The 112,639-nt window shown below is 70.1% G+C and carries 105 protein-coding genes, 1 tRNA gene and 1 pseudogene (2 of these 107 running past the window's edge); 51 read left to right on the forward strand and 56 right to left on the reverse strand.

Annotation, left to right across the window (positions count from 1 at the left end):
• Positions 1-531, forward strand: the 3' portion of a protein-coding gene (locus tag ACVFI9_RS18970) for a DHA2 family efflux MFS transporter permease subunit (RefSeq protein WP_474763728.1). Its footprint begins 972 nt before the window's first position; 531 of the gene's 1,503 nt are visible here — the last part of the coding sequence; its start codon lies off the left edge, out of view; its stop codon occupies positions 529-531.
• 10 nt (positions 532-541) lie between these two features.
• On the opposite strand, the gene ACVFI9_RS18975 is transcribed toward ACVFI9_RS18970, so the two are convergent.
• Together ACVFI9_RS18975 and ACVFI9_RS18980 are read right to left on the reverse strand one after the other, a co-directional pair.
• The gene (locus ACVFI9_RS18975) at positions 542-1,333 is read right to left on the reverse strand and encodes a DNA alkylation repair protein (protein ID WP_474763729.1); all 792 of its coding nucleotides are present in this window, start codon (positions 1,331-1,333) and stop codon (positions 542-544) included.
• Positions 1,334-1,417: 84 nt separating this feature from the next.
• A complete protein-coding gene (locus tag ACVFI9_RS18980; protein WP_474763730.1) occupies positions 1,418-1,816 on the reverse strand; it encodes a hypothetical protein in 399 nt (132 codons plus the stop codon).
• 352 nt (positions 1,817-2,168) lie between these two features.
• Between ACVFI9_RS18980 and ACVFI9_RS18985 the strand changes: the two genes are divergently transcribed.
• Positions 2,169-3,692 (forward strand): DUF6421 family protein, encoded by a 1,524-nt coding sequence (locus ACVFI9_RS18985; RefSeq protein WP_474763731.1) that lies wholly within the window; start codon positions 2,169-2,171, stop codon positions 3,690-3,692.
• Positions 3,692-4,354 (forward strand): SDR family NAD(P)-dependent oxidoreductase, encoded by a 663-nt coding sequence (locus tag ACVFI9_RS18990; RefSeq protein ID WP_474763732.1) that lies wholly within the window; start codon positions 3,692-3,694, stop codon positions 4,352-4,354. The genes ACVFI9_RS18985 and ACVFI9_RS18990 overlap by 1 nt, the downstream gene beginning before the upstream one ends.
• 16 nt (positions 4,355-4,370) lie before the next feature.
• On the opposite strand, the gene ACVFI9_RS18995 is transcribed toward ACVFI9_RS18990, so the two are convergent.
• Positions 4,371-5,039: a hypothetical protein gene (locus ACVFI9_RS18995; protein ID WP_474763733.1), complete on the reverse strand. Its 669-nt coding sequence runs from the start codon at positions 5,037-5,039 to the stop codon at positions 4,371-4,373.
• Positions 5,040-5,147: 108 nt separating this feature from the next.
• On the reverse strand, positions 5,148-6,482 hold the full coding sequence (locus tag ACVFI9_RS19000) for an MFS transporter (protein ID WP_474763734.1): 1,335 nt from the start codon (positions 6,480-6,482) through the stop codon (positions 5,148-5,150).
• Between the two features lie 116 nt (positions 6,483-6,598).
• Between ACVFI9_RS19000 and ACVFI9_RS19005 the strand changes: the two genes are divergently transcribed.
• Positions 6,599-6,991: a phage holin family protein gene (locus ACVFI9_RS19005; protein WP_474763735.1), complete on the forward strand. Its 393-nt coding sequence runs from the start codon at positions 6,599-6,601 to the stop codon at positions 6,989-6,991.
• Between the two features lie 53 nt (positions 6,992-7,044).
• Here the strand turns inward: ACVFI9_RS19005 and ACVFI9_RS19010 are convergent, their stop codons facing one another.
• Positions 7,045-7,419, reverse strand: coding sequence for a cupin domain-containing protein (locus tag ACVFI9_RS19010; protein WP_474763736.1), 375 nt, complete (start codon positions 7,417-7,419; stop codon positions 7,045-7,047).
• 179 nt (positions 7,420-7,598) lie between these two features.
• On the opposite strand from ACVFI9_RS19010, the gene ACVFI9_RS19015 reads away from it, so the two are divergent.
• The 3 genes from ACVFI9_RS19015 to ACVFI9_RS19025 are packed head-to-tail and all read left to right on the forward strand — an operon-like array spanning position 7,599 to position 8,985.
• On the forward strand, positions 7,599-7,934 hold the full coding sequence (locus tag ACVFI9_RS19015) for an ArsR/SmtB family transcription factor (protein WP_474763737.1): 336 nt from the start codon (positions 7,599-7,601) through the stop codon (positions 7,932-7,934).
• Entirely contained in the window at positions 7,931-8,425 is a 495-nt protein-coding gene (locus ACVFI9_RS19020; protein WP_474763738.1) for an SRPBCC family protein, read from the forward strand. Before ACVFI9_RS19015 ends, ACVFI9_RS19020 begins: the two co-directional genes overlap by 4 nt.
• Positions 8,422-8,985: a dihydrofolate reductase family protein gene (locus ACVFI9_RS19025; protein WP_474763739.1), complete on the forward strand. Its 564-nt coding sequence runs from the start codon at positions 8,422-8,424 to the stop codon at positions 8,983-8,985. The genes ACVFI9_RS19020 and ACVFI9_RS19025 overlap by 4 nt, the downstream gene beginning before the upstream one ends.
• Here the strand turns inward: ACVFI9_RS19025 and ACVFI9_RS19030 are convergent.
• Positions 8,970-10,345: pseudogene (locus ACVFI9_RS19030) on the reverse strand (MFS transporter). The gene ACVFI9_RS19025 and the pseudogene ACVFI9_RS19030 sit on opposite strands and share 16 nt — an antisense overlap.
• A gap of 200 nt (positions 10,346-10,545) precedes the next feature.
• Between ACVFI9_RS19030 and ACVFI9_RS19035 the strand changes: the two are divergent.
• The gene (locus ACVFI9_RS19035; protein WP_474763740.1) at positions 10,546-11,616 is read left to right on the forward strand and encodes a threonine aldolase family protein; all 1,071 of its coding nucleotides are present in this window, start codon (positions 10,546-10,548) and stop codon (positions 11,614-11,616) included.
• A 12-nt stretch (positions 11,617-11,628) separates the two neighbouring features.
• Here the strand turns inward: ACVFI9_RS19035 and ACVFI9_RS19040 are convergent, their stop codons facing one another.
• Positions 11,629-12,168, reverse strand: coding sequence for a flavodoxin domain-containing protein (locus ACVFI9_RS19040; RefSeq protein WP_474763741.1), 540 nt, complete (start codon positions 12,166-12,168; stop codon positions 11,629-11,631).
• 197 nt (positions 12,169-12,365) lie between these two features.
• Here ACVFI9_RS19040 and ACVFI9_RS19045 point away from each other — a divergent pair, with 197 nt between their 5' ends.
• A complete protein-coding gene (locus tag ACVFI9_RS19045; protein WP_474763742.1) occupies positions 12,366-12,959 on the forward strand; it encodes a nitroreductase family protein in 594 nt (197 codons plus the stop codon).
• A gap of 164 nt (positions 12,960-13,123) precedes the next feature.
• On the opposite strand, the gene ACVFI9_RS19050 is transcribed toward ACVFI9_RS19045, so the two are convergent.
• Together ACVFI9_RS19050 and ACVFI9_RS19055 are read right to left on the reverse strand one after the other, a co-directional pair.
• The gene (locus tag ACVFI9_RS19050) at positions 13,124-14,866 is read right to left on the reverse strand and encodes a S8 family peptidase (protein ID WP_474763743.1); all 1,743 of its coding nucleotides are present in this window, start codon (positions 14,864-14,866) and stop codon (positions 13,124-13,126) included.
• Between the two features lie 354 nt (positions 14,867-15,220).
• Positions 15,221-16,270, reverse strand: a complete 1,050-nt coding sequence (locus ACVFI9_RS19055) for a zinc-dependent alcohol dehydrogenase family protein (RefSeq protein WP_474763744.1) — start codon at positions 16,268-16,270, stop codon at positions 15,221-15,223.
• A gap of 84 nt (positions 16,271-16,354) precedes the next feature.
• Between ACVFI9_RS19055 and ACVFI9_RS19060 the strand changes: the two genes are divergently transcribed.
• Positions 16,355-17,617: an MFS transporter gene (locus tag ACVFI9_RS19060; RefSeq protein WP_474763745.1), complete on the forward strand. Its 1,263-nt coding sequence runs from the start codon at positions 16,355-16,357 to the stop codon at positions 17,615-17,617.
• 181 nt (positions 17,618-17,798) lie between these two features.
• Here ACVFI9_RS19060 and ACVFI9_RS19065 read toward each other — a convergent pair whose 3' ends face one another.
• Both ACVFI9_RS19065 and ACVFI9_RS19070 read right to left on the reverse strand, forming a co-directional pair.
• A complete protein-coding gene (locus ACVFI9_RS19065) occupies positions 17,799-19,370 on the reverse strand; it encodes a carboxylesterase/lipase family protein (RefSeq protein ID WP_474763746.1) in 1,572 nt (523 codons plus the stop codon).
• Positions 19,371-19,515: 145 nt separating this feature from the next.
• Entirely contained in the window at positions 19,516-21,750 is a 2,235-nt protein-coding gene (locus tag ACVFI9_RS19070) for an ATP-dependent Clp protease ATP-binding subunit (RefSeq protein ID WP_474766325.1), read from the reverse strand.
• A gap of 203 nt (positions 21,751-21,953) precedes the next feature.
• Here ACVFI9_RS19070 and ACVFI9_RS19075 point away from each other — a divergent pair, with 203 nt between their 5' ends.
• Positions 21,954-22,394 carry a nitroreductase family deazaflavin-dependent oxidoreductase gene (locus ACVFI9_RS19075; protein WP_474763747.1) on the forward strand — a complete coding sequence of 147 codons (441 nt, stop codon included), beginning with the start codon at positions 21,954-21,956 and terminating at the stop codon, positions 22,392-22,394.
• 23 nt (positions 22,395-22,417) lie between these two features.
• Positions 22,418-23,110 carry a M23 family metallopeptidase gene (locus ACVFI9_RS19080; protein ID WP_474763748.1) on the forward strand — a complete coding sequence of 231 codons (693 nt, stop codon included), beginning with the start codon at positions 22,418-22,420 and terminating at the stop codon, positions 23,108-23,110.
• Here ACVFI9_RS19080 and ACVFI9_RS19085 read toward each other — a convergent pair.
• From ACVFI9_RS19085 to ACVFI9_RS19105, 5 genes are all read right to left on the reverse strand, one after another.
• Positions 23,107-24,273 (reverse strand): FAD-dependent oxidoreductase, encoded by a 1,167-nt coding sequence (locus ACVFI9_RS19085; protein ID WP_474763749.1) that lies wholly within the window; start codon positions 24,271-24,273, stop codon positions 23,107-23,109. The genes ACVFI9_RS19080 and ACVFI9_RS19085 overlap by 4 nt on opposite strands.
• Entirely contained in the window at positions 24,266-25,039 is a 774-nt protein-coding gene (locus ACVFI9_RS19090) for a methyltransferase domain-containing protein (RefSeq protein ID WP_474763750.1), read from the reverse strand. The genes ACVFI9_RS19085 and ACVFI9_RS19090 overlap by 8 nt, the downstream gene beginning before the upstream one ends.
• A gap of 66 nt (positions 25,040-25,105) precedes the next feature.
• Positions 25,106-26,254 carry a type III polyketide synthase gene (locus tag ACVFI9_RS19095; protein WP_474763751.1) on the reverse strand — a complete coding sequence of 383 codons (1,149 nt, stop codon included), beginning with the start codon at positions 26,252-26,254 and terminating at the stop codon, positions 25,106-25,108.
• A 123-nt stretch (positions 26,255-26,377) separates the two neighbouring features.
• Positions 26,378-27,439, reverse strand: a complete 1,062-nt coding sequence (locus ACVFI9_RS19100) for an AI-2E family transporter (protein ID WP_474763752.1) — start codon at positions 27,437-27,439, stop codon at positions 26,378-26,380.
• A gap of 16 nt (positions 27,440-27,455) precedes the next feature.
• On the reverse strand, positions 27,456-28,127 hold the full coding sequence (locus ACVFI9_RS19105; protein ID WP_474763753.1) for a GAP family protein: 672 nt from the start codon (positions 28,125-28,127) through the stop codon (positions 27,456-27,458).
• A 185-nt stretch (positions 28,128-28,312) separates the two neighbouring features.
• Here ACVFI9_RS19105 and ACVFI9_RS19110 point away from each other — a divergent pair, with 185 nt between their 5' ends.
• Complete coding sequence (locus tag ACVFI9_RS19110; RefSeq protein ID WP_474763754.1) at positions 28,313-28,711, forward strand: SHOCT domain-containing protein; 399 nt, start codon at positions 28,313-28,315, stop codon at positions 28,709-28,711.
• Between the two features lie 76 nt (positions 28,712-28,787).
• Here the strand turns inward: ACVFI9_RS19110 and ACVFI9_RS19115 are convergent, their stop codons facing one another.
• From ACVFI9_RS19115 to ACVFI9_RS19135, 5 genes are all read right to left on the reverse strand, one after another.
• Positions 28,788-29,918 carry a hypothetical protein gene (locus tag ACVFI9_RS19115; protein ID WP_474763755.1) on the reverse strand — a complete coding sequence of 377 codons (1,131 nt, stop codon included), beginning with the start codon at positions 29,916-29,918 and terminating at the stop codon, positions 28,788-28,790.
• A 177-nt stretch (positions 29,919-30,095) separates the two neighbouring features.
• Complete coding sequence (locus ACVFI9_RS19120) at positions 30,096-30,587, reverse strand: DUF2017 family protein (RefSeq protein WP_474763756.1); 492 nt, start codon at positions 30,585-30,587, stop codon at positions 30,096-30,098.
• Positions 30,584-30,874, reverse strand: coding sequence for an ATP-dependent Clp protease adapter ClpS (clpS, locus tag ACVFI9_RS19125; RefSeq protein WP_474763757.1), 291 nt, complete (start codon positions 30,872-30,874; stop codon positions 30,584-30,586). The genes ACVFI9_RS19120 and clpS overlap by 4 nt, the downstream gene beginning before the upstream one ends.
• Positions 30,871-31,020 (reverse strand): hypothetical protein, encoded by a 150-nt coding sequence (locus ACVFI9_RS19130; protein ID WP_474763758.1) that lies wholly within the window; start codon positions 31,018-31,020, stop codon positions 30,871-30,873. Before ACVFI9_RS19130 ends, clpS begins: the two co-directional genes overlap by 4 nt.
• A 2-nt stretch (positions 31,021-31,022) precedes the next feature.
• Positions 31,023-32,150 carry a class I SAM-dependent methyltransferase gene (locus ACVFI9_RS19135; protein ID WP_474763759.1) on the reverse strand — a complete coding sequence of 376 codons (1,128 nt, stop codon included), beginning with the start codon at positions 32,148-32,150 and terminating at the stop codon, positions 31,023-31,025.
• An 82-nt stretch (positions 32,151-32,232) separates the two neighbouring features.
• Here ACVFI9_RS19135 and ACVFI9_RS19140 point away from each other — a divergent pair, with 82 nt between their 5' ends.
• A complete protein-coding gene (locus ACVFI9_RS19140; protein ID WP_474763760.1) occupies positions 32,233-32,955 on the forward strand; it encodes a hypothetical protein in 723 nt (240 codons plus the stop codon).
• Between the two features lie 48 nt (positions 32,956-33,003).
• Here the strand turns inward: ACVFI9_RS19140 and ACVFI9_RS19145 are convergent, their stop codons facing one another.
• From ACVFI9_RS19145 to ACVFI9_RS19175, 7 genes are all read right to left on the reverse strand, one after another.
• A complete protein-coding gene (locus ACVFI9_RS19145; protein ID WP_474763761.1) occupies positions 33,004-34,059 on the reverse strand; it encodes an alpha/beta hydrolase in 1,056 nt (351 codons plus the stop codon).
• A complete protein-coding gene (locus tag ACVFI9_RS19150; protein ID WP_474763762.1) occupies positions 34,056-36,461 on the reverse strand; it encodes a GMC oxidoreductase in 2,406 nt (801 codons plus the stop codon). The genes ACVFI9_RS19145 and ACVFI9_RS19150 overlap by 4 nt, the downstream gene beginning before the upstream one ends.
• A 113-nt stretch (positions 36,462-36,574) precedes the next feature.
• Positions 36,575-36,991, reverse strand: coding sequence for a heat shock protein transcriptional repressor HspR (locus ACVFI9_RS19155; protein ID WP_474763763.1), 417 nt, complete (start codon positions 36,989-36,991; stop codon positions 36,575-36,577).
• Positions 36,992-37,098: 107 nt separating this feature from the next.
• Positions 37,099-38,088 (reverse strand): DnaJ C-terminal domain-containing protein, encoded by a 990-nt coding sequence (locus ACVFI9_RS19160; RefSeq protein ID WP_474763764.1) that lies wholly within the window; start codon positions 38,086-38,088, stop codon positions 37,099-37,101.
• A 110-nt stretch (positions 38,089-38,198) separates the two neighbouring features.
• Positions 38,199-38,849 carry a nucleotide exchange factor GrpE gene (locus ACVFI9_RS19165; protein WP_474763765.1) on the reverse strand — a complete coding sequence of 217 codons (651 nt, stop codon included), beginning with the start codon at positions 38,847-38,849 and terminating at the stop codon, positions 38,199-38,201.
• A gap of 2 nt (positions 38,850-38,851) precedes the next feature.
• On the reverse strand, positions 38,852-40,729 hold the full coding sequence (dnaK, locus tag ACVFI9_RS19170; RefSeq protein ID WP_474763766.1) for a molecular chaperone DnaK: 1,878 nt from the start codon (positions 40,727-40,729) through the stop codon (positions 38,852-38,854).
• A gap of 184 nt (positions 40,730-40,913) precedes the next feature.
• Positions 40,914-41,534 carry a TOPRIM nucleotidyl transferase/hydrolase domain-containing protein gene (locus ACVFI9_RS19175; RefSeq protein ID WP_474763767.1) on the reverse strand — a complete coding sequence of 207 codons (621 nt, stop codon included), beginning with the start codon at positions 41,532-41,534 and terminating at the stop codon, positions 40,914-40,916.
• A gap of 188 nt (positions 41,535-41,722) precedes the next feature.
• Between ACVFI9_RS19175 and ACVFI9_RS19180 the strand changes: the two genes are divergently transcribed.
• The 5 genes from ACVFI9_RS19180 to ACVFI9_RS19200 all read left to right on the forward strand — a co-directional run bounded on the left by ACVFI9_RS19180 (position 41,723) and on the right by ACVFI9_RS19200 (position 45,786).
• Positions 41,723-42,673, forward strand: coding sequence for a zinc-binding dehydrogenase (locus ACVFI9_RS19180; protein ID WP_474763768.1), 951 nt, complete (start codon positions 41,723-41,725; stop codon positions 42,671-42,673).
• 112 nt (positions 42,674-42,785) lie between these two features.
• The gene (locus ACVFI9_RS19185; RefSeq protein ID WP_474763769.1) at positions 42,786-43,031 is read left to right on the forward strand and encodes a hypothetical protein; all 246 of its coding nucleotides are present in this window, start codon (positions 42,786-42,788) and stop codon (positions 43,029-43,031) included.
• Between the two features lie 79 nt (positions 43,032-43,110).
• Positions 43,111-43,527, forward strand: coding sequence for an ArsR/SmtB family transcription factor (locus ACVFI9_RS19190; protein WP_474763770.1), 417 nt, complete (start codon positions 43,111-43,113; stop codon positions 43,525-43,527).
• Positions 43,524-45,191: a SulP family inorganic anion transporter gene (locus ACVFI9_RS19195; protein WP_474763771.1), complete on the forward strand. Its 1,668-nt coding sequence runs from the start codon at positions 43,524-43,526 to the stop codon at positions 45,189-45,191. The genes ACVFI9_RS19190 and ACVFI9_RS19195 overlap by 4 nt, the downstream gene beginning before the upstream one ends.
• Positions 45,192-45,279: 88 nt before the next feature.
• Positions 45,280-45,786, forward strand: coding sequence for a hypothetical protein (locus tag ACVFI9_RS19200; protein ID WP_474763772.1), 507 nt, complete (start codon positions 45,280-45,282; stop codon positions 45,784-45,786).
• A 48-nt stretch (positions 45,787-45,834) separates the two neighbouring features.
• Here ACVFI9_RS19200 and ACVFI9_RS19205 read toward each other — a convergent pair whose 3' ends face one another.
• On the reverse strand, positions 45,835-47,421 hold the full coding sequence (locus ACVFI9_RS19205; protein WP_474763773.1) for an MFS transporter: 1,587 nt from the start codon (positions 47,419-47,421) through the stop codon (positions 45,835-45,837).
• A gap of 242 nt (positions 47,422-47,663) precedes the next feature.
• On the opposite strand from ACVFI9_RS19205, the gene ACVFI9_RS19210 reads away from it, so the two are divergent.
• Positions 47,664-48,536: a serine protein kinase RIO gene (locus ACVFI9_RS19210; protein WP_474763774.1), complete on the forward strand. Its 873-nt coding sequence runs from the start codon at positions 47,664-47,666 to the stop codon at positions 48,534-48,536.
• A 3-nt stretch (positions 48,537-48,539) separates the two neighbouring features.
• On the opposite strand, the gene ACVFI9_RS19215 is transcribed toward ACVFI9_RS19210, so the two are convergent.
• Positions 48,540-48,956, reverse strand: coding sequence for a DUF2255 family protein (locus ACVFI9_RS19215; protein WP_474763775.1), 417 nt, complete (start codon positions 48,954-48,956; stop codon positions 48,540-48,542).
• Between the two features lie 213 nt (positions 48,957-49,169).
• Between ACVFI9_RS19215 and ACVFI9_RS19220 the strand changes: the two genes are divergently transcribed.
• Positions 49,170-50,507 carry an MFS transporter gene (locus tag ACVFI9_RS19220; RefSeq protein ID WP_474763776.1) on the forward strand — a complete coding sequence of 446 codons (1,338 nt, stop codon included), beginning with the start codon at positions 49,170-49,172 and terminating at the stop codon, positions 50,505-50,507.
• 108 nt (positions 50,508-50,615) lie between these two features.
• On the opposite strand, the gene ACVFI9_RS19225 is transcribed toward ACVFI9_RS19220, so the two are convergent.
• Positions 50,616-50,921, reverse strand: coding sequence for a MarR family winged helix-turn-helix transcriptional regulator (locus ACVFI9_RS19225; RefSeq protein WP_474763777.1), 306 nt, complete (start codon positions 50,919-50,921; stop codon positions 50,616-50,618).
• 465 nt (positions 50,922-51,386) lie between these two features.
• On the opposite strand from ACVFI9_RS19225, the gene ACVFI9_RS19230 reads away from it, so the two are divergent.
• Positions 51,387-51,980 carry a MarR family winged helix-turn-helix transcriptional regulator gene (locus tag ACVFI9_RS19230; protein ID WP_474763778.1) on the forward strand — a complete coding sequence of 198 codons (594 nt, stop codon included), beginning with the start codon at positions 51,387-51,389 and terminating at the stop codon, positions 51,978-51,980.
• A gap of 26 nt (positions 51,981-52,006) precedes the next feature.
• Here ACVFI9_RS19230 and ACVFI9_RS19235 read toward each other — a convergent pair whose 3' ends face one another.
• Positions 52,007-52,636, reverse strand: coding sequence for a nucleoside deaminase (locus ACVFI9_RS19235; protein WP_474763779.1), 630 nt, complete (start codon positions 52,634-52,636; stop codon positions 52,007-52,009).
• A gap of 208 nt (positions 52,637-52,844) precedes the next feature.
• On the opposite strand from ACVFI9_RS19235, the gene ACVFI9_RS19240 reads away from it, so the two are divergent.
• Positions 52,845-53,351, forward strand: a complete 507-nt coding sequence (locus ACVFI9_RS19240) for a hypothetical protein (RefSeq protein WP_474763780.1) — start codon at positions 52,845-52,847, stop codon at positions 53,349-53,351.
• A gap of 219 nt (positions 53,352-53,570) precedes the next feature.
• Complete coding sequence (locus ACVFI9_RS19245) at positions 53,571-55,487, forward strand: vWA domain-containing protein (protein ID WP_474763781.1); 1,917 nt, start codon at positions 53,571-53,573, stop codon at positions 55,485-55,487.
• A gap of 78 nt (positions 55,488-55,565) precedes the next feature.
• On the opposite strand, the gene ACVFI9_RS19250 is transcribed toward ACVFI9_RS19245, so the two are convergent.
• The 6 genes from ACVFI9_RS19250 to ACVFI9_RS19275 form a co-directional block, all read right to left on the reverse strand.
• Positions 55,566-58,775 (reverse strand): ExeM/NucH family extracellular endonuclease, encoded by a 3,210-nt coding sequence (locus ACVFI9_RS19250; protein ID WP_474763782.1) that lies wholly within the window; start codon positions 58,773-58,775, stop codon positions 55,566-55,568.
• A gap of 163 nt (positions 58,776-58,938) precedes the next feature.
• Positions 58,939-59,844, reverse strand: coding sequence for a GNAT family N-acetyltransferase (locus ACVFI9_RS19255; protein ID WP_474763783.1), 906 nt, complete (start codon positions 59,842-59,844; stop codon positions 58,939-58,941).
• 47 nt (positions 59,845-59,891) lie between these two features.
• Positions 59,892-60,692, reverse strand: a complete 801-nt coding sequence (locus ACVFI9_RS19260; protein ID WP_474763784.1) for an ABC transporter permease — start codon at positions 60,690-60,692, stop codon at positions 59,892-59,894.
• Between the two features lie 9 nt (positions 60,693-60,701).
• The gene (locus tag ACVFI9_RS19265; RefSeq protein WP_474763785.1) at positions 60,702-61,616 is read right to left on the reverse strand and encodes an ABC transporter permease; all 915 of its coding nucleotides are present in this window, start codon (positions 61,614-61,616) and stop codon (positions 60,702-60,704) included.
• Between the two features lie 78 nt (positions 61,617-61,694).
• The gene (locus tag ACVFI9_RS19270) at positions 61,695-62,873 is read right to left on the reverse strand and encodes an ABC transporter substrate-binding protein (protein ID WP_474763786.1); all 1,179 of its coding nucleotides are present in this window, start codon (positions 62,871-62,873) and stop codon (positions 61,695-61,697) included.
• A gap of 101 nt (positions 62,874-62,974) precedes the next feature.
• Entirely contained in the window at positions 62,975-64,036 is a 1,062-nt protein-coding gene (locus ACVFI9_RS19275) for an ABC transporter ATP-binding protein (protein WP_474763787.1), read from the reverse strand.
• A 141-nt stretch (positions 64,037-64,177) separates the two neighbouring features.
• On the opposite strand from ACVFI9_RS19275, the gene ACVFI9_RS19280 reads away from it, so the two are divergent.
• Both ACVFI9_RS19280 and ACVFI9_RS19285 read left to right on the forward strand, forming a co-directional pair.
• Positions 64,178-64,972, forward strand: coding sequence for a FadR/GntR family transcriptional regulator (locus ACVFI9_RS19280; RefSeq protein WP_474763788.1), 795 nt, complete (start codon positions 64,178-64,180; stop codon positions 64,970-64,972).
• Positions 64,969-65,772 carry a PDC sensor domain-containing protein gene (locus tag ACVFI9_RS19285; RefSeq protein ID WP_474763789.1) on the forward strand — a complete coding sequence of 268 codons (804 nt, stop codon included), beginning with the start codon at positions 64,969-64,971 and terminating at the stop codon, positions 65,770-65,772. The genes ACVFI9_RS19280 and ACVFI9_RS19285 overlap by 4 nt, the downstream gene beginning before the upstream one ends.
• A gap of 6 nt (positions 65,773-65,778) precedes the next feature.
• Here ACVFI9_RS19285 and ACVFI9_RS19290 read toward each other — a convergent pair whose 3' ends face one another.
• Positions 65,779-66,432 (reverse strand): TetR/AcrR family transcriptional regulator, encoded by a 654-nt coding sequence (locus ACVFI9_RS19290; protein ID WP_474763790.1) that lies wholly within the window; start codon positions 66,430-66,432, stop codon positions 65,779-65,781.
• Positions 66,433-66,548: 116 nt separating this feature from the next.
• Between ACVFI9_RS19290 and ACVFI9_RS19295 the strand changes: the two genes are divergently transcribed.
• From ACVFI9_RS19295 to fdxA, 14 genes are all read left to right on the forward strand, one after another.
• On the forward strand, positions 66,549-67,457 hold the full coding sequence (locus ACVFI9_RS19295) for an alpha/beta hydrolase family protein (RefSeq protein WP_474763791.1): 909 nt from the start codon (positions 66,549-66,551) through the stop codon (positions 67,455-67,457).
• Between the two features lie 182 nt (positions 67,458-67,639).
• On the forward strand, positions 67,640-68,938 hold the full coding sequence (locus tag ACVFI9_RS19300; RefSeq protein WP_474763792.1) for an HNH endonuclease: 1,299 nt from the start codon (positions 67,640-67,642) through the stop codon (positions 68,936-68,938).
• 535 nt (positions 68,939-69,473) lie between these two features.
• Positions 69,474-70,442, forward strand: a complete 969-nt coding sequence (locus ACVFI9_RS19305; protein WP_474763793.1) for a hypothetical protein — start codon at positions 69,474-69,476, stop codon at positions 70,440-70,442.
• 4 nt (positions 70,443-70,446) lie between these two features.
• Positions 70,447-71,211, forward strand: a complete 765-nt coding sequence (locus ACVFI9_RS19310; protein WP_474763794.1) for a sirohydrochlorin chelatase — start codon at positions 70,447-70,449, stop codon at positions 71,209-71,211.
• Positions 71,212-71,399: 188 nt separating this feature from the next.
• A complete protein-coding gene (locus tag ACVFI9_RS19315) occupies positions 71,400-73,130 on the forward strand; it encodes a nitrite/sulfite reductase (RefSeq protein WP_474763795.1) in 1,731 nt (576 codons plus the stop codon).
• Positions 73,127-73,882 carry a phosphoadenylyl-sulfate reductase gene (locus ACVFI9_RS19320; RefSeq protein ID WP_474763796.1) on the forward strand — a complete coding sequence of 252 codons (756 nt, stop codon included), beginning with the start codon at positions 73,127-73,129 and terminating at the stop codon, positions 73,880-73,882. The genes ACVFI9_RS19315 and ACVFI9_RS19320 overlap by 4 nt, the downstream gene beginning before the upstream one ends.
• Positions 73,864-74,874 (forward strand): sulfate adenylyltransferase subunit CysD, encoded by a 1,011-nt coding sequence (cysD, locus tag ACVFI9_RS19325; RefSeq protein ID WP_474763797.1) that lies wholly within the window; start codon positions 73,864-73,866, stop codon positions 74,872-74,874. The genes ACVFI9_RS19320 and cysD overlap by 19 nt, the downstream gene beginning before the upstream one ends.
• Positions 74,875-74,939: 65 nt before the next feature.
• Entirely contained in the window at positions 74,940-76,373 is a 1,434-nt protein-coding gene (locus tag ACVFI9_RS19330) for a sulfate adenylyltransferase subunit 1 (protein WP_474763798.1), read from the forward strand.
• A complete protein-coding gene (locus ACVFI9_RS19335) occupies positions 76,370-77,488 on the forward strand; it encodes an ABC transporter substrate-binding protein (RefSeq protein WP_474763799.1) in 1,119 nt (372 codons plus the stop codon). The genes ACVFI9_RS19330 and ACVFI9_RS19335 overlap by 4 nt, the downstream gene beginning before the upstream one ends.
• An 8-nt stretch (positions 77,489-77,496) precedes the next feature.
• On the forward strand, positions 77,497-78,264 hold the full coding sequence (locus ACVFI9_RS19340; RefSeq protein ID WP_474763800.1) for an ABC transporter ATP-binding protein: 768 nt from the start codon (positions 77,497-77,499) through the stop codon (positions 78,262-78,264).
• Positions 78,254-79,189 (forward strand): ABC transporter permease, encoded by a 936-nt coding sequence (locus ACVFI9_RS19345; protein WP_474763801.1) that lies wholly within the window; start codon positions 78,254-78,256, stop codon positions 79,187-79,189. The genes ACVFI9_RS19340 and ACVFI9_RS19345 overlap by 11 nt, the downstream gene beginning before the upstream one ends.
• Complete coding sequence (cobA, locus tag ACVFI9_RS19350; RefSeq protein WP_474763802.1) at positions 79,186-79,974, forward strand: uroporphyrinogen-III C-methyltransferase; 789 nt, start codon at positions 79,186-79,188, stop codon at positions 79,972-79,974. The genes ACVFI9_RS19345 and cobA overlap by 4 nt, the downstream gene beginning before the upstream one ends.
• Entirely contained in the window at positions 79,971-81,425 is a 1,455-nt protein-coding gene (locus ACVFI9_RS19355; RefSeq protein ID WP_474763803.1) for an FAD-dependent oxidoreductase, read from the forward strand. The genes cobA and ACVFI9_RS19355 overlap by 4 nt, the downstream gene beginning before the upstream one ends.
• Entirely contained in the window at positions 81,422-81,739 is a 318-nt protein-coding gene (gene fdxA, locus ACVFI9_RS19360; protein ID WP_474763804.1) for a ferredoxin, read from the forward strand. Before ACVFI9_RS19355 ends, fdxA begins: the two co-directional genes overlap by 4 nt.
• A 24-nt stretch (positions 81,740-81,763) precedes the next feature.
• Here fdxA and ACVFI9_RS19365 read toward each other — a convergent pair whose 3' ends face one another.
• Both ACVFI9_RS19365 and ACVFI9_RS19370 read right to left on the reverse strand, forming a co-directional pair.
• Positions 81,764-82,936, reverse strand: coding sequence for a glycosyltransferase (locus ACVFI9_RS19365; RefSeq protein WP_474763805.1), 1,173 nt, complete (start codon positions 82,934-82,936; stop codon positions 81,764-81,766).
• Positions 82,933-83,613 carry an arsenate reductase/protein-tyrosine-phosphatase family protein gene (locus tag ACVFI9_RS19370; RefSeq protein WP_474763806.1) on the reverse strand — a complete coding sequence of 227 codons (681 nt, stop codon included), beginning with the start codon at positions 83,611-83,613 and terminating at the stop codon, positions 82,933-82,935. The genes ACVFI9_RS19365 and ACVFI9_RS19370 overlap by 4 nt, the downstream gene beginning before the upstream one ends.
• Before the next feature lie 78 nt (positions 83,614-83,691).
• On the opposite strand from ACVFI9_RS19370, the gene ACVFI9_RS19375 reads away from it, so the two are divergent.
• The 4 genes from ACVFI9_RS19375 to ACVFI9_RS19390 are packed head-to-tail and all read left to right on the forward strand — an operon-like array spanning position 83,692 to position 90,177.
• Entirely contained in the window at positions 83,692-85,725 is a 2,034-nt protein-coding gene (locus ACVFI9_RS19375) for a glycosyltransferase (RefSeq protein WP_474763807.1), read from the forward strand.
• The gene (locus ACVFI9_RS19380) at positions 85,722-86,888 is read left to right on the forward strand and encodes a glycosyltransferase family 4 protein (protein ID WP_474763808.1); all 1,167 of its coding nucleotides are present in this window, start codon (positions 85,722-85,724) and stop codon (positions 86,886-86,888) included. The genes ACVFI9_RS19375 and ACVFI9_RS19380 overlap by 4 nt, the downstream gene beginning before the upstream one ends.
• Positions 86,885-89,050, forward strand: coding sequence for a glycosyltransferase family 4 protein (locus ACVFI9_RS19385; RefSeq protein WP_474763809.1), 2,166 nt, complete (start codon positions 86,885-86,887; stop codon positions 89,048-89,050). Before ACVFI9_RS19380 ends, ACVFI9_RS19385 begins: the two co-directional genes overlap by 4 nt.
• Positions 89,047-90,177, forward strand: coding sequence for a glycosyltransferase (locus tag ACVFI9_RS19390; protein WP_474763810.1), 1,131 nt, complete (start codon positions 89,047-89,049; stop codon positions 90,175-90,177). The genes ACVFI9_RS19385 and ACVFI9_RS19390 overlap by 4 nt, the downstream gene beginning before the upstream one ends.
• Positions 90,178-90,257: 80 nt before the next feature.
• Here the strand turns inward: ACVFI9_RS19390 and ACVFI9_RS19395 are convergent, their stop codons facing one another.
• On the reverse strand, positions 90,258-90,779 hold the full coding sequence (locus ACVFI9_RS19395; protein WP_474763811.1) for a hypothetical protein: 522 nt from the start codon (positions 90,777-90,779) through the stop codon (positions 90,258-90,260).
• Between the two features lie 171 nt (positions 90,780-90,950).
• Positions 90,951-92,063 (reverse strand): PqqD family peptide modification chaperone, encoded by a 1,113-nt coding sequence (locus tag ACVFI9_RS19400; RefSeq protein ID WP_474763812.1) that lies wholly within the window; start codon positions 92,061-92,063, stop codon positions 90,951-90,953.
• A 203-nt stretch (positions 92,064-92,266) separates the two neighbouring features.
• On the opposite strand from ACVFI9_RS19400, the gene ACVFI9_RS19405 reads away from it, so the two are divergent.
• Positions 92,267-93,295 carry a glycosyltransferase family 4 protein gene (locus ACVFI9_RS19405; protein ID WP_474763813.1) on the forward strand — a complete coding sequence of 343 codons (1,029 nt, stop codon included), beginning with the start codon at positions 92,267-92,269 and terminating at the stop codon, positions 93,293-93,295.
• 6 nt (positions 93,296-93,301) lie between these two features.
• Here the strand turns inward: ACVFI9_RS19405 and ACVFI9_RS19410 are convergent, their stop codons facing one another.
• The 10 genes from ACVFI9_RS19410 to ACVFI9_RS19455 form a co-directional block, all read right to left on the reverse strand.
• Complete coding sequence (locus tag ACVFI9_RS19410) at positions 93,302-94,207, reverse strand: polysaccharide pyruvyl transferase family protein (RefSeq protein WP_474763814.1); 906 nt, start codon at positions 94,205-94,207, stop codon at positions 93,302-93,304.
• Positions 94,208-94,209: 2 nt separating this feature from the next.
• Positions 94,210-95,400 (reverse strand): glycosyltransferase family 4 protein, encoded by a 1,191-nt coding sequence (locus tag ACVFI9_RS19415; protein ID WP_474763815.1) that lies wholly within the window; start codon positions 95,398-95,400, stop codon positions 94,210-94,212.
• Positions 95,401-95,403: 3 nt separating this feature from the next.
• Positions 95,404-96,921: a tyrosine-protein kinase domain-containing protein gene (locus ACVFI9_RS19420; RefSeq protein ID WP_474763816.1), complete on the reverse strand. Its 1,518-nt coding sequence runs from the start codon at positions 96,919-96,921 to the stop codon at positions 95,404-95,406.
• Positions 96,922-97,031: 110 nt separating this feature from the next.
• A complete protein-coding gene (locus ACVFI9_RS19425; protein ID WP_474763817.1) occupies positions 97,032-98,402 on the reverse strand; it encodes an O-antigen ligase family protein in 1,371 nt (456 codons plus the stop codon).
• Positions 98,403-98,644: 242 nt separating this feature from the next.
• Positions 98,645-98,932 carry a hypothetical protein gene (locus ACVFI9_RS19430; RefSeq protein ID WP_474763818.1) on the reverse strand — a complete coding sequence of 96 codons (288 nt, stop codon included), beginning with the start codon at positions 98,930-98,932 and terminating at the stop codon, positions 98,645-98,647.
• A 3-nt stretch (positions 98,933-98,935) separates the two neighbouring features.
• A complete protein-coding gene (locus ACVFI9_RS19435) occupies positions 98,936-99,814 on the reverse strand; it encodes a nucleotidyltransferase family protein (protein ID WP_474763819.1) in 879 nt (292 codons plus the stop codon).
• 73 nt (positions 99,815-99,887) lie between these two features.
• Entirely contained in the window at positions 99,888-101,648 is a 1,761-nt protein-coding gene (locus tag ACVFI9_RS19440) for an ABC transporter ATP-binding protein (RefSeq protein ID WP_474763820.1), read from the reverse strand.
• A 137-nt stretch (positions 101,649-101,785) separates the two neighbouring features.
• The gene (locus ACVFI9_RS19445) at positions 101,786-102,850 is read right to left on the reverse strand and encodes a glycosyltransferase (protein ID WP_474763821.1); all 1,065 of its coding nucleotides are present in this window, start codon (positions 102,848-102,850) and stop codon (positions 101,786-101,788) included.
• Complete coding sequence (locus ACVFI9_RS19450; RefSeq protein WP_474763822.1) at positions 102,847-103,917, reverse strand: glycosyltransferase; 1,071 nt, start codon at positions 103,915-103,917, stop codon at positions 102,847-102,849. The genes ACVFI9_RS19445 and ACVFI9_RS19450 overlap by 4 nt, the downstream gene beginning before the upstream one ends.
• 11 nt (positions 103,918-103,928) lie before the next feature.
• Positions 103,929-104,882: an exostosin domain-containing protein gene (locus tag ACVFI9_RS19455; RefSeq protein WP_474763823.1), complete on the reverse strand. Its 954-nt coding sequence runs from the start codon at positions 104,880-104,882 to the stop codon at positions 103,929-103,931.
• A gap of 210 nt (positions 104,883-105,092) precedes the next feature.
• Between ACVFI9_RS19455 and ACVFI9_RS19460 the strand changes: the two genes are divergently transcribed.
• The gene (locus tag ACVFI9_RS19460) at positions 105,093-106,178 is read left to right on the forward strand and encodes a hypothetical protein (RefSeq protein WP_474763824.1); all 1,086 of its coding nucleotides are present in this window, start codon (positions 105,093-105,095) and stop codon (positions 106,176-106,178) included.
• Between the two features lie 16 nt (positions 106,179-106,194).
• Here ACVFI9_RS19460 and ACVFI9_RS19465 read toward each other — a convergent pair whose 3' ends face one another.
• On the reverse strand, positions 106,195-107,043 hold the full coding sequence (locus ACVFI9_RS19465) for a polysaccharide pyruvyl transferase family protein (protein WP_474763825.1): 849 nt from the start codon (positions 107,041-107,043) through the stop codon (positions 106,195-106,197).
• Between the two features lie 226 nt (positions 107,044-107,269).
• Between ACVFI9_RS19465 and ACVFI9_RS19470 the strand changes: the two genes are divergently transcribed.
• Entirely contained in the window at positions 107,270-108,235 is a 966-nt protein-coding gene (locus ACVFI9_RS19470) for a glycosyltransferase family 2 protein (RefSeq protein ID WP_474763826.1), read from the forward strand.
• A gap of 4 nt (positions 108,236-108,239) precedes the next feature.
• On the opposite strand, the gene ACVFI9_RS19475 is transcribed toward ACVFI9_RS19470, so the two are convergent.
• Positions 108,240-109,067 carry a glycosyltransferase family protein gene (locus ACVFI9_RS19475; protein ID WP_474763827.1) on the reverse strand — a complete coding sequence of 276 codons (828 nt, stop codon included), beginning with the start codon at positions 109,065-109,067 and terminating at the stop codon, positions 108,240-108,242.
• 3 nt (positions 109,068-109,070) lie between these two features.
• On the opposite strand from ACVFI9_RS19475, the gene ACVFI9_RS19480 reads away from it, so the two are divergent.
• Positions 109,071-110,180 carry a glycosyltransferase family 2 protein gene (locus ACVFI9_RS19480; RefSeq protein ID WP_474763828.1) on the forward strand — a complete coding sequence of 370 codons (1,110 nt, stop codon included), beginning with the start codon at positions 109,071-109,073 and terminating at the stop codon, positions 110,178-110,180.
• Positions 110,181-110,511: 331 nt separating this feature from the next.
• On the opposite strand, the gene dcd is transcribed toward ACVFI9_RS19480, so the two are convergent.
• Positions 110,512-111,117 (reverse strand): dCTP deaminase, encoded by a 606-nt coding sequence (gene dcd / locus ACVFI9_RS19485; RefSeq protein WP_474763829.1) that lies wholly within the window; start codon positions 111,115-111,117, stop codon positions 110,512-110,514.
• 149 nt (positions 111,118-111,266) lie between these two features.
• Here dcd and ACVFI9_RS19490 point away from each other — a divergent pair.
• The 3 genes from ACVFI9_RS19490 to ACVFI9_RS19500 form a co-directional block, all read left to right on the forward strand.
• Positions 111,267-111,337, forward strand: a tRNA-Gly gene (locus ACVFI9_RS19490).
• Between the two features lie 434 nt (positions 111,338-111,771).
• Complete coding sequence (locus tag ACVFI9_RS19495; RefSeq protein WP_474763830.1) at positions 111,772-112,329, forward strand: RNA polymerase sigma factor; 558 nt, start codon at positions 111,772-111,774, stop codon at positions 112,327-112,329.
• Positions 112,319-112,639: the 5' portion of a hypothetical protein gene (locus ACVFI9_RS19500; RefSeq protein WP_474763831.1), read on the forward strand. Its footprint extends 510 nt past the window's final position; only the first 321 of its 831 coding nucleotides appear in the window; its start codon is at positions 112,319-112,321; its stop codon lies beyond the right edge, outside the window. The genes ACVFI9_RS19495 and ACVFI9_RS19500 overlap by 11 nt, the downstream gene beginning before the upstream one ends.

Genomic DNA, 112,639 nt, shown 5'->3' on the forward strand with positions numbered 1-112,639 from the left:
GTCGCGCCGCTCGCCGGGGCCGTCGCGGGTCGGGTCGGGACGCGGACTCTCATCGTCGCGGGGCTCGCCGTGCTCGCCGCCTCGCTCTTCTGGTTGTCCCAGCTGCTCGACGCCGACGTCGCCTACTCCGCCTACGTCGCGCCGTTCATCCTGGCCGGCGTCGGTATGGGCCTCGTGTTCGCACCGTCGGCGACCGCCGTGCTCGCCACGATGGCGCCCGACGACCACGCGAAGGCCAGCGGCACCAACTCGATGCTCCGCGAGGTCGGCGTCGCCCTCGGCATCGCCGTGTCGACCGCCGTGTTCACCGGTGCGGGCGGTGCGCTCACGCCCGCCGACTACACGGTCGGCGCCCAGCCGGCAGTGCTCGTCGGAGCGGCGGCGCTGCTGGTCTCGGCGCTCGTCGCCCTGCTGCTGCCCCCGGGCCGCGGGCCCGCACGGACGCCGGAGCCAGAGCCTGAGCCGCTCGCCGCCGCGAGCCACGAGCCCGAGGCGTCCGAGCCCACCGTGCCGGTCGGGGCCGGCGTGTAGGACGAGCGGTTCAGCGCATCGCGCGGTAGGCGGCCCGTTCGCCGGGCGTGAGGTGCTCGGTCGCGTACGAGAGCATCGTGCGCGGCATCCGGGGGGCGTACTCGTCGAGGAATCCGAGGAGTGCGCCCCGGTCCACGCGCTTGCCCAGCTCGCGGAGCATCCACCCGACCGCCTTGTGCATGAGGTCCTCGCGATCGTCGAGCAGTCGCGGCGCGAGCCGGAGGATGGGCCCGCCGTCACCCGCCTTGAGGAACGCGAGGGTGGCGAGGACGCCGACCCGTCGTTCCCAGAGCGAGGCGGATGCCACGAGCTCATCGAGCAACGGGTCGTCGCCGCGCCCGGACTCCTGCAGGAGCCCGCCGACGAGCACCGGCGCCGAGAGGTCGACGAGGTCCCAGTTGTTCACCCGGCCGCCGCGGACGGCGCGGAGGTACGCCCCGTGGAGCGTGGCGCGGGCCGCTTCGTCGCGTGTCCGGGCCCGGCTCGCCGCCTCGAACTGCCGCACCATGATGAGCAGTGCGGTCATCCGATGCTCGTGCACGTCGCTCGCCAGGAGTTCGTCGAGTTCGCCGAGCGGGAGATGCGCGAACCGCGTCACGATCGCCCGCGTCGTCGGCAGCGTCGAGCCGATGAATCGATCGCCTTCGCCGTACTCGCCGGGTCCGGTCTTGAAGTAGCGCGCCGAGCCCGCCGCCCGCTCGGGCGAGGCGTGCTCGGCCAGGGCCGCCCGCACGTCCGCCGCCGTGCCGGCTGCTTCCCCCGCGGCATCCGCTCGACCAGCCGCCCCCTTCGCCGCGCCCATGCTCGCACCCTACCGCGCACGGCGAACCGGCACGGTGCTCGTCATCGAGTCGCCGCGCCGGTCTTCGGGGTTCGAGGTCGTCGTTCAGCGAGGGCCTCCCAGGGGCGAGAGGTCGTCGTCGAGGTCGACCTGCACGGTGCGGCCGCTCTTCAGCTCGCGGAGGGCATCCGCGCTGAAGTTCGTGCCGGTCGCGGACGCCCCCGAGTGCAGCTCGCGCCGCGCCTCGGCCGTCCACGGCGCCCGCACGTCGGACTGCACCGCCTGCTGGACCGACTCGGCCGTGATGCGGTTCTGCACGCGCGTGGGCGAGAGGTCGTCGCGGACGATGACGTGGCCGCGAGCGAGGCCCATGGCCGCCGCGTTCTCCGCCGGGCGGAGATCGTCGCGCACCCCGCCGCCCGATGCCGCCGCTCCGGCGCAACCGCTCATCAGTACGGCCAGCGACACGGTGGCGATCACCGGTGCCGCGATTCGTGTGGTCATGATCCCATTCCTTTCCTCGAGTGGGGATACCGGGAAAGCTACGGGTCCGCGCGCTCGACCGGATCCGGGGCGGCACCCCCGGAGCCGTCCGAGTCTCCTGAGATTTCCTCAGTACAGGAAGGCCGGATGCCACGCCGAATGGCTCGGACCGGTCGGTATCCGCCCCTCAGGGTCGCGTTGCGCGACATGGCGGACTTCACCGCGAAATCTTGCGGGCACGCAAGAAAGCCGCGCCAACCGACAACACATCGCCGGAAGCCGCGATCTAGCCTTGGAGCAGCGGCGGATCAGCCGCGTCACGACCACGTATGGCCGCATCCCGCGGCCCGCAACCCGGGGAACGGAGGTTCACATGTCGAATGTCACGATCGACGCCATCATCGGCGAACCCGAGGTCCTCGAAGACGAGGTCACCGCCGAGCAGATCGCGCTCGCCCACGACGTGGAGTCCGACCCGGCCTGGGTCACCCTCAAGGGCTCGGCCACCCGCCTGCAGGGCCTGCAGGCGAAGGACGGCTCGGTGCCGCGACCGGTCGCTGAGCCTGCCGAAGCGGGCACCGATGCCATCGTCGAGGCATCCGCGCTCGTCGATGCCATCGTCGAGTCGATCGAGGCGCTCGCGCCCCGGTTCCCGCACCAGGCCGCGTACCTCGCGGCCTCCGTGCAGGACTTCCGGCGCTGGCAGGCCGAGGGATTCGGCGTTCCCGACTTCCTCGACTCGCTCGTCGAGTTCCAGCCGCAGCGGCACCGCGTCGACGGCATCCGTCATCTCGTGGTGTTCCCGATGTACACGCAGAACGGCTCGAGCGACCGGCACGTCGAGGCGCTCGTGGTCGAGACGATCTGGCCCGAGTTCGTCGCCGCGCTCGAGGCCGGCGAGTACGGCAACAAGCTGTTCGTGAGCCTGCGGCTCGTGGACTTCACGCCGGGGTACGACACCAACTCGGCCGTGCTGTTCCCCGAGACGGTCGCGATGCGGGAGATCCCCACCTTCACGTGGGGCGCGATCTTCCAGGATCGCGAGGCGGCGCGCTACCGCAAGGTCGTGCGCGCGGCATCCGACATCACGAAGCTCGACCTGCCCGACGACGCGGCGGCCCTGCTGACCGACCAGGACCTCGCCGAGCGCACCTTCGTGATGTGGGACATCATCCACGACCGCACGCACATGCGCGGCGACCTCCCGTTCGACCCGTTCATGATCAAGCAGCGCATGCCGTACTTCCTCTACTCGCTCGAGGAGCTGCGCTGCGATCTCACGGCCTTCCGTGAGGCCGTGAAGATCGAGCGCAGCCTCCGCCGTCGGGCGACGTCCCCCGAGCCTGTCGAAGGGGCCGGCGCTTCGACAAGCTCAGCGAGCGAGTTGTCGGAGGTCGAGCAGCAGCTGCTCGAGCACGCGAAGCTCGTGCAGTACGCGGTGATCTTCGATCGCATCTTCCGGTTCGCCATCACGGGTTCGCGCGTGCGCAACTACGACGGGCTCGGCGGCCAGCTGCTGTTCGCGTGGCTGCACCAGAAGCACGCGCTCGAGTGGACCGACGTGCAGCTGAGCTTCGACTGGGACGCCGTGCCGGACGCGGTGGTCGAACTGGGCGACGCGATCGACGACCTGTACTGGAAATCGATCGACCGCCCGAAGACGGTGCACTGGCTCGCCGCGTACGACCTCGTGCGCAGCGTCCTCACGCCGAACCCCGCGTCGGTGTGGGCGCAGGGCCTCTCGCGCGAGGTGCTCGCCGGGCCGCCGAAGGGCTACACCGATCTCGTGATGGACGACGAGTTCCCGCTGTCGATGTTCTACGAGGCGCTCGACAAGAAGATGAGGCCGGTCATCGAGTCGACGGTCGGCATCACGGGCAAGACGGTGATCCAGTAGTGTCCGCAGACGGCGTCGAGGGGCGCACGGTGCTCGTCGCCGGTGCGACGAGCGCCTCCGGGCGCGCGGTCGCGCGTGCGCTCCTCGACGCCGGAGCCCGCGTCGTCGTCGTCGGCAGCGACGAGGGCCGGCTCCGCCTGCTGGAGTCCGACGTGCCGGGGGTCATCGCCGAGCTGGCCGACCTCACCGACGGAGACGACGTGCTCGAGCTCGCCATGCGCGTGCATGCGCGCGTCGGCGACGTCGACGGCGTGGTGCACCTCGTCGGCGGGTGGCGGGGCGGCGGCGGCATCGCCGGGCAGACCGAGGAGGACTACCGGGTGCTCGAGCGCTCGTTCACCGCGCTCCGCTACGTGAGCCGGGTCTTCTGGGACGACCTCCTCGCCTCTCCGGCCGGGCGCATCGCGATCGTGTCGTCGACCACGGTCGACGCACCCACCGCCGGTTCCGCGAACTACACGGCCGTCAAGGCGGCCGGCGAGTCGTGGATGCAGTCGCTCGCCCACGGCATCCGCAAGGCGGAGGCGCCGGCGGCGGCGGTCACGTTCCGGGTGACGTCGCTCGCAGGGCTCGAGGATCGGCTCGGGGCATCCGTCGTCGACCTCTGGCGGGCGGATGCCGCAGCACTCAACGGATCGGTCCACGAGCTCACCTCCGCCTGAGCGCCCGCCCGCTGCGTCAGTGCTCGCCGCCCGTGAGGTGGACGGCGCGGCCCCAGCACCCGGCGTCCTGCCAGCGGTAGTCCTGGCCGACGCCGGCGTTGCCGTTCAGGGCCCGCTGCCATGCGGCGACCTCCTCGGGCCTGAGGTCGGCCGGCATCGCCGGGAACCGGTTCGACGTGTCGGGGCCGGGGTTCCACCACTCCCAGTAGAGGTACTCCTGACCGGCGTCGGCCATGCAGTCGCGCACCACCTGCTGGAACGCGAGCCATCGCTCCTGCTCCTCGTGGGTCGGCGGCGCCACGCCCGTGCCGTCATCGGTACCGATGTCGTCGGATGCCCCGCCGTCGACGCCTGCCGGGGGCCCCGGGGCCTTCGAGGGCGGACCGGCCGGCGGCGCAGAAGGCGGGGCCGGTGCTGACGAGCCGGGCGGCGCTCCCGGCGCGGGGGTCGGCGCGGGTGCACTGTCGGCCCGCGCCTGGCCGGCGTCGTCGGTCGGGGTCGCCTCGCCCCGCTCGCCAGCGGCACCCGAGTCGATGGCGTACCCGTCTGGCGCGGTCGATGGCGCTGCCGGATACCTCGCGTCGTAGAAGACCGGGGCGCCGGTCGTGGCCGCGGCGGCGCCGACGAAGGTGGCGGCCAGCACCGCGGCGGCGACCCCGAGGCCGAGCGGGAGCGCCTTCTGCATGAGCGCCTCCTCTCGGCCACCCGTCACCCGTGCCGGGCCGGTGTGCCCGACATGCTATCCACGATGGTTGTCCCCCGAAAGTGTCATGCGACGAGCGTGACGAAACCGTCACACAGGCGGCAGCGAGGCATCCGTCGCCGGCTCGTCCCCCGTTTTCGGCTGTTCGAGCGTCGCCTCTGCCGGCGTCACATCACGCGCCGTGTCGGCCACCGGCTTCTGCGCCCGACTCAACAGCACGAACGGCGTCGCGATCGCCGCGATGATGCCGCTCCAGAGCATCGAGGCGCTGTACCCGCCGAGGTCGGCGGACCGCCCGAGGATCGGCTGGAACACTGCACCGCCCGCGCTGCCGAGCAGCGAGTCGAACGAGAGCACCGTGGCCCGCTGCTTCGACGGGATCATGTCGTTGAGGTAGGCGCGGTGCACGGGGTCGTCGATCGACGAGGCGATGCCCCACAGGGCGACGAGCGCGATCGCGACCCAGAAGTTCGTGGTGAACGCGAGCGCGACGAGCACGAGCGCGCTCGACACGGTGGCGAGGAGGATCGCCGACGTGCGCTTGCGGAACAGTCGCCGCACGTAGGGCGCGAGGAGGCCGCCCACGATACCCGCGCCGGAGAGCAGGGCCGCCGCGAGTCCTGCGATCGAATAGGCGCCCTCGTCGCCCCAGAGCTCGAGCAGGTAGGGCTGGAGAGCGTAGAAGACGTAGAAGCCGACCCCCGTGGTGAACGGCGTGACGAACATGAGCCACCGCACCGGCGGGTTGCCGAGGCCGTACCGGATCGAGGCGCGGAGCACGTTGCCGGTGGCCTTGATCGGCCCCGCGCCGCGCTCGGGCGTGAACCCGAGATCGCGCATGAGCAGCGCCGCGACCAGGAGCATGAGCACGAGCACGCCCGCACGGATGAGGAACGGCACCCCGAGGTCGGTGAGCTGGGCCACCACGCCGCCGAGCACGGACCCCGCGAGCATGGCGACGCTCCCGACGATCATGGCGCGGCCGAACACCGTCTCGAGGCTGCCCTGGTACTCGGTCGCGTGCAGCGCATCGACGAGCCACGCGTCGACCGCGCCCGAGAAGAAGGTGAACCCGAGACCGAGCAGCACCGACACGACGGCCCACGCCCAGAAGGGGGATTCCCACACCCAGAGCAGCCAGTAGAGCACGGTCGTCACGGCGAGGGTGATCGTGCCGAGCAGGTACGAGGCTCGCCGGCCGAGCGTGTCGGCCACGACGCCCGTCGGGATCTCGAAGAGGAACATGCCCGCGCTGAAGAAGGCGTTGGCGGCGAACGCCTCGAGGTTCGTGAGGCCCGCATCGAGGAGGAACAGGGTGTTGATGCCCCAGATGAACGACGCGGCGAGCGTGTTGCCGAGCGTCAGCGTGTAGTACACGGCCTGCACGCCCCTGGCGGTGGGGGCGGGTCGCGCTGCGGCGTTCACGTTCGCCTCTGACGGGGAGTCACCCGATCATCATGCTCCCGGCCACCGTCATCGGCAACGGATGCGCGCTGGCGCGGCGATCCGCCCGCCGTCGTGCCGGCCGATACCCTCGACGCATGCTGCGCCTCGTCATCCGCATCCTCATCTCCCTCGTCACGTCTGCGCTCGGCCTGCTCATCGCGATGTGGATCCTGCCCGGCTTCCACATCGAGTGGGGCGGCTTCCTGGTCGCGATCCTCGTGTTCACGATCGCGCAGGCCGTGCTCGCGCCCTTCATCTTCAACGTGGCGCGGAAGTACGCCTCGGCCATCCTCGGCGGCATCGGGCTCGTCTCCACGTTCGTCGCGCTCCTCATCGCGTCGCTCTTCCCGAACGGCATCCGCGTGGACGACCCCGTGACCTGGGTGCTCGCGACGCTGGTCGTGTGGATCGTCACCGCGCTCGGCACCTGGCTGCTGCCGCTCATCTTCCTGAAGCGGCGAGCCGGAGACCGCGCGAACGCGACCTGACGGCCGGGCTGCCGGCCTCCCGCCGGCGGCGTCGGGCTGCGTCGTTCCGCGCTTCAGTCGAGCTCGCGCAGCACCGCGGTGCGCTCGCTCGGGGTATCGCCCGTGTTCACGGTGCCGCGCGGTTCGATGAGGATCGCCGACACCTCGCCCTCGGCGCGCGGGCAGTGCTCGACGCCTCGAGGCACGACGTAGACGTCGCCCGGGCCGAGCACGACGTCACCGCCGTCCTCGTCGCGCTGCTGGATCACGAGCTCACCCGAGACGACGAGGAACAGTTCGTCGGTCTCGGGGTGGCTGTGCCACGTGAATTCACCGAGCACCTTCACGACCTTCACGTCGTAGTCGTTGACGCTCGCGAGCCGGTGCGGCTGCCAGTGCTCGGTGAACGAGTCGAGGGCCGCCTGGAGGTTCCGCACGTGTGCTGCCATGTGTCGATCATTCCCGATCCGGGCCGGCTGCGCTTCCCCGGTCGAAGGAGGACCCGGGCGACCCGCCGGCGCGCGGTCGGCGTGTCGCCCCGAATGCTCCGGCAACCGCGCGCGAGGCCTTGACGCGGCATCCGCCCGCTCGTATGGTTAAGCAGATCATTAATTAAGGAGTTGCTTACGTGAGAGCTGCCGACGACGCGCTCAGCCTCGTCTTCCACGCGCTCGCCGACCCGACGAGGCGTGCGATCCTCTCCCGCCTGCACGGCGGGCCGACGACCGTGGGCGAGCTGGCCGAGCCGTTCGCGATGAGCCGACCGGCGATCTCGCAGCACCTCAGAGTGCTCGAGCGGGCGGGGCTCATCGAACGCACCACCACGGCCCAGTGGCGCACCTGCACGCTGCGCACCGAGCCCCTCGACGAGGCATCCGAGTGGGTGGAACGGCACCGCGGCGAGTGGAACGAGCGCTTCGACCTGCTCGACGAGCAGCTCCGCAGAATGAAGGGGAAGTCATGACCGACCAGCACACGCCGGTGACCACGACCACCGGCACGCACGCACCGCAGTTCACCATCACCCGCATCTTCGATGCGCCGCGCGAACTCGTCTGGCAGGCGTGGACGGTGGAGGCGGATGCCGCGACCTGGTGGCACCCGCGAGGCATCTCGATCAAGCCGGGCAGCGTCGCCATCGACGTGCGCACGGGCGGCCGATACGCCTACACGATGGTGAACGACGCCGACGGCTCCGAGTACCCGACGGCGGGCGTCTACCGAGAGGTCGTCGAGCCCGAGCGCCTCGTGTTCACCTGGGCGTCGCCCGACGACGACGACGCGACCGCCCCGGTCGTCACCGTCACGTTGCGCGAACTCCCCGGCGATCGCACCGAGATGCTGTTCCACGTGCTCGGCTGGGACGGCGCACCGGGCGACGACAACGTCTACGACGGGTGGAGCTCGGCGTTCGACCTGCTCGCCGAGTACCTCGCGAAGGAGGTCGCATCGTGACCGGCCGCCTCACCGTCGAGCAGATCGTGAGCGTCGACGGGTACGCCGCCGAACCCGACGGCGGCATCCGCTTCATGCAACCGACCGAGGCCGATGACCTGAACGACGCCGACCAGCTCGCCTTCCTCGAGCACGTCGACGCGATCGTCCTCGGCGCGAACACCTACCGGATGTTCGCGGACTACTGGCCGAAGGCCGACCCCGCGGTGGAGGCGGTCGCCGAGCCGATCAGCCGCCTGCCGAAGTTCGTCGTCTCCAATTCGATGACGGATGCCCCGTGGGGCGACGGTGCCATCGAGATCCTCCGCGGCGACGGCGCCGAGTCGGTCGCCGGGCTCAAGGAGCGATTCGGCGGCATCGTCGTGTGGGGCAGCCTCACGCTCGCGGATTCGCTCTTCGAGGCGGGACTCGTCGATGAGCTGCGCCTGCGCGTCGTGCCGGTCCTCATCGGTGCCGGACGTCCGTTCACCCCCGAGTCGCTCGGCGAGCGCCGCCTCGAGCTCGACCGCGTCGTGTCGCAGCCGAGCGGGCACGTCGGCATGACCTACCGCCTGCGCTGAACCTCGTCGGCTCGGTCCCCGGCCGCGGCACCGGCCGGGGACGCCCCGGCGTCCTCGGACGCGTCAGGCGCGTGCCCCTCGAACTCCGCCGAGAGGAGCCGGTACGAGCGGGTGCCGAACGCGATCAGGGCGAGGGCCACGAGCGCGAGCCCGCTGAAGAGGAAGATCAGGGCGATGCCCCGCATGTCCCCCTCGCCGAGCAGCCACTCCCAGGTGGCACGGCCGTCGCCGGACTCCATGTACGGGATGACCCAGAACTCGGCGATGGGCGCGATGATGAACGCGGTGATCGGCGCGGCCGCCGCCTCGAACGCCTGCGCGAACCCGAACACCCGCCCCTGCCGCCGGAACGGCACGACCTTCTGGATGATCGTCTGCTCGGCCGCCTCGACGGCGGGGATGAGCGTCATGTAGAGCCAGATGCCGGCTGCGTACAGGAGCCACCATTCGCGAATCGTGAACAGCGCCCCGAGCAGGCCCATGACGATGACGATGACGAGCATCGTGCGGATCGGATTGCGGCCGAGCCCCCACTTCGCGATCACGAGCCCGCCCACGATGAATCCGGTCGAGGCGACGCCGAACACCACGCCCCACGCCTCGACGGGGAACAGGGTGAGGCCGTACGGATCCATGAGGGCGATGTAGACGCCGCCGATGAGGTTGTTGAACGTCGTGAACAGGATGAGCGCGAACAGGCCGGGCGCGGCGCGCACGGCGGCGATGCTGCCGCGCAGGTCGACGGCGGGCGGACGCTCGCCGTCGACCACGGGCTCCTCCTCCGGGATCCGGATGAAGAGCAGGTGCACGAGCGCGACGAGGGTCGCCACGATGGCGATGACGAGCGTCCAGCCCATGCCGAGCAGTCCGATCGCGAGGCCGCTGAACACGCTCGTCACGATGAAGGCCAGGCCCTGCACGGTGCCCACCATGCCGTTGGCGTTCGCATGGCGCGCCTCGGGGACGAGCAGCGTGACCGTCGTCGACAGGGCGATGTTGCGCATGTTCTCGACGACCGAGCCGAACAGGATGATGCCGGCGAACACCCAGAACCACGGGCCGCCGAGGTCGAGCAGCGCGGATTCGGGCTGCACGAGGTACAGCAGCCCGGCGATCGCGAAGGAGGCGAGGGTGATGATGTCGAGAGCACCATCACCCGGTGCTTCCGGTGCCGATCGACGATGGTGCCGAACGCGATGCCGAAGATCGCGATGAGCAGCATGTAGGCGCCGCCGATGATGCCGGTCGCGAGCACCGACCGCGTCTCGAGGTATACCCAGAACGTGAGCGCGAACCACAGGAAGCTCGTCGTGACGTTCGCGATCATCGTGTTCGCGAGCACGTGCATGAAGGTGCGCATGCCGCCAGGCGGCGGGGTCACGCCCGCCGGCGTCGACCCGGTCGCCGACGGCACCCCCGCCGGGTCGGTACCCCCCATGGTCCCGGTCACCCTTGCGAGGGTAGTCACGGCCCCCGACATCCGGAAGACCTCCGCGGACGCCCCGATCGCGCCTGTGGACCGGGCGGCATGCGGATGCCTCGAGGTGGCAGGATTGTCGGGTGAACCAGCTCCACGACATCACCGTCCGCGGCTTCGCCTCCGACAACTACTCCGGCGTGCACCCCGAGGTGCTCGCGGCGATCAGCGCCGCGAACGGCGGGCATCAGGTCGCCTACGGCGAGGATGCCTACACCGAGCGCCTGCAGGACGTGTTCGCGCAGCACTTCGGCGCGGGCGTCGAGGTGTTCCCGGTGTTCAACGGCACCGGCGCGAACGTCACCGGCCTGCAGTCGATGCTCCCCCGCTGGGGCGCCGTCATCAGCGCGTCCACGGCGCACATCAACTCCGACGAGGGCGGCGCGCCCGAACGCGTCGGCGGCATCAAGCTGCTCACGGTGCCGACACCCGACGGCAAGCTCACCCCCGAGCTCATCGACCGGGAGGCGTGGGGCTGGGGCGACGAGCACCGCGCGCAGCCGCTCGTGGTCTCGATCACGCAGACCACCGAGCTCGGCACCGCGTACTCGGTCGCCGAGGTGCGCGCGATCGCCGAGCACGTGCACCGGCACGGCATGAGGCTGCACATGGACGGCGCCCGGCTCTCGAATGCGGCGGCCTCGCTCGGCCTGCCCCTGCGTGCGTTCACGCGCGACGCGGGCGTCGACGTGCTGAGCTTCGGCGGCACCAAGAACGGCGCGCTCGGCGGTGAGGCCATCGTGGTGCTGGACCCCGAGGCATCCACGGGGCTCAAGTACCTCCGGAAGCTCAACATGCAGCTCGCCTCGAAGATGCGGTTCGTGTCGGCGCAGCTCATCGCGCTGCTCGAGGGCGACCTGTACCTGCGTAACGCGTCGCACGCGAACGCGATGGCCAGGCGGCTGCGCGACGCGCTCGACGCGGGCATCGCGGCCGGCGACCTGCCCGGACTCGGGTTCACGCAGGAGACCCAGTCGAACGGCGTGTTCGCCACCCTGCCGCCGGGCGTCGCCGACCGCCTTCGCGAGCGATTCCGGTTCTACGACTGGAACGCCGCCCGCGGCGAGGTGCGTTGGATGTGCTCCTTCGACACCAGCGAGGACGACATCGACGCGTTCGTCGCCGCCATCCGCGAGGAGCTGGCGCGCGTCTAGGCTGGGCCGTCGCTACGGCCGCGGCGCCGGGCCGACCAGCTCGTCGGCGACTGAGCGGGCCCAGGCGTCGATCGCGTCCCAGTCGCGGAAGTCGCCCTCCGGCATGACGTCGCGGATCGCAGGCATCCACGCGATGATGCGGTCCGCACCGCGGATCTTGTCGTGGTGGTACGCGCCGCGGAACACCTGCTTGCCGCGCGGGTGCACGAGGTCCTCGTACTCGGTGAACTGCTTGGGTTCGGCGCCCTTCAGTACGTCGTTGCCCTCCTTGTCGACGGTCTCGCTGCCGAGCGGGCCGCTGGAGAACAGCCACGTCGGTTTCGCTGCGAGCACTTCGGCGTTGCGCTCCACGAACTTCCTGGCGCTCTTCCGCCAGTTGAACTCGTAGGTCGCCGAGCCGACGACGTAGGCGTCGTACTCGGATGCCTCGTCGACGTCCTTGCACATGCGCACGTCGGCCTCGAGCCCGCGCTGCCGCAGCACCTCCACGATCCGCTGCGCGATGCCCTCCGTCGCGCCGTACTTGCTCGCGTAGGCGACCAGCACCCTCATCACGATCCCCCTTCGTCGTCGCATGCGCTTCCCGAGGTCGTGACGCTACGCTCGACGACGGTGCTCCGCGAGTGACCAAGGTCCCGCGGGTGCCGACGCACCGGGGCACCCATGGAATATGCATCTGCATGTATTACGTTGACAGAGGTGGGCGACGGAGCCCGGCACCCGTCCACTCGCACGAAGGCAGCACCCGCATGACCCTCCTCAGCCCTCCCGACACGCGTCGCGCCGCGACCGACGCGCCGCTCATCGGCCCGCTCGCCGACCGTTGGAGCCCGCGGGCGTACGACCCCTCGGCCGAGGTCGCTCCCGACGTCGTGCGCACGATCCTCGAAGCCGCCAGGTGGGCACCCTCGGCGAACAACCTGCAACCCTGGCGCTTCATCGTCGCCCGGCGCGGAACCGACGCGTTCGCGACCGTGCACGACGCGCTGAGCGGATGGAATCGGGCATGGGCGGACTCGGCCGCACTCCTCATCGTCAACGTCGCCGAGGTGGCCGACCCCGATGGCAACCCGCGCCGGTGGGCGACGTACGACCTCGGCCAGGCGGTCGCGCACCTCACCGTGCAGGCGCAGCACGAGGGTCTGCACACCCACCAGATGGGCGGATTCGACGCCCCGCGGATCCACGAGGCGTTCGGGCTCGAGGCGAGCCTCGAGGTCGTGTCGATCACCGCGATCGGCGTGCTCGGCGACGCGGAGGCACTTCCCGAGACGCTCCGCGAGCGCGAGGTCGCCCCACGCCGGCGCCGACCGCTCGAGGAGCTCGTGCTCGCGGCCGAATAACCCCCACCCCGGGCAGAATTCAGGTCTGGTGCGGCTTCTTCGCGTGGTCGACACGGCGATTCGCCGTCGACTTCGTCGACCCTTAGCATCCGTTCCTGAATTATGAACGACGAAGGGGCGGATGCCGCAGCCGCGACATCCGCCCCTCGCATCGGTTCAGCCGATCAGCCGCCGACGGCCGCGAGCGCGTTGATGATGCCCGCGCCGTAGAAGCCGTTCGACTCCAGGGTGCCCTCGCACGTGTGCGTGGCGGTCGCGACGTTGCCGTTCGGCAGGATCCGCGTGTAGGTGTACGCCGCGGGGTCGGGGCAGGCGGTCGCCGTCGCCGACTCGAGCAGCATCTCCTCCACGTCGGCCGGGTCGAGCGTGAGCCCGCCCCGCTCGCGCTCGCCGTAGGCGCTCACGATGAGCGCCGCGACGCCGGCCGCGTGCGGTGAGGCCATCGACGTGCCCTGCAGGTACTGGTAGTACGCGCAGTCCTTGCCGTTGACGTCGCAGCTCTGCACGGCCCACGGCACGATGACGTCGCCGTTCTCGTCGATCGCGCCCTCGGCCTCGGCCAGCGCCGCCGGGTAGGCGGCGAGGATGCCCGCCTGGTAGTCGCGCTTCATGTCGGCGGTGTCGTACACGTCGCCACCGGGTGCCGCGACATCCACGAACCCGTTGCCGTAGTTCGAGTAGTACGCCTTGCGCTCGGAGATGCCGGTGCTCGAGACCGAGATCACGCCGTCACCCTCGGTCGGCATCGAGATGCACGTCTCGGGGTCGAGGAGGTCGCGTACGTAGGCGACCTCGCCGGGCACGCTCGCGAAGTCGGGGCTCGACGCGTCGGAGATCACCTTCGTGTAGTCGCTCGCGCCGTTGCCGGCGGCCGCGACGAGGGTGACGCCGCTCTCACGCGCGAAGTCGAGCGCGCGCTGCATGGCCTCGATGATGGTCTGCTGCTCGGCCTGGTCCTCGGCGCTGTCGGCCGGGTGGTCGGTGCAGTTGAACAGCCACGGGTCGACGTAGTAGCTCATGTTCACGACGTCGATGCCGTGCTCGCCGGCGTAGGTGAGCGCGTCGACCGAGGCCTGCAGGAAGAAGTATCCCGAGTCCTGGCCCGCACGGAGGTTCACCAGCGTGACCTCGGGCGCGACGCCCGCGATGCCGATGCCGTTGATCGGCGAGCCGATCGTCGAGGCGACGTGCGTGCCGTGGCCGTTCTCGTCGACGTCGGCGGGGTCCTCGCAGGACTGGTCGGGCTCTTCGGCGCAATCGCCGTCGACCGGGTCGCCGTTGGCGTCGACGGGGATGTCGACCGTGAAGTTGCGGCTCAGGTGCTTGTCGAAGTTCGGCTTGATGTCGGGGTGGCTGCCGTCGACGCCGGTGTCGAGGATGCCCACGAGCACCTTCTTGTCGCCGCGCTCGACCGCGTACGAGCCGTCGACCGTCGCGTCGATCTGCTGCATGTCCCACTGCAGGTCGGCGAGCGGCTCGGCACCCTTGACGGGCTTGCCCGGGTCGCTCGGCTTGCCGAGGGCGGCCGCCTCCTCGCCGGTCACGCGGGTCTCGCGCTCCACGGCCTCCTCGCGGAGCCGCTGCTTGGCCGCCGAGTCGTCGGGCACGCCGCCGACCACGCGGTTCTGCGCGGTTCCTTCGATGGCCGCCTGCTCCGCGGCCTGCTCGGCGAACTCCGCGTCGGTCGTGACGACGGTGGCGACGCCGATCGCGGTGTTCTCGCTGAGGATCGTGCCGCCGGCGGCCTCGACGGCGGCCTGCGCCTCTGCCGAGGACGTTCCCTCGGCGAACAGGACGACGTACTGCTGCTCCCCGTCGTTGGGGGCGGCTGATGCGGCGAACGCGGATCCGGCTGCCATGCCGGTGACGGCCAGTGCGAAAACTGCCGTCGTGGCGATGGATCTCATCACTCTCATGGAGTTGGATGTCCCTTCTTCGAAATGGCACCCGAATAGGGTGCACACTCGCGCCATGCTGGCAGAGGCGCGGACGAAACGGAAGGGTCTTGTCCGGATGTCGCGGATGTCGCGGATGTCGCAGATCCTGCGGCATCGGCTCGCGGGATCCGGGTGCTCGCGCTGTGCCGTGTGTGCCCGCACCGTGCCCCTGCGCGGAATTCAGGAACGCGGCACGCCGACGCTGTGGTCGGAACGGCGATTCGTTGCCGATCCCGCCACCACGAGGCATCCGTTCCTGAATTCCGAACAGGCGCCACGGATGCCACGGCGCCCGCGTTCCTGAATTCCGAACAGGCTCCTCGGCTACGGCCGCAGCAGCACCTTGATCGCGCGCCGTTCATCCATGGCGGCGTACGCCTCGGCCGCGTCGCCGAGGGGCAGCTCGAGATCGAACACCCGACCCGGCTCGATGGCGCCCGAGAGCACGTCGGGCAGGAGTTCCTCGATGTAGCCGCGCACGGGCGCGACGCCGCCGTTCACGCCGACGTTGCGGTTGAAGAGCGGCCGCACCGGCAACTCGGGGCCGCCGTTCGGGGCACCCACGTAGCCGACCATTCCGCCCGGCCGCGTGGAGCGGATGGCCTGGTCCATCGACTCCTTGGTGCCGACGCACTCGAGCACCCGGTCGGCCCCGATGCCGTGCGTCAGCTCCTGCACGGCCTTCACGCCCACCTCGCCGCGCTCCGCGACGATGTGCGTGGCACCGAAGTCGCGGGCCAGCGCCTGGCGTTCCGGATGCCGCGACATCGCGATGATGGTCGTCGCTCCGAGGCGGCGCGACGCGATGATCGCGCACAGGCCGACGGCGCCGTCGCCGACGACCGCGACCGACTCGCCGGGACCGACGCCCGCCGAGACCGCCGCGTGGTGGCCCGTACCCATCACGTCGGAGAGCGCGAGGAGCCCCGGAACCCGGTCGTCGGCGACCTCTCCGGGAACCGCGACCAGCGTGCCGTCGGCGAGCGGAACGCGCACGCGCTCGCCCTGACCGCCGTCGGCGAAGGCGCCGAGCCGGTCGTCGCTGCCCCACCAGCCGCCGTGCAGGCACGAGGTCGACACCCCGTTGCGGCAGTTGATGCACGTGTTGTCGCACACGTAGAACGGCGCGATGACGAAGTCGCCGACCCGGATGCGCTCGACGTCGGCGCCGACGGCCTCGACGACGCCGACGAACTCGTGTCCGATGCGGTGCGGCTCGCGCGTCGGCGTGATGCCCCGGTAGGGCCACAGGTCGGAGCCGCACACGCAGGCCGCGACGACGCGGACGATGGCGTCGCCACCGGTCGACAGCTCGGGATCGGGCACGGTCTCGACGCGGATGTCCCGGGGCCCGTGGATGATCGTCGCACGCATGTTCTCGAGCGTACGCGCACGCGTCAGCGTCCGCGTCGCGAACTCCGTCTCCCCGATGTCGGAGGGGTCCGCCAGAATGCTCTGGTGGTCGGAATCAGGACGTTCTGGAGTGCGCTGCCCACCCAGGGCCGCTGGCTGCTGTCGACGGTCGCCATCCAGACGCTCGGCCGCGGGCTGACGCTGCCCTTCACCATCATCTACCTGCACGAGGTTCGCGGGTTCGACCTCGAGCTCTCCGGCGCATTGATGAGCCTGATCGCGGTCACCGGACTGGTCGTGACCGGTCCGGGCGGCACCCTCATCGACCGGTTCGGCGCCCGCAGGGTGCTGCTCGCCGGGCTCGCGGCCATGATCGCCGGCTGCACGCTCCTCGCGTACGCGACCCACCCTGCGGTCGCGGCGGTCGCGCTGGTGCTCATCGGCGTGAACTTCGGCGTCTCCTGGCCGGGCTTCAACGCACTGGTCGCCGCCGTGGTCTCCGGCGACCTGCGTCAGCGGTACTTCGGCATCAACTTCGCCCTCGTGAACCTCGGCATCGGCGTCGGCGGCATCATCGGCGGCTTCTACGTCGACGTCGACAACCCCGCCACCTTCACGACGATCTTCCTCGTCGACGCGATCAGCTGCCTCGTGCCCGCGGCGCTGCTGCTCGGGCCGCTGCGCCACGTCCGCACCCAGGCCGAGCCCTCCGAAGACACGCCGGCGGCCGGGACGTACCGGGAGATCCTGCGGCAACCCGCGGTGCTGTGGCTGACCCTGCTCACGTTCATCGCGATGTTCATCGGCTACGGCCAGATGGAGGCCGGGTTCCCGGCCTTCGCCCGGCAGGTGGCCGAGGTCTCGACCCGCGTCGTCGGACTCGCATTCGCCGTCAACACCGCCGTGATCGTGCTCCTCCAGTTCGCGGTGCTGAATCGCATCAGCGGGCGTCGCCGCACGCGCGTCATGTGGGTGATGGCGCTGGTGTGGGCCGCTTCGTGGCTCATCCTGGGCGGCGCCGGGCTGCTGCCCGATTCGGTGGCGGCAGCGGTCGGCGTCCTGGCGTTCATGGGTGTGTTCGCGTTCGGCGAGACCCTGCTGCAACCCACGGTGCCCGCGATCTACAACGACCTCGCCTCCGATCACAACCGCGGCCGCTACAACGCGATCAACTCCGCGGCCTTCCAGGCGGGCGCCATCACCGGCCCGATCGCCGCGGGACTCCTCCTCGGCCAGGGCCTCGACGCGGTCTACATCATCGTCATGGTCGTCGGATGCCTCGGCATCGGCGTGCTGGCGTCCGCACTCGAACGCCGCATCCCCGAGAGCGCGAACGGCGTGACGGTATCCGAGCCCGTCCGCGACTGACCGTCGAGCGGCGGCGGGCCGCCCGCCCGACGCACGAGAGGCTCACTCCCCGCCCTCGCCGTCGATGATCCGCTCGAACTCCTGACGCGTGGTCGCCAGGCGGGGCGATTTCGACATGAGCCGAGCGGAAACAGCCCGTCGAAGCGTCCGGGCCACTTCCCTCACACGTGCGGCACGTCCCTCACACGTGCGGCACGAACTCCTGCCACGCGAGCCGCTTCTCACGTCGCGGATCGAGCTCCACGCGGTCGACGCGGTCGAACACGAGCGTCCGCCGCTCGAACTCGTCGTAGCGTGGCCACTCGGGCCCGGGAGCGCCGGATGCCGCGAACGAGGTCCAGTGGCGTTGCATCCGCCGCCCGACCTCGCGATACAGGCGCCGCCCGCCGAGCATGGTGAGGCCCGCGCCCGTGAGCGTGTCGAACTTCTCGAAGAGTGCGAAGAGCTCGAGACCGTGCGTCGCGTCGAGGCCGAGCAGGCGCGGCATCCGGGGTGCTGCATCGAAGCGGTAGAAGTACACCGGTGCATGGCGCGAGTGCCGCTCCCCGGCCTTCACCGACGGGAACCAGAACGTGAAGTCGCCCCCGAAGTCGGCCGCCGGCCGCCGCTCGGGCAGCCCGGGGTACTGCCGCTTGATCGCCTTGCGCGCCTTCTTCCTCGTGTTCGCGAAGACGGCCCGGATGCGCGGCTTCGTGGTCGGGAGGATGCCGATCCGGCCCGCGAACAGCGACCCCTCGCGGTCGTTCGTGCCGATGATGAGCGGCACGCGGTGCGCGAGCCCGTCGCGGAACGAGTCGAGCGGGCGCTGGGGCAGGAATTCGCCGTCGATCACGGGCGCGAGGGCGATGGTGCCCGGGTGCTCGTCGGGGGTGCGCACGCTCAGTGCGGTCGTCGCCGCGGCGAGCACGGCCGGGTCGGCGGTTCGCAGCATCACCGCGGCGTCGTCACGGGACTCGCTGTCGAGGTCGTCGTCGTCGACGAGGTGGCTGAGCATGCGCACGTACTCCCGCGCCCACTGCGCCGCGGTCTCGGGGAGGTACACGGCGTTCGCGGGCGAGCTCTGCGCGATCGCCCGCGCGAAGAGCCCCTCCGCGGCGGGCACGGTCAGGAGCGTGGTCACCGAGTTCGCGCCCGACGACTCGCCGAAGAGCGTGACGTTGCCGGGGTCTCCGCCGAATGCGCGGATGTTCCGCCGCACCCACTCGAGCGCGGCGACCTGGTCGCGCAGCCCGAGATTGACGTCGAACGGATGCCGCGGCGACGCGTACCCCCGGAAGTCGAGCCAGCCGAGCGCGCCCAACCGGTAGTTGAGGCTCACGTACACGACCCCGTGCTGTCGAACGAGTCGCTCGCCCTGCCGCGGGTACTCGTCCGACGAGCCGACGGTGTACGCACCGCCGTGGATGAACACCATGACGGGACGGCCGGGCACCGGGTCGCGCTGATCGTCGGGCGCGATCACGTTGACACTGAGGCAATCCTCGCTGCGCACGAGCCGCGGGTGGGCGCCGATGAACTGGCCGCGTCGCAGCTGCGGCGCGACCGGTCCGAAGGCGGATGCGTCGCGCACGCCGTCCCAACCTGCGGCCGGCTCGGGTGCACGGAAGCGACGAGCGCCACCCGTGTCGGCCGCGTACGGGATGCCGCGCCACATCCGCACGCCACGGAGGCGGATGCCGCGCACGGCGCCCTCCCTGGTCTCCACGAGCAGACCGGGGTGGGCGTCGCCGGTGCGCATGCCACTCACGACCATGCACGCGACCCTACGCCCGCGAGGTGAACGCACGGAATCGACGGGCTCGACGCTCGCGGCATCCGTCCCCCGTGTCTCCGTTCCCGCGTGGCGTCACCCGCCCGATGGCGACGCCGCGCGCGAACGGCAACGTAGGGCGAGGGGATTACTCGATGATCTCGGCGTCGATGACCTCGTCGGCCGCCCCGCCGGCCGACCCGCCATCGTCGCCGCCCACCTCGACGCTCTCGGCTCGGGCCACCGTGAGCGACTCGCCATCGGCGCCGAGGTCCACCTTGACGGTGTCGCCGTCGCGGATGTCGCCCGTGAGCAGCGCCCGGGCCAGCCGGTCGTCGATCTCCTTCTGCATGAGACGGCGCAGCGGACGGGCACCGTAGAGCGGATCGTACCCGCGCTCGGCCAGCCAGGAGCGGGCGTCGGGCGTGACCCCGAGCTGCAGGCGCCGGTCGTGCAGCCGGGCGGACAGCCGGTCGATGTACAGGTTCACGATCTCGCCGAGCTCCTCCTCGCTGAGCGCCGAGAACACGACGATGTCGTCGAGGCGGTTCACGAACTCGGGCTTGAACGACTGCCGCACCGTCTGCAGCACGGCCTGCTCCTTCTCGTCCCACGACAGCGACGGGTCGATGAGGAACTGCGACCCGAGGTTCGAGGTGAGGATGAGGATCGTGTTGCGGAAGTCCACCGTGCGGCCCTGACCGTCGGTGAGGCGGCCGTCGTCGAGCACCTGCAGCAGCACGTCGAACACCTCGGGGTGCGCCTTCTCGACCTCGTCGAAGAGCACGACCGAGTACGGGCGGCGCCGCACGGCCTCGGTGAGCTGGCCGCCCTGGTCGTAGCCGACGTAGCCGGGAGGCGCTCCGACGAGGCGCGAGACCGAGAACTTCTCGCCGTACTCCGACATGTCGATGCGCACCATGGCGTGCTCGTCGTCGAAGAGGAACTCGGCCAGCGCCTTCGCGAGCTCGGTCTTGCCGACGCCGGTCGGCCCGAGGAACAGGAACGAGCCGGTGGGGCGGTTGGCATCGCTGATGCCGGCGCGCGATCGGCGAACGGCGTCGGCGACGGATGCCACGGCCGGCTTCTGCCCGATGAGGCGCTTGCCGAGCTCCGCCTCGAGGTGCAGCAGCTTCTCGGTCTCGCCCTGCATGAGCTTGCCGACGGGGATGCCCGTCCAGGCCGAGATGACGGCGGCGATGTCCTCTTCGGTGACCTGCTCGTTGACCATGCGGGGCTCCCCGCCGCCCTCGCCCGCGGCATCCGCCTGCTCGGCCGCTTCGAGGTCGCGCTGGAGCTGCTTGATCGTCTCGTACTCGAGCCGCGACGCCTTCTGGTAGTCGGCCTCGCGCATCGCACGGTCGCGTTCGGTGATGGCCTCGTCGAGCTGCTTCTTCAGCTCACCGACGCGGTTCAGGCCCATCTTCTCTCGCGCCCAGCGGGCTTCGAGCTCGGCGAGCTCGCGCTCCTGCTCGACGAGTGTCTCGCGCAGCTTCGCGAGGCGCTCCTTCGAGGCCTCGTCCTTCTCGCGCTTGAGCGCGAGCTCCTCGAGCTTCAGACGATCGACCTGGCGCTTGAGCTGGTCGATCTCGACCGGGCTCGAGTCGATCTCCATCTTGAGGCGGCTCATGGCCTCGTCGATGAGGTCGATGGCCTTGTCGGGCAGCTGCCGCGCCGTGATGTAGCGGTTCGAGAGGGATGCCGCGGCGACGAGCGCGGCATCCGAGATCGTGACGCCGTGGTGCGCTTCGTAGCGGCCCTTGAGTCCGCGGAGGATCGCGACGGTGTCCTCGACACTCGGCTCGCCGACGTACACCTGCTGGAAGCGGCGCTCGAGCGCGGCATCCTTCTCGATGTACTCGCGGTACTCGTCGAGCGTGGTCGCGCCGATGAGGTGCAGCTCGCCGCGGGCCAGCATGGGCTTCAGCATGTTGGACGCCGCGACCGAGCCCTCGCCGCCGCCGGCACCCATGAGCAGGTGCAGTTCGTCGACGAACGTGATGATGCCGCCCTCGGCGTCGTTGATCTCCTTGAGCACGGCCTTCAGGCGCTCCTCGAACTGGCCGCGGTACATCGCGCCGGCCACGAGCGCCGAGATGTCGAGCGAGACGAGCTGCTTGTCCTTCAGCGACTCGGCGACGTCGCCCGCGACGATGCGCTGGGCGAGCCCCTCGACCACGGCCGTCTTGCCGACACCGGGCTCGCCGATGAGCACGGGGTTGTTCTTGGTGCGTCGCGTGAGCACCTGGCTGACGCGACGGATCTCGGAGTCGCGCCCGATCACGGGGTCGAGCTTGCCCGCCTTCGCGAGGTCGGTGAGGTTCACCCCGAACTGTTCGAGCGCCGACTGCTGCTCCTCCTGCGAGTTCGGCGCGCCCTGCATGTTGGCCATCGGCATCCCTTCGTCAAACTTGAGTCTACTAGGCTCAACTTTGAATGGGAGGGTGATATTCCGGCGAATCGCCGTTTCGTCCCCCGGATTTCACGGTAGACGGATGCCGCGGGCGCCGCCAGCGCCGCCGCCGGAATGCGCACGTACCGCGGACATGTTGAGATGGAGGAACACGTCGAGAAGGAGGAGCGCGCATGCCGCTGGTGGGAGAGTACGAGCCGAGCACGTCGGAGTGGGCCCGGGTCCAGGCCGAGACGTTCGAGGCGTCGAACGGCGCCGAGGCGAACACGCTGCGCGGCCGTCCGATCATCGTGATGACGTCGAAGGGTGCCAAGACGGGCCGGCTTCGCAAGACCGCGCTCATGCGGGTCGAGCACGACGGCCAGTACGCCGTGGTCGCCTCGCGCGGCGGCGCTCCGAAGCATCCGACCTGGTACTGGAACCTCAAGAAGCACCCGCACGTCGAACTGCAGGACGGCGCCGAGAAGCACGACTACGAGGCGCGCGAGCTCGAGGGCGAGGAGCGCGAGATCTGGTGGCGCCGCGCCAACGAGACCTGGCCGTCGTACGACGACTACCAGACCAAGACCGACCGGCAGATCCCGGTCTTCCTCCTGACGCGCGTCTCGCTCTGACCGACGAGCACGGAGCAAGCCGGATGCCGCGACCGGTCGTCCTCGCCCTGCCGTTCACCGATCGGTGGCTCGTGCAGAACAGCCCGGCCCGCCGGGTGCCGAGCCACGGCACCGACCTCTTCGGCGGGCGGTACGCGATCGACTTCGTGGGCGTCGACGAGCACCGACGCACCGCCGACGAGCGTGACTGGGGCACGCTGTTCGGTACCGAGCCCCCCGAGCGGTTCTTCGCGTTCGGCCGGCCGATCCTGGCGCCTGCCGGCGGGGTGGTCGTCGCCGTGCACGACGGCGAGCCCGACCACGAGGCCCGCCGGTCGCAGCTCGCGCTCGTCGGGTACCTGCTCGGGCAGGCCGAGCGGGCCCGGCAGGGTGTCGGGGCGATCGCGGGCAACCACGTCGTCATCGCGCTGCGCGAGTCGGGAGCGTACGTGGCACTCGTGCACCTGCGGCAGGGATCGCTGCGGGTGGCCGTCGGAGACACGGTGACCACCGGGCAGCAGCTCGCCTCGTGCGGCAACTCGGGCAACTCCACACAGCCGCACGTGCATGTGCAGGTGATGGACGACCCCGACCCGAGCGTGGCGGAGGGCGTGCCGATGGCGTTCCGAAGCTACCGCGAGTGGCCGGCCCGCGAGCGTGAGCCGCGCGACGTGGAGACGGGCATCCCCGGCGAGGGCGCCGTCGTCGAACCGGTCGGAACCGGGCCCGAGACCTAGAGCCACCGCATCGTGAACGCGCGGGCGAGCAGTGCCCGCAGCGGCGGAACGCCCAGCACGCGCACGGACGCGTTCCGAAGCCGAAGCCGCATCCCCGATGCGGGCGCGCCCATCGCCATGTTGAACGCGGCCTGCCGCACGGCGCGGCGGGCAGCGGCGCGGCGCATCCGGTCGTACCCCTCGAACGCCTCGAACGGCGCACCCACCTCGAGCGCCACGGCGAGATCGTGGTCGAGCCGCATGGCGTCGAGCCATCCGAGGTTCATGCCCTGCCCGCCGATCGGACTCACCTCGTGGGCTGCGTCGCCGACCAGCGCGACGCGGCCACGCGACATCCGCTCGGCGAGGTGCTGGCGCGCCTCGAACGTGCTCGGCTCGGACGCGACGGATGCCTCGAACCCGCCGCCGGTGCGCGAGCGCACGATGGTGGCGAGCTGATCGGCGGTGAGCCGGGCCGGCGGGCGGCGCACCCACGCCACCCAGCGCCGAAGGCCGCCCGGCATCGGGAACGACTCCACGACGCCCGCGGGTTCGAAATGCAGCAGGGCGGTCGTCGGCGCGCCCGTGTCGTCGCGGGTGTCGCACATCACGTAGTGCGCGCGCCCGCGTCGCTCATGCCAGTCGATGCCGAGTCGCCGGCGGATGCCGCTGCGCACGCCGTCGGCCGCGACTGCGTACCTGGCACTGACCGTCGTCGGCACGCCTCCCGCGTCGCCCGTGACCTCGACGTGCGTGCCGCGGTCGTGGATCCCGTCGACGACGACGCCGCGGCGCAGCGCCCCCGGCCGCAGCTCGCCGAGCCGCCGTTCGAGCATCGCCTCGGTCTCGAGCTGCGGCAGCGACAGCACGGTGCCGGCCCGCCGGAACGACATGGCGCCGAGCACACGGCCCTGGCAGGTCACGCGTCCGTCGGCGATCTCGACGCCCCGCTGCCGCGCCTCCTCGTCCAGCCCGGCGAGGGCGAGGGCCTTGAGCCCCGGCGGATGGATGCCGATGGCGCGCGATCGTCCCGAACCGGTCGGGCGCCGCTCGAGCACGACCACGTCGACGCCGCGCCGGGCGAGGAGGCATCCGAGGAGGAGACCCACCGGCCCGCCGCCGATGACGACGACCTCGTGCAGAGCGTCCGCGGACGGCACGACGGTGAGTGCCGGGTCAGCCATCCGTGCCCCACACCGCTTCGAGTCGCGAGGGGAATCCGCGGCGCACCCGCCACCCGACCGGGAGGACCGCCCGGAGTTCGGCGGCCGTGTGGCTGCGCCGGATCGACGTGAGCCCGTCGGCGCGGATGAACGTGCCGGCGAGGAGGTTGCCCGCGAACGGCAGGGTGCCGAGCGCGAAAGCCGCGTAGCCCAGGCGCGTGCGCTCGATGTCGCCGTGCACGGCGATGCCGCCCCCCCGGGCGAGATGCTCGGAGTCGGCGAGGAACGCCCCGAGCCCGCGACCGTCGAGGTGGTGCAGCACGTGGTTCGACATCACGACGTCGAACCGCTCGCCGGCGTCGGCGAGCTCTCGGCTCGTCACCTGGCGGAGCACGAGTCCGCGGGGGTGCGGCCGTCGTCGAGCCCACGCGATCGCGCGCTCGTCGGGGTCGATGGCGATGATCTCCAGGCGCAGCCCGTCGGATCGCGCCCACGCGAGCATCGCCTGCGGCAGGTCGCTGCCGCCGGTGCCGATGTCGAGCACGCGCGCGACGCGGTTGCGCGAGAGCCGCGGCCGGATCCAGCGCCGGTACACCGCTCGCGCGTTCGACACCACCGCGTTCACGAGGCGGAACCGGTCGTAGGTGCGCTCCAGGGTCGCGAGGTCGGCGCGGGAGTCGTCCATCAGCTCGACCGCGTCGTCGTCGCGTCGCCCGAGGAAGCGCTCACCCGTGGAACGCCCGTTCTCGCGGAGATACGATCCGGCGCGCGGCGAATCGGCCGGCACCCCCGGTGCGCCGGATCGTATATCCGCAGAATCGGACATGACGCGCGAGGGCCCGAGCGCCGCCATTCAGCCGCGCACCGTCAGGAGCGCCGACTCCACGGTGAGGCCAGGGCCGAACGCCATCGCCGCCACCCGGTCGCCGTCGGCGGCGGCATCCGAGGACAGGATGTTCCGCAGCACGAACAGCACCGTCGCGCTCGACATGTTGCCGAAGTCGCGCAGGGTCTCGCGGGCGGGCACGAGTTGCGCCTCGGTGAGCCCGAGTCGCGACTCGACCTTGTCGAGGATCGATCGGCCTCCGGGATGGATGGCCCAGTGCTCGATCGCGTCGCTGGAGGCATCCGTCGCCAGCGCCTCGGCGAGCGCCGAGTCGTGTGCGAAGAGCGGTTCGAGCGCGCCCGTGATGTGGTCGTCGATGATCGCGGGGATCGCGTTCGAGAGCACCATCTCGAAGCCGTGGTCGCCGATCTTCCAGGCCATGTCGCTCTCGCCCTGGGGCGTGATGCGCGTCGCGAACCGATCGAGGCCGAACGCGCGCTCGCCGGTCTCGGCGGGCCTGGCCGTCACGATCCCGGCGGCCGCGCCGTCGGCGAAGAGCGAGGAGGCGACGATCGTGTCGGGGTCGTTCGAGGTGCGCAGGTGCAGCGTGCACAGCTCGACGCTGATCACGAGCACGACGGCCGAGGCATCCGCCTCGCACAGCTGCTTCGCGATGCGCAGCGCGGGGATCGCCGCGTAGCAGCCCATGAAGCCGAGATGGTAGCGCTCGACGCCCGCGTTCAGGCCGAGCTCCCGCGCCACCATGAAGTCGGGACCGGGCGCGTAGAAGCCCGTGCACGACACGGTGATGACGTGCGTGATGTCGGATGCCTCGATGCCGGGGCATGCCGCGATCGCCGCGCGCCCCGCCTCGACGTACAGCCGGGTCGCGTGCTCGGCGTACAGCTCGTTGCGCGCCTTCGTGCCCGGCAGCAGCAGCTCGCCGCTGTCGATGTCGAAGAACACGGGTTCGTCGGGATGCGCATCGCGGCTGAGCTCGGTCAGCACGGTGTGCCGGGTCTCGATTCCCGAGACGTTGAAGCTCGTCGCGACGATGCGCTGCGCGAGCCGGTTGAGGCCCGGCTGCGTCGCGAACACGTCGCGCACCTCGGGCTGCACGAGCACCGTGGGCGGCACGGCGGTCGAGACGGCGCGGAGCGAGACCCCGACGCTCACGCCGCGCCCCTCGTTGTGATCGGTCGGAACTGCGGCATGGCGACCCCCTTCTCGGCAGACTAACCCGGGAGGGGGGCGCGGTCCAGACTCGGGTCTCGGCGGATGCACCCGGCGTGGGACCCCTCAGTGCACGTCGGGACCGGCGACCGCCGGGTCTCGCGTGAGCCCGCGGATGGTCCGCGTCCTCGGGTCGGGCTCGAGCAGCAGGGCTCGCACGAGCAGGGTCAGCGGGATGCACAGGATCGCCCCGATCGGACCGATCACGAGCGTCCAGAACACGACCGAGAAGAACGTGAGGGTGAGGCTCAGCCCCACGGCATGGCTGACGAACTTGGGCTGCACGAAGACCTGCAGCACCACGTTGATGATGGAGTACGCGGCGATCACGACGAGCGCGAGGGGCCAGCCGCCCACCACGAGCGCGATCACGGCGGGCGGGATGACGCCGAGGACGAAGCCGATGTTCGGGATGAAGTTCGTCACGAACGCGAGGATCGCCCAGACCAGCGGGATCGGCACGCCGATCGCCCACAGGACCAGGCCGTCGAGCACGGCGACCACGAGGCCGAAGGTGGCGTTCACCACGTAGTACCGGCGCACGCCGCGGAAGTACCTGCTGCCGATCGCATCCGCCGCGGCCGAGCCGAACAGGCTCGACGTGCGGCTGAACACCGAGGCGTCCGCCGCCATGAAGATCACGTAGGCGAGCACGAAGAAGAACGCGGTCGCCGTGCCCAGCACGGCGTCGGCGATCCCCGCCGCCATCGAGAGCAGCTGATCGGGCTCGATGCCCGCGGCGAACGACTCTGCTGTCTCGGTCGGCAGGCCGATCGCGGCGAGCCCCTCGAACACCGCCTCCGCGGCCGCCGCGAGCTCGTCGGCGTACTCGCGCAGCATGGTGCCGAACTGCACGGATGCCACGACGAACAGTGCGCCGAGCACCCCGAGGATCGCGTAGGCGGCTGCGATGACCACCGTCGTCGCGAGCCAGCCGGGCCATCCCCGCCGCTCGAGCGGATACCGCACGGGATGCACGATGATGACGACCACCGCAGCGACGGCCGCGGGCGCGAGGATGTCGCGGGCGAGCCAGACCCCGACGAGCACGACGACCGCCGCGGCGAGCGTGAGCAGTACGCGGGTGCCGCGCGCGAGGCCGGCCGTCCTGGTCGTGGCATCCGTCATGGTGACCCCTCCACCCTCAGAAGCTGCCGATGCCCTTGCCGATCAGCACGACGCCGATCACGAGGAGCAGCACGGCCATGACCGTGGCGTTGTTGTGCACGAGCCAGCCGCGCAGTCGCTCGAGCGGCGCGGCCATGCGGTCGGATGCCACGAGGTAGGCGATGACCGGGAGGGCGACGGATGCCGCGGCGACCACGGTGAACACCACGAGCGCGAGCACGACCGCGCCCACGTCGAGTCCCGCAGAGCCGATCACGAGACCGGCGCCCGCGCCGAGCAGCAGGTTCTTCGGGTTCACCGCGGCGAGCAGGAATCCGAGCCCGAACCCTCGTCCGGTCGTCATCGTGTCGATGCCCGCCATCCACTTCGGCAGTGGCGGCTCCTCGCCCGGTGCCGGACGCGAGCGCCACTGCCGGACGGCGAGGACGAGCAGGCCCGCTCCGAGCAACAGCTGGATGACGGCGGTGACGGGCTTCGACGCATCCGGATCGCCCTCGGGAAGCACCGACGAGAGCAGCGTGAAGAGCGTCACGGCCACCGCGATGCCGAGCACCCATCCGCCCATGAAGCCGAGGCTCGTGCTGCGGGCCCTCGGTGAGAGCAGCATCAGGATCGCGGCGATGATGGGGATCGGACTGATCGCGATGCCCACCGCAAGGGGCAGGATGTCACCGATGACCGCGCCCATGGGCGACCTCCTCGTGTCGTGCGGGCACGCCGCTGCTGTGTGCAGGCTAGCGGTGCCGCCGATTCGTCGCCAGCACGGGTCGTCTCGGGTCCGGCGTGCTGGGTGGACGATCGGCCGGGCCGCACGATAAGTTCGCCTCATCGCGCTCGACTGGGGGGCGCACTGAGTGGTCGGAAGAGGCAGTAATGAATTTCTGGGGTAGTTTCTGGGACCTGATCTGGTGGTTCCTCTGGGCCTTCGCCTTCATCGCGTACCTGATGGCATTGTTCGCCATCATCGGGGACCTGTTCCGCGATCGTTCGCTCAACGGCTGGTGGAAGGCGGTGTGGATCATCTTCCTGATCTTCCTGCCGTTCCTGACCGCCCTCGTGTACCTCATCGCGCGGGGCAACGGCATGGCCGAGCGCTCGCAGCGTGAGGCGAAGCAGTACCAGGCCGCCACCGACGAGTACATCCGCCAGACCGCCGGCTCTGCGAGCCCCTCCGACGAGATCGCCAAGGCGAAGGCGCTGCTCGACGCGGGCACCATCACGCAGGCCGAGTACGACGTGCTCAAGGCGAAGGCGCTCGCACACAGCGCCTGACGAACCGCCGGAACGGGGTCGGATGCCGCAGCATCCGGCCCCGTTCGCGTGCGCCGCCGACTGCGCGGTCGCCCGGTCAGGACGTGACGGCCGCCACCGTGAGCGGCAGCGCCGAACCGGCGTTGCGGAGGAACAGGATGATCCAGCTGAAGATCAGCACGCCGGCGACCAGCTCGACCGCGGTGAGGTTGTAGTACCCGACCGCGAAGAACACGGCGAGCACGACGATGACGCCGAGGTAGACCCGGCCGAGGATCACGAACACGCGCGGCATCGACGGCAGGAACCGTGGCAGGCCGATCACGAGGGCGGCGTAGACGACCGCCATCCCGGTCGCGACCGTGTTGTGCAGGGCGAAGAACTCGTCGACGGGGAAGAGGCCCACGCACGCGAGCAGGATGCCGATCAGCATGAGTCCGTATCGGACGGTGTCGCGCCCCCGTCGCTCCGCGTCCGTGCTCGCGGGGAGCCCGGATGTCGCGTACCGCGCGACGATCGTCACGATCGCGCCGGCGATGATGAGGGTGAGGTTGAACGCGAGCGCCGACACGTCGTCGGTCATGCCGAGCGCGGAGAGGTTCTTCTGCCACCACAGCGGATCGGACGAGCTCAGCATCGCCGTGATGACGCCCACCACGAGGAAGACGGCGAGCACGAGCGAGAGCAGCAGCGGCGTCATCCGCACCGACGAGAGGAACGAGACGTACGCGGTGACCGCGAGCGCCACGCCGAGGAGCACGGCCGCGGAGATCGCGTAGACCTCGGCTCCGAGGAAGCTCTGCTCGAGCACGTCCGCGAGTCCCGTCCACCCGAGCAGGGCGATGATCGCGTGCGCGACGGCGAGGGCGAGCACGTCGAACCAGTGCAGTCGCGGTCCGCCTGGCTCGGGCGTCCCGGGCACGCGGTCGCCGACCACGCGCGCGGCATCCCGCTCGCCGTCGAGCGACGCCGCCCCGAACCTCCGCCGCAGCACGAGCCGTCCGAGCACGAACGCGAGCGCCGCGACCGCCGCGGCGCCGATCGCCACGGCCGTTCCGAGCGATCCGGGCCCCGCGATCGGCAACGCTCCGCCCCAGAACAGGATCAGGCCGATGATCCCGGAAAGGACGAACACTCCCGCGCCCACGACGAGCGCCGACGATTCCACGGATTCCGTCGTGCGGGTCGGCTCCCTGAGGATCCCCGCGATCGATGCAGACTGCGACATCCGTCCTCCGTCCATCGGGTCGGCGTCCCTCCCTGGACAGCGACATCCCGACCCACGGCACCAGCCTGCCAGTGGACGCGCACCCACCCCGACGCGACACTCGGTCGGTTGTCCGGCACGCCCCGCTGCAACGTCCCGGCACTGAGGTGCCCGCGGCGCCCGCGGCGCCCGGAGATCTCAGTTGTCGGTGGGGTCGAGCACCTCGAGCATCGACCCCTGCACGAACCCGGCCCACTCGTAGGCCGCGCGCAGGTAGTCGTCACGCGTTTCGGACGCGTCGTCGTCGTCGTCCTCGACGCCGACCCGCTCGGCCAGGATGAGCCTGAGGTCGGTGAGGAACGTGAGCCAGCCCCAGGCCTCCGACTGGTCGAGCTCGATCTGCACGACGCCGCCCGCGTTCTCGTCGACGGCCGTCGCGTCGCGAACGCGCTGGGCGGCCTGGCGCTTGCCGTCGACGAGGTTGTCGCGCGTGTAACGGGTGAACTCGCGGGACGAGGTCGGGTCGTCGGGGTATGCGTTCGGCAGCAGCCGGCCGAGCGCCGGATCGTCGGCCTCGCCGAGCAGGAGCACCGAGTCGACCTGGTCGGCCAGCTCGGAGAGGAGCATCGCCTCCTCGGCCTCGAGCACGAGGCGGATACCCTCGCCGCCGCTGCGTCCGGCGACGATCATGCGTCGGCCCTCGAGACGGTCGCCTGCAGTCCGTAGCCGTGCATCGCCTCGACGTGGCGTTCCATGGCCTCGCGGTTTCCCGTGGCGACGACCGCACGGCCCTCGTGGTGCACCTGCAGCATGAGGCGCTCGGCCTCCTCGCGCGGATACCCGAAGTAGCTGCGGAACACGTAGCTCACGTAGGTCATGAGGTTCACCGGGTCGTCCCAGACGACCGTGCGCCACGGCACCTCCGACGTGACCCGCGTGGTCGTGTCGGTGTCGAGCTGCTCGAGCGTGCTGGTCACTCCTCCAGCCTGACACGATGTGCGGTCGTCTGCATCCCCGGTTCCCTGAGCCCGTCGAAGAGTTCCCTGAGCCCGTCGAAGGGTTCCCTGAGCCCGTCGAAGGGTTCCCTGAGCCCGTCGAAGGGCGCACCCGCACGCTTCGACATGCTCAGCGCGCCACGGAGGCCGTGACCGTGAACTTCGGGTTCCGGGCCATCTGGCGGGTGGGTCCGACGATCCGCTCGAGGAGCGGCCGGTAGCGCAGGTGCGAGTTCCACACGCACCAGAGTTCGCCGCCGGGTGCGAGCACGCGGGCGGCGTCGACGAACAGGTGCCGAGCGATGCCGGTGTGCAGCGCGGCATCCGAGTGGAAGGGCGGGTTGAGTACGATGAGCGGCTCGCTCGCGTCGGGCAGGAGCTCGAGGCCGTCGGCCCGCATCACGTGCACGCGGTCGGCGACGGCGTTCACCTCCGCGGTCGCGAGGGCGGATGCCGCGGCCGCCGCCGAGCGGTCGGTCGCCGTCACCCGGATGCCGGGGCGAGCCAGGGCGAGCGAGGCGGCGACCACACCCGACCCGCACGCGAGGTCGACGGCGGACGAGGCATCCGGCATCGCCGCCCCGAGCTCGCCGAGCAGGAAGCGCGTGCCGATGTCGACGCCCGAACCCGCGAAGACGCCGCCGTGGGCCACGACCGTGACGCCGAGATCGTCGTGGCGCTCGGCGCGCGGCCAGCCGGGAGCGGCCGGGTGACGTTCGGCCCGCGGCCCGGTCGCGCGCAGCACCCGCGACTTCTGCCGCGCATGCGACACGTCGATGCGCTCGAACCAGGCGCCGAGCACGTCGTTCATCGCGAGGGTCATGTGCTTGAGGCGCGCACCCGACACGATGACGACGTCGGACGCCGCGTGCCGGGCGATGAGCCCGGCGATCTCGTCGAGGCGGTCGAGCGAGCGAGGCAGTCGCAGCAGCACGAGACGCGCGTCGCGGAGGAGGTCCTCCCCGAGTGGCAGCGAGCGGACCTCCGCGGCGTGGCCGCTGCGCTCGGCGTTCAGCGCGAGGGCGCGCTCACCGGTGATGAGGTCCTGATGCACGCGGATGCCACGGGCTCCCGCCGCGGCCGCACCGAGCGCGAGGGCGCCGTAGGCGTCGTCGATCACGACGAGCCGGCCCGGTGCGACGGCGGCCACGAGCTCGGCCGCTTCGTCGAGGATCAACCGGTCCGCGGCATCCGACGCCTCGAGCCCCGGACCTTCGACATCGGGATGCCGGCGCAACGCGCCGAGGTCGAGAGGCATGCGCCAAGGCTACGCGTCTCGGGCGGCAGCGTCCGGAAACGGGGGTGCGGCTCTCGGGTTCGTTTGCTACCCTCGGGCCCCGATGCGGCACGCAAACCCCCGGGCGGCGCGGCACGCGGCACCACGCGGTGTCGCGGCATCCGTCGACCCTGCCCGCGCCGCTGCCCGTGCCCCTGCCCGTGCCGCACGCCGGCTGGCTCCGGCGGCGGCCGCGATGGCCGTGCTCTCGCTCAGCCTGACCCTCGCGATCGCGCCACAACCGGCGGCGCTGACGGCGCCCACGGCGGCGAGCGCGGCGGCCGAGGGTGCGACCCAGACGCTCACGGTGGCCCCGGATGTCGCGGCCGCCGCCGTGTCGAAGGAGTCGTACACCGCCACCGACGGCAAGCAGACCCTCATCGCGTCGGGCACGAACGCCGACTGGGCGGAACTCGTGCTCATCTACGGCGACTGGCCGGTGACCGAGCAGAACGTCACCGTGATCCTGCAGTGGATGCGCGAGGAGAACGGCGTCGACAACTGGTGGAACCGCAACAACCCGCTGAACAACGGCTACGGGTCGGGCGGCGGTTCCGGCCTCGGCAGCTACGACAGCCTCGACACGGCCGCGCGATATGCGGCCGAGAACCTGTTGAAGCGTTCGTTCTACGCCGCCATCGTCGCCGCCCTCGAAGACGGCACGTCGGCGCATGCGGTCGCACAGGCGATCTGGGCGTCGCCGTGGGCCGAGAGCCGCTACGGCAACGGCTCGTGGTGGTCGACGTCGCCGGTGCCGATCATCGAGGCTCCCGAGTCGGCCTGGTGACCGCGCGGGTCTCGACATCCATCCCCGGCCTCGCCGCCGGGTCGCCCCTCACCGCCGCAGTTCGTCGACGATGATCGGGTGCGTGTCGCGCCAGGCGTTCGCACCGAAGATCACGTCGAGATGCCCGTAACCGGGGATGCGATGCAGGGCGTGCCGACCCGGGGAGAACCGCTCGAAGTGCTCGTAGCTGCGCTGCTGGCTCTCGGGCAGGAAGCACCGGTTGTCCTCGCCGGCGACGAACACGAAGCGCGCGTCCGTCTTCGGCGCGGCGGCGAGATCGGCGGCGACGCCCGGGGCGGTGCCCGCCGGCACGAGGTGCCCCGCCATCACGGACTCGCGCATCTGCATGAAGAACGTCATCGGCGCGCTCGCGAACTCGCCGGTGATCCAGTCGTGCGTGGGCGCATCGATGTTGCGGTGCGCCCACAGCGCCGGGTGGCCGCTCCCGTACGTGAAGCTCACCATGGCGCACACCGCGTTGTCGCACTCCGGATGCGTCGCCGTCACGCCCGCCCGCAGCATCCGCGAGAACGGGCCCTCGGACTTGTAGCCCCACCTCGGCGACAGCGAGGGCGTGATGCGCCGGATGGCGGGCGCGAGCCCGAGGATCTTGACCCTCGAGCCGAACGGCAGCACGGGATGCAGCGACACCGCGTTCGTCACGATCGTGGTCACGTCGGGCAGCAGGCCCGAGACCGCCGACATCGTGAACGACGTGGATCCCTGGCAGTGCACGAACGCCTTCACCGAATCGGCGCCCGTGCGCTCGCGCACGAGCCGGACGGCCGCCGGGTAGTCGTACACCGCGGCATCGTCGAGGGTCCAGGCGACCGCCTCGAGGTCGATCGAGGCGCGCCAGTTCAGCATCCAGACATCGAAGCCGTCATCGAGGAGCGCGTCCACGAGCGTGCGCGGCAGCGGTGGCCGGAAGATCTCGGCGCGCACGCCGGCGCCGTGCACGAGCAGCACCGGTCCGCGTGTGGGCGTGATCGCCGGGTTCTCCACGTGCAGCATGGTGAGCCACCGGCCGTCGTCCGCTCGGAACGGGAGGTGCTCGGTGCGCTGCTCGGTGCGGGTGGTGCGCATCGCCGGCGCGGTGGTCACGGCGCCTCCTCGCGCGCGAGCCGGCCGTACGTGCTCCAGAGCCGACCGAGGAAGAGCTGTCCGAAGCGTGCGATCGCCGCGGCACCGCCCGGGCCCGCGGTCGTGAACGTGGTGAGCTGCTGCGCGAAGTCGAGCGGCTGGATCCGCAGGACTCCGGCACCGAGCACCGCCGGGTCGCCGACGGGGCGCAGCCCGGTATCGCGAGAGTCGGGCGGCGGAGGCACGTGGCCGTCGAGCACCTGCACGTACAGGGTCGTCGTGTCCTCCCACAGGTCGAAGCCCGGATCGTCGCGGATCTCCTTGTATCCGACGAAGGTCACGGGCGACCCGGCATCCGTCGTCAGCCACAGCCGGTACTTCATGAGCCGCTCGTCGGGGTGTCCCGCATCGACGAGGAGGTTGAACCAGCCGCGCTCCACGACCTGGCGTCCGCCGAGCGCATCGGATTCGAGGTATCCGGCGGCCGTTCCCTCGTGGGCGTCGTCCTCGACGAAGGCGTCGATGTCGGGCGCGGTGATCGTGAGCTCGAACATCATGCGTTCGTCGCGTACCCGGGCATCCTCGGAGGCCGAGCGCGGGTCGGCCTCGCCGAGCACGAAGAAGCCCTTCATCTGCTCGGTGAACGCGACCGCGGTGCCGATGCCACTGCCGCTCGTCGCCGGTGATGCCTCCATGCGGGTCCCCTTCGTCTCGTCCGTGCGCTTCGGTGCACGCCGCCGCGTGCGCGGCCAGGTCTCGATCATGCGATCAGCCGCCCGATCCGCGAACGCCGCGATCGTGAGCGACGGGTTGGGACCCACCGGCCCCGGCATCGCGGCACCGTCGACGACCGAGAGACCGGGATGCCCGAACACCTCCCCCCATTCGTCGACGACCCCCTCGAACTCGTTGCGGCCCATCGGCGCGCCACCGAGCGGATGCACCGTGATCACGCGCTTCGCGAGCCACAGCGGGTTGTCGACGTACCGGGCGTTGAGGCTCTTCGCGAACGCGGACATCGTGGCCCGCATCGCGGCGAAGTACTCGAGCGAGGTGGTCGTCGTCCAGTCGATCGCGAGCCTGCCGCGGTCGAGGTACATCCGGCCGTCGGGCACGTCGCGGCCCATCCCCAGCACGGGCAGCGAGCTCGTGGACAGGGCGCTGCGCCCAACCACCCGGGCGAGGTCGGCCGAGATGTTCGACTCGCCTCTCAAGCTCAGTCGTCGCGCGATCATCGTGAGCGCGACCCTCGTCGACCGGGAGACGACCGAGCGCAGCTGCGCGGTCTCGAGCAGCCAGTTGAGGAAGCCCGGGTAGCCGGCCTCCTGGACGTAGAAGCCGCGGCCCGTGCTGCCGTCGCCGTCGACGCGATCGCCCACGCGGATGGAGCTCGTGATCACCGGGCCGCGACTGCCGGTGATGCGTCGTGCCCGTGCCATCCGGTCGATCTCCTCCTTCGCGCCCATGAGGAATCCGATGAGATCGCCGTTGCCGCAGAACCGGGTCCCGAGCGCGGGCGAGAGACCGCGAAGCGACGCACGATTGCGCAGGAGCAGGTACGTCGAGCCGAAAGTGCCCGCCCCGAGCACGACGCGGGTCGCGCGGATGACGCCGTCGACCGGCTGGCCCTCCCCGGGCCGGTGCCTGCGGTACCTGACCTCCCACTCGCCGTCGACCGGTCGGATCCCCTTCACCTCGTGGAGGGTGTGCACCGTCGCATCGTGATGCGCCGCGGCCGACACGTAGGTGTGGTCGAGCGAGTTCTTCGCACCGTAGTTGCATCCGATGTCGCACTCGCCGCACTGCGAGCACGTGTAGCGCGTGCGCTCGTGGATGTTGCCGTACGGCTTCGGGGCCACGGGCAGGAACGGCCCGACGCGTCCATCCGCATCCGCGAAGGTCACCGCGAGCGGCGGCCGGAACACGTCATGCCCCGCGTCGCGCGCCGCCGACTCGAACGCCTCGGTCTTGGGAGTGTCGCGGTACGGGTACGGCGTCGCGTCGAGCATCGCCTCGACGCGGTCGTAGTGCGGATCGAGGTCCTCGCGTCCGATCGGCCAGTGCTCGTAGCCGCCACCCGGCAGCGGCGAATCGTGCACGAACCACTCGGGATCCTTGCGGAGCAGCACGTTCGCGTAGATCAGCGAGCCGCCGCCGAGACCCGACGACACCACGCCCTCGAGCCCGCGGAAGCTCCACGTCTCGAAGAGGCCGTAGAGGTCGTCGGACGGCGCCCAGAAATCCTCGCCGAACTCGATCGGCGTGCGGGCGAACGTTCCGGGCGGGTAGGCTCGCCCTCGCTCCAGGAGGGCGACCGACTTCCCCGCCTCCGCCAGGCGGTAGGCGGCCACGGACCCGCCGAAGCCGGATCCGACGACGACGGCGTCGACCCGCTCGGGTGCAGGAGTGGTCGGCGCAGCCATTGGGCTCCCGTCTGCGGGATGCAGAAAGCGGTGGTTTCCTCATGGTCGCACCGCCGCGGGCGGCACACAATCGCCGCAGGGCCCGTGTTGGTCGAGACCCCCCATGACTGGGGTCAGTCGCGTTCGAGCGGCCTCCACACCACGACGGCGTTCTCGCGGCGCACGCGCGTGCCGGCTCGCAGCGAGACGACCTCGCCCTCTGAGCCCGCGGCGAAGACGCGTCGGCCGGGCCGGTTGAGCATCTCGTCGGCGAGCGCGGCCTCGAGCTCGCGCACCCGGCTCCGCAGCATCGACACCTCGTCCTCGAGGCCGAGCACGCGGCGGATGCCCTCGAGGCTCACGCCCTCACTCGACAGCTGGGCGATCTCACGGAGCTGCACGACGTTGCGCATCGAGTAGCGTCGCGACCGGCCCGCCGTGCGCGTCGGGGAGACGAGGCCGAGGCGGTCGTATTGGCGCAGCGTCTGCGGGTGCATGCCCGCGAGCTCGGCGGCGACCGAGATGACGAACAGGGGGCTCGTCTCATCCATCGCTCCACTCCTTCCTCGCCACGGTTAACGATCCCGCCGATCTCCTCGGCGCCGGCGTCGACACTCGGCGAGTGATGTTGACCGTCGGCGGATTCGAACCGTCTCCGTCAGCCCTTCGCGCGGGTCAGCAGGTCGTCGCGGGGGTTCTCGTCGGGCAGTTCGGCGATGAACTCCTTGAGCTTCTCCTCGGCGTCCTTCGAGAGGTGCGACGGCACCGCGACCTGCACGACGGCGAGCAGGTCGCCCGTGCCCTTCGACGTCGCGACGCCGCGTCCCTTGACGCGCAGCACGCGGCCGCTCGGCGTGCCGGGTGCGACCTTCAGCTTCACGGGATCGCCGCCGAGGGTCGGCACCTGGATGGTCGCACCGAGCGTGGCCTCGGCGAACGTCACGGGCACGGTGACCCGCAGGTTCAGGCCGTCGCGCTCGAACACCGGGTGCTTGCGCACGTTGACGGTGAGGATGAGGTCGCCGGCCTCGCCGCCGTCGGGCGACGGATGCCCCTTGCCGCGGAGCTTGATCTTCTGCCCGTCGGCCACGCCCGCCGGGATGCGCACGGTGATGGGCCGGCCGTCGGCGGTCTGCAGCGTGACCTGTTCGCCCTTGGTGGCGGTGATGAAGTCGAGCGTCGTCGACGCCACGACATCGCGTCCGCGGGTGGGGCCGCCGAAGCCGCGGTAGCCGCCGGTCGGCTGGCCGAACCGGCCGCCGCCGAAGAGGCCGCCGAGCAGGTCGTCGTAGTCGGCGCCCTGCTGGTACGTGTACCTGGTGCGGCCGCCCTGGCCGCCGAACATGGTGCCGAAGACGTCCTCGAAGCCGCCCGCGCCGCCCGCGCCGCCGGGCGCCGTGAAACGGGCGCCGGAGCCCATGGCGCGGATCGCGTCGTACTCCTTGCGCTCCTCGGCGTCGGAGAGCACCGAGTGCGCCTCGCTGATCTCCTTGAACTTCGCCTCGGACGCGTCGTCGCCGGGGTTCTGGTCGGGGTGGTACTTGCGCGCGAGCTTGCGGTACGCCTTCTTGATGTCGGCGTCGCTCGCGTCCTTGGAGACGCCGAGCACCTGGTAGAAGTCCTTGTCGAACCAATCCTGGCTGGCCATCGGCACCTCCCTCTTCGGTTCAGTTCATGATCCCAGTGTTTCCGTTCCCGCCCGCCGTGCCCATTGCAGCGGACACCGCAGGCGGGAACGGGAACAATCGGCGGATGCCGCTACTGCGGCGTCTTGACGACGACCTTCGCCGCCCGCAGCAGCGTGCCGCCGAGGCGGTAGCCCGTCTCGACCACGTCGGCGACCGTGTCGGTCTCGACCTCGTCGGACGGCTGCTGGAAGATCGCCTCGTGCTGCTGCGGGTCGAACGGCTCGCCGGGCGCGCCGAACGGCTCGAGGCCGAGCTTCGCCGTGGCGGCCCGCAGCTTCGCGGCGATCGTCGCGAACGGCGCGTCGCCCTCGAGGTCGCCATGCTTCTCGGCCCGGTCGAGGTCGTCGAGCACGGGCAGCAGCACCGCGACGGCCGCGCCGACCGCGCGCTCGCGCTCCGCCTCGCGGTTCGCCTCGGTGCGCCGGCGGTAGTTCGCGTACTCGGCCGTGACCCGCTTGAGGTCGGCGAGGTGCTCGTCGCTCGGCTCCTGCACCTCGGCCTGGGCCGCGTTCAGGATGTCCTCGACCGTGAGCTCGTGCTCCTCCTCGGTCGCTGAGCCCGTCGAAGCGCCCTCCTCGGCCGTGGCTTTCCCTTCGACAGGCTCAGGGAACTCGACCGGCTCGGGGAACTCCGGCGGCTGACGAACCTCCCCGGTCTCCGGGTCGATGCGCCGCTTGTCGCGGATCACCGGCTCTTCAGGGTTCTGGTTCTCGTCGGACATGATTACTTCTTGTCTTCCTCGTCGTCGATGACCTCCGCGTCGACCACGTCCTCGTCGGAGGACTCGCCGCCGGCGGTGCCCGACGCGGTCGCGTCCTCGCCGGGGTTGGCGCTCGCGCCCGCGGTGGCCTCCTGGCCCTGCGCGTAGATCGCCTCACCGAGCTTGGTCTGCGACTGCGAGAGCTTCTCGAACGCGCTCTTCACCGCGTCGTCGTCGTCGCCCGCGAGCGCCGACTTCAGCGCGTCGACGTCGCCCTGCACCTCGGACTTGACGTCGGCGGGGAGCTTCTCCTCGTTGTCCTTGATGAGCTTGTCGATCGAGTAGGCGAGCTGCTCGGCGGAGTTGCGGGTCTCGGCGGACTCGCGGCGCTTCTTGTCCTCCGCGGCGTGCTCCTCGGCGTCGCGCACCATGCGCTCGACGTCCTCCTTGGGCAGGGCGGACCCGCCCGAGATCGTCATCGACTGCTCCTTGCCGGTGCCCTTGTCCTTGGCGGACACGTGCACGATGCCGTTGGCGTCGATGTCGAAGGTGACCTCGATCTGCGGGATGCCGCGAGGAGCCGGGGCGATGCCGGTGAGCTCGAACGTGCCGAGCGGCTTGTTGTCGCGCGTGAACTCGCGCTCGCCCTGGAAGACCTGGATCGCGACCGACGGCTGGTTGTCATCGGCGGTCGTGAAGGTCTCGCTCCGCTTGGTCGGAATGGCCGTGTTGCGCTCGATGAGCTTCGTCATGATGCCGCCCTTGGTCTCGATGCCGAGGCTCAGGGGGGTGACGTCGATGAGCAGTACGTCCTTGCGCTCGCCCTTGAGGACGCCGGCCTGCAGCGCCGCGCCGACGGCGACGACCTCGTCGGGGTTCACGCCCTTGTTGGGCTCCTGCCCGGTCTCCTTCTTCACGAGGTCGGAGACGGAGGGCATGCGGGTGGATCCGCCGACGAGCACGACGTGCGCGACATCCGACAGCTTGATGCCGGCCTCGCGGATGACGTCTTCGAAGGGCTTCTTCGTGCGGTCGAGCAGGTCGCTCGTCATGTTCTCGAACTGGGCGCGGGTGAGCGTCTCGTCGAGGTTGGCGGGGCCGTTCTCGGTGAGCGAGAGGTAGGGCAGCTGGATGCTCGTCGACATGCTCGACGACAGCTCCTTCTTCGCCTGCTCGGCGGCCTCCTTCAGGCGCTGGAGGGCGATCTTGTCCTTCGAGACGTCGACGCCCGTCGAGTCCTTGAAGCGCTTGATGAGGTGGTCGACGATGCGCTGGTCCCAGTCGTCGCCGCCGAGGCGGTTGTCACCCGCGGTGGCGCGCACCTGGATGGTGGAGAAGTCGTCGTCCTTGCCCACCTCGAGGAGGGAGACGTCGAACGTGCCGCCACCGAGGTCGAAGACGAGGATGAGCTCGTCCTCCTTGCCCTTGTCGAGGCCGTACGCGAGTGCGGCAGCGGTGGGCTCGTTGATGATGCGGAGCACGTTGAGGCCCGCGATCTCGCCGGCCTCCTTGGTGGCCTGGCGCTCGGCGTCGTTGAAGTACGCCGGCACGGTGATGACGGCGTCGGTCACGGTGTCGCCGAGGTACTGCTCGGCGTCGCGCTTCAGCTTCTGCAGGATGCGCGCCGAGATCTCCTGCGCCGTGTACTGCTTGCCGTCGATCTCACGCTTCCAGTCGGTGCCCATGTGGCGCTTGACCGAGGCGATGGTGCGGTCGACGTTCGTGACGGCCTGGCGCTTCGCGGTCTCGCCGACGAGCACCTCGCCGTCCTTCGTGAAGGCCACGACCGACGGGGTCGTGCGGAAACCCTCCGCGTTGGCGATGACGACGGGCTCGCCGCCCTCGAGCACCGAGACGACCGAGTTGGTCGTGCCGAGGTCGATTCCTACTGCACGTGACATGTGTTCCTCCTTCTGCCTGGGAGTCGAACGAGCGGATGTCGCGCGCGCTCCGATGGCGGTCGATCCGGCCGTCTTGGTCCGCGATCGAAGTCAATGGCGCCGGAACTTGAGTCCTGGCGACTCAAGCTTCGCAGCGTCGAATCAACGTGTCAAGTCGATGCGTCGAAACCTGAGTGCACTTGACTCAACTCTCAGACAACGCGCGGGATTCCCCGAGGAACGACGCGGGATCGACGGCCGCGGCAACGAGCGAGGCGAGGCTCTGCGGGATCCGGGAGACCTCGAGCGCCTCGACCAGTATGGGCGCGAACCGGGCCTTCCGACCGCTGTGGGTGCCCATGAATCGCCGGAGTTGCGCGTCGATCGGCCGCTCGCGCTGGGCGGGCTGCTGCTGGAAGGAACGGAACCGCGAGAGTTCGCCGTGCTCGGCGAGGAGTGCCTCGACCCGCTCGCTGCCGACGGCGCGGATGAGTTCGCCCTCGAGGTCGGGATCGCAGCCGAAGAACCCGATGGCGGCCAGGTCGACACCGGGAACGGACAGGCCGGCGTGCACCACGGCACGTCGCACGTATCCGATCTCGCCGACGTCGAAGAGCCCGACCACGCGTGGCGGCCTCGACTCCCGCGCCAGCGCCGCGAGGTGGTGGCGCAGGTTCGTCACGCCGTTCATCGAGACGATCGCCGCCGAGGCGGCGACGAGGTCGGCCTCGAGCTTCGCGGCGGCGGCCTCGACCGCGAACCGGTCGCTCTCGCCCTCGACGAGCACGACGGTGGCGGATGCCCCTGCTGACGCCTCGGCTCGCATGCGCCGACCCTACCGCCCGTGGGACCTACGTCACAGTCCGCCGGCGGCGACCCGCCTAGCATCGGGCTGAGGCGCCGCGGGCAGCGGGTAGAATGTATGCGTATGTATGGATCGCGACATCCGTCGCCCTCCGTCTCACCACCTCCCGCCCATGAGACGCGGAGGCCCAGCGAAGGAGATGCAGCCACATGAAGGCCTGGCAGTTCACCAATACCCACGAACCCCTCGTGCTCAACGAGGTCGAGGAACCGAGCGCCCCGGCGGGAGGCGTCGTGGTCGACGTGAAGGCGGCCGGGCTCTGCCATTCGGACGTCGGGATGCTCGAGGACGAGGGGTGGCTCGTGACGCTCGCGAAGCGCCCGATCACCCTCGGACACGAGGTCGCGGGCGTCATCAGCGAGGTCGGCGACGGCGTGACCGGCTGGAAGGTCGGCGACCGCGTCGGCCTCTGCCCCACCACCTCCGCGGGCGCACCCGGCTACGCGTTCGACGGCGGGTTCGCGCCGAAGGTCGCCGTCGACCAGGAGGCGCTCGTGCGCATCCCCGACAACGTGTCGTACGTCTACGGTGCCGCCGGCACCGACGCGGGCATGACCTCGCACCACGCCGTGATCGTCAATGGCCAGGTCACGAAGGGCACGAAGCTCGGCATCATCGGCTTCGGCGGACTCGGCCAGATCGGCGCACGCGTCGCCGTGCTCGCCGGCGCCGACGTGTACGTCGCCGAGATCAACGAGGCGGTGTGGGAGAACGCCCGCGCCACCGGCGTGAAGGACGTCAAGAAGTCGATCACCGACTTCGCCGACGTCGGGCTCGACGTGATCGTCGACTTCGCCGGCTTCGGGGTCACCACGGCCGACGCCATCGAGACGGTGCGCAGCGGCGGCCGCGTGGTGCAGGTCGGCATGGGCAAGCTCGAGGCGACCATCTCCACGCGGACGATGATCCTCAACCAGGTCACCTACATCGGCTCGCAGGGCGGAACCAAGGAGGACGTCCAGGGCGTGTACGACTTCCTGGCCACCGGACAGCTCGACCCGACGATCACCGAGATCACGTTCGACGACATCCCCGGCGGCATCGACCGGCTCGCGAAGGGCCAGGTCGTCGGCCGCCTGGTCGCCAAGTACGGCGACTGAGTCGCGATCACCCGCATCGAGAAGTCGCGTTTGGCGGGTGCGACCCGCCACTCGGGACTTCTCGATTCGGGCACCCCGAGGTGGCGACGCCGGCGGGGTGGCCTGCACCTGGGTGAAGCCGCAGACCGATCTCGTCCTGACCGTCGTGCAACTGCCGGTCCCCGACGCCGAGTGGGCGGGGTGGGAGGCCGCGCTGGCCGAGTCCGGCTTCGTCGACTCCACCGGATCGGGTTCGCTCTACACCGGCCCGGTCGAAGGTGGGAGCGGGATCAGCCCCGTCGTGGTCGTCACGGGGGATCGGATCACGTTCCTGAACGTCCCGGCGTTCGCGGACCTGCTCGCGCCGCACACGATCTGACCGACGGGGCCCGGAGGTACGGGCACCGCCCTGCCCGGCGTATAATGGATTCATCAATCCATCAATCGCTTGAGGAGGCGTGGTGCTGTCCGACTCCAGCCGCCCGCTCTACGAGGTCAAGGCCAACCTGTTCAAGGGCCTCGCGCATCCGCTGCGGGTGCGAGTGCTCGAGGTGCTCTCGACGGGCCCCGAGACATCCGTCTCGCAACTGCTCGAGGTGACCGGCCTCGAGGCGTCCCACCTCTCCCAGCACCTCGCCGTGCTCCGCAACAACCGCCTGGTGACCGCCGATCGCCGCGGCAACCAGGTGTACTACCGGCTCGCATACCCGCAGGTCGCCGACCTGTTGCGCGTGGCCCGCACGCTCCTCGGCGACATCCTCGAGACCACCGAACGGCAGCTCGTCGAGCGGTCCGGCCTTCCCGAGCTCCCACCCGCGACACCGATCACGGCAACCGCGACGGATGCCGCAGCAGCACCCGGAGGCCGGGCATGACCTCCGCACGCGTCACCCAGACCCTCCGCTCGCTGCGTTCCCTGCTGCCGTCGATCGCCGACTACCGGGATGCCAAGCGCACCTGGAAGGGCGACCTCGTCGCCGGCATCACGGTCGGCATCGTGGCGCTCCCACTCGCCCTCGCGTTCGGCGTGAGCTCGGGTGCCGGCGCCGAGAGCGGACTGGTCACAGCCATCATCGCCGGGCTCATCGCCGCGGTCTTCGGCGGCTCGAACGTGCAGGTGTCGGGCCCGACCGGCGCCATGGTCGTCGTGCTCGCGCCGATCATCGCGACGAACGGCCTCGGCGCGCTCGCCGTCGTGGGCCTGCTCGCCGGCATCATCGTGGTGCTCGCCGGCGTCCTCCGCCTCGGCCGCGCCGTCACCTACATCCCCTGGCCGGTCATCGAGGGGTTCACCCTCGGCATCGCGATCATCATCTTCCTGCAGCAGGTGCCCGCGGCGCTCGGCACCGAGCCGGGACCGAGCACCAACGCGCTCATCGCCGCCGTCGAGTCGCTGCCCACCATGAGCTGGCCCGAGACCGGCTGGACGCTCGCCATCGTGCTCGTGGTCGCCGCGGTCATGGTGTTCGCGCCGAAGATCCACCGCCTGCTGCCCGGCTCGATCATCGCCATCGTGCTCGTGAGCGTGATCGCGGTCGTCGCGCAGCTTCCCGTGGCCACCATCGGCGAGCTGCCGCCGGGCCTGCCGATGCCGATCGTGCCCGAGCTCTCGCTCGAGAGCGTGACGCCGCTCCTCGGCCCCGCCCTCACCGTCGCAGCCCTCGCCGCGATCGAGTCGCTGCTCTCGGCGCGGGTCGCGGCCTCGATCTCCGACACCGGGCCCTACGACGCGGACCGCGAGCTGGTGGGCCAGGGGCTCGCCTCCGTGGCATCCGCCTTCTTCGGGGGCATGCCCGCCACGGGCGCGATCGCCCGTACGGCCGTGAACGTGCGCACCGGTGGACGCACCCGAGTCGCCTCGATCGTGCACGCCGTGCTGCTCGCGGGCATCGTGTTCGCGGGCGCGAGCATCGTGGCGGTCATCCCGCTTGCGGCGCTCGCGGGCGTGCTCATGGTGACGTCGACGCGCATGATCTCGGTCGCGACGGTGCGCACGGTGCTGGGCTCGACCCGCTCCGACGCCATCGTCTTCGTGCTCACGGCCATCATCACCGTGACGTTCGACCTCATCTACGCCGTGCTCATCGGCATCGCCGTCGCCGCGTTCTTCGCGCTCCGCGCCCTCGCGCGGTCGAGCGGCGTGCACCGCGAGGAGCTGCCAGGGCCGGCCGAGCCCGGCGACGAGCGCATCGCGCTGTTCCGGCTCGAGGGTGCGCTGTTCTTCGGCGCCGCCGAGCGCATGCTCGAGCGCGTCGGGGACATCCGCGACGTCGAGGTCGTGATCATCCGGATGTCGCAGCTGCAGATCCTCGACGCGACCGGGGCGCAGGTGATCAACGAGCTCATCCAGGCACTCGAGCGGCGCGGCGTGACCGTGCTCGTGAAGGGGATCCAGACCCGTCACCTGCCGCTGTTCACGCACGTCGGCGCGATCGCCTCACTGCGGCACCAGAACCACCTGTTCGACGACCTGCCGTCTGCGGTGGAGCACGCTCGAAGCCACATCCTGCGGGGGCCCGTGAAGCCCGTGCGCAGGTAGGGGCTTCAGGGAGCGCACTGACCCCGGCGTGACCGTCCTGCCCTAAGGTTCGGCCATGACTCCTCGCCGACTGAGCACCATCCCTACCGTGTTGTTCACCGTGCTGGCCCTCGCGGCCTGCACCGCCTCGCCCGAGGCGACGCCTTCGCCGAGCGCGCCCCCTGAGACCACCCCCGCGCCCGGCGCGACCACCGAGCCGGAGCCGAGCGCAGAGCCGGCCGCGACGTGCGGCACCGTGCTCACGGCCGAGACCTACGACATGTTCGAAGCCGACGGGATCCTGCCGATCGAGCCGCCGATCCTCATCGACCCGATCGCGAAGCAGATGGTCGACGCCGGCGGCCTCGCCTGCACGTGGGGCGCACCAGCGGCGGAAGGCCTCACGGTGGTGCGGTTGTCCGACGCGGACTGGGCGACCTGGGAATCCGCGCTGGCCGCCGCGGGCTTCGTCGAGACGAACGATCCCGTGCCGGGCGCGTACACGGGCCCGGTCGACCCCGGCATGGGCGAGACGCCGATCGTCATCGTCGACGGCGACACCCTGACCTTTGCCGACAACCCGACCGTCGCGACCTGGATCGCCCCGACCTCGTAGTCACCGCGGGGCGAGAAGGCTCGCCGGCGACACGGGCACAGCCGCGGCTCACCCGAGCGACATCCCCTCGGCCGCCGCCGAGGGCTTCGGATCCGGAAGTCGTCGCATCCGGAGCGCGTTCAGGATCCCGAGCAGTCCCGCCAGGATCGGGATGAACAGCGCCACCTGCAGCGCGATCGGCCGCGACTCGGTGTTGATCGCGACGATCTCGTCCTGCACCTCCTCGGGCTGATCGACGAGCACCTCCTCGAGGCCGGTGTTCGACATGAGCTGGGCGTCCTCCTCGAGCACCGCGGCCACCTGCTGCTGCTGCGGCTCCGAGAGCACGGTGCTCGACTCGGCCCGGGCCGTGAACGTGAACGCGAGCACCGCGAGCATGATCGCGCCGGCGAACGCGAGCCCGAAGGACAGGCCGAACGAGCCGGCCGCGGAGTTGACGCCGGCCGCCTCGCTCACGCGCTCGTCGGAGATCGGCGAGAGCGTGTAGTTGTTCAGCTGCGAGACGAGCAGGCCGAGCCCGCATCCGCTGATGATGAGGGGGACCGTGAGCCACCATCCCGAATCGGCACGGGGCACGATCGGCACGAGGATGACGAGTCCCGCGACGAGCAGCACGAATCCGGTCAGCACGATGTTGCTCGGCCGGTTCTTCAGCCGCTTGCCCGCCAGGAGCGCGACCACGAACATGCTGAGCGACAGCGGCGCGATCGAGATGCCCGCCCAGAGGGCGTTGTACTCCAGCACCATCTGCAGGTAGATCGGCAGCACGATCATGGTGCCGCCGAGCGCGACCTGCTGCAGGAGTTGCCCGCTCACCCCCGCTCGGAACACCTTGGACCGGAAGAGCGCGGGATCGATGAGCGTCGCCCGCTCCCGCCGCTTCCGCTCGCGCAGCCACCACACGAGTCCGGCCATGGCGACCACGCCGACGCCGATCAGGAGGCCGACGTACTGCCCGCCCTCCTGCCAGACCAGGATGCCGAGCACGATGCCGCCCATGCCGACGATCGAGAGCACCGCGCCGACCCAGTCGACCGCACGGGAGCCGGTGTAGGGCACGTCCTTCACCAGCCGGATGCCCGACAGCACGACCGCGATGATCACCGCCTCGAGCGCGAAGGCCACCCGCCACGAGAGGAAGGTCGTGATGAATCCGCCGAGCAGCGGTCCGACGGCGGCGGCGATCGCGGCCGACGCCCCGACGAGCGCGTACACGCGCTTCTGGTGGTCGCCGCTGAAGTTGCCGTGGATGAGCGACTGCATCGAGGGCAGCAGCAGCGAGGCGCCGATGCCGCCGATGATCGCCCAGAACACGATGATCGCGGTGAGCCCCTGCGCCAGCGTCATCGCCACGGCGCCCACGGCGTAGCCGAGGAGCCCGAGGATGTACGCCAGCTTCCGCCCGATGAGGTCACCGGCCTTGCCGCCGATGAGGATGAACGCCGCCGAGACCAACGCCTCGAGGGCGATCGCCCCCTGGACGCCGCTCACCGTCGTGTCGAGGTCGCGCACCACCGCGGAGATCGAGACGTTCATGATCGACGTGTCGACCACCAGCACGAACATCGCCATCGCGAGCAGCAGCGCGAGCCGCCCGTTGAAGGTCGTCGGCGGACCCGGCGTCGTCTCGGCCATGGCTCACCCAAGCACACATCGCGCGCACGACGGTGGGACCAACGTCCCGGAACGAGGCTCTGGACATGACGGCCCCACGCGCGTATGCTCGCCTCCGGACCGCGCCACGCGGCATCCGTCGCCCGAGACCGGAAGGAGAGAACGATGAACACCGTCCTTGTCGTGCGCATCGCAGACACCCTTCCCTGTGAGGCCTCCCGCTCGTAACGCGCCGGTGGCCTCCGTGACCTCGGAGAACCACCGTGAAATTCCTCTCGTCACTCGACGACCGTTTCACCGCGCCGTTCGGCGCATCGCCCGACCTCATGTTCCAGGCCGCCGAGCCCGGCGACGGCCAACGCTGGTCGACATGGCCGGCGACCATCCCCACCGAGCGCGGCCCCGAGCCGCGCCCCGACTGGCTCGTGACCAGCGCCGCCGCCATCGACACCGAACTCGGTGTCGTGAAGACCGGCAAGGAGGCGAGCCTCTTCCTCATCGAGCGGGCGATTCCGGATGCCCCGGGCGACGTGCCGGGCAATGCCGTGCTGCTCGCGGCCAAACGCTACCGCTCGGGTGAGCACTCCGACTTCCATCGCTCCGCGATCTACACCGAGGGGCGCGGCACGCGTCGCAGCCGTGACGTGCGCGCCGTCGCGAAGGGCACGACGTTCGGTCGCGCCGTCGCCCGAGTGCAGTGGGCCAGCGCCGAGTTCGACGCGCTGAGCCGGCTCACCGAGCTCGGGGCATCCGTGCCGTACCCGGTCCAGGTGCAGGAGACCGAGGTGCTCATGGAGTTCATCGGCGAGGGGCGCGTCGCGGCGCCTCGGCTCGCCCAGGTGCGTGCCGGCCGCGATGAGCTGCGCGACCTGTTCCAGCAGGTCGCCGAGCTCATGCACACGCTCGCACGGGCGGGGCTCGCGCACGGCGACCTGTCGCCGTACAACCTGCTCGTGCATCACGGGCGCGTTGTGGCGATCGATTTGCCCCAGGTCGTCGACCTCGTGTCGAACCCGCAGGGCTTCGACCTGCTGCACCGCGACTGCGTGAACGTGTGCGACTGGTTCACCAGGCAGCGGCTCGAGTGCGACGCGGAGGAACTGTTCGGCGAACTCGTCGGCGAGGTCGGGTTCTGACGGCTACAGTTCCCGGCCGAGCGGCACCACGCGCAGGGTCGTGCCGTGCGCGAGCGGGGTGAGCATCGCCTCGACGGATGCCGGTTCGCCCGCGTACTTCGATCGGAGCTCGTCGTCGACGCGGCCCTCGTCGGGGTGGGTGGCCGCGATCGGCTCGAACTCCACGGCGCGCACGCCGCCGGGCGTCTCGAATCCGGCGCCCGGGTTCGTCGTCGCACGTCGGAACCACTTCGAGCCGGGTCCGTAGGCGGAGCGGATGTATCCGACACCGTCGATCGCCACCGCCCAGATGGGGGTCGAGATGCGGCGCCCGTCGCGGGTGGTGGTGACCACGTGCACGGTGTCGGTGTCGCGCAGGAAGTCGATGAGTCGGTCGTCGGCGGCCATACTCGTGTCGAACGCGACCACCCCTCGGGGCATTCCGGCAGCGGGTCGTTGACGCTGCGGCATCCGTGCGCGTTACAGTGCACGAGGATCAGCGCAGATCCACGGGATGCCGGGCCGACCGCGGGCCGTCATCTCCCGTTCACCCGATCGAACGAGGCTTCCGTCATGACCCTTCCTCCCGACCAGCCGACCCCTCCCAGCCCGCCGGCACCTCCAGCTACCGCGAACAGCGGCGCCATCGGCATCATGGGACTGCAACTGCAGGAGGGGCGCAGCATCCCGCGCCGGCAGGTCGTGGCGTGGGCGCTGTGGGACTGGGCGACGCAGCCCTTCAACTCGGTCATCCTCACGTTCGTGTTCACGGCGCTCTACCTCACGAGCGACACGTTCCTGGACCCGTCGGTCGCGGCGCTCGACGAGGGCGATCCGGCCCGTGAGGCCGCTCTGGCCGACCTCGCCAGCGGCCTCGGCTGGGCGATCACCATCGCGGGCATCCTGATCGCGGTGCTCGCGCCCGTGCTGGGTCAGCGGGCCGACATCGCCGGGCGCCGCAAGCTGTGGCTGGGCGGCGCGACCCTCGCGCTCGTGGCGTGCATGTTCGGGCTGTTCTTCGTGCAGGGCGCGCCGTCGTACTTCGTACTCGGCATCGCGCTCATCGCGGCGGGAACGGTGTTCAGCGAGATCGCCGGCGTGAACTACAACGCGATGCTCGTGCAGGTCTCGACGCCGAAGACCGTCGGAAAGGTCTCGGGGCTGGGGTGGGGCCTCGGGTACATCGGCGGCATCGTCGCGCTCGTGCTCGTCGTCGTGGCGACCACCTTCGACTGGTGGGGCATGCCGACCGAGAACGGCCTCGCGTTCCGGGTGATCGCGGTCGGCTGCGCCGTGTGGACGCTCGTGTTCGCGTGGCCGCTGTTCGCGTACGTGCCCGAAGCGCCGCCCGCGCCACGCCGCGAACGCGTGTCGTTCTTCCGCGGGTACGTCGTGCTCGTGCAGGACGTCATCGCGCTCTGGAAGGGCTCGCGGCCGACGTTCTGGTTCCTCCTGGCGAGCGCGGTGTTCCGCGACGGGCTCGCGGGCGTGTTCGCGTTCGGCGCGATCATCGCGGCGGTGGCGTTCCGCTTCTCGACCGACGAGGTCCTGATCTTCGGCATCGCGGCGAACCTGCTCGCGGGCCTCTCCACGATCCTCGCCGGCCGCTTCGACGACCGGTTCGGAGCGCGCGCCGTCATCATCTTCTCGCTCTCGGGGCTCGTGCTCGCCGGACTCGCGGTCTTCTTCCTGCACGACGCGGGCAAGCTCGTGTTCTGGATCTTCGGCCTGGTGCTCACCCTCTTCGTGGGCCCGGCGCAGGCGGCGTCGCGCTCGTTCCTCGCCCGGGTCACCCCGGCCGGACGGGAGAGCGAGATCTTCGGCCTGTACGCGACCACCGGGCGGGCCGCGAGCTTCCTCTCGCCGCTCCTCTGGTCGGCGTTCATCGTCGCGTTCGGCGCGACGTACTGGGGCATTCTCGGCATCGTCATCGTGCTGGCGGCGGGACTCGTGCTCATGTTCTTCGTGAAGGCGCCGGCCGAGCACGCCTGACCGCTCGGCGCGGTGCCCGAAGCCGGCTCGGCGCTGCGCTGCGCCACTTGTGCGCCCGGTGCGCCACTTGAACTGGCGCGCCGGGCGCCGAAGCGGTGCGCGGGCGACTCAGTCGCGGCTCCATGCCGCAGCGAACCTGGTGAGCAGGTCGGCGAACTGCCGGCGTTCGGCCGGTGAGAAGTCGGCGAGCGCGCGCTCGATGGCGCCGCGCCGGTGATCGAGCAGTGACGAGAGCGCCGCACGGCCGGCATCGGTGATGACGAGGATGCTCCGCCTGGCGTCGCGGGGATCCACCTCACGCCGCACGTGGCCGGCCTCGACGGCCGCCTGGACAAGTCGACTCGCCCGCGGCTGATCGACCCCGATGGTGGCCGCCACGTCGGTCACCGAGCTCGGTCCGCGGTGATCCAGCACCATGAGGAGGCGAAGCGCGGCGTGACCTCCCCGGCCTCCGGGCGCGACCCGCTCGCCCTGGGCACCCTGCCCGTGCGGACCGCCGTGCCCGCCGTGCCCGCCGGAATCGCCGGAATCGCCGTGCAGACCTCCACCGAAGGAACCCCCTCCGCCGAACGGACCCCCTCCTCCGAACGGACCCCCGCCGCCATGGTGACGTGCGCCGGGACGGCCGCGAGGGCCCCATCCGAAGGGCCCGCCACGGCCGCGACCGCGAAGCGACCCCAACGCGGCTTCGACGGCCGCGACGGGGTCGGCCGCCGGCTCGCTCGACGGGTTCGAACCTGCGTGTTGCCCGGGACCGTCTTGACGGGGCGCGTTCATACATGTCATAGTACATGTGTATGTCATATGACATGCAATTCAACCCCAGAGACGCGCCACGCGCGCCGGGCGCCACCACGGCGCACCGAGGAAGAGAACACCATGAACACCGAACACACTCCCCACCCCCAGCAGGCCCGTCGACCCCTGGGCTTCTGGCTCAAGGTCGTCGACCGCCGCATCTCCGAGCAGATGGAGGCGCTCTTCGAGGCCGACGGCATCACCCGCCGCGACTGGCGGATGCTGAACATCCTCGCGGGCACCGCCGAAGACGAGCATCTCGCCGAGCGGCTTCACGCCAAGCCGCACGTGCTGCACCGCCTGGCGGAGCGCGGCTGGGTGGCCGGCTTCCCACCCGAGATCACCGACGCCGGCCGTGAGGCGCGCGACCGCCTCGAATCGCAGGTGACCGCGCTTCGCCAGCGGGTCGCCGGCGCCGTCTCACCCGACGACTTCGCCACCACGATGCGAACCCTCGAGGCCATCGCCCGCGAGCTCGGCTGGGATGAGACGCAACCGCCCACCCGCGGCCGTCGCGGCGGGCGCCGATTCGGCCACCACCACGGCATGCCCACACGGGGCTTCGGCCACGGGTTCGGCCACCACGACGGGTTCGGCCCGTGGCGGCGCCGCTCCGCCGAGCAGGACCTGCACGTCCACGTGCACCTGCACGACGGCCGCGTCGGCGACGCCTGACCCCATGACGACGCCGCGGGCGAGGGTCAGCCCTCGTCCGCGGACGGCTCGCGAACCGCCGTCGCGCTCCCCCGTGCGTTGTAGACGACGGCATCGGATGCCCCGAACGCGCGGAACACGGCGATCGCGTCGTCACGGCCCTCACCGACCGAGACCCGGATGCCCCGCCGCTCGAACTCGCCCGCCCAGTCCTCCGGCATCGGACCCTCGTCGAAGCCCGTCAGCTCCTCGACCGGTGCGCCTTCGCCCGCGATCGTGAGCGCCCGCACCCCCGACCACATGGTCGCGCCGTAGCACATCACGCACGGGCGCCAGTTGACGACGAGCTCCAGATCGGCGCCTTCGGCCCCGAGATCCCAGCGCCCGACGGCCTGCTGCGCGAGGCTCAGCGCCATCATCTCGGCGTGCATGCCGCTCAGGTTCGACGAGAGCACCACGTTGACGCCCACCGAGACCAGCGCTCCGGATGCCCGATCCACGACGATCGCCGCGAACGGGCCGCCGTTGCCCGCTCGCCAGTTGCGATCGGCGAGCTCGTTCGCGAGCGACATCCGCTGTGCCGTGGTGCCGAGCGGCCGGGCGGCGAGGTCGTCGAGCTCGTCGACCAGCCACGCGGGCAGGGCGGCGGAGAAGGCGGTGGCAAGCGACATGTCCATGGGCTCATTCTGCCGCCACCTCCGTCAGGCGCGCCGGGCAGATGGCGGTCGGGGCGCCCCCGAATGCCACCCGAATCCGATGACGAAGCCCCCGAACGGGGGGCGGGCCGGGTAGTGTGATGGCCGGGGAGAAGACAGCAAGGAGGGCCCAGGCCGATCCGTGACCACGACCCTCAAGACGAAGCAGCGGCGACGGCAACGTCGACGAGTGTTGGGCTACGTCCTCGTCACCGCCGGATGGGCGGCCTCCGTCGGCCTGTCCACGTTGATCGCCCCACCCCCCTTCCTGCACGCCTTCGCCCTGTTCGTGCACCTCGCGTCGCTCGTCGTCGGCCTCGGCGCCGTGCTCATGGTCGAGTGGTACGGCCTGCTCTGGTCGACCGAGTGGCGCTCGGTGCGCGATCTGCGGCAGGTGGACATCACGCTGAAGCCGCTGATCTGGGCGGGAGTCATCGGCCTCCTCGCCAGTGGCGCACTGCTCGAACCCGACCTCTCGGCACCCCTCACGCAGGTGAAGCTCATCGCGGTCCTCCTGGTCTCCCTGAACGGCGTGGCGCTCACCCAGTGGACGTTCTACCTGGCCCGATTCCCGAAGAAGATGCGCTTCGCCGCCCTGCCGCGTCGTGCCCGCATCCGATTCATCGCGAGCGCGATCATCTCGCAGCTGGCGTGGTGGACCGCGGTGATGATCGGCATGCTGAACGCGGCCACGTGACCGGGTCGACCACCGGATGCCTCCCGCCGCCGCCCTTGGCCGCCCACGGATCCCCGATATATGCTCGCCTTTGTCCCCCGAAACCGTTGAGGACGGAACGATGCACGACGCTTCCGTGACGCCCCCTCCGACCGCAGCGGCCCGACCCTGCTCGAGCCGCAGCCACGACTGCAGCCGCAGCCACGACTGCGGCGCTCGACCGAGCGCGGGAGTGGTCGAATGAGTGCGGGCGAGCCGGGTCTTCGCCGTGATCGGCGCCAACGACGCGAACGGCGACGCCGGCGACGCGTGGTGTGGGCGGCCGTCGCCGGCGCAGCGGTTCTCCTCGTCATCAGCGGACTGGCGGTCACCGCGGCACTCGTGGGCCAGCAAGACAGCGGAAGCGACGATGCGGCCGACGCGGGCGCAGCGACCATCGACCCCGCCGCCGAACCCATCGAGTTCCCCGAGGACGAGCCGGCCGCGACCGCCGGCGCCCAGCCGTGCACGACCGCGACGGTGCTCTCCTCGCTCGAGAACTTCGAGATGGTCTCCCGACTGGTCGAGGGCTACAACGCCCAGCCGCGCGACGTCGACGGACGCTGCGTGGCACTCGTGGCGGCCAGGGACAAGTCCGGTCTCGCCGCCGAGGATGCCGCCGCTGGGTTCCCCGAGATCCCGGCCGACCAGCGCCCCACCGTGTGGATCCCCGACGCGAGCTCGTGGCTGTCGACGGCTCGCACGCTGGGCGGGGGTGTGAACGTGCCGGCCGAGGGCACGAGCGTCGGGGCATCAGACATCGTGCTCGCGATGCCCTCGACCCTCGCGGCGGCCATCGGTTGGGACACCGAGCGCCCCACATGGGACGATGTCTTCGCCGCGGCCGAGGACGAGGACGCATGGAGCGACCTCGGCCACCCCGAATGGGGCGCCTTCAAGCTCGGCAAGACGAGTCCCCTCATCGCCTCGTCGGGCGAGGCGGCACTGCTCGCCTCGTACGGCTCGGCGGCGGGATCGATCGCCGAGCTCACGGTCGAGCAGCTGCGAGACCCCGAGGTCACCGAGGAGGTCAGGCAGCACGAGCTCGCGACGAGCCACTACATGGCCACCCCCGAGCACTTCCTCTGGCACGCCCGCCAGTCGGCGGACAAGGGCTCGGTGGCCGACTTCCTCTCGGCGGTGATCGTCGACGAGAAGTCGGTGTGGGATTACAACCGCGGCGTCACGAGCCGCGACGGAATCACACGGGTCGCGAGCGAGCCTCCAGTCGAGCAGTTGGTTCCGATCTACCCGAGCGACGGCTTCTTCGTGGCCGACAACCCCGCCGTCGTGCTCGCCGGGTCGTGGGTCGACGAGGCCGAGGCGGCGGCCGGCCAGGACTTCGTGCGGTTCGCCGGCACCCGGCAGGGCCAGCAGATCGTGCGCGAATCGGGATACCGCGACCTGAACCGCGAGTTCGACCCGCTCGTCGCGGAGGTGGGCCAGCTGGCCGGCGATCAGACGGGCGCGCTGCGATTCCCCGGCTCGAAGGTCATCAAGGCCACGCACGAGGCCTTCCCCGAGGTGCGCAAGCGCGCAGAGGTGCTCTTCCTCGTCGACGTGTCGGGTTCCATGGAGGAACCCATCGCCACCGGGGCGACGAAGCTCGCTGCCGCGAAGGACGCGATCACGCAGGCGCTCGGTCATTTCACGGCCGGCGACAACGTCGGGCTTGCGGCGTTCTCCGCCGTGGACGACGGCCCCATCACTCCCGGACTCGTGAGCCCGGTCTCCGACATCGGACCCGGTCGCCCCGGGTTCCTGAAGGCGCTCGGCACCCTCCGGCCGATCGAGTTCACACCGCTCTACGCGGCGGTCGACGAGTTCGCGCGTCAGCGCGCGGCCGAGTGGGATCCCGATCGGATCAACGCGATCGTGCTGCTGAGCGACGGGAAGAACGAGACCATGAGCCCAACGATCGACGCGGCGCAGATGCTCGCGAACCTCGGTGCCCTGCATCACGACACCCCGGTGCTCGTATTCACCCTGGCCTACGGCGCCGACGCGGATGTCGCGACGCTGCAGTCCATCTCGAGCGCGACGGGTGCGCACTTCTACGACGCCACCGACCCGACGAAGGTGCGCGACGTGCTCGGCGACCTCGTGACCAGCTTCTAGCCCGGGAACGGGCTCCACGACGACGGCGCGCCGGCCCCGGTCGGGAGCGACGCGCCGTCGTGATCGGGCGAGCCCGGGCTACGGCCCGACTCGGATGATCACCTCTTCGGTGGTGACGTTGCCCGCGGCATCCGTCGCGGTGACGGTGACGGTGTAGACGGCGCCCTGCCGGGCGAGCACCTGCACCTCGTGGTCGGACACGACGCGGGAGTCGGCCTTGTGACCCTGGTTGGCGACCGTGAGCTCGACGGTGACCTCGCGGCCCGAGTTGTCGCTCGTCTCGATGTCGAACTCCACCGTGTGCCACTGGGCGTCGGGCGGGAACACGAACTCGGGGTCGGCGGTCACTGCCAGCTCGGGCGCGGTGTTGTCGAGCTCGAGGCCGATGAGCACCGGGTCGTGGTCGCTCGACCGGTAGGCGTCGGACGCGTACAGCGCGTCCTGCGGATCCTTCTTGAAGGTCATGTCGTAGTCGATGAGGCTCGGCTCGTCGGCGTTGACCGCCCAGGTCGTGGCCTCGATCACGTCGTCGACGAGGCCGGTGCCCGCGAGTCCGTAGTCGAGGTAGCCGAGCTGGCCGTCGAACACGTACGAGTACGCCTCCTCGCCCTGGTCGCGCAGGAGCAGGTCGGTGTAACCGGCGCCCGTGAGCACCTGGATCGGGTCCTCCTTGTCGTAGGAGTTGAGGTCGCCGATGATCAGCTCGCGACCCGGCTCGGCCGCCGTCGGGCCGGTGGCCAGCCAGTCGACCATGGCCTCGGCCGCCTTGGTGCGCACGACGTTGCAGTTACCCTGCCCGTTGGGGTCCTCGGGCTCACCGGGGCACGCCGACCCCTTCGACTTCAGGTGGTTCACGACCACCGCCACGTCGCCGCCGGTCTGGTTGTCGGTGAAGGCCTGCGCCAGCGCCGGACGGTTGTGGTCGTCGATCCAGCGCGCGTCGACCGACTCTTCGAGCACGGCGTGGTCGCCCGTGGGCGTCACCTCGGCGGGCTTGTAGATGAGCGCCGTCGTGATGACATCGGTGCCCAGTACTCCCGTGGAGATGAAGTCGTAGGTATCCGCTCCCATCTCGACGTTCAGGGCATCCACGAGTGCACTCACCGCGGTGTCGCCGTTGTTCTCGATCTCGATGAGCCCGACGATGTCGGCGTCGAGTTCGGAGATGGCGCTCACGATCTTGTCCTGTTGGCGCACGAACTCGACCGGATCGTTCGCACCGCGCGAACCCAACGTCGTGAAGTAGTTGAGCACGTTGAAGCTCGCGACCGTGGTCGAGCCGCCCACCTCGGGCGCCTCGGTCCGCAGATTCACGGCCTCGTAGTCGGCACCCTGCGTGGGCTGCACCGACCAGGTGTCGAAGCGGTAGTCGAGCACGCCGGTGACGTTCGTCACGAGGTCGCCGCCGCGGAACGTGTTCTCGAGCGTGAACTCGTACCCGTTGGGGTGGATCGCCGGGTCGGGGTTCTCCTCGCTGCGACCGTCGTCGACGCCGATGCGGTTCAGCTCGTTCTGCTCGGCGAGCGCGATCGCCTCGGCCGAGCCTGCGTCGTACAGGGCGGTCGGCTGCATCTGGCGGTCGGTGCCGAGCGTGAACGTGCCGTAGCGGCCGAACTCGAAGAACTCGAGGATGGCGAGCGACTGCGGCAGGGTCACGCGCATGCCCTCGAGCCGCTCCCGATCCTCGGAAGTGGCGGGCAGGCTGAGCGCAGTCGGCGCCGGCAGCGCGGCGCCCGAGGCGCAGATGGCGTTCGCCGTCGCGGTGATCTCGGTCATGCCGAAGAACTCGCTGACCGTGCCCGCGATGTGCACCTCGTCGCCGGGGGCGACGTCGAGTCCGGTCGGCGCGTAGACGAAGATGCCGTCGGAGGTCGCGGCGTCGCCGTCGCCGGCGTCCTGCACGTAGTAGCCCTCGAAGCCGCCGACCTGGAAGTCGCCGATGACGACGCCCTCGATCTGGACCGATGCCCCTTGCGCCGGGGAGAGGTCGCCCGATCCCTGCACCGAACCGATGGTCACGACGGGCGCCGCGCAGTCGGCGAGGGGCAGCGGGACCACGACGACCGTGAGCGAGTTCGCCACGCCCGGCGTGTTCGCGGCCTCGCCGTCGACGAGCGTTCCGGTGTTGCCGGGGATGCCTGCGAGGTTGAAGTCGTTGCGCACCCAGTCGGCCGTCGTGTCGGTGTCGGTGCCGTCGGGGATGCGCGAAGCCCCGCCGGGCGCGAACGCCGCGCCGTCATAGGCGACGCCGAGCACGGTGCCGCCGTAGGCGAGGTCGCTCACGCTGGTGCCGTCGTTCACCGCCACAGAGTCGACGACGGTGAGACCGTCGATGTCGTCGATGACGCCGTCATCGTCGGCGTCGAGGTCCGTGTTGAGCGCTCCGGTGAAGCCGGTGACGAGGAGGAGCGACACGGTGCCGTTCTCGAGCGCGCCGACGGGAAGCCAGGCGAGTGCCCGGCCGTCGGCGTCGGGAGCGCCGAACGAGATGATCTCGTCGACGAAGCCCCGTGTCGTGGGCGTGCTCGACGAGAAGTCGCCCTCGATCTCGAGCACGCGATAGCCGGCGAGGTCGGTGCCCGGTTCGACGAGCACCTCGACGTACTCGACGTCGTCCCCCGCCGTGCTTGCGGAGAACTCGTTGACCACGGGCGCCTGCGGCCCGACCTCGCCGCAGAAGTGCGTACCGAGCCCGTCGAACGTGTCACTCGCGAAGCCGACCCACTCGGTGGCCGGGTCGAACGCGTCGTTGATCACGGTGTCACCGACGCACACCGAGGCGTCACGACGCAGCGTGGTGTTGAGGGTCGACGTGGGCACGCTGCCCCATTGCGTACCCGGATCGAATCCGACCTGCCCGAGCGAGTCCACGACGCTCCCGCCCCGTTCAAGGACGAGGGCATCGTCGCCGTTGAAAAGGGTGCTGCCGAGGATGACCTGATCGGCGACTGCGAGGATCGCGGGGTCGGTGGGAAGGGTGGCGGTGCCCGCCTGAGTGAAGACGAAGGCGTCACCGGCGGCCAATGTTCCATTGAGCACTTGGTTCAGGCTGGCGGAGGTGTTGCCGTTGGAGTACTGGCGCAGCGTGTACTGACTGAGATCGATCGCGGCATCCGTCGGGTTGTAGATCTCGAGCGCCTTGTTGTTCGACGATCCCTCGACGTACTCGCTGATGATGAGGTCGCTCGGCGCGACCTCCTCGGCGGCTGCGGGGCTCGCGGCGAGCCCGACCGCGAGCAGTGACCCTGCTGCGACGGCGACGGTGACGCGGTGGACGGTACGGATCATCGCAACTCCCCAGACAGCGGGGAACCCTGATGACCCCCGAATCGAAGGTCAGGATACGTGCAGGGTCCCGGCGGTCGGAAGACCTGCGGACGGGAACACCCGGTGAACGGCTCGCATGTGCAGCCGCACGCGGCATCCGTGCTCAGATGAGCACCCGAAGGAGTCAGAGCCCGATCGCGCGGTTGACGTAGTTCGACGTGACGACCATGCCGACCTTCTCGTAGAGCCCGAGCGCCCCGGTGCGCGAGTCCGTGCTGAGCTCCGAGACCGTCGCACCGTGCGCGCGGCCCTGGGCGAACGCGTCGACCAGCAGCGCCTGCGCGATGCCGCGGTTCCGCTGGTCTGCGCGGGTCGCCAGGCGATCGACGTACGCCGTGCCGTCGGCGAGCATGATCACCGCGGCGCCGACCACCTCGCCCGCGTCATCCGTGACGACGCGAAGGTTCCACGGCTCGAAGCCCGGACGCTCGAGCACCGAGGCGGTGAAGTCCTCGAAGCTCTCCCGAGCCCGCACCGACCACTCGAGGAATGCGTCCTCGAGCACGTCGTGCATGGCTCGCAGGTCGGACCGACCGGCCTCCCCGACCGCGTACCCGGGCGGCAGTTCGCGCGCCGGCACCTGCGCCCCCTCGGGCAGTTCGAGCACCCAGCTGTTCCAGCGCACGTGGTAGCCGAGGTCGGTGAGCAGGCGATCGCCGGCCGACCCGACGAACACCGGCATGCCGACGACCGTCGACCCGCTTCGCCGTGCGACCTCCCGGATCCAGCCGGCGAGCCAGGTGCCGATGCCGCGCCGGCGCCACGCGGGGTGCACAGCGGCCGTGGCTCGGTCGGCGCCGGTCAGTTCGCCGTACGCGACGATGCGTCCGCCGTCGAGCACCGCGATCGAGCGCGTGGCCAGTTCGTGACTGGGACGGCTCCAGGCGGAGACGAGGTCCGCCTCCTCGATGTCCACGCGGCCCGTGTCCTCGAGTTCCTGTGCGGCGATGAGTTCGAAGACGGCGCGCGAATCGGCGCGGGTCAGGGGCCGCGTCGTCAGATCGGCGGGCAGCTGGGGCGAGTCGGTCACGGCGCGATCATAGGGGCATCCGTTCGGATGCGAGCAACGCGACCCGCTCAGCGGTGCTGCTGCTCCGACCCCGAGAGCCGCTGCGCGATGTAGATCGGGATGATCGACACGAGCACGAGCACGACGGCGATGACCGACACGATCGGTGCCTGGTTCGGCCGGAACATGTTGTTCAGGATGAAGATCGGCAGTGTCGTCACGCCCGAACCGGCCGTGAACGTCGTCACGATGATCTCGTCGAACGACAACGCGAAGGCGAGCAGGCCGCCCGCGAGCAGGGCCGACCGCAGTTGCGGGAAGGTGACCAGGCGGAACGTCGTCCAGATGCCGGCGCCGAGGTCGGCGGAGGCCTCCTCGAGGTTCGTCCCCTGACGCCGCAGGCGCGCGATCACGTTGTTGAAGACCGTGACGATGCAGAACGTGGCGTGCGCGATCACGACCGTCCAGATCGAGAGCGGCACGCCCATGATGGTGCGGAAGAAGTTGTTGAGCGCGATACCGGTGATGATGCCGGGGAGCGCGATCGGCAGGATCACGAGCAGGCTGATGGCGTCGCGGCCGAAGAAGTCGAAGCGCTGCAGCGCCAGCGAGATGAGGGTGCCGAGCACGAGCGAGATGATCGTGGCGATGATCGCGACCTGCACGCTCGTCGTCACTGCCTCGATCGCACCCGCGCTCTGGAACGCGCGCACCCACCAGTCCAGCGTGAAGCCGGGCGGCGGCCACGTGAGCGACGTCGACGTCGAGAACGAGTTCACGAGCACCACGAGGAGCGGCACGTAGACCGCCACGAGAATGGCCGCGGTGACGATGCCGAGCACCGTGCGGGAAAGGCGTGAGAGGCGCATCCGTGACCCTTAGAGGTTGTTCAGCGCACCGGTGCGGCGCACGAGGAAGAGGTACCCGAAGATGATCACGATCGGGATGAGCGCGATCGCCGACGCGAGCGGCAGGTTGTTGGCCGCGCCCACGTTCGTGTACACGAGGTTGCCGAGCATCTGGCTGGCACCGCCGACGATGTTCACCGTGATGTAGTCGCCGAGCGAGAGCGAGAAGCTGAAGATCGTGCCCGCGATGATCGCCGGCAGCACGAGCGGGAGGACCACGTGGCGGATGGTCGGCCACGTGCGCCCGCCGAGGTCGGCGGATGCCTCGAGCAGCGAGTCGGGCACCCGCTCGAGCCCGGCGTAGATCGGGAGGATCACGTACGGCAACCAGAGGTACGACAGCGTGATGATGGTCGCCGGCAGGCCGTACCCGGGCGTGTGCCCGCCGAACGGCGAGACCAGCCATTCGAGGATGCCGTCCTGCGAGAGCACCGAGCGCCACGCGTAGGCCTTCACGAGGTAGCTCGCCCAGAGCGGCGTGAGCACCATGATGACGAGGATGCGCTGCATCCGGGGCGACGCGACCTTCGCCATGTAGAACGCGATCGGCAGGGCGAGCAGCACGTCGATGACCGTCACGGCGAGCGCGACGCCGATGGTGCGCAGTGTCACCGTCTGGTACAGCGAACCCGTCAGCACGGTGATGATGTTGTCGAGCGTCCACTCGGTGGTGATCTCGCCCGTGAAGCTGTCGACCGACCAGAACGCCGTGACGAGCAGCAGCACCAGCGCGACGATGTAGACGACGACGAGCCAGAACAGCGGCGCCGTCAGGAGGAGCGCGAGGCGCGTCCTCGGGTGGGTCGCGAGGAAGGCCGAGCCCTTCCGCCCGAGGTCGGCGCGGGGGGCGGGCAGCGGATGCCTCGTCGGGGCGTTCGTCGTCATGCGTGTCCTGTCGTGTCGGATGTCGCGGGCCGGGGAGTCGGCGGGTGGCCGGCTCCCCGACCCGCGCGGGCGGGGAGATCAGCCCTTGATCTCCTGCCAGGCCTCGGTCCAGGCCGCGTAGTCGACGCACTCCACATCGGTGCGGCCGTCGACGCACTCGGCGATCGGGGTCGTCCAGTACCAGATCTGCGATGCGTAGTCGGCGTCACCCGCGTGGTAGGCCTCGCAGTCCTCGCGGAACTCGCAGGCCGCGTCGTTCGACGGCGCCTCCCCGAAGTACGAGGTGGCGGCGGCGTTCGCCTCGGGGCTCGCGATGTGGTTGAGCCACGCGTACGCGCAGTTCGGGTTCTCGGCCCCGGAGGCGATCATCCACGTGTCCGACCAGCCCGTCGCGCCCTCCTCGGGCAGCACGACCGCGGTGGGCGCGCTCTCGGACTCGAGCACGTTCTGGATGACCTGCCACGTGGTGCCGACCACGGAGTCGCCGGTCTGGAAGGCCTGGATCTCCTTCAGGTAGTCCGACCAGTACTCGCCGACGTGCTGGCGCTGCTCCTTCAGCAGGTCGACCGCGGCCTGGAACTGCTCCTCGTCGAGCGCGTAGGGGTTCTCGATGCCGAGCTCGGGCTGGTGGTGCATGAGGTAGACCGCGGCATCCGCGATGTAGATCGGCGAGTCGTAGGCCGTGACCTTGCCGGTGAATTCGCTCGCGCGGTCGAAGACGACGTCCCACGACGTGGGCGCCTCGGTGACGACCTCGGTGTTGTACATGAGCAGGTTCGCGCCGTAGCCGTGCGGCACGCCGTACGACTCGCCGTCGACGGAGTTCCACTCCTTGTCCTTGAGGAAGTCGTAGATGCCCTCGTAGTTCGGGATGAGGTCGGTGTTCACGGGCACGACGTCCTCGGCGGCGATGAGCCGCAGGGTCGCGTCACCCGAGGCGGCCACGACGTCGTAGTCGCCCGACTTCATGAGGTTGACGGCCTCGTCGGAGGTGCCGTAGGTCTTCGACTCGACCTCGCAGCCCGTCTCCTCCTCGAAGGAGCTGACCCAGTCGACGGCCGGGTCGTTCGAGCCGTCCTCGACGTAGCCGGGCCACGCCAGGATCGAGACCTGGCCCTCCATCTCGCCGAGCTCCTCGGCGGCTTCGCCGCCGCCGGTGCCGCCGGACTGGGTGCCGCAGGCCGTGAGCACCGCGATCGAGGCGATCGCGAGTCCCACCGTGGCGCCGCGGCGCGCGGTGCGCGGAATCCGCTTCATGGTTCTCTCCTGTTTCTCTGTGTGGTGCAGGTGTGGTGCAGGTGTGGTGCAGGTCTGGGTTGGCGGGTCGAGGAGCGGCGAAGCCCTGTCTCGAGACCCGGTCACGCGGATGGCGCAGCCGCGGCATCCGTCACTGATTCGGGCGTCGCGAGCGCGATCACGTCGGCGTCATGCCAGCTGACGACCACGCGGTCGCCGCGCTCGTCGTCGTGCACGCGGTGGCGATCGTTCTGCTCGAGCACGCTCACGCGCGCGCCGGCATCGAGGTCGACGACGATGCGGATGCCGCTGCCGAGGTAGATCGTCTCGACCACGGTTCCGGGGGCGTTGTGCACGTCGGCGCCGGTCTCGCCCGGCCCGACCGTCATCTTCTCGGGGCGCACGGAGTGCAGGCCCGCACGCCCGAGGAGCTCCCGCGACACCGCGTCGTCGAGGAGGTTCGAGGTGCCGACGAAGTCGGCGACGAATCGCGAGGCGGGTCGTTCGTAGAGCTCGGCGGGCGTGCCGAGTTGCTGGATGCGCCCGTTGTCGAACACCGCGATGCGATCGGAGAGGGTGAGCGCCTCCTCCTGGTCGTGGGTGACGAAGATGAAGGTGATGCCGAGGTCGCGCTGGATCTCCTTGAGCTCGACCTGCATCTGCTCGCGAAGCTTCAGATCGAGCGCGCCGAGCGGCTCGTCGAGGAGCAGCACCTTCGGCTGCACGACGGTGGCGCGGGCGAGGGCGACGCGCTGGCGCTGGCCGCCCGAGAGCTGCGAGGGCTTGCGGTCGCCCATCTGTTCGAGTCGCACCGAGGCGAGCGCGCGACGTGCACGCTCGTTCCGCTCCTTGCGGCCGATGCCGCGCACGCGCAGGCCGTAGGCGACGTTCTCGAGCACGCTCATGTGCGGGAAGAGCGCGTAGTCCTGGAAGACGGTGTTGACGTCGCGGTCGAAGGGCGCGCGCTTGGTGACATCCTGCCCGAACAGCTCGATGGTGCCAGAGGTCGGCTGCTCGAAGCCCGCGATGAGCCGCAGCACCGTCGTCTTGCCCGAGCCCGACGGACCGAGCATCGAGAAGAACTCGCCGGCGGCGATCTCGAGGTCGACATGGTCGACGGCGGTGACGGCGCCGAACTCCTTGGTGAGCCCGGTGAGCCGGATGGCCGGCTGCTGATCGGTCATGGCGTCCCCTTCGATGCACGCGCGCTGGTCGCGCTCGCCGGTTAATGGCGATGTCAAAATCATATGGATCCAGATGTCTAAATCCAGTCCTGCGTGTTACGGTCTTGTCACAGATTTCGAGCACGGATGCCGGGAGGTCGGATGCCGCAGGCCACCGGCCGCGCCGACGCCACGCGCGCGGTCGTCTTCTCGCCGCTCGAGGGCGCCGGTCGTGCGGTGCTCGTCGAGCAGCGCCTGACGGACGCCATCGTCGCGGGCGTGCTGCGCGACGGCGAGCGGCTGCCGAGCGAATCCGAGCTGGCCCGCAGCCTCGGAGTGGCCGTCGTGACGGCCAGGGAAGCGCTGGTGGCGCTGCGCGACAAGGGGCTCGTGCACACCAAGCGCGGCCGCGACGGCGGCAGCTTCGTGACCCACGATCGCGACGCGTCGATGCGCATGGTCGACGAGCGCCTGCGGTCGCTGAGCCGCATCGAGCTTCGCGACCTCTCGCTCCACTACGCGGCGATCGCGGGCATGGCCGCCGAGGTCGCCGCAGACCGCGCGAGCGAAGACGACCTCGCGAGCCTCATCGAGATCGACGCCCGCGCCGACCTCGCGACACCCGGCGGGGCACGCCGCGCGGTCGGCCGATTCCAGCTCGAGATCGCCGCCGTGAGCCAGTCGCCTCGCCTCGTGCACGAGGAGCTCCGCCTGCAGGCGGAGGCCGGACCCTTGCTCTGGCTGTGCCTCCGGGAGCAGGATTCACGTGACCGCAGTCGCGCGGCCAGGCTCGAGGTCATCGAGGCCGTTCGCGACGTGCAACCCGAACGTGCGCGTCGTGTCACGACCGACCACATCGGGGCGGCCGTCGAATGGCTCATCGACGAGAAGGTGCGGCTCGAGCAGGCCGCGGCCGCGCCGGCGGTCCCTGACACTTCGGAAGGAGCGAGGCCATGAGCGTCGACGTCGACGTCACCGCCGAGCACATCGCCCGGCGTATCGCCTCCACCATCGACCCCGTGTTCGCCATGATCGACGGCTGGCGCGACGTGCTCGAACGCGAACTCGCCGGCCCGCTCGCCGGCGCACTCACAGGCGACGGCGCGCCGACCGCCGAGTCGTTCGATCCCGTCGTGGCGGCCCTCGTCAGCCCCGAGCTCGATCAGGAGGGCAGCCTCATCACGGGCGCGGGCTTCGTGGCCGCACCGGGCTTCCTCGCCGACGCGCCCTGGCATCTCGCGTGGTGGCTGAGCGGCTCGAACACCTTCGGACCGGGGTCGGGCCTGCGTCGCCTGGCCACGGTCGAGGACCCAGACTCCGAGCAGTTCCGCGACTACACGACGCTCGAATGGTGGCGCGTGCCCGCACGGACCGGCACCCGTCACCTCACCGGCCCGTACGTCGACTATCTCTGCACCGACGACTACACGGTCACCATCACGACGCCCGTGCGCATCGGCGACGAGATGGTCGGGCTCGTGGGGACCGATCTCTACGTCGCCCGCCTCGAGCAGGTGCTGCTGCCGGTGATCCGCGAGTCGGGGCATCCGTGCACCCTCGTGAACGCGTCGGGGCGCATCGTCGCCTCGACCGATGCGCGGCGCGCGACCGGGGCGCTGCTGCGCCTCGAGGGCCTGGCCGAAGCGCTCGCGCCACTGCGCGATGCGGTCACGGCGACGGATGCCGCGTCGCTGCCGGCCGGCGAGGCGGTCGTGCCGTGCGGCGACACCACGCTTGCGCTCGTGCTGGAGGCGTGACGCCGCTCAGTCGACGTGTTCGGCGAGCGGCCGCACGACCTCGGGGTCGACGCCCGCGGCGATCAGCCGTGACACGAGCCCGCGGCGCGCGAACCCGTAGGGCTCGTTGGAGCCCGTCATGACCGAGCGGGTGTTGGCGGTGTCGAGGAGCGCCATGAACTCGAACGCGAGTTGCTCCGCGTCGGTGTCTGCGGCGAGCTCCTGCTGGGCGATCGCGTAGCCGAGCGAGACGCGCACGTAGTCGCCCCAGTCGTCGTACGCCCGGGCGATGGCGTCGCGCACCGGCCCCGGCTTGGAGTCGAAGTCTGCTACGGCGGCGGCGAAGAAGCATCCGCCCGGGAAGACGCGGTCGCGCGAGTAGGCGATCCACGCGTCGAGCAGGGCCACGATGCGATGGATGCCGCGTGGCGCCGCCTGGCGTGCCGGCTCCAGCACCGTCTCGCGGAACCGCTGCGCCGCGGACTCGACGGTGGCGAGCTGCAGGCGCTCCTTCGTGCCGAAGAGCGTCGCCACGTTGCTCTTGCTCACCTGCGCGGCCGTCGCGAGCCGCCCGATGGAGAGCCCGTCGAGCCCTTCGAGCGAGGCGAGGTCGACGGCGTTCTCGAGCACGAGGCGGCGCGAGGCATCCCCTCGAAGTCGACGGCCATCAATGACCTGCATGCTCTTCAGTTTACGCACGAACGGTCGTATAGTGCACGTACGACCGTTCGTATTCATTGAATCGGATGCCTCGCACGTTCCTGAATCCCGACCCAGCCGCGCCTTTGGAGGCCGCCATGCAACTCGCCACCACTCTCGCCGTCGTCGCCGTCCGCGCGGCCGACGTCGTCTCGCCGGCACTCGCCGGACGTCTCGCCATGCCGCTGTTCCGGCAGGTCCGGCCGGCGCTGCCGCTGCGACCCGGCGACCGCGCGATGCACGAGCGCGCCGAACGCGGCACGATCTCCGTGCGCGGGCGCGACATCGTCACCTACTCGTGGGGGCACGGACCCGAGACCGTCCTGCTCGTGCACGGCTGGCGCGGACGTGCGTCGCAGTTCGGCGCCATCGTGCGGGAGCTCCGCGCCGAGGGCCTGCGCGTCGTCGCATTCGACGCGCCCGCCAACGGCGAGTCGCCCGGGCGCCACACGGACATCCGCGACTACCTGGCGGCCATCGAGGTGCTCCAGCGCAAGCACGGCATGTTCCGCGTGATCGTCGGACACTCCTTCGGCGCGCTCGCGGCCGTCACGGCGGTGCGCGAGGGGACCGCGTCCGGTGGCGTGGTCGCGATCGCCGGCATGGCCGACGCCCGGTACCTCGTCGACTCCTTCGCGGGGCGGCTCGGCATCGGGTCGGCGAGCGCCGACGTGCTCGCGCGGCGGTTCATGCGGATCATCCAGCCTGGCATCGAGGAGCCCTTCGCTCGCTTCGACGGGGTGGCCGACCCGCTGCCCTCGGGCGTGCCCCTCCTCGTCGTGCACGACCGCGGCGACCGCGAGGTGGCCTTCACGGAGTCGCTGCGGCTGCACGAGGCGCACGGCGACCGCTCGCGGCTCGTCCTCACCGAGGGTGCCGGTCACTCGCGAGTGCTGGCCACGGATGTCGCGCTCGACGCCGTCACGGCGTTCGCCTCGGGCGGGCTCGATGGGCTCGATGCGGCGGGCATCGGTGCGATCGAGGTCGGGGCTGCGGCATCCGCATGACGGCCGGCGGTCGACCGGCAGCAATGAGCGCCGCCCCACGGCCTCCCGACCCCGCAGTCCGCTCCGCCGACCACCTGTCCTCCACAGGACGCGATATCGACACCTTCTCCACAGGAATTCACCCTGATCAGGAGCCGTTTCCGGCACTGCTGAATGTCGGAGGGTCGTGATGGGATGTTCCCATGACGATCACCGATCCGGGCGCCGCAGACCTTGCCGCTGCCGGGTTGCAGGCGGATGTCGACGCGATCGTCGCGTTGGAGCTCGCGATCCGGGCGGCGCAGGCGGAGCAGCTCCGGTTGATCCAGCGGGCCCACGGGTACGCGCACGCCGTCGAAGGCGTGCATGACGGGTCGTCGTCGGAGGATCGGGAGCACGCGACCCGGGCATTCGTCGCCGAGCTGGCGACCGCGCTGGTCGTGCCCGAGGGCACGGCGGGCGCGCTGGTCGGCGACGCGGGAGTCGCGCATCGGCACCCGGCGACCGTCGATGCGCTCGCGGCCGGCTCTATCGGCCTGCCGCAGGCGCGGTCGATCTTCGACGCCCTCATCGGCCTGCCCGCCGGCATCGCCGATGCGCTCGAGACGGCGGCGCTCGAGCAGGCGCCCAGACTGACGAACGCGGCGCTGCGTCGCCGGCTCCGGTCGCTCCGGGAGCGGCTGCACCCCGAACCCCTCGACGCCCGGCACCGGGCTGCGGTCGCCGAACGCCGCGTCGTGCTCGAGGCGGTACCCGACGGAATGGCGTGGCTCAGCTTGTACCTGCAGGCCGAACGCGCGCACGCGATCACGCACCGTCTCGACGCCCTCGCCGCCGCGGGCGCCGCGGATGACGCCCGCACCCAGGCTCAGCGGGTGCTCGATGCCGCCGCCGACCTCCTCCTGACCGGCATCCGCACCGATGACCACGGCCACCCGGTCGACGGTGACGAGGCGATCGTGCCGCGCGTGCTGGTCACCGTGCCGGTGCTCACCCTGCTCGGCCACACCGACGAACCCGCCGAACTCGACGGGTACGGTCCTATCGACGCCGACACCGCCCGCCGCCTGGCGGCGCACGCGCCCTCGTTCCAGCGCATCCTCACCCACCCCGAGACCGGGGCGTACCTCTCGTACGGTCGCACGCGGTACCGGGTGCCGGCCGACCTCGCCGCGTACCTCCGCGTCCGCGACGGCACCTGCCGGTTCCCCGGCTGCGGCCGACGCGCCCAGGGCTGCGACCTCGACCACACGACCGCCTGGGCCAGGGGCGGCGACACGCGGCACGACAACCTCGCTCACCTCTGCCGCAAGCACCACCGCCTGAAACACCGAACCCGGTGGCAGATGACGCAGGAGCCGGGCGGCGTCATCCGCTGGACTTCTCCCGCCGGCCACGACCACATCACCCGTCCCGAGAACCCCTTCATCGAGCGCCTCGTGTCGGGCGCGCCATCGGCGCGCGACTCGGTGGTGACCCGGCGTGAGGAGGACGCCGCCTGATACCAGCGCTCCATTCGCCCGCGTCCCCTCGATGACGCTCACGTCGGCGACGGGCCCACGCGAACAACAGCAGCAGTGCAGCGGCCGCCAACACACCGACCCCGAAGCCGAGCAGCCAGCGCTCAGCAGGGGTCGCGGCGCTCAACTCGACCAGGAGGTCCTGATGCTCGGTGCCGGCGAGACGTCCGAGCGCGAACACCCGGCTCGAGTGCGAGAACACCGCGGCGAAGACGAAGGCGGTTCCGGCCGCGACCATGGCACATGCGGCGAGCGTCAGCCGGCTGAGAACGTACCCATATCGTGGTCTCTCCTATCGGCCGCTCCGGCCGCGCGTGCCTCGCTCGGTCATGCGACTGAGGATCCAGAACACGCCCCAGACCAGCAGACCGAGCATGACGACCGTGCGACGATCAGGAAATGCCAGCCGAAGAAGCCCGCGAACATGCGGCCACTCTGGCAGAACCCCGGCTCGCTCCGCGAGCAGCGCGGCCGGCGTCGCCCACCGCCGGTCGGCGGTCTTCCATACGCTGGCAGGATGGACGCGACAGGAAAGACCGAATCGCCCGAGACCACCGCGACGCCCGCACCAGTGCGGCGCCGCCTCCCCGTGTGGGCGCCCGTCCTCATCGGTGTCGGCGCCGCAACGCTCGGCCTGGTGCCCTGGCTCGTCACGGGCATGCGGCTCCCGCTGCAGAATCTCTGGGCCGCGGATGTCGCGCCCGAGCGGTATCCGATCGTGCTGCTGCCCTTCAGCCAGTATGCGATCACGCTGATCGCCGCGATCATCGTCACGGGCGCCGCAGTCGCCGGCATCGTCGCCCGAGCGACCCGTGAGCGCCTCCCGCGATTCGGCTTCACCGCCATCCTCATCGGCGTGCTCGCCGTGCAGGTCCTCGCCACCGTGCAGACCTCGATCGTGGTGCGCGACGGCCTGCAGGAGCGCGGTGAGTCGGCCCTCTACCTCGCGGCCCTCGTGGCGGGAACCTCGTTCGTGGTCCTGGTCGGCGTCGCGGTGATGCTGCTCATCGCCAAGGCCCCGAGGGCCGGGGCCGTGATCGGCCTCGGCATCGCCGCGGTGGCGTTCGGGCCGTGGATCAACGGGCTCGTCGTGCCGTTCGGCACCGCCGGCACGACCGAGGTGGCGTGGCTCCTCGACCTCACTCGGTGGATCCCGCCCGTGCTCATCGGTGCAGCCATCGCCTGGGGAGGCGTCAATACGATCGGCCGGGTCTTCGCCGCCGCGTTCGTACTCCTCGCCCTGTGGATCGCGCCCGCACTCATGACTGCGGTCTCGAACGCCGTCGGCAGCCGCGTCCTGGCCCGCCACCCCGCGGAGATGCTCGACTACGGGCTCGGCGTCTTCGGCATGGCGCTGTGGATTCCCGAGATCGCCCTGCCGCCGCTCGTCGTGGCTGTCGGGGTCGCCGCGGCGGGATTCATCGGCCGCGCGATCGTCACGCGGCGTCGCACGGCTGCGTCCCGCCGCGAGCCTTTGCCACGATGAACGCATGACCGCACGGCCACCAGCCCTCGTCGGCATCTCGCACGGCACCTCCTCCGAGGCCGGCCGCGCCGCGGTGCGCGGACTGCACGAGGCGGTGGCCGCAGCCGCGGCGGCGAGGCATCCGGAGGCCCCACCCCGCGTGCGGCTCGGACACGTCGACGTCGAGCAACCCGATGTGCCCGCGACCCTCGCGTCCCTCGGGCCTGGGGAACCGGCCGTGATCGTGCCGCTCCTGCTGTCGGCCGGGTACCACGTGCACGTCGACCTCGCCGAGGCCGCGCAGGACGCGGCATCCGACCGGCCGATCGTGCTCGCCGACGCGCTCGGGCCCGACGACCGGCTCGCGCAGGTGCTGCTCCGACGGCTCGTCGAGGCGGGGCTCCGCGACGGTGACCGCGTCGTGCTCGCGGTCGCGGGGTCGAGCGACCGACGCGCCGTCGATGACTGTCACGACATGGCCGGGCGGCTCGCCGCGGCATCCGGTCGGGAGGTCTCGATCGGCTTCCTCTCCGCGGCCGAGCCTCGCCTCGCCGAGGCCGTCACTGCTGCCGCCGCCGAGACGCGTGTGCGCGTCGGCAGTGCAACTCCGGGTGCGCGCGTCGTCGTCGCGAACTACCTGCTCGCACCCGGCTACTTCGACGACCTCGCGCGCGCCGCAGGCGCCGAAGTGACCGCGCGTCCGCTCCTGGTCGACGACGAACCCGCGCCCCGCGAACTCGTCGAGCTCGTGCTCGAACGCTACGCCGCGGCATCCGCTCGCCTCGGCTGACCGACGCCGACGCGGCGGGCGCGACTCGCGCCGCGCAAGCCGCGTGACCTGTCGCGACGCCGTGTGACGCAATACGACACGACGTGACCGGGCATGACACGGCCCCCTGTCGGGGGTCGCCGACCTCGCCTAGCTTCGACCGAACACGCACGGAGCGCATCTCGCACCGGCATGAGGAAGGAGGCGTCGTGACCATCACCACCCCGAGGGCGACGGATGCCGCGCCAGCGCGCCCGGCGCGCGCCGCACGTCCGGCGGCGCGTCCGCACGGCCAGTGGAAGATCGACGGCACGACCCCGCTCAACCCCAACGAGGTGTGGAAGCAGGAGGACGGCGGACTCGCCGTGCGCGAGCGCATCGAGCGCATCTACGCCGAGGGCGGCTTCGCGTCGATCGACCCGACCGACCTGCACGGGCGATTCCGCTGGTGGGGCCTGTACACGCAGCGCAAGCCGGGCATCGACGGAGGCAAGACCGCCACGCTCGAGCCGCACGAGCTCGAGGACGAGTTCTTCATGCTGCGCGTGCGCATCGACGGCGGGCAGCTCACGACCGAACAACTGCGGGTCATCGGCGAGATCTCGACCGAGTTCGCCCGCGACACGGCCGACCTCACCGACCGGCAGAACGTGCAGCTGCACTGGGTGCGCGTCGAGGACGTGCCCGAGATCTGGCGGCGGCTCGAAGCGGTCGGGCTGCAGACCACCGAGGCGTGCGGCGACGTGCCCCGCGTCATCCTCGGCTCGCCGGTCGCGGGCATCGCGGCCGACGAGCTCATCGACCCGACGCCGGCGATCGAGGAGATCTCGCGCCGCTACATCGGCGACGAGTCGTTCGCCAACCTGCCGCGCAAGTACAAGACGGCGATCACCGGCCACCCCAGCCAGGACGTCGTGCACGAGATCAACGACGTCGCGTTCGTCGCCGTCGAGCACCCCGAGTTCGGCGTCGGCTACGACCTGTGGGTCGGCGGCGGGCTCTCCACGAGCGCGCACCTCGCCGTTCGCCTCGGGGCCTGGGTCGCGCCCGAGCAGGTGCCCGACGTCTGGGTCGGCGTCACGTCGATCTTCCGCGACTACGGCTACCGGCGCCTGCGCAACAAGGCCCGGCTCAAGTACCTCGTCGCCGACTGGGGCGCTGAGAAGTTCCGTGACGTGCTCGAGACCGAATACCTCGGCGCCCCGCTGCCCGACGGCCCCGCCGCGTCGAAGCCGCGCGCACAGGGCGACCACGTGGGCGTGCACCGCCAGCAGGACGGCCGGTTCTACATCGGCGTCACCCCGTTCGTCGGACGCGTCTCGGGTTCGACGCTCACGGCCGTCGCCGACCTGCTCGAACGTCACGGCTCCACACGGCTGCGCACCACACCGCACCAGAAGCTCGTGCTCCTCGACATCGAGGAGTCGCGTGTCGAGCGGGTCATCGCCGAGCTCGACGCGCTGGGCCTGCAGGCGAGACCGAGCCTCATCCGCCGCGGCACCATCGCGTGCACCGGCATCGAGTTCTGCAAGCTCGCGATCGTCGAGACCAAGCAGACCGCGACCGACGCGGTCATCGCCCTCGAGGCCCGGCTCGCCGGCCTCGAGCTGCCGCACCCGATCAGCCTGCACGTGAATGGATGCCCCAACTCCTGCGCTCGCATCCAGACCGCCGACATCGGACTCAAGGGCCAGCTCCTCCCCGACGGCGACGGCGGACAGACGCCCGGCTTCCAGGTGCACCTCGGCGGCGGCCTGGCCTCGGCCACGCGCGAGGAGGCGGGCACCGGTCGCACGGTGCGCGGGCTCAAGGTCACCGCCGATGGGCTCGCCGACTACGTCGAGCGCGTCGTACGCCGCTTCCTCGCCGAGCGCGACGCGGCCGCCGCCGAGACGTTCGCCGAGTGGGCGCACCGCGCCGACGAGGAGGCCCTGCGATGAGCGCTCGCAACCTCGGAGCGACGGTCGCGCCCGGCACCCGCCGCCGGAGCGCCGACGAGCTGCGCGTCCTCGCCGAGCAGGGCAACGCGCTGCTCTCACCCGAGGGCGGCCCCGAGGCATCCGCCGACGAGGTCGTCGCCTGGGTGGCCGCCAACTTCGCCACGGATGCCGCGGCCGTCGCCTGCTCGATGGCCGACGCCGTGCTGCCGCACGTGGTCGCCTCCCGCCTGCGCGGCGTCGACGTGCTGTTCCTCGACACCGGATACCACTTCACCGAGACGCACGTGACGCGCGACGAGGTCGCCCGCGCGCTCGACGTGCGCGTGGTCGACGTGCTCCCCGAGCAGACCGTGGCCGAGCAGGACGCCGAGTTCGGAGCCGAGCTCTTCGCCCGCGACCCCGGCCTGTGCTGCGCACGCCGCAAGGTCGCGCCCCTGCATCGCGCGCTCGGCGACTACGAGGTGTGGTTCACGGGCGTGCGTCGCGAGGAAGCGCCGACGCGCACGAACACGCCGCTCGTGACCTACGACGAGCGGAACGGGCTCGTGAAGGTGAACCCGCTCGCCGCGTGGAGCTTCGACGAACTGCTCGACTACGCGGGGGCGCATCAGGTGCCCGTGAACCTCCTGATGTCGCACGGCTACCCCTCGATCGGCTGCGCGCCGTGCACGAGGCCGGTCGCCGCGGGCGAGGATCCGAGGTCGGGCCGCTGGGCCGGCCTCGCCAAGACGGAATGCGGGTTGCACCTGTGAGCGAGACGACCATCACCACCGCGTCACTCCCTGAGCCTGTCGACGGGAGCCGGATCCTCCGGGCGAGTTCCCTTCGACGAGCTCAGGGAACAGGGGCACCGAAGCTGAGCGCACTCGACACGCTCGAGTCCGAGGCGATCCATATCATCCGCGAGGTGGTCGCCGAATTCGAGCGGCCCGTGCTGCTCTTCTCGGGCGGCAAGGACTCGGTCGTCGTCCTGCACCTCGCGACCAAGGCGTTCTGGCCGGCGCGCGTGCCGTTCCCGGTGCTGCACGTCGACACCGGACACAACTTCCCCGAGGTCATCGACTTCCGCGACCGCACGGTGGCCCGCCTCGGGGTGCGGCTCGAGGTCGCCAGGGTCCAGGACTACCTCGACGACGGCCGCCTGCAGGAGCGCGCCGACGGCACCCGCAACCCGCTGCAGACCCAGCCCCTGCTCGACGCGATCGCGGCGGGCCGGCACGATGCCGTCTTCGGCGGCGCCCGCCGCGACGAGGACAAGGCGCGTGCCAAGGAGCGCATCCTGAGCCTCCGCGACGAATTCGGGCAGTGGGACCCGCGCAACCAGCGCCCCGAGCTCTGGGACCTCTACAACGGCCGGCACACCGTCGGCCAGCACGTGCGCGCGTTCCCGATCTCGAACTGGACCGAGCTCGACGTGTGGCGCTACATCGAGCGCGAGGGCATCGAGCTGCCGCCGCTGTACTACGCGCATGAGCGCGAGGTGTACCGGCGTGACGGCATGTGGCGCGCCGTCGGCCCTGTTTCGCCCCCGGGCGCCGACGAGCACGTGGAGCGCCGCGTCGTGCGCTATCGCACGGTGGGCGACATGAGCTGCACCGGCGCGGTCGAGTCCGACGCGGCATTCGTCGCCGAGGTCGTGCGCGAGGTCGCCACGTCGACCCTCACCGAGCGCGGCGCCACGCGTGCCGACGACCGCATCTCGGAGGCTGCCATGGAAGACCGCAAGAAGGACGGGTACTTCTGATGACCGACACCGCTCGACCCAACGCCCGACCCGACGCCCGACTCCCCGACCCACCCGACCCCCGAGTGTTAACGTCCCGCGCGAGTGTCAACGCTGGATCGGTATCACTCGGCGCCGGCGGTAACACTCGGCAGAGGGGTGGGCCGCACGAGACCACCCTGTTCCGCTTCGCGACCGCCGGTTCCGTCGACGACGGCAAGTCGACGCTCGTCGGGCGCCTGCTGCACGACTCGAAGGCGATCCTCGCCGATCAGCTCGAGCAGGTCGCGCGCACGTCGGCCGAGCGCGGCTTCGGGGGCGAGCCGGGTGCGATCGACTTCGCCCTCCTCACCGACGGCCTCCGCGCCGAGCGCGAGCAGGGCATCACGATCGACGTCGCCTACCGCTACTTCTCCACGGGCCGCCGGTCGTTCATCCTCGCGGACTGCCCCGGCCACGTGCAGTACACGCGCAACATGGTCACGGGCGCCGCCACGGCCGACGCCGTCGTCGTGCTCGTCGACGCCCGCAAGGGCGTGCTCGAGCAGACCCGCCGGCACCTCGCGGTCGTGCAGCTCCTGCGCGTGCCGCACGTGATCGTCGCCGTGAACAAGATCGACCTGCTCGGCTACGACGAGGCCGCCTTCGCGGCCGTGGCGACGGAGGTCTCCGCGCTCGTGGGCGACCTCGGTCTCCCCGACGCGCACGTCATCCCGGTCTCGGCCCTCGCGGGCGACAACGTCGTCGAGCGATCCGCGAACACGCCCTGGTACGACGGACCCGCCCTCCTCGAGCTGCTCGAGTCGCTGCCGGCGCTCGACGAGCTGGAGTCCGACCTCGAGGCGTTCCGGATGCCAGTGCAGCTCGTCATCCGTCCACAGGGTGCGTTGGCACACGACGTCGCCGACCCCGAGCCGTACCGCGACCATCGCGCGTTCGCCGGACGCATCGCGTCGGGCACCGTGCGCGTCGGCGACGAGGTGCAGGTGTTCCCGAGCGGCGCGATCACGACCGTGGTCGGCATCGACGCCGGACCGGTCGCGCTCGACTCGGCATGGGCGCCGCAGTCGGTCGCACTCAGGCTGGCCGACGAGCTCGACGCCGCGCGCGGCGCGGTCATCGCGGCATCCGGATCGCTGCCCTCGGCTCGGCGCGAGCTCGAGGCATCCGTCTTCCAGCTCGACCCGAGGCCGCTCGTGCCGGGTGCGCGCGTGATCGTGAAGTCGGGCACGTCGACCGTGCAGGCCCTCGTCACGGCCGTGCACGGCCGACGCGACCTCACGACGCTCGCCGTGGAGCCCGCCGGCCGTCTCGAGGTGAACGACATCGGTCACGTCGCCCTCAAGCTGTCGGCCGAGCTGCCCGTCGAGCCGTACGGCCGGCACCGCCGGGCGGGCGCGTTCCTCGTGATCCACCCGCAGGACGGCGCGACCCTCGCGGCTGCGATCGTCACCGACCCCGCCGCGGCCGCAGCGCCGACCGCCGACCCCGCCGACCGAACCGAAGGAGCAGCAGCATGAACGCCACATCCCGCGTCCGTACCCGCCTGGGCCTGGTGGGCGGCATGATGCTCGCCGCGGCCATCGTCGGGGCCGCGGTGCTCGCGCTGAGCGGCTGCGCACCCCAGTCGGCCGCAGGGCAGGGGGCGGATGCCTCGGCGTCGACCGGCCCGGCCGACGAGCTGCGCCTCGGCTACTTCGCGAACGTCACGCACGCACCCGCGCTTGTGGGGCTCGAAGAGGGTCTGTTCGCCGACGCGCTCGGCGACACGAAGCTCACGACGCAGGTCTTCAACGCCGGCCCTGCCGCGATCGAGGCGCTCTCGGCGGGCGCGATCGACGCGACGTACATCGGCCCGAACCCGTCGATCAACACGTTCATCCAGTCGGGCGGCCAGTCGGCGCACATCGTCGCGGGCGCGGCCACGGGCGGCGCTGCGCTCGTCGTGCGCGAGGGCATCGACGGTCCCGCCGACCTCGAGGGCGCGACGCTCGCGACTCCGCAGCTCGGCAACACGCAGGACGTCGCGCTGCGCTCGTGGCTCGCCGACGAGGGCTTCGAGACCGACACCACCGGCGGCGGCGAGGTGCACATCACCCCGACCGAGAACGCGCAGACGCTCACCCTCTTCCAGCAGGGCGGCCTCGACGGCGCCTGGCTGCCCGAACCGTGGGTGTCGCGCCTCCTCGCCGACGGCGGCCATGGCGCGCACGTGCTCGTCGACGAGGCAGACCTCTGGGACGACGGCGCGTTCCCCACGACGGTGCTGCTCGTGCGCGCCGAGTTCCTGGCCACGCACCCCGAGACGGTGCAGGCACTCCTCGAGGGGCACGTGGCCTCCGTCGCCTGGCTCGACGAGCATGCCGATGAGGCATCCGCCGTCATCAACGCCGCCCTCGAGGCCGAGACCGGCAAGCCGCTCGCCGACGCCGTGATCACCCGCGCTCTCGAGCACGTCGTCTTCGACGTCGACCCGCACGCCGAGACGTTCGAGACGCTCGTCGAGAACGGCCTCGAGGCCGGCACGCAGAAGGACGGGTCGATCGACGGGCTGTTCGACCTGCGGCTGCTCAATGCGCTGCTCGAGGCGGACGGCAACCAGCCGGTCTCCGCGGGCGGCCTCGGCGAGGAGTAGGACGAGCCATGAGCGGGCAGACGAACGACCGGACGGGCGACCGCACCGCCATCCGCATCGAGCGACTCGGCAAGCGCTTCGGCGCCGGCCCTCTCGTGCTCGACGACGTGAACCTGTCGATCGCGACGGGCGAGTTCGTCTGCCTGCTCGGGGCATCCGGATGCGGCAAGTCGACGCTGCTGAACCTCATCGCGGGGCTCGACCGCCCTACGACCGGCACGATCGACGTGCCACCTCAGGGCGCGGCGGTCATGTTCCAGGAGTCGGCGCTCATGCCATGGCTCACGGCGCGGCAGAACATCGAGCTCGCGCTGCGGCTCAGGGGCGTCCCGCGCGCGGTTCGGCGAGGCGAGGCGCTCGAGCTCCTCGACACGGTGAACCTCGCGGATGCCGCGGAGAAGCGCCCGCACGAGCTCTCGGGCGGCATGCGCCAGCGCGTCGCCCTCGCCCGTGCGCTCGCGCAGGACCGACCCGTGCTGCTCATGGACGAGCCGTTCGCCGCGCTCGACGCCATCACCCGCGACCTCCTGCACGAGGAGCTCGAGGGGGTGTGGCGCCGCACCGGGCGCACGATCGTGTTCGTCACGCACAACGTGCGCGAGGCGGCCCGGCTCGGACAGCGCGTCGTGCTCATGTCGAGCCGCCCGGGCCGGGTCGCCGGCGAGTGGCGCATCGCCGAGACCGAGGGCCGCCGCATCGAGTCGCCGGAGGTCGCCGCGCTCTCGATCGAGATCACCACCGAGCTGCGGAAGGAGATCCGCCGCAATGCCGCATGACGCCCTGGTCGCTGAGCCCGTCGAAGCGACCGTACCCCCTTCGACAGGCTCAGGGAGCCACGACGACGACCTCCGCAGCCTCGAGGCGGGACTCGACCGGTTGCAGACCGGTGGCGACGGCGCCCCCAACGCGTGGAAGCGCTTCACGACGAGCGTCGTGCCGCCCATCGTCTTCGTCGTCGCGCTCGTCGCGGCGTGGCAGCTGTACGTCGCGATCGCCCAACCCCGCCCCGACCTGACGCCCGGCCCGCTCGACGTGGCGGCCGCGATCGGCGGCGCCTGGGAGTCGGGCCGGTTGCAGCTCGCGGTCACGACGAGCCTCGAACGCGGCGTCATGGGCTTCCTCATCGCCATCGTCGTCGGCACCCCGCTCGGACTCCTCCTCGCCGAAGTACGGCCCCTGCGTCGCGCGATCGGTCCCATCGTCTCGGGCCTGCAGGTGCTCCCGTCGGTCGCGTGGGTGCCGGCCGCCATCATCTGGTTCGGCCTCACGGATGCCACGGTGTACTTCGTCGTGCTCATGGGAGCCGTGCCCTCCATCGTGAACGGCCTCATCTCGGGCGTCGACCAGGTGCCGCCGCAGCTGCGCCGCGTGGGCACCGTGCTCGGCGCCGGACCCGGACGCCTCGCCACGCTCGTCGTGCTCCCCGCGGCGCTGCCGGGCTACGTCGCGGGACTCAAGCAGGGCTGGGCGTTCTCGTGGCGCTCGCTCATGGCCGCCGAGATCATCGCGACGGGCGGCACGATCGGCTTCGGGCTCGGGTCCATGCTCGACCAGAGCCGCGAGCTCGCCGACCTCGCGGGCGTACTCGCGACGATCCTCGTGATCCTCGCGATCGGGATCCTCATCGAGCTCCTGTGCTTCGCGCCGCTCGAGCGCCGGATGCTCCGCCGCCGGGGCCTGCTGCAGGGAGGTGCGCGATGAGCGGCGCCTCTCGACAGGCTCAGGCGCCGGGGCGAGTCACCCTGGTCGGCGCCGGCCCCGGCGATGCCGGCCTCCTCACGATCCGCGGCCTCCGCACCCTCGAGGCCGCCGACGTCATCGTGGCCGACCGGCTGGGCGCCCGGGGCGTGCTCGACGGCCTCGCGGCCGACGGTGTGCACCTACGAGCCGACGTCGTCGACGTCGGCAAGCTGCCCGGCCACCACGCCGTGCCGCAGGACGCCATCAACCAGCTGCTCGTCACCCTCGCCCGCGACGGCAGGCGGGTGGTGCGCCTGAAGGGCGGCGACCCGTTCATCTTCGGCCGCGGCGGCGAGGAGGTCGCGTTCTGCCGCGACCACGGCGTCGACGTCGACGTGGTGCCCGGCATCACGAGCGCCATCTCAGTGCCCGCGATCGCCGGCATCCCGCTCACGCATCGCGGGCTCGCGACCACGTTCACCGTCGTCACGGGCCACGACCAGATCCGGTCGCTCGGCGGAGGACGCGACCACACCGTCGTGCTCCTCATGGGCATCGGCACGCTCGCGAACTCCGCGATCACCCTCGCCCGCGGCGAGCGCGGCGGCGGATGCCCCGTCGCGATCATCGAAGACGGCTATGGGCCGCGCCAGCGCGTGACCGTCGGGACGCTCGACACGATCGCGCTCCAGGCGGCGCGCCGCGGCATCCGCTCGCCCGCCGTCGTCGTGGTCGGCGATGTCGTGACCCTCAGCCCGTACGCCCCCGAAGCGCTCGAACCACACCGAAAGGCCACTGCCCGATGACCCTCTCCCTCCGCGTCGCGATCGTCGGCGCCGGCCCCGCCGGCATCTACGCGGGCAACATCCTGAATCGCCAGGTCACCGCCCTTCGGCAGGCTCAGGGACCGAATCCCACGGTCGCGATCGACCTGTTCGAGTCGCTTCCCGCGCCCTACGGCCTGATCCGCTACGGCGTCGCACCCGACCACCCGCGCATCAAGGGCATCGTCACGGCGCTGCACGAGATGCTCGACGAAGGCACCATCCGCCTGATCGGCAACGTCGAGGTGGGCCGCGACGTGACGGTCGACGAGCTCCGCGCACGATACGACGCGGTCATCCTCGCCACGGGCGCGCTCCGCGATGCGCCGCTCGACATCCCGGGCATCGACCTGCCCGGGTCCTACGGCGCCGCCGACTTCGTGTCCTGGTACGACGGCCACCCCGACGTGCCCCGCGACTGGCCGCTCGAGGCCGAGCAGATCGCGGTGATCGGCAACGGGAACGTCGCGCTCGACGTCGCACGCATGCTGGCGAAGCACCCGAAGGACCTCGCGACGACGGATGTCCCCGCGAACGTGCTCGCCGGCCTCGAGGTGTCGCCCGTGACCGACGTGCACGTGTTCGGACGCCGCGGCCCCGGCCACGTGAAGTTCACGCCCATCGAACTGCGCGAGCTCGGCGAGGTGCCCGACGTCGACGTGATCGTCTACGACGACGACTTCGAACGCGCCGCCGGCGACCCGCACGCGGATGCGCTGCTCGCGTCGAACAACCAGGTGAAGGTCATGACCCGCACGCTGAACGGCTGGCGCCGGCCCGAAGGGGTCCCTGAGCCTGTCGAAGGGCCTGGCCCGGCACCCCGCCGCCTGCACCTGCACTTCCTGCACAGCCCGGTCGAGGTGCTCGGCTCCGAACGCGTGGAGGGCGTGCGCTTCGAGCGCACCCGCCCGGTCGGCGACGGCTCGGTCGAGGGCACCGACGAGTTCGTCGACGTGCCCGCGCAGGCCGTGTACCGCGCCGTCGGCTACGCGAGCTCACCGGTGCCCGGCGTGCCCTTCGACGCGGAGCGCGCCGTGATCCCGAACGAGGGCGGAAGGGTGACGGATGCCTCGGGCGCGCCGATCCCCGGCCTCTACGCGACCGGCTGGATCAAGCGCGGCCCCGTGGGTCTCATCGGGCACACGAAGGGCGATGCCCTCGAGACGATCACGAACCTGCTGGCCGACCTGCTCCCTGAGCCCGTCGAAGGGAGCCGGGAGGACGAGGACGTCCTCGAACTGCTCGAGGCACGAGGCATCCGCTTCACGACCTGGGCCGGATGGCTCGAGCTCGACGCCCACGAGCGCCGCCTCGGCGAGGGGTGGGAGCCGACGGATGCCGCCTACGCCGACGTCGCACGCGAGCGCGTGAAGGTCGTGCCGCGCGACGAGCAGGTCGAGATCTCGTGGGCCGGCACGCTGGTTGGCTCGTGACGTACGTCATCGCGCTGCCATGCGTCGACGTCAAGGACCGTGCGTGCGTCGACGAGTGCCCGGTCGACTGCATCTACGAGGGCGAGCGCTCACTGTACATCCACCCCGACGAGTGCGTCGACTGCGGCGCGTGCGAGCCGGTGTGCCCGGTCGAGGCGATCTACTACGAGGACGACCTGCCCGACGCGTGGGGCGACTACTTCCGCGCGAACGTCGAGTTCTTCGACGATCTGGGATCGCCGGGCGGCGCGGCGAAGGTCGGGGCGCTCGCGTTCGACCATCCGGTCGTGGCGGCAGTGCCGGTGCGGGCGTAGGGGGACGCTGCGGCGTGCTGCGGCTCAGCCCCGCTTGGCCCGCACGACGCGTCCGTAGAACTCGAGATGCGCCTGCGTGACCGCCACGTCGTCGAGCAGGCCCGGCGTCTGGGGGGCGGATGCCGCGAGCCGGGCGCGCAGGGCGGCATCCGCGTCGAGTCGGGCGAGTGCCGCCGCGAGCGCATCGACGTCGCGCGGTGGCACGAGGAGGCCGTTGACGCCGTCGGCGATCCACTCGGCGGGGCCGCCCTCGTCGGCGGCGATCACGGCGCGACCCGCCGCGAGGTACTGCAGCACGTTCTGGCCGAGCGGCTCGGCGCGGGTCGACGCCTGCACCGCGACGCCCCACCCGGCGAGCAGCGTGTCGACGTCGTCGACGTGCCCCAGGAAGTCGACGTGATCCGCGACGCCCAGCGTCTCGGCGGTGCGGTGAAGCTCGTCGAGGTGGTCCTCGTGGCCGAACGGCGCGTCGCCCGCGAGCTGGAGGCGCACGTCCCGGCCGCGGAAGACTCGGGCGAACGCCTCGAGGAGCAGGTGCTGCCCCTTCCACGGATCGATGCGGGCGAGCATGCCGACGGTGCGGAGAGGGCGGTCGGCTGAGGCTCGCGTGAGCGGCTCGCCGAGTGCCCCGCCGACTCGCAGCCCCGACGCACTCGGGATGACCTCCGCCACCGCATCCGGCCGCAGGTGCGGGCGCGCCGACTCGAGCGTGGCTCGCGAGTTCGCGATCACGCCGTCGGCACGCGGCAGCACGACGCGCACCATGAGCGCATGCCCCGGGCGGCCCAGCGCCTCGGGATCGACGAGGTCGCGCAGGTGCACGACGAACGGCTTCCGCGACCAGCGCGCGGCAAGCGCACCGTAGGCGGCCGCCCGTGCCGTGTTCGCGTCCACCAGGTCGGCGGTCGCGAACGCGCGCGAACTCCTCGTCAGGATGGCCTGCGCGATGACGCGAGCGCCGGTCGAGACTGCCGCGCGCGGGCCGCCCGAACTCGCACCGGCGGGCTGGCGAACCCCAGACATCCGCCTCGGAACGCTGGCCGGCACCTCGTCATAGACGCCGAAACCACCGTCGGGTGATCGGGCGAGCAGCAGGTATGGCGACCAACCGGGGCCGGCACGGAGCATTCGGAGCAGTGCGTATTCTGCGCCGCCGCCGACCGTGGTGTGGTCGAGGTGCAGCACGCGGAGGGTCACGCCTGGCGCCGGTCGGTCGGTGCGGATGCCGCGGCCCCTCGCTCGGGGAAGACGTACTCGGCGGCGTCCACGGCCTCACGGTACGCGGTGATCTCGGCGCGGGGCATGCCGAATAGCGCGCGGGCGAGCTCGGCGAGCGCGGGCACCTCCTCGCGCGCCATCTGCCGGTAGGCCTCGTCGTCCTTGCCCTGCGGGTCGACGATGTCGTCGTCGCCGCCGCGGGCGGCGATGCGGTTGTCGGCGATGGCGAGCACACGCGCCCGCAGCTCGGCGAGGGAATGAGGGGCGGGCCATTCGGGCAGTGCCGCGGCGACTCGACCGGCCTCGCGGATCGTGAACGTGCGCACGAGCGCGCCGGGAACGAGACTCAGAACGCTGTCGCGCTGGTCACGCGAGGAGACGAGGACGAGGTCGGCCGCGCGGACGTGTGCTTCGGTGATCTGGGCGGCACGATGATGCGACCCGTCGGCGCCGAGGGCTTGGGCGATGACCTTCGACCGGCGACCCATCGCGGAGCCGACCGGCGCGCCGAGGCCCGCGCTCGTGACGCGCACGTGACCGGCAGCCCCCTTGGGCAGGTACCAGTGTGCCCAGCGATCGAGCAGCACAGCACCGAGCGCCGAGCGATTCACGTTGCCCTGGCAGACGACCAGCACCGTGAACACGTCGCGATCCACCGCGTCACCCTCCTGGTCACCGCTGGTCCGTGCCCACTGCACGGATAGGGTTTCATAGGAGTCTACGAGGGAGGTGAGGTGCGCTCACTCAGGGTCTCGCACAGCGCGGTCGTCGACGAGTGGCGAGGTCGCGAGCGCGCGCTCACCGCGCTCGGCGTCGAGGTCACACTGCTCAGCGCGAGGCGATGGCACGCGGGCGGCACGCCCGTGACGCTCGCGCCTCGCGACGGTGAGCGAGTGGTCGGCGTGCGCACCTTCGGCCGGCACCCTGCGCTCTTCCTCTACGACCCGGGTCCGATCTGGCGCGCGCTCGGCGAGCGGTACGACGTCATCGACGTGCACGAGGAGCCCTTCGCCCTCGCGACCGCAGAGATCCTGCTGCTGCGCGCCCTTCGGCGGCACGCTCGGCGCACACCCGTGGCGCTCTACACGGCCCAGAATCTGCGGAAGCGATACCCGGCGCCGTTCCGCTGGTTCGAGCGGTGGGCGCTGCGCGCGGCATCCGGAATCTCTGCCTGCAACGCCGAGGCGGCACGCATCGTCGAGGACAAGGGCTTCGCAGGGCGGGCGCGGGTGATCCCGCTCGGCGTCGACGCGTTGCGATTCCGGCCGGCGGATGCCTCGGTTGCTGAGCTCGTCGAAGCGAGCGCCCCCAGCGAGCTCCCTTCGACGAGCTCAGGGAGCGATCGGATCATCATCGGCTTCCTCGGCCGCCTCGTGCCCGAGAAGGGCGTGCTCGTGCTGCTCGACGCCGTGGCCCGCGATCCGCGGCTGCGACTTCGGATCGCCGGCTCCGGGCCCCTCGCCCCAGAACTGGGGGTGCGTGCCGCGGCGGCCGGTGTCACCGACCGCGTCGAGATCATCGGATCGATCGATCCCGACGCCGTGGTCGACTTCTACCGCACCATCGACGTGCTCGCCGTGCCGTCGCTTCCGACACCGTCGTGGACCGAGCAGTTCGGCCGCGTCGCCGTCGAGGCGATGGCCTGCGGGGTTCCAGTGGTCTCGAGCGACGCCGGCGCACTGCCCGACGTGGTGGGCGGCGCGGGGCTCGTGGTGCCTGCCGGGGACGCGGCGGCGCTCGCGGAGGCGCTCGTCGAGGCGGGCGGCGGGGGGCCGCGTGCCGCCGAGCTCCGTGCGCTCGGGCTCGAGCGTGCCGCGACGTGCACGTGGGATGCCGTGGGGCGCGAGTACCTGGAGCTGTACCGATCGGCGCGGCACCAGGCATCCGACCGCGCCGTCTCCGGCGCCGCCGAGCGCGGCGTCGAGATCGTCGTCGTGGCCTACGGCGCCCCCGAGCTGCTGCGCCGGGCGATCGAGCCCGTCGCCACATTGCCGGTCACGGTGGTCGACAATTCGTCGATGGCCGAGATCGCGGCGCTCTGCGCCGAGCTCGGCGTGCGCTACGTCGACCCGGGGCGCAACGGCGGCTTCGCGGCGGGCGTGAACGTGGGGTTGCGCGACCGGCTCATGCCGGGGGCGGACGTGCTGCTCCTGAACCCCGACGCGGCGATCTCGACCGAGGACATCGCGGTGCTCGAACGGGCGCTGCGAGCGCGCGACGACCTGGCGAGCGTCGGGCCTGCGCAGGTCGACGAACACGGACACGTCGCCCGCATCGATTGGTGGCTGCCATCGCCGGGAGGCACCTGGCTCGAGGCGCTCGGGCTCGCCCGGCTGCGCCACGACCCGACGTACGTGATCGGATCGGTGCTGCTGCTGCGCGCCGAGGCGCTCGATCAGGTCGGCGAGTTCGATGAGCGCTTCTTCCTCTACGCCGAGGAGGCCGATTGGGCCTACCGCGCGCACCGGCTCGGCTGGCGTCACGCGGGCGTGCCCGACGCGCGCGCGGTGCATGTCGGCGCGGGAACGGGCGGCGACCCGCGCCGGCGCGAGGCGCACTTCCACGCATCGCAGGAGCGCTACCTGCGCAAGCATTACGGCACCCTCGGCTGGCAGTGGGCGAGGCTCGGCCAGCTCATCGGGGCGACGGCCCGTGCGGTCGCGCTGCAGGGCGAGCGCGGCCGGGCCGCGCGGCGTCGAGCGGCGCTGTACCGGCTCGGACCGGTACGGGTCGAGTCGCAGTTCCTGAGCGAGGCGGCAGCCGCATGACCCGGATCGTGCAGATCGTGCCGAACATCGGACGCGGCACCGGCGTCGCGGGCGTCGCGTGGCACCTGGAACACGAGCTCCGCGCCCTCGGCGCCACCGTCGAGCGGTTCAGCTTCGAGGATGCCCTACGCCACCGACCGGTGAGGTGGCCGAAGTACACGCTGCTCGCCCGCATCCGCGGCGGTTGGCGCATGGTCTGGTTCAGCACCATCGGCACGCTCCGGGCGAGGCGATTCCTCGCCGAACGCCCAGACGCGCTCGTGATCTGCCACAACAACGTGATGGCGGGCGACGTCTACGTCAATCACGGGGTGCTCCTCGCGTCGATGCGTGCCCGCGGCCGCTCGGCCTGGGGCATCTACCGCAATCCCGTGCACGTCTTCATCTACCTCCGTGACCGCATCCGCTACCGTGGCCGCACGCACCGCGTGGTCGTCGCCCTGTCGGAACAGGACGCCGCGGACCTCCGCGCCACCTACGACCCGGTCCGCCCTCGTGTGGTGGTGATTCCGAACGGGGTCGACCTCGACCGTTTCCGCCCACCGACGCCCGAGGAGCGACGGCGCGCCCGCGACGAGCTGAAGCTCGGCACCGAGGAGCGCGTCGCGGTGTTCGTGGGGCACGAGTTCTCGCGCAAGGGCCTGTCGTACGCGATTCGCGGCCTCGAGCACGCGCCGAGCGTGCTGCTCATGATCATCGGCGGCAACGACGACATCATCGCCGACGCGTACGACGAGGCGAAGCAGCACGGCGTCGGTGATCGCGTCCTGTTCCTCGGCCCGCGCTCCAACCTGACGCAGTTCCTCGCGGCATCCGACTTCTTCGTGTTCCCGAGTGCCTACGAGGCGAACGCGCTCGTGGTGCTCGAGGCGCTGGCGAGTGGGCTGCCCGTGGTGACCACGTCGACGGGATTCGCACCCGACATCATCGTCGACGGCGAGAACGGGTTCCTCGTCGAACGCGACCCGCGCGTGGTGGGCGAGCGGATGGAGCAGCTCGCGAATCTCGACGACGCCACGCTCGACGAGTGGCGCCGCCGGGCTCGCGCGTCGGCCGAGCCGTACGACTGGCCGCGGATCGCGCGACGGTATCTCGACCTCGCCGAGGAACTGCTCGCCGAACGCGAGTCGGAGGCGTCCCTCGTGGGACGGGCGGGCGGATGACCCGCATCGTGCAGATCGCCCCGACGATCGAGCCCGGCAGCGGCGTCGCGGGCGTCGCCCACGCGCTCGAGCGGGAGTTCCGAGCGGCGGGCGCGACCGTCGAGCGCTTCACCGCAGCCTACGCCGGATGCGACCTGGCGCGACCGCACCGCACGACCTTCGGGCTGCGCCTCGCGCGCGCCCGGAACGTGGTCTGGTTCAGCACCGTCGGAACCCGGCGCGCGCGCCGGTTCCTCGCCGCCCGGCCCGACGCGGTGTCGATCTGCCACAACGACGTCATGGCCGGCGACGTCTACGTCAACCACGGGCTGCTGCAGGCCGCGATGCGCGCCCGCGGCCGGTACGCGTGGCGCATGGTTCGCAATCCTGTGCACCTCTTCACGGCGGCCCGCGACCGGATCCGCTACCGGGGCCGCACCCACCGGGCCATCGTGGCGCTCACGAGCACCGAGGCGGAGCTGCTGCGCGACACGTACGGTCGCGTGCGCCCGCCGATCCACGTCATTCCGAACGGCGTCGACCTCGACCGCTTCCGTCCGGCCGGTCCGGCCGAGCGCACAGCGGCCCGTACGGCCGTCGGCATCGACGATGACCGCACGGTCGCCGTGTTCATCGGGCACGAGTTCGAGCGCAAGGGTCTGTCCCTCGCCATGGCGGCGCTGCGAGCGGCATCCGGGGTCACCCTCCTCGTCGTCGGCGGCTCGCCCGACATGATCCGGCGATCGGGCGGGCGGGCACACGAGCTCGGCGTCGACGACCGCGTGGTCTTCGTCGGCACGCAGCGTGACGCCGTGCCGTACCTCTGGGCCGCCGACGTGCTCGTGCTGCCGAGCGCCTACGAGGCGAACGCGCTCGTCGTGCTCGAGGCGCTCGCGTGCGGCCTGCCGGTGGTCTCGACGCGCGTGGGCTTCGCCCCCGACCTCATCGTCGATGACGAGAACGGATTCCTCATCGAGCGCGACGCCGCGGCGCTCGGCGCCCGGCTGGCGGAGCTCGCCGCCCACCCGCTCGACGCGTGGCGTGAGCGGGCACGGCGGACGGCGGAGCGTTACTCCTGGCCGCTCATCGCCCGTCGTTATCTCGAACTCGTCGATTCGATCCAGGCCGAGCGAGCGACCGAGTCGAGCGGGCGGCTGCGCATCCTCCACGCGATCCGCTCCGACGGCTTCTCCGGCGTCGAGCAGTTCGTGCTCCGGCTCGCGGTGCAGCAGGCGGCCGATGGCCATGCGGTCACGGTGATCGGCGGCGCGACCGACCGCATGCGGCCGGGGCTCGACGCGGCCGGCATCCGTCACGTCCCCGCAGCGCGCACCATCGAGGTCACGCGCGCCGTGCGGCGACTCGGTCGCGAATTCGACGTGGTCAACACGCACATGACGGCGGCGGATGTCGGCACGGCGGCGGCGTTCTGGTTCACCCGCAGGGCACGCCGGCCGATCGTCGTCGCAACCCGGCACTTCGCGAAGGCCCGCGGCCGCGTGGGGCCGGTGCCGATCGGCATGCTCGTACGGCGGCGCCTCGACGGGCAGATCGCGATCAGCCGGGCCGTCGCCGCCGCCGTCGACGGACGCAGCACCGTGGTCCACACGGGCGTCGAGAACCGGCCGCTGCGCGACATCGCCCTGCGGGAACGTGTCGTGCTCATCGCGCAGCGACTGCAGCCAGAGAAGCGCACCGATGTGGGCATTCGTGCATTCGCGGCATCCGGGCTGGCCGACGACGGCTGGACCTTGGAGATCGCGGGTGCCGGTCCTGAGCGCACCGCGCTCGAACGGCTCGCGGACGAACTCGGAATCGGCGACACGACCCGGTTCCTCGGATACCGCGCCGACCTGCCTGAGGTCTTGGATCGCGCCGGCATGCTCATCGCACCGTGCCCGGTCGAGGGGCTCGGGCTGACGCTTCTGGAGGCGATGGCCGGCGGAGTCCCGGTCATCGGCGCAGGCGCCGCCGGGCATCTCGACGTGCTCGCCGGACTCGACCAGCGCACGATGTTCCCGCCCGGCGATGTCGACACGGCCGCCCGCAATCTGCGATCGCTGGCCGAAGACGAACCCGGCCGCAACGCCGTGTCGCTCGCGGCGCGCAGGCGTCAGCAACAGGAGTTCTCGCTGCGCAAGCAGTCGGGGGCGACGGAAGCCGTCTATCGAGGCGCGCGATGACCGACCTCGTCGTGATCTCGCTCGAGGCGTGGGACGACGTGTGGCGCCGCAACCAGCATCTCGTCGCAGGCCTGCTGCGATCGGATGGTTCCCTGCGCGTGCTCTTCGTCGAGCCGCCTGCCGACCCGACGCACGACCTGCGATCGGGCCGGCGCCCATCGTTCGCGCGAGGGGTGCAGGAGATCCCGGAGGTCGCGCCCGGCCGGCTCTTCACGGTGCGGCCCGTGAAGTGGCTGCCACGTCGGCTCGACGCCCGCGCCGATGAACGTCTCGCGCGTTCCGTGACGCGGGCGGCCGACTCGATCGGCATGCGACAGCCGTTGCTCTGGATCAATGATCCCGGCGCGGTCATGCTCGCCGAGCGGTCGGGCTGGCCGACGCTGTACGACATCACCGACGACTGGCTTGCGGCCGATCGACCGCCCGCGGAGCGGCAGCGTGCCGCGGTGAACGAGGCCCGACTTCTCGATCTCGCCCGTGAGGTGGTGGTGTGCTCACCCGAGTTGGCGCGTCGCAAGGGTGCGAACCGGCCCGTCGTGCTCATCCCGAACGGGGTCGATGCAGATCGCTACCGCCGCCCAGCACCGCGGCCCACGGACCTGCCCGAGGGGCCGGTGGCGCTCTATCTCGGCACGGTGCATCCGGACCGCATCGATGTCGGCCTCTGCGAGGCGACCGCACGCGCTCTCGGCAGGGCGGGCACCCTCGTGCTCGTCGGTCCGAATCTGCTCGGCGTCGAGCAGTCGGTACGGCTGCGCGAAGCGGGGGTGCAGCTGCTCGGCCCGCGCCCGCGCGATGCCGTCATCGGCTATCTGCAGCACGCCGACGTGCTCGTGGTGCCCCACGTGGTGACTGCCTTCACCGACAGCCTCGACCCGCTGAAGCTCTACGAATACCAGGCTGTCGGCCGCCCCGTGGTGTCGACGCCTGTCGCAGGGTTCCGGGACGCGGATGACCCGCGCGTCACGATCGCTGCCGATGACGCGTTCGCAGCGGCGGTCGTCGCGGCGGTGCCCGCGACGTCTCGTTTCCCAGAGGGCGCCGACGGGCTCGTTGCGGACTGGAGCGAGCGTGTCGCCGCCATGGCCGCGGCCGTGCGACGACTTGAATCCTCGACGCGAGGATAGCCTCCTGCAATGACTCACGCCTGCTCGCTCGAGCAGGCGTGAGTCACGGCAGAGTGACCGTTCTGGCTGAGGTGCTCAGGCTACGCGGGCTCCTCGCCACACAGCCCGGACTCCGGGTCGCAATCCGGCGGAGAGTCGATTCGCTCGGACTTCACGGCATTGGCTTCGTTCAGGTCATCGATGGTGTACCACACGTACAGCCCATTCGCCGAGTTCCCGGTCGTGCCTTCGGGCCAGACGAACTCCTGCAGGGGCGAGCAGCCTGAATTGCCCGTGATGGGAATGATGACCGGGAAGTCTCCGCTGGCAGGCACCAAGTGCTTGTTCGACTGGTTCTCGATGTCCCAGACGTACACGTTGAACCCCGGAACAGTCACGTCGTCGCACACGTTCGTGACGCAGATCCCGAGGTGGTACTGCTTGTCGTTCTGTCCTTCACCGGGACACTTGCAGCTGTCCCCACTGAAGGAGAAGTCGGGCACGCAGCTTGCTGCGAACGCGGGTGCCGGTGCTGCGATCGCAACAGCGGGCACCGCCCAAGCCATCGCCTTGGCGACGGTGCGCCGGCTGATTCCCGGCTTCTGTTCTTCGACGTCACTCATGTCGTGCCTTCCTCTGCTGTGTGGGGTGATCGCAAGTTCGAGAGTTTCTCAGGCAACTCTAGAGGTTACATGCTCCATAGGTCGAGCGCGAGAACATCTCGAGATCACCCTCATTCGGGGGGCTCGGCGGAGTTTAATGCGGTTCAGCGCCCCGCGAGCGCGAGCTCCGAGTCACGTGCGGACGAGCACTCTGGTCTCGATGAGGCTCTCCACGGCATCGGAGATGACCGAGGCGACGTCCACGCCGGGCGGCGGCTCAGGGAGCTCTCGCCGCGCGATCTCCTCCAACTCCGCCTTGGTGAGACCGTCGGCGGCGAGCCAGAGGGTCGGACCGACTCCCGCGAGCACGACGACACGACCCGAGACGAGAACGATCAGGGACTCATCCACAAGAAGTGCGTCGATATAGGTCCCCCGCCAATGCGCACCAGGTTGCGCAAGCGGTGAAGCATCAGATGCTCCCACATCACGACGCGAGGAGCAATCGCAGTCGCGTTGGGACATTTTCGGGACGTCCGTGAGAATCGGCATTTCAGCGTCGACCATTCGAAGCACGTCATCGATGACGGGCGGCAGGGACGACGCCTCGGAATACACGACCCGGCGCAAGCCGCCCGTCGTGAGGATCGCTTCGAGCAGGGTGCGGAGCGGCCGCTCGAGCGACGAAAGGTGACTCGTCTGCGGGACGAGTTCGGACAACGCCTCGATGAGCGGCACTGATTCCACGAACGGCTGCTCGACATCGGGCCGCCGGTCGAGCAGCACGAGCGCCGCCAGGCGAAGGCCGCCGACCGGTGCCCCACGCAGACCGAGCGTCGAGGCGGGCTCCGTGACCTTCACATCAGGCCGCACGCCGATCGACAGCGGCTTCGGGTAGGGGACGACCGAACCGTCGCCGAGCACCGCCAGCGTCTCGTCGGTCACGTAGCCGTAAGTGCTGCCGAGCACCTGGGCCACCGTGGTCTTCCCGCGGCCTGACGGCCCGACGAAGCCGATCACGCGCCCGTCGTCGAGGGCGACGGCGCTGGCATGGAGCATGAGCGCTTCGCCGCGAAGCCCGCCGATGGCTCCGACCGTCACCTCCGAGGTGATGCGCTGGGCGAGCGCCTCAGGCGAGTCCGCACGGATCGCGTAGGCATCGCGGGATCGGACTGAGTGATCACGGAGGCCGGCTCGGACCACTCGGATGGGATCGCCACCACCATCGTGGGCGAGGTCGGTCCAGTGCGCTTTGATCCGCTCCTGGTCGGCGGTGCTCAACGAGTCGTCGAGCTCGATGCGCACCGTGCTCGCCAGCGCACGCACGTCGAAGGCAGTTGGCATATTGGGAGCCTACTCGCCCGTGTGCCCATCATGGTCGTCTGCGGCCACTGTCGGAGCGCCGGGTGGCCCGTTCATCTAGTCTTGGTACCGCATGCCCGCCTGACGAGCGCAAGGAGGCGATCATCGGTCCAGATGTCGCACGCCTGAGGCTGACGATTGCGACCATGGCGACCGACAGCCCCATGGGAGCGCAGCTCTACCAGGAGCAGGTCGCCGGTCGCGCCGCCGACGCACTCCAGAGCGTCGACGACCGTGAATGGGAGATTCGTCGAATCGTTGCCCGCTCACTCCGTTCGAAGCTTCCCGGCAACCGTCGTATGCCGGTGAGGCGAGTCGTCGCGGCATCCGCCGGAATGCGTCGGAGCCTCGGAAGACTCCTCTACGGCCCTGACACGGTCACGCACCGCATGAACCTCGAGCTGCCGCCCGGCCCGGGCGCCGATGTGATCACGATCCACGATGTCGTCGCGTGGCGGTTTCCCGACGAATCGCCGCCCGTGCCTGCTGCGATCGAGGAGGCGCGACGGGCCGCTGCCGTCATCTGCGTGTCGGAGTTCAGCGCCCGCGAGGCTGTCGAGTTGCTCGGGATCACCGATCCCCACGTGGTGCACAACGGCGTCGAGGATCGATTCTTCGACGCGGCGCCGCTCTCGGGCGACATCCGCCGGTCACTCGGAATACCCGAGGAGTACGTCCTGCACGCCGGCGGGGCATCCCGTCGGAAGAACCTCGAGGCCCTCGCGGAGGCGTGGCCGCTGGTGCGCCGGGAACGACCGGGTCTCAGTCTCGTGCTCGCCGGGCCGCCGCACCGCCGACGTCATGACCTCTTCAACGGCATGCCTGGAGTCGTGCTGGCCGGCAGATTGCCGGACGAGGTCATGCCCGGCCTCGTCGCATCGGCGCGAGCCGTCGTGGTGCCCTCCGTCTACGAGGGATTCGGACTGCCCGCTCTCGAGGCGATGGCGGCGAACGTGCCCGTGGTCGCCGCGATGACGAGCTCGCTGCCCGAGGTCGTCGGAGACACCGGCATCCTCGTCGACCCGACCGGCGGAGGCATCGCGGGGGGCCTGCTCGACGCGATCCGCGGCGACTCGACCGGTGCGCTCGTGCGGGCGGCGCGCGAGCGAGCCGCCCGTTTCACGTGGGAACGGTGCGCCGAGGGACATGCCCGCGTGTGGGCGTCGCTCGCCTGATCGACGTCAGGCGCGCCCGAGGAGCACGCGAGGCAGGCCTTGCGGGAACCGGGCCGAAGAGGGAAGCGCCCGAGGCAGCAGAGCCGCCGAGGCTTCGAGCGCGTCGCAGGACGCCTCCACCGTCGCCCGGGGCGCGGCCGTGGCCGATGAGAGCAGCTCAGCGAGCGACATCGCGGGGCCGAACGGCACGAAGCGAGTCGACCCCGGGGTGACCACCGACTCGTAGTCCCGGAACTTGAACGCACCGCCGCCGAGGGGTGGTTCGAGTGTCGTCCACACGGCGGGAATCCCGTAGGCGTCGGCGGTCACGAGCCCGTGCAGCGACGTCGTGATGACGGCGCCGCTCGCGGAGATCTCCCGAATCACGCGTTCGGCGGTCTGGTGCACATCGACCACGCGAACTCGGTATCCGGCGGTCTCGGCCAGGGACAGGAACGGCACGTGCGAACGGTGGTGGCCGTGGGGAACGAGGGCGACGTCCCACCGCAGACCGGGTCGCGGGCGGTGTCGCGCCACGAGGATCCCGGGGTCGCCGAGTGCCACGTCGTCGGGCGCACCGATCAGCTCATGGGTCAGGTGCCCCCGCACCGCGAGCACCTGAGCGCGCGGCAGGGGATGCGGCTCGCCGCTCATGAGGCCGCTCCCCCAGATCACACCGTCCCAATCGCTGGGGAGGAACTCCAGGATGCTGCCCACGCCGGCCAGCCGCGCCCGCGTTGCGACTCGGTGTATCGGCAACACTCCGTAGTTGGGAAGGAGCCACGGCGTGAGGTCGTCACCGAAGTTCGGATGGCCGTCCCACCAGTGCGTGGGCACCACGATCCCGTCACGCCACATCGGGCGCCGTGTCGCGGCGACCGCGATGCGCCGGAGCTGGCGGAGGCGTCGAGTGAGCGAGCCGGTGTAGCTCATACTCAGCCTTCGCCTCGACCCGGCGTCGCGGCATACAGTTCCTCGTAGGCGTGCGCGACCCGCGCCCACGTGAACTCGCCCACCCGCTCCCGTCCGGCGGCAGCAAGTTGTCCTCGGAGGCCCTCGTCGCCGGTCACCCGCGACATCGCTTCGGCGAGTGCGAGCGTATCGACCGGGTCGACGAGGACCCCATCGACCCCATCGCGAACGAACTCGGGCGCGCCGCCCCGGCTCGTCATGACGAGCGGGGCTCCGCTGCGCCATGCTTCCAGCGCCACGATGCCGAAGGCCTCCATCCGGCTGGGGACGACCACCGCGAGCGAGTTCGACATCGCGTGCGCGACTGCCTCGGCGTCCAGCCTGCCCGTGAACTCCACGCGAGTCCCCAGGCCGACCTTCCCGGCCGCCGCCTGAAGAAGCCTCCGCTCGGGACCGTCGCCCACGATGACGAGGCGGATGTCGCGATCGAGGTTTGCTCGGGCGAATGCGTCGATCAACAGATCGAACCCCTTCATGCGGCCGAGTCGGCCGACACCGAGCAGGTACCGCCCCTTCGGGGCCCGGCCCTCGTCGCCGTCGACGCTGCCGAGTACGACGCCGTTCGGCACCACCGTGCCACCGACGAGACCGTGGTTGGCCTGCAGGTCGTCGATGACGAACTGCGACGGTGCGGTGACGTGCGCTGCGCCGGACAGGCTGCGGCGCAGCGCCCAGCGGAGCAGGGCCGATCGCGCGTACAACGAGTGATCGTCAGCGACGGTCTCGCCGTGCGACGTGATGATGAGCGGGAGCTTGAATCGCCGACTCAGGGCGAGCGCATAGGCACCGTTCGGACCGAAGCAGTGCACATGCACGAGGTCGGGTTCGAATTGCCGCCGCGCATGCGCCCATCGTCGCCACGCTGATGGAAGCCGCGTCAGGAAACGCAGAACAGCCCCTGGCGACGCGGCCGGGAGTGGGGTCGGCAGGTACCGAACGGTCACGCCTTCGGATTCTCTGACGCCGAGCGACTCGCCTCGATCGACGGTCCATACCTCGACCTCGACGCCATCGACCTGCAACTCACGGGCCACCTGGCGCACGTGCTCCTCGACCCCGCCGACGTATGGGGTGTACGAGGAGCTCACGAGCGCCACTCGGAGACGCGAGTGGCCGACCTCGCCCATCGTCGTGTCGGGAGTCGTTCGGTGCACGTGTCAGCTGCGACGTCCGCCGGCCCGGCGCGCGGCGGCGGGCGTCTCGCTCACCGGAGCATCCACGGAGGAATCGGTATCGGCGCGCGGGACGGCGGGCGTCGGCGGCTCGGCGGGGAGGACGTCCGCCTTCGCCTCGGAGGACGAGTAGTCGCGCCGATACTCGTACGAATAGGCCGCCGCATCTGCTCCGCGCAACGGCGCCCGGTTCAACACGACGCCAAGAGCGCGTCCGCGCGCCTTGTGCAAGGTGTCGAGGGCCTTATCGAGCAGGTCGAACGTCGTCTTTCGCAGGGTGACCACGATCAGCGCGCCATCCGCCTGATGCGTCAGCACCGCCCCATCGGTCACCGGGAGCAGCGGTGGGGCGTCGATGATCACGGTCGCATGCTTGCTCAGGTCGGCGATCAGCGCATGCATTCGCTCGGATCCGAGCACCTCGCTCGGGTTCGGGGGCACGCTCCCTGCGGCGAGCACCAGCAGGTTGCTCGACCTCGGCGTGCGCTGCAGCACCTCGACGAGCGAAGCCCGTCCGGCCAGCACGTCACTGAGCCCAGCGCCTCCGGGCAGCCCCATCGTCTTCGCGACCATTGAACGACGCAGATCGCCATCGACGAGGACCACGGTGCTCCCGCCCGCCGCGAGCGTGAGGGCGAGGTTGCATGCGATCGTCGACTTGCCGTCTCCTGGGATCGGGCTGGTGACCACGATCGTCTTCGGCGGGTGGTCGACATCCATGAACTGCAGGTTGGTCCGCAATGATCGAAGTGCCTCTGAGACCGCGAACGTATTGTTCTTGCCACCGGTCTCCGACGAAGATTCGATCAGCCGGTGCTCGTCGTCGAGGCCCGGCACGATCGGAATCGTTCCGACGACGGCGACGCCGGTACGCTGCTCCACGTCATCCGCCGCGCGGATGCGCCGGTCCGACACCGTGCGAATCATCGCGAACGCGATACCGAACCCGAGACCGAGGACGCCTCCGACGATCACGGCCGTCTGCACGTCGGGGAAGCTCGGTGAGGAGGGCAGCGACGCCTCGTCGCCCGGGAGGATCGTCACGGGAGCCGAGCCGGGGCTGCCGTCGCCTTCGATGCTGTCGATCTGCACCTTCATGGCATCGATCCAGGCTTCGGCGAGCGCTCGAGCGGACTCCGGTGACGAACCCCGCGCGCTGACCTTGATGAACGTCGTGTTATCGGGGTTCGACACCTCGACCCGCGTCACGAGCTGTTCAGGCGTGGTGTTGAGGTCGAGTTCCTCGATCGCGTGTTCGGCAACGCTGCGCCACGCGGCGATCTCGAGGTAGGTGGGTACCTTGGACCGTGCGAGCGCGTCGCCAAGCGAGGTCGTGCCGAGATCTCCCTCGCCCGTCGACGAGACGTAGCCGCTCGCACCCGCGACGTAGACGGGTGTCTGCAGCAACGTCCACCCGTAGCCGGCGCCCGCTCCCACGACCGTCATCAGGAGGATGGCGACCCAATGCCTGCGCAGACCACGTAGGTAGTCGCGTAGCTCCATGCAGCCTCCGGTCGTGTCTGCGCCCGCCACACTGCGGCTGAGCGTATCCGAGTTGGGCTCAATGCTATGCCAACGATCTGCAACTCGCGCGCGGGCCTGAGCACAGCGAGTCAGCGCACTCGAACGCTCCGGGGCGGAGCATCCGCGACACCTGCGTGGGCGCCAGACTCGGGCGGCACGCTGCGCTGCTCATGTGCCATCGCCCCGAGGCAGATGCCGGCGATGACGAACGGGATCGACACTGCAGCGGCGGTCCAGAAGAGGTCGAACTGCGCCTGTACGATGCGGGCGAACGTGACCGCGACCGCGAGGGTTCCGAAGCGTGGGTCGACGCGCCAAAGCACCACGATGATGCCGAGCCACATGACGAGGAAGCCGATGAGACCGACAACGCCGGCTGAAGCGAGCACCTCCACCTCGGCCTGCGGCGGCTGGAACGGAACCGAAGAATCGTTGTACCAGTAGCGAAGTCCGTGGCCGAACACCGGCGACTCGCGCCAGTAGTGGTAGACCTCGCGGAACCAGCTGAGTCGCTGGAACACGGAGTTGTGCTGATTCTGCGACTCGACCTGCTCGATCACCATGCTGACGATGAGCCATGCTGCCGGGATCAGGAGCAGATAGACGAAACGTGAACGCCCGGTCACCCTCCGCCGGACGACGGCGATGATGACGGCGGCCATCAGGCCGATGAGCGCTTGGCGGGACTGCGAGAGCAACAGGGCCCCGACCAGCAACCAGAATCCCGTCCGGGCCCAACCTCTGGTCCACCCCACCCAGTCGGGGTTGATGTAGACCACAGCAGCGGCGATCGCCGTCACCGTTCCCACGAAGTTCTTGTGCATGGCGAATGGCCACGACGGGTACACCGGCCCGAAGTCTCCCGACGCGTACGCGATCACACCCTCGACGACGGTGATCACGGCAATGACGCACGCCGCTCCGACGATGAGTGAGAGCCCGAGACGCGCGTAGCCCCCCGCGCCGACGGCCCACCCGACGACGAGCGCCCCCGAGACGAGCAGCCATGCGTGGAACCACTCCACGGTGTTCGAAACGTAGGGATTGACGATGACGGTGAACAGGGTCGTGAACTGGTAGAAGAGGTTCAACCAGAGCAGTTGTCGCAACGGCTGGCTGAACGGACGCTTGCCGAGCAAGACGGCGGTTCCGAAGGCAGCCGCGAGGGCGAGATCCGACAACGACAGGCCGGTGCCGCCCAAGCCGACTCGCTGCACGATCAACAGGCCCGGCATCGCCATGAGCACGATCGCGAGGGGCTGAGATCGGGACACTGCGGCACCGATGACGAGCGCCGCTATCGCCAGGGCGGTCATCGAACCGTTCTGGATGCCCCGGTCGAGCACGAGGTAGGTCGCGGCAGCTGCACCTACCGCCATGAGCACCCAACGCCAGATGCCCGCCCACCAGTCGACGATCCGCTCGCGCCAGATCTCTCTGCGCATGCTCGTCGAAGTCATGCCCCGGCCCCTCGGTCTGATTCGGTCAAGTATCGCACCCGTTCCGCACGATGCGCTCGACTCAGCCACCACGCTTGAATGTGACGATGCAGCAGAGACACCGGCAACGGCGCAGCGTGCCATGCCATGCGGCAGTGAGCCGCGGGTGGGTATCTGGAGAAGAGCTCGGAGATGCTGCGGTGTGCTTCCAGTGCGTGGCACGCACCCAACGCTGACACGCGGCGCTGCGGTTCATCTCGAAGTCACTCTGCCTCGCATCGCACAAGCAGCTTGCGCCTGATCAGTTCATCGATGAACGTCGCCACGAGCGGCGCGATCTCCTCGGTTGCTGAACCTGTCAGTTCTGATACGCGCTGGGCGACACTGGTCGTGCGCTTTGCGTCAGTCGCGGCAATCCAGATCGCGGCAGAACCATTCCCCAGCACCAGAATCGGTCCCAACGGAAGTTGTGCCAAGTAAACGGTCGAGTCCTCGACAACGAACCCGAGCTGCGGTGGCGTTGTGTACCGTTCGACCCGCTCGACCGACATCGGTTACCCCCGTCTCCTTCGGCTGGAGGGAAGGACTGATCGGATCAACTCACGGAGCGCTCGCGCGGGACGTCTGAAGAACTCGAACACGATCTCGTGCTTCCTTGGATGTCTGCCGAGTCGGTGCGAAAGGCGCTCGAGATTCACCAGCGGGGCGCGGGCTGCCACGAGCAACGACTCACGGGTATTCGAAGCCGCCCGCACGCGGCCCCACCATTCAGCAGAGCGGCTGCGCCCCTCGGTCATTGACTTCCAAAGGCGATACCGCCGATCGTGCCGCCACTCCTCGAGGCTTCCGGTTGCAGCGGCGAACCCGACGCCGGCGTCCAGCTCGACGACGAGGCTTCGGATGGCCGGCTCATGCTCGTCCCATACCGCCGGGTCGATCACTGCAAGCCCTTGCCCCGCGCGGCGTCGCGCCGAGTTGAGCATGAGCACGAGCGCCTGTGCAGGAATGCTGGGCACGAAACAGCGCACACCTGCGATTTCGACGACCTGACGTTCCTCCCAGAGCCGCTCGAATGCCTCCTTCGGCGCGAGATCGATGCCGGGAAAGAATCGGTGCAAGTCGAGATAACCCCACTCTCGGTGCAGATACGTCTGCGCATGACCGAAAGGGGAGCCGTGCACGAATGTGCTGTAGAGCTCCCAGCCTGCCCGCCGAAGGGCGGTGTCGAATTCCGTGACGTGATCTGGATGAATCATCACATCGACATCTGTTCCGCCGCGAGCGGCGCTCATGACGGACGGTGCCACGGCCGCCCCCTTGATATGGAGCAGTTGAACGCCGACGCTTTCGGCAAGCACCTGGACGCTGGCGTGGGCGAGTCGAACACGCACGGCGAGTGGTACCGCCAGCAGTGCTTCGCCGCCAACTCCCACGCGTCACTCCTCGCAGTCCGGACTCGCCCAGTATCCCACCCCCCTCACGTCAGGTGCGTGGGAACGGGTTCACTCAGGTGAGCTCTCCCAGCTCGACCAGTCGAGCGAAGTCCGCGTTTTCCACACGCAGCTGTTCGAAGGTTCCCTCGCTCACGAGCCGTCCGTCTTTGAGGAACACGAGAGTGTCAGCATGGCGCACGGTCGAGAGCCGGTGCGCCACGATCAGGATCGTGAGGCTGCCTTGAAGCCTGCCGAGCGTTTCGGAGATCTCGTGCTCGGTGACGTTGTCGAGCGCCGACGTCGCCTCGTCGAGTACGAGAACTCTGGGCGCCCGGTAAAGCGCGCGGGCGAGGCCTACACGCTGGCGCTGCCCGCCCGAGAGCCGCACGCCGCGCTCGCCGACGTCAGTGTCGAGCCCGTGCGGCAACCCGGCGACGAGAGCATCGAGTTGGGCCAGGTGAACCACCTCTTCAATTCGCGCGCGCTCGACGTCATCTGCGGCGACGCCGAATGCGATGTTGGCGGCGAGCGACGCATTGAGGAGGAAGACATCTTGCGGTACGACGCCGAGACCGGCATACCACGAGGCACGATCATCCGCGATCGAACGCCCGCCGACCTCGATGACTCCCTCCGTCGGGTCGAGCAAGCCGAGCACGAGGTCGAGCAGCGTGCTCTTGCCTGCGCCGCTCGAGCCAACGAACGCGGTCGTGCGATTCTCGGCGATCCGCAACGATATCCCTTTGAGGACGGCCTCCTCCGCATCCGGGTAGATGAAGCTGACCTCGTGCAGCTGGATGTCACCGCGGTAGCGCACGCCCTTGGGTTGCTCGTCGTGGACACCGCCGGCGTCAAGTTCATCGACGATGCGCGTCACGATGTCGAGACCGGCGCGGCCGGTGCGGACCGTCGCGAGGCTGCCTGCCATGCGATTGAGTGTGGGCAGCGCTCGGAGGGAAGCGGCGGCGAAAACGCCGAGCACCGTAAGCGCCTCCACACGGGTTCCCGTGGCGAACAAGATCAACGAGATGCCGAGGATGGCGACGACGAAACCGATATCGAGGAGGTGCTTCGGCAGATCCGCAAGAAGGCCCATCAATCGCGCGGCGGCGGCACGGCGTAGCCGTGCCCGCTGGAACCCGTTGATGAACATCCCGGAACTCGAGGTGAGCCGTGCCTCGCGAAACCCGTCGAGCCCGGGTAGCAGGAACTGCCAGGCTTCGAGGCCGGCTGCAGCCATCTCCTCACCAAGCCGGTACTGACGTCGACGCAGCAGTTGCTGCACTCCGAACACGAGCCCACCGAACAACACGATCGCGAAGATGGTGACAAGCGGTGAGGTGATGAACAGTACCGCGGTGATCGCAACCAGCGTCAGCACGTCCGAAGCGACGCTCACCACGGCGAGGAGCACGCTCGCCGACTGCGTCGTTGCATCGTTGATGTTGCGGTAGATCTCGCTCATTCGGCGGGCACGGTGGTCTGCGTACGGCGCGAGGGCATACCGCCGCGCGAGCTCCGCAGAGGCGAGTGCAGAGACCTTGGTCGTTCGGCCGAGCAGCCACCAGCGGAATGCGATGGCGCCGAGGCTCTTCGCGATGAACACAAGTGAGATGAGACCCGCAACGACTGGAACGAGCACCGCGAGCGATGTCGTGCCGAGCACCTCCGAGATCCATACGGTGAACCAGCCGTCCAAGTCACCGCTCAGCAGCTGCATCAACGGGATCATCGCAGCCACGCCGAGCGTATCGAGCGCGGCGAGCAGAGCCGACGCAACGACGTTGCCCGCGACCCAGCGCCGAGGTTCTACTTCGGCCATGACGAGGGTCATGCGGAGCTGGTCGAGTAGCTTCCGCTCACGCGGCCCACGTGCCATCGCTTCTCCTCTGGCAGCGCCCTCGGGTCGGGCACTCTCGGCATCATAGCCGGGGGATCATTGAACAAGGTCATCCCCCGACCAGCGCCACCTCACCCGTGTGCGGCGTCCTCCAACAGCTCGGCTATCTTGGCGCGATGTCGCTCTTCGCTGAAGCGGCCGGCCCATCTCCGAACTTGGTCGCGGTCGAGTTCGCGAACGCGCTGAATCGCAGACGCGAGAGCCGCTGGACCAGCGGATGCCGCGTGAAGGCCGCTGACGCCCGGGTACACCGTCTCGAGGTAGCCGCCGGCGGCGATCGTCGCAGCGGGAGTGCCTTCGAGCGCGGCCTCGATCACGGTGAGGCCGAAATCCTCGCGGCCTGACCCGATCACGGCTGCCGCATGGCGATAGACCCAGCACAGCTCCTGATCGCTCACGCGCCCGAGCCCGTACACTCCGCTCTGGGGCTCGTCGATCGTCTCGGAGCCCGAGCCGACGACTATGAGCGCCAACCCTGCCATCTGGGCAGCAGCAACAGCGAGCGGCACGTTCTTATACCCCCGGTCGCGCGCGACCACGACCGCGAAGTCTTCAGGCAACTCGCGGCGGGGAGCGACCGCGGTGTCGGAGACCGACTCGACGGGCGGATGCACCACGACGGAGTCGAGGCCGTAGGCATCCCGAATGCGCTGCTGCGTTACTGCCGAGTTGGCGACCAATGCCCGCGCGTGCGCCATGGCCTCGCGATCACCGCGGCGCAGCAGCGGCGTACTCGCCGCGAGCCCCATCCGCCGAAGAGGGCTGAGCCGCAATCGGTAGTCATCGGCCGCGTAGAGCCAGCGCGCGGGCGAGTGCACGTAGACGACGTGCGGCATCTCGTACCGGAATCGGTGCGCCCAGCCACTGCTCGACACGAGCGCGACGTCGCCGCCCCTCACGATTGTGCGCTCGGCGATCGCCGGGAGCAGCGGGAGCAATCGCTCTATCTGACCTGCGAGGGCGGACGGCAGTGAGACGGAGACGTCGGCGGTCGCGAAATCGGCGAACGTGGTTTCGGGCCGGTAGGCGAGCGTGGTCAGGTGACGCGCACCGAACCCGTTCATCCAGTTCACGACGACACGCTCGGCACCTCCGGTCTGCACGAGGTAGTCGTGGGCGAGCACGATCTCGGTCATGCGGCACCTGTGACACGGACCCAGTCGTCGATGGGTGCTACTGCCCGCTCCCAGGTGAACTCGGCTAGTGCGCGAGCGCGTATCGGGGAAGGCGCCGGTTCCGTTCGCCGCAACTCCAAGCGCTGGTGAATCCAATCGGCCCACTCGACCGGATCCGCAGAGGTGAAGGCGCCACTCGACGGCAGTGCACTTGCGGCGTCGGGCGTGGCGATGACCGCGCTCCCGGTTGCGAGCGCCTCGCCGAACTTCAGGGCGGCGCCCACTCCCTCGAGGACCGGAACGGCGACGACCGTGGCGGCTGCAGTGAACGCGGCGAGGTCGTCTACGCGCCCGACGAAACGCAGGCCACCGGGCCAGTCGTGCGTATCGGCGATGCCTGTTCCGGCGACGAGACCTTCAGCGCCGGGTGATCGCACCGTGATTGCGGGCCACACCTCGCTCCGGAACCATTCGAGGCCTCGGCGATTCGGCTCCCAGCCCCAACCGCCGAAGAGCACAACCCGCGGTCTCTCTCGGGTATATGTCTGGCTGGGCCACTCGGACGGATCGATGCCGAGAGGCGCGGTGAACGTCGTGGCGTCCATCTCGGGATGCATTGACCCAAGACGCTCGGTTTCGACTGCGGAGCAGGTCATCACAGCAGCGGCTCGCGATATCGCCGTCGCCTCCAGCAACTCGAAGCGACGGGATTCCTCGATTCGGCCGGCCGCTCGATGCCAGAAGCTCATGACGTTATGCATGTCGAGCAGAACGGGTGCGCGCACTGTTTGGGGAAGGAGCCAAGCCGACCCTGGATGGGAGAGGACAATGGCATCCCACCCGGGATCCGAGATGAGACGGTGGGTTCGCGCAAGCGCGAGCGGAACTCGGCGACCGCGAATGTGCAGTCTTGGCCGGACAAGTGGAGCGATGGCGGTAAGGCTGGTCGGCGGTGCCTTGGCCGCTGGGGACAGGACGGTGATCGTGTGACCCTGCGCGATCAGGGCCTTGATCTGGTGATACTGACGTCGCTGGCCACCCTGACCGTCACGGTCGGGCATCTCGACACTCACCCAGAGCAGGCGCATGGACGACCAGCCTACGGCGCGAGCTGCTTGAGCAGCTTCCTCGAGCGCCCCGCGAGATGGCGCACGACCCGGCGATCGGGCGGGTATCCGAATCGCGGGAACGTCTCCCACGGTCGCGTGGCTGCCAATGTGTAGAGCTCGTCAGCAATGTTGTCGAACATCACCTCGGGGGCGAAACGCTCTTCGAACACCTCGCGAGCACGGCGCCCCATCTCTGCCGCTTTGGGCTCCACATGCTCAAGGAACTCCACGAGGCCGCCTACATTCCCCTCAGGCCAGACGATGGCGAACTCATGGAGGTTCACGCCGGCCGGCGGTACCCAGTCATCGGCCAGGACCACAGGAACACGACCTGCAGCGATCGTCTCGTAGAACCTGAACGACGAAGTCGCCCGTCCCCGTGGGCACAGCACGAACGATGATCGCGTCACCGAGTCCGCGTACGACTGCCGACGCTCGTCGAACCCGGGATCATCGGGACGCCAGTTGACATGCCCGTCGACACGGCGCACGAAGCCACGAGGGTGGGAGAGGTCCATGAGCTGCTCGCGGCACTTGTGTGATCGGGTCGTGCCGACGAACGAGAACAGCAGGTCTGGCTCGCGCTCCGGTGCGTACGGGACGTCCGTGATCATGTGGTAACTCCAGGGCACCTGGTACTGCCGGCGTAGCGAGCGCCACGGGACGCTCGTGTACAGGCCGGGCATGCTGCAATACGATCTCGGACGCTGGTCGAATACGTAGCACTTGTCTGGATGCGCCTTGAACTCCGGCGACTGCCATACACGGCTCAGCGAGATCGGGTCGTTGAGCTGATGAAGTTCGGTGAACAGGATCAGGTCTGCCTCATCAGGATCGGCGACGAGATCGTGTCGGCCCGAGCGGCTCAGTTGCGCCAGCTGCTCGAAGTCACGCACCGCTGAGATCTCGGAGCGGACGCCGATGCTCGGAAGGTGGATGCGCATGACCTACAGGGTAGTCGGAGGGATCTCGCCCGACAGGCGAACCGCGTCGAGGCGCCCCATGTCTCCGATAGATCTTGAGTCTGCACGCCACGATCGCCTGAGACTCGATACTCTCGCAGAATGCGTATAGGCAGACCCAGAATCACGAGGAACGCCGACCGAACCAGGTGGTCTGTTGCCGTCGACTGGGCGCCCGAGTCGCCCGATCAATTGTGGTTCGAGGTACCGCGTGCGCACGAAGGACTGATTACCGAACGCGCGGATCCCGCGGTCATCGGCCTGCTCATTCCCGCCATGGTGCAAGGCGAGTCGATCGAGATCATTGGGCCTGTGACCGATGAGCTGCTGCACGGCCTCATGCACGGGTACCAGCACATACTCGCGACGGTGATGCCTCGCCTGCGTGAGATACCGATCGACGCCCACTCCGTGATGCCGCCCCACGCGCCTGCGGCAGGTGTCGCTACCGGCTTCTCGGCGGGTGTCGACAGTTTCGCGGTGCTCGCCGAACATCACTACGCACCCGTCTCGCCCGGGCTGCGGCTCACACACCTCACCTTCTTCAACGTCGGCGCAACCGGCTCTGGCAGCGCGGGCCGCCGCGATTTCGAACGTCTCCTCGCCGTGCTTTCGCCGATCACCGAGCAGATCGGCCTCCCCCTCGTTGCCGTGGACTCGAATCTCGACGACTTCTACCCGTCGAACTTCTTCCGACAGAGCCACGGGCCCCGCAATCTCGCCGGTGCTGCGCTGCTGATGGGCGGAATCGGCCGCTACTTTGCGGCCGGGAGTTTCGAATACCGCGATATCGGAGTCTTTCCCAGCCCGACCACCGGTCACGCCGACCCGATCGCGACTCCATTGCTGGTGAACCGACAGTTCCGGCCGAGCTCGCACGGCGACCGGCTCACTCGCGTGCAGAAGACGGTCCTCATCGCCGAGGTCCCTGCCGCACGAGAAAGCCTGAACGTCTGTACTTGGGTGCCCGCGCACGGACGGAACTGCTCCACCTGCTACAAGTGCCTGCGCACCGAGCTCACGCTCGAGATCGCCGGCCACCTCGAGGCCTTCGACGAGAGATTTGATCTGGACGCATACCGCGCCGCCCGCGGCAAGTTCATCGACCGTGTGATGACGATCGATGAGCCGTACCACATCGAGATCCGCGACTTCGCGGTGGCGGTTGGATACTCGCTCCCGTCGGCGCATGGAGCCTTCATCCGGCGGGCAGGGCGAGGACTACGGCATCGCTCCAGTCTGATCGCCCGCGGGCTGCGATCCAGCGTCCCGAATTGATCGCCCCCCGACAGAGTCAGACGGATGGGGTCGCCGGCGTACGCGACTTGACGACGGCGGGGATACCCGAGGGGAATGACTCAAGCGGACCGAGAACCTCTGGAACACGACGGATCGCGGCTTCGAGGCCCTCACAGGCCGCATCGACTGTCGTGCGCGGCGCGACGTCGGCATGTTCGACGACGCTCGAGAGTGACATCCGCTCGTCGAACTCGAGGTGGCGGCTCCAGCCAGGCGTGACAACCGTCTCGTAATCGCGAAACTTGAACGTGCCCTCCCTGAGTGCCGGCTCAACCGTCATCCAGACCGCCGGGATACCGAACGCATCCGCGGTGATGAGGCCGTGCAGCGATGTCGTCACGATCGTCGCGCACTGAGAGATCTCACGAACCACGGGCGCTGCCGAACGACGGACGTCGATGATGCGCGCCCGCACCCCGGAACCTTCGGCAAGTCCGGCCAGCGAGGGGATGCCGCGCTGAGAGAAATGCGGCACGATTCCGATGTCCCATTTCGGCTCCGGCCGTCTACGGTGCCGACCGACGAGGAGACCCGGGTCGCCGAGCGCAACGCCCTCCTTCGCTCCGACCCTCTCTGCGGTGAGTTCTCCACGGACGGCCAACAAGTGCGCTTCGGGCATCGGGCGTTCAGCGTCGTGCATGAGACCGCTACCCCAGACGGCGCCTGCGAAGCCGGTGGGCAAGTGCTCCATGATGCTGCCGACCCCGGCCAGCCGGGCATCGACGGAGCGCCGGTGCACGGGGACGAGGCCGTACCTCGGCAGCAGCATCGGCGTCAGATCATCACCGAAATTGGGGAGACCGATCCACCAGTAGGCACCGACGACTGACCCGTTGCGTATCACTTCCGGCTCGACCGCAGCACGCGAGAACTGCCGTATGGCGCGAGGGCGCCGCCTCCATGCTCCGCTGTGATCCATCTGCTCCCGATGCCCCTCGGCGAACTGCGGCGGCGCCGCATGCTGAGGTCGAGGATAACCTCTGCTGCGCCGTCATGGGAGCCGATGACGGTTGGTACGAGATGATGGCCGTGATCGTAGTTCCAGTTCGAACGCAGCGAGGAAGGTTTCGGTGAGCGCCGACCCCGCCATTGTGGTTTCTGTCATCATCCCGGTACGCAACGGCGAATCGACGCTCCGCGCTCAGTTGGAGGCACTCGCGGGTCAGATCGACGCGCCACCGTTTGAGATCCTCATCGTCGAGAACGGTTCCGAGGACGGCACACGGACAGCCGCCGAGGCGTGGGTCGAGTCCGGAATTGGATCCGCCGTTTCCGCGAGAATCATCGATGGCTCCGCGCAGGTCGGGATCTGCTTCGCCCGCAATCTCGGTGCACTGGAGGCACGTGGATCGATCCTCGCGTACTGCGACGCCGATGATCTCGTCTCGCCTCATTGGCTGTCCGGTGTGCAGGCCGGTCTGGGGACTGGTGTCTCCGTGCTCACGGGACGCCTCTACGCCTTCGACCGAGAAGGGCGCCCGACCAGTGAGATACTCGTGGACAAGCCCAACGGCATTCGCACCGACACCTCGCCGATCCGTTCGATCGCACTCGCCTGGGGTTGCGACTTCGCCGTGACTCGGGAGGCGTTCATCCGGGTGGGGGGATTCGACGAGAGTCTGCCTGCCTACGGCTGCGACGATCTCGACATCAACTTGCGTCTGGCACGGGAGGGGTTCGAGCTCGGCTACGAACCCAGGATGGCGGTGCACTATCGCCAGACGAGAGGTGTGTGGAATCGCGTGCGACGTCAGTATCGTTCGGGCGTGGCCCAAGCATGTTTGTGGGCCCGCCATCCCGATGTGTATGGCCCTCTGCCTGGCACCACCCGGCATCTCAGCCGCGTCTTCAGCGACCCGGCGCGTGCGTTTCTGCAGGGACCCGCGAGATTCAAGACGCGCATACTCGCCGCGACGATGAGACTCGGGTGGTGCATCGGGACCCTGGCGGGTATGTGGGGGTGGGTGCGCAACGGCCACCTGGGCGAAGCGCGGCTTCTGAAGCGGGAGAGCTTCGTACAGCCGGGACGCGGCTGAGGCGTCAGCCTGCGGAGCCCGGACGATCAGCGGTCACTGGAAACAATCGTTCCCTCCACGCCCGCTGCGATGGCATCACCGCGCGGAGTAGAGCCGCCGGTGTGCGCGGAGTTGCGGGGACGCCGAACTCCTCTGCAATCGCCCGTGGAATGGGGCGCCCCAGCCCACCCATTGAGATCCCGGAATGGGACTCGCCCGTGCCGACGCGATACAGCGCACCATCGAACGGCAACGGCGGGAGCCCGAGGTCTTCCCCGATGTGGAGGTGCGACCCCAGCCAGCGCTCGAGCTTCTCACCGTATCCGTCATAGAGCTCGGACTGCGTGGCATCCAGGGGCAATTGCGGATCGGGGTAGAGATCGGTGCGCACGATGCTGAAGGTGCCACCGTTATGAGGATGGATGGCTCGCCGCTCGACGTTCACGCGCCACGGAAACCTCACCTTCCATCCAATGTCATCCGGGTTGGCGGCGACGAGGGCGGCAAGGCGGCGACTGACGAAATCATCGGCATCGATGAAGAGGATGTGCCGCGCGCCCTGGTTGCGGGCCTCTGCAAGGCCGATGGCGAGCTTCGTACCCTTGTCCCGCAGGATGCTGGGGATGCCCGTTCGGGGCGTCGCGATCGGCGAAGGCGGCGGAAAGGCGACCGGGACGTAACTGACCCGAGAGTCCGAGGGAAGCCGAGGTTCCTGGTTGCCCACCACGATGATGACGAAGCGGTCATCGGTCTGGCGCAGCCACGACGTCACCGACTCGTGCAGCAGTCTCTCGACCTGTCGGTAGTCGTTGCTGTTGTGCGGATGTCGCAACGACGTGACGAACGCAAGCATGACTTGAACTATGCCACGGCGCATTTGGCCCGGGTACCCCCGAAGGCGGCCCATCTGGTCGGAGACTCCGGATCGGAGTGCGAACTGATCCGGCGTGGCGGCGGCAGGGTGCTGCGCGAACAGCTGCGCGAAGTGCACACTGGCAGGGTGGATGCCGACCCTGTCATCGTGATCTCCGTCATCGTCCCGGTACGCAACGGCGAATCAACGCTCCGCGCTCAGTTGGAGGCGCTCGCCAGCCAGATCGACGCACCACCGTATGAAGTGCTGATCGTCGAAAACGGTTCCGACGACGGCACACGGGCTGTGGCGGATGCATGGGTGGCTTCTGGAATCGGGTCGGCGGATTCCGCGAGAGTGATCGACTGCTCGGCACGGGTCGGGATCCCCTACGCCCGCAACTGCGGTGCACGGGAAGCGCGTGGATCGATCCTCGCGTACTGCGACGCCGACGACCTCGTCTCTCCATATTGGTTGTCCGGAGTGCGGGCGGGTGTCGACGCCGGCGCCTCCGTGGCGACGGGACGCCTCTACGCCTTCGACCGAGCGGGCAGACCGACCAGCGAGATCCTCGCGGACAAGCCGAACGGCGTTCGCACGCACACCTCGCCGGTCCGTTCGATCCCGTTTGCCTGGGGTTGCGACTTCGCGGTGACGAGAGAGGCGTTCAGCCGGGTCGGGGGATTCGACGAGAGCTTGCCCGCCTACGGTTGCGGCGACCTGGACATCGGCCTACGTCTGGCGCGGGAGGGATTCCAGCTCGGCTACGAGCCGCGAATGGCGGTGCACTACCGCCAGACACGAGGAATCTGGAATCGCGTACGGCGTCAGTATCGATGTGGTGTGGCCCAAGCCTGCGTCTGGGCCCGCCACCCCGATGTTTATGGCCCGTTGCCAGGCACCATCGCGCATCTGGGTCGCGTGTTCGGGGAGCCCGCGCGTGCATTCATGGAGGGACCGGCGACGTTCAAGACGCGCATCCTCGCAGCGATGACGCGACTCGGGTGGGCCATCGGGACACTCGTCGGCATGCAGAGGTGGGTGCGCAACGGTCGCCTGGGGGAACCACGCCTGCTGAAGCCAGAGGGCTTCGCGCAGCCGACAAGTGAGTGAGGCGTCAGCCTCTCGAACCGAGGCGCTTTCCGAACATCCGAGCTACGCGTTCCCTCATGCCCGCTGCGTCGACAGCATTGCCCGAAGCAGCGCGGTCGGCGTACGCAGTGTCGGGTGAATCCCGAACTCCTCCCGGGGGTCTTTTCCGATGTGGAGGTGCGACCCGAGACAGCGCTCAAGCTTCTCGCCGTATCCATCGGAGAGTTCAGCCTGCGTGGCATCTAGCGTCAAACCGGGATCGGGATGGAGATCGGTGCGCACGATGCTGAAGTGCCTCCCGCATTCCCCATCTCGTCGACGCGCCGGCCATCGCGACATCCGCTGCCCTCGCTCAGCGTCCCGCCGCGCCGGCCTCGGTCACGCCGACATCCGTGCGGTGGAAGTTCTGGAACGAGCGCGACGCCGTCGGTCCGCGCTGGCCCTGGTAGCGGCTCGCGTACTCGGCGGAGCCGTAGGGGCGCTCGCTCGGCGACGAGAGGCGGAAGAAGCACATCTGGCCGATCTTCATGCCGGGCCAGAGCTTGATCGGCAGGGTCGCGACGTTCGACAGCTCGAGCGTCACGTGGCCGGTGAATCCGGGGTCGATGAAGCCCGCGGTGGAGTGCGTGAGCAGGCCGAGGCGGCCGAGCGAGCTCTTGCCCTCGAGGCGGGCGGCGATGTCGTCGGGCAGGGTGACGGCCTCGAACGTCGACGCGAGCACGAACTCGCCCGGATGCAGGATGAACGGCTCGTCGGGGCGCACGTCGATGAGGTGCGTGAGCTCGGGCTGGTCCTCTGCCGGATCGATGAACGGGTACTTGTGGTTGTCGAACAGCCGGAAGTAGCGGTCGAGGCGCACGTCGATGCTGCTCGGCTGGATCATGGCCGGCTCGTACGGCTCCAGCCGGATGCGCTCGCGATCGAGTTCGGTCCGGATGTCGCGATCGGAGAGCAGCACGCAGTCAGCCTACCTATCGCGTGGCGGGCGAGTGGGTGCGCGACCGGTGGACCTGTGTGCGAGTGGCGCAGGTGGACGTGTGCGGGAGTGGCGACGAGCGCTGCGGCGCTTGCTACGATGGTCAACGCTGCATCCAACGGATGCCGCACGCCGATGTAGTTCAATGGTAGAACTTCTGCTTCCCAAGCAGACAGCGCGGGTTCGATTCCCGTCATCGGCTCTTCGCAAATCACCAGATCAGACGCACTTTTCATGCTCCCGCAGCAGGCGTGCAATCCCACCGGTTGCCAGATATCGCGCGGAAACAGTCCACGCGGATGTACCTGGATAGGTTCACGGGGCTGATCAGGGATTTCGACTACAAGGGAGCCGCGACTCTCGATTGCAAGGTCGCTCTCGTAGTCACTTGATAGTCACAAATTCGAGCGGACAGTGGCCTTCGCGGCATCCGCCCGGACTCGACCCTCGGGCTCTGAGCCATCGGCCGACGGAGGAGCTGAGAAGCTGAGAAAACGCTCGTCGCCGCTCTGGGGCGAGCACTGGATTGACCGACCCGTGACGAGCGCGCCGCGAAGGTTAGGTCCGCACTACCGATCCTTCAGCGAGAGTGCGGAACGTTTCTGGCGGTGCCGGACAGTTCATAGTGTGAGGGCTGTGGACGAGGAGGATTGGCGGCGCGCGATGGCCGGCGATGGTGAGGCATTCGGGGTGATCTTTGATCGTCATCGCGCTCGGATCCGTCGTCATGCGCATGGGCTGGTTCCGGTTGCAGCGGACGGCGATGACGTCGTCGCTGCAACGTTCCTCGAGGCATGGCGGAAGCGGGACCGGGTCCGGTTTGTGGACGGGTCGATCCTGCCGTGGCTGCTTCGCACCGCGACGAACCTGGCGCACAATGTGACGCGATCGACGCGCCGTTATCGGACCCTGCTGTCCCGGCTCCCGGTCGACGCGTCAGTGCCTGATCATGCCGATGCCGATTTCGGCGACGGGCCCGCAACCAGCTCGCTCCGCACGCTCTCATTGCAGCATCGGCAGGTCGTGGTGCTCTGCGTGCTCGAGGGGCTGTCCGCCGAGGAAGCCGCGAGCGTCCTCGGTGTTCGCGTGGGCACGGTGCGCTCGCGGCTGTCTCGCGCGACGTCCCTGCTCCGGCAACGCCTGGCGCCGCCGCCAGTGCAGTTCCGTCTGGAAGGAGCGAGCGATGAACTCTGAACCGCAGCCGCCCAGCGAACGCGACGAACAGCTTCGCCGCGTGTTGGTGGCCACCGCGACCGCCTCGACCTCGAGCGCGCCTCGACGCGGCCGGACCGTTGCCGGTTCGATCGTGGCTTTCGCGCTGGCGGGCGCCGTCACCGGTGGTGCGATCTCGGCGGCCGCCCTGGCCGGTTCACCCGAGCCGGAGCGGACGAGCATCAGCGTGGCGGAAATGATGGACGGTGTCGTGCGGGACGACACGCAGTTAATCGGTACGCCGTTCATCATCCGAAGCTCGGGACAAACCGATGTTGATCTCGGCCGCGCA

Source organism: Agromyces sp. NSFZ, assembly GCF_056156205.1.

What these genes read in the sequence shown, in the direction of transcription:
- ACVFI9_RS18975 (WP_474763729.1), bottom strand. Translation starts at nt 1,333, where the DNA reads ATGGGCGCGGCGAAGGGGGCGGCTGGTCGAGCGGATGCCGCGGGGGAA.
- ACVFI9_RS18980 (WP_474763730.1), bottom strand. Translation starts at nt 1,816, where the DNA reads ATGACCACACGAATCGCGGCACCGGTGATCGCCACCGTGTCGCTGGCC.
- ACVFI9_RS18985 (WP_474763731.1), top strand. Translation starts at nt 2,169, where the DNA reads ATGTCGAATGTCACGATCGACGCCATCATCGGCGAACCCGAGGTCCTC.
- ACVFI9_RS18995 (WP_474763733.1), bottom strand. Translation starts at nt 5,039, where the DNA reads ATGCAGAAGGCGCTCCCGCTCGGCCTCGGGGTCGCCGCCGCGGTGCTG.
- ACVFI9_RS19005 (WP_474763735.1), top strand. Translation starts at nt 6,599, where the DNA reads ATGCTGCGCCTCGTCATCCGCATCCTCATCTCCCTCGTCACGTCTGCG.
- ACVFI9_RS19010 (WP_474763736.1), bottom strand. Translation starts at nt 7,419, where the DNA reads ATGGCAGCACACGTGCGGAACCTCCAGGCGGCCCTCGACTCGTTCACC.
- ACVFI9_RS19020 (WP_474763738.1), top strand. Translation starts at nt 7,931, where the DNA reads ATGACCGACCAGCACACGCCGGTGACCACGACCACCGGCACGCACGCA.
- ACVFI9_RS19040 (WP_474763741.1), bottom strand. Translation starts at nt 12,168, where the DNA reads ATGAGGGTGCTGGTCGCCTACGCGAGCAAGTACGGCGCGACGGAGGGC.
- ACVFI9_RS19045 (WP_474763742.1), top strand. Translation starts at nt 12,366, where the DNA reads ATGACCCTCCTCAGCCCTCCCGACACGCGTCGCGCCGCGACCGACGCG.
- ACVFI9_RS19050 (WP_474763743.1), bottom strand. Translation starts at nt 14,866, where the DNA reads ATGAGATCCATCGCCACGACGGCAGTTTTCGCACTGGCCGTCACCGGC.
- ACVFI9_RS19055 (WP_474763744.1), bottom strand. Translation starts at nt 16,270, where the DNA reads ATGCGTGCGACGATCATCCACGGGCCCCGGGACATCCGCGTCGAGACC.
- ACVFI9_RS19065 (WP_474763746.1), bottom strand. Translation starts at nt 19,370, where the DNA reads ATGGTCGTGAGTGGCATGCGCACCGGCGACGCCCACCCCGGTCTGCTC.
- ACVFI9_RS19070 (WP_474766325.1), bottom strand. Translation starts at nt 21,750, where the DNA reads ATGCAGGGCGCGCCGAACTCGCAGGAGGAGCAGCAGTCGGCGCTCGAA.
- ACVFI9_RS19075 (WP_474763747.1), top strand. Translation starts at nt 21,954, where the DNA reads ATGCCGCTGGTGGGAGAGTACGAGCCGAGCACGTCGGAGTGGGCCCGG.
- ACVFI9_RS19080 (WP_474763748.1), top strand. Translation starts at nt 22,418, where the DNA reads ATGCCGCGACCGGTCGTCCTCGCCCTGCCGTTCACCGATCGGTGGCTC.
- ACVFI9_RS19085 (WP_474763749.1), bottom strand. Translation starts at nt 24,273, where the DNA reads ATGGCTGACCCGGCACTCACCGTCGTGCCGTCCGCGGACGCTCTGCAC.
- ACVFI9_RS19100 (WP_474763752.1), bottom strand. Translation starts at nt 27,439, where the DNA reads ATGACGGATGCCACGACCAGGACGGCCGGCCTCGCGCGCGGCACCCGC.
- ACVFI9_RS19105 (WP_474763753.1), bottom strand. Translation starts at nt 28,127, where the DNA reads ATGGGCGCGGTCATCGGTGACATCCTGCCCCTTGCGGTGGGCATCGCG.
- ACVFI9_RS19110 (WP_474763754.1), top strand. Translation starts at nt 28,313, where the DNA reads ATGAATTTCTGGGGTAGTTTCTGGGACCTGATCTGGTGGTTCCTCTGG.
- ACVFI9_RS19115 (WP_474763755.1), bottom strand. Translation starts at nt 29,918, where the DNA reads ATGTCGCAGTCTGCATCGATCGCGGGGATCCTCAGGGAGCCGACCCGC.
- ACVFI9_RS19120 (WP_474763756.1), bottom strand. Translation starts at nt 30,587, where the DNA reads ATGATCGTCGCCGGACGCAGCGGCGGCGAGGGTATCCGCCTCGTGCTC.
- ACVFI9_RS19130 (WP_474763758.1), bottom strand. Translation starts at nt 31,020, where the DNA reads ATGTCGAAGCGTGCGGGTGCGCCCTTCGACGGGCTCAGGGAACCCTTC.
- ACVFI9_RS19135 (WP_474763759.1), bottom strand. Translation starts at nt 32,150, where the DNA reads ATGCCTCTCGACCTCGGCGCGTTGCGCCGGCATCCCGATGTCGAAGGT.
- ACVFI9_RS19140 (WP_474763760.1), top strand. Translation starts at nt 32,233, where the DNA reads ATGCGGCACGCAAACCCCCGGGCGGCGCGGCACGCGGCACCACGCGGT.
- ACVFI9_RS19150 (WP_474763762.1), bottom strand. Translation starts at nt 36,461, where the DNA reads ATGGCTGCGCCGACCACTCCTGCACCCGAGCGGGTCGACGCCGTCGTC.
- ACVFI9_RS19155 (WP_474763763.1), bottom strand. Translation starts at nt 36,991, where the DNA reads ATGGATGAGACGAGCCCCCTGTTCGTCATCTCGGTCGCCGCCGAGCTC.
- ACVFI9_RS19160 (WP_474763764.1), bottom strand. Translation starts at nt 38,088, where the DNA reads ATGGCCAGCCAGGATTGGTTCGACAAGGACTTCTACCAGGTGCTCGGC.
- ACVFI9_RS19165 (WP_474763765.1), bottom strand. Translation starts at nt 38,849, where the DNA reads ATGTCCGACGAGAACCAGAACCCTGAAGAGCCGGTGATCCGCGACAAG.
- dnaK (WP_474763766.1), bottom strand. Translation starts at nt 40,729, where the DNA reads ATGTCACGTGCAGTAGGAATCGACCTCGGCACGACCAACTCGGTCGTC.
- ACVFI9_RS19175 (WP_474763767.1), bottom strand. Translation starts at nt 41,534, where the DNA reads ATGCGAGCCGAGGCGTCAGCAGGGGCATCCGCCACCGTCGTGCTCGTC.
- ACVFI9_RS19180 (WP_474763768.1), top strand. Translation starts at nt 41,723, where the DNA reads ATGAAGGCCTGGCAGTTCACCAATACCCACGAACCCCTCGTGCTCAAC.
- ACVFI9_RS19195 (WP_474763771.1), top strand. Translation starts at nt 43,524, where the DNA reads ATGACCTCCGCACGCGTCACCCAGACCCTCCGCTCGCTGCGTTCCCTG.
- ACVFI9_RS19205 (WP_474763773.1), bottom strand. Translation starts at nt 47,421, where the DNA reads ATGGCCGAGACGACGCCGGGTCCGCCGACGACCTTCAACGGGCGGCTC.
- ACVFI9_RS19215 (WP_474763775.1), bottom strand. Translation starts at nt 48,956, where the DNA reads ATGCCCCGAGGGGTGGTCGCGTTCGACACGAGTATGGCCGCCGACGAC.
- ACVFI9_RS19220 (WP_474763776.1), top strand. Translation starts at nt 49,170, where the DNA reads ATGGGACTGCAACTGCAGGAGGGGCGCAGCATCCCGCGCCGGCAGGTC.
- ACVFI9_RS19230 (WP_474763778.1), top strand. Translation starts at nt 51,387, where the DNA reads ATGAACACCGAACACACTCCCCACCCCCAGCAGGCCCGTCGACCCCTG.
- ACVFI9_RS19235 (WP_474763779.1), bottom strand. Translation starts at nt 52,636, where the DNA reads ATGGACATGTCGCTTGCCACCGCCTTCTCCGCCGCCCTGCCCGCGTGG.
- ACVFI9_RS19245 (WP_474763781.1), top strand. Translation starts at nt 53,571, where the DNA reads ATGAGTGCGGGCGAGCCGGGTCTTCGCCGTGATCGGCGCCAACGACGC.
- ACVFI9_RS19250 (WP_474763782.1), bottom strand. Translation starts at nt 58,775, where the DNA reads ATGATCCGTACCGTCCACCGCGTCACCGTCGCCGTCGCAGCAGGGTCA.
- ACVFI9_RS19260 (WP_474763784.1), bottom strand. Translation starts at nt 60,692, where the DNA reads ATGCGCCTCTCACGCCTTTCCCGCACGGTGCTCGGCATCGTCACCGCG.
- ACVFI9_RS19265 (WP_474763785.1), bottom strand. Translation starts at nt 61,616, where the DNA reads ATGACGACGAACGCCCCGACGAGGCATCCGCTGCCCGCCCCCCGCGCC.
- ACVFI9_RS19270 (WP_474763786.1), bottom strand. Translation starts at nt 62,873, where the DNA reads ATGAAGCGGATTCCGCGCACCGCGCGCCGCGGCGCCACGGTGGGACTC.
- ACVFI9_RS19275 (WP_474763787.1), bottom strand. Translation starts at nt 64,036, where the DNA reads ATGACCGATCAGCAGCCGGCCATCCGGCTCACCGGGCTCACCAAGGAG.
- ACVFI9_RS19280 (WP_474763788.1), top strand. Translation starts at nt 64,178, where the DNA reads ATGCCGCAGGCCACCGGCCGCGCCGACGCCACGCGCGCGGTCGTCTTC.
- ACVFI9_RS19285 (WP_474763789.1), top strand. Translation starts at nt 64,969, where the DNA reads ATGAGCGTCGACGTCGACGTCACCGCCGAGCACATCGCCCGGCGTATC.
- ACVFI9_RS19290 (WP_474763790.1), bottom strand. Translation starts at nt 66,432, where the DNA reads ATGCAGGTCATTGATGGCCGTCGACTTCGAGGGGATGCCTCGCGCCGC.
- ACVFI9_RS19295 (WP_474763791.1), top strand. Translation starts at nt 66,549, where the DNA reads ATGCAACTCGCCACCACTCTCGCCGTCGTCGCCGTCCGCGCGGCCGAC.
- ACVFI9_RS19300 (WP_474763792.1), top strand. Translation starts at nt 67,640, where the DNA reads ATGACGATCACCGATCCGGGCGCCGCAGACCTTGCCGCTGCCGGGTTG.
- ACVFI9_RS19305 (WP_474763793.1), top strand. Translation starts at nt 69,474, where the DNA reads ATGGACGCGACAGGAAAGACCGAATCGCCCGAGACCACCGCGACGCCC.
- ACVFI9_RS19310 (WP_474763794.1), top strand. Translation starts at nt 70,447, where the DNA reads ATGACCGCACGGCCACCAGCCCTCGTCGGCATCTCGCACGGCACCTCC.
- ACVFI9_RS19320 (WP_474763796.1), top strand. Translation starts at nt 73,127, where the DNA reads ATGAGCGCTCGCAACCTCGGAGCGACGGTCGCGCCCGGCACCCGCCGC.
- cysD (WP_474763797.1), top strand. Translation starts at nt 73,864, where the DNA reads ATGCGGGTTGCACCTGTGAGCGAGACGACCATCACCACCGCGTCACTC.
- ACVFI9_RS19335 (WP_474763799.1), top strand. Translation starts at nt 76,370, where the DNA reads ATGAACGCCACATCCCGCGTCCGTACCCGCCTGGGCCTGGTGGGCGGC.
- ACVFI9_RS19340 (WP_474763800.1), top strand. Translation starts at nt 77,497, where the DNA reads ATGAGCGGGCAGACGAACGACCGGACGGGCGACCGCACCGCCATCCGC.
- ACVFI9_RS19345 (WP_474763801.1), top strand. Translation starts at nt 78,254, where the DNA reads ATGCCGCATGACGCCCTGGTCGCTGAGCCCGTCGAAGCGACCGTACCC.
- cobA (WP_474763802.1), top strand. Translation starts at nt 79,186, where the DNA reads ATGAGCGGCGCCTCTCGACAGGCTCAGGCGCCGGGGCGAGTCACCCTG.
- ACVFI9_RS19355 (WP_474763803.1), top strand. Translation starts at nt 79,971, where the DNA reads ATGACCCTCTCCCTCCGCGTCGCGATCGTCGGCGCCGGCCCCGCCGGC.
- ACVFI9_RS19380 (WP_474763808.1), top strand. Translation starts at nt 85,722, where the DNA reads ATGACCCGGATCGTGCAGATCGTGCCGAACATCGGACGCGGCACCGGC.
- ACVFI9_RS19385 (WP_474763809.1), top strand. Translation starts at nt 86,885, where the DNA reads ATGACCCGCATCGTGCAGATCGCCCCGACGATCGAGCCCGGCAGCGGC.
- ACVFI9_RS19390 (WP_474763810.1), top strand. Translation starts at nt 89,047, where the DNA reads ATGACCGACCTCGTCGTGATCTCGCTCGAGGCGTGGGACGACGTGTGG.
- ACVFI9_RS19395 (WP_474763811.1), bottom strand. Translation starts at nt 90,779, where the DNA reads ATGAGTGACGTCGAAGAACAGAAGCCGGGAATCAGCCGGCGCACCGTC.
- ACVFI9_RS19405 (WP_474763813.1), top strand. Translation starts at nt 92,267, where the DNA reads ATGGCGACCGACAGCCCCATGGGAGCGCAGCTCTACCAGGAGCAGGTC.
- ACVFI9_RS19410 (WP_474763814.1), bottom strand. Translation starts at nt 94,207, where the DNA reads ATGAGCTACACCGGCTCGCTCACTCGACGCCTCCGCCAGCTCCGGCGC.
- ACVFI9_RS19420 (WP_474763816.1), bottom strand. Translation starts at nt 96,921, where the DNA reads ATGGAGCTACGCGACTACCTACGTGGTCTGCGCAGGCATTGGGTCGCC.
- ACVFI9_RS19425 (WP_474763817.1), bottom strand. Translation starts at nt 98,402, where the DNA reads ATGACTTCGACGAGCATGCGCAGAGAGATCTGGCGCGAGCGGATCGTC.
- ACVFI9_RS19430 (WP_474763818.1), bottom strand. Translation starts at nt 98,932, where the DNA reads ATGTCGGTCGAGCGGGTCGAACGGTACACAACGCCACCGCAGCTCGGG.
- ACVFI9_RS19440 (WP_474763820.1), bottom strand. Translation starts at nt 101,648, where the DNA reads ATGACCCTCGTCATGGCCGAAGTAGAACCTCGGCGCTGGGTCGCGGGC.
- ACVFI9_RS19445 (WP_474763821.1), bottom strand. Translation starts at nt 102,850, where the DNA reads ATGACCGAGATCGTGCTCGCCCACGACTACCTCGTGCAGACCGGAGGT.
- ACVFI9_RS19450 (WP_474763822.1), bottom strand. Translation starts at nt 103,917, where the DNA reads ATGCGCCTGCTCTGGGTGAGTGTCGAGATGCCCGACCGTGACGGTCAG.
- ACVFI9_RS19455 (WP_474763823.1), bottom strand. Translation starts at nt 104,882, where the DNA reads ATGCGCATCCACCTTCCGAGCATCGGCGTCCGCTCCGAGATCTCAGCG.
- ACVFI9_RS19475 (WP_474763827.1), bottom strand. Translation starts at nt 109,067, where the DNA reads ATGCTTGCGTTCGTCACGTCGTTGCGACATCCGCACAACAGCAACGAC.